This window comes from Mucilaginibacter hurinus, from assembly GCF_003324525.1.
Lineage (GTDB): Bacteria > Bacteroidota > Bacteroidia > Sphingobacteriales > Sphingobacteriaceae > Mucilaginibacter > Mucilaginibacter hurinus.
Map to the genome: position 1 here is coordinate 1 of NZ_QGDC01000005.1, position 115,343 is coordinate 115,343.

The window sequence follows — 115,343 nt, forward strand, 5'->3', positions numbered from 1 at the left end:
TGCTCCTACAGCATTAGCGGCTCGTTCCGGGTGGTCAGTTTGCCGCGGAATCAGGTGGTCAATTTACCGCGGAATCGGTGGTCAGTTTACCACGGAATCAGGTGGTCAATATCAGCGAATTCTCCAAAAACCTTCGATGTACTTGTTGATAATGATGTTATCGAACTGTCGTTGCCAACTTTATTGAAGGAGAATTTAAAATTTCCTCCCAGACCATATCAGATTGAGGCATTTGCGCGCTTTTTTTATTATTTAACAGATTATAAAAAAAGAGCTAAACCATCGCAACTCCTGTTTCACATGGCAACAGGTAGTGGTAAAACTTTAATCATGGCTGGCGCTATGCTGGAGCTTTACAGGTTAGGCTATAGGAACTTTTTGTTTTTTGTAAATACGGATACGATAATTCGTAAAACTAAAGAGAACTTCCTTAATCCAGTGTCTTCGAAGTATCTATTCAAGGACCGTATCAATATTGACGGCGAGCAAGTAGGGATAAGAGAAGTTGAAAATTTTGAGAGCGTTAGTGAAAATTCGATAAACATTCTATTCTCAACGATTCAAGGCCTTCACTCGCAGTTGAACAATCCGCATGAAAATAGCGTTACGTTTGACGATTTTACTGATAAAAAACTCGTACTAATTTCCGACGAAGCGCATCACGTTAATGCCCTTACAAAAAAGAAATTAGTTGGTGAAGAGGCTGAAATAAATAACACTTGGGAGGTAACTATAACTCGCATTTTCAACTCCAATCCAGAAAATGTGATGCTCGAATTTACGGCTACGTTAGAGCTGTCACATCCGATGATCGCTTCAAAATATAATTCAAAGTTATTGTATGATTACGCCTTGGCAAAATTTAGACAAGACGGTTTTTCTAAAGAGGTAAAAACAATTCAGATCGATATTGAAGCTATTGATAGAGCTTTAGTTGGTGTAATTATTAGTCAATATAAAAAGAAAATTTTCTCAAAATACGGTATCCTTGTAAAGCCGGTGATTATGATGAAGTCGGATTCAGTAGCTTCATCGACACAAACTGAAATTGAGTTTAATAAAACGATAAGAAACTTTAATGCAGGTAACATCAACCGATTGCGAAGCATAAATAATGATACGCTCAATCAAGCATTCCTGTACTTTGAAAGTTTAGGAATATCTGATTCGAATTTGATCGATGAGATCAAGGAAGATTTTTCTGAAGATAAAGTCATATCAGTTAATTCAAAAAACGACTCTGATCAAAAACAGCTCATCATTAATAGCCTAGAAGACAAGCAAAACGAATACAGAGTAGTATTTGCGGTAGATAAATTAAACGAAGGTTGGGATGTACTAAACCTGTTCGATATAATACGGCTTTATGAAACGCGCGACAAGGGCGGTAAAACAACAACCCAAGAAGCACAATTGATTGGTCGGGGTGCCAGATACTTCCCTTTTAAGCTAAATGATAGTGATGAAGCAGATAAAAGAAAATTTGATGCAGATATAGAGCATGATTTACGTATTGGAGAGACATTACATTACCATTGTTTTAACGAGCCTCGTTACATCTCCGAACTTTATGCAGCGCTACGCGAAATTGGAATAGTGCCTAATGAAAAAACGGAAGTGCAATTGGAATTGAAAGACGAATTCAAGAAAACGCAATTTTACAAGACCGGATTTATATTACTCAATAAGAAGGTAGAGAATGATCCTAAAATTTATGGTGAATATCAAGAGCCAATTTTACGGCATTATTTTACTTACAACATAAGAACAGCAGAAAATAGGGAGAGCTTAATATTTGAAGAGGGATCTGTTGCAGAGAGTCAACATATTTACAAAGCAACTCAGAGTTACGAGTTGATTACGTTTGATAAGGCCATTATTAGAAAAGCTATTGCCAAGTTACCGTTCTTCCAATTTAATAGAATTACACGTTTTTTTCCGTCGCTTAAATCAATAGATGATTTTATCGAAAAATCTAAATACCTGGGTGGTATCAAAGTTGATGTAACCGGTTTAGCAAAGGATGTAAAGAATTTAACACCTAAAGTTAAGCTAGATATATGTATTGATATATTAACTGCTATATCAGAAGAAGTTTACCAGCGGTTTGGAGAATTCAAAGGAACAAAAACGTTTTCAAGAGAACCAATTAGAAGTATCTTCAAAGATAAGAAGCTGTATTTTGCACTAAATGAGCAATCAGATAAGGAAGCTGGCCGAGCAACAATGAGAGGAGACATTGACCCTAAATATTACGTCAACTTGCTGGCCAACGATTGGTATGCTTTCAAAGAGAACTATGGTACATCTGAAGAAAAGTTCCTCGTTAAGTTCTTAGATAGTCAAATGCAAGAACTACAAAAGCGATTCAATGATATATATTTGTTGAGAAATGAAAAGTTCTTTAAGTTATATCGTTTCAGTGATGGTAAAGCTACTGAACCAGATTATGTTCTTTTTATGAAAGAGCGAAAATCAAACGAAGATTTGATTTATCAATTATTTATTGAACCTAAAGGCGGTCATCTTATGGCCGTAGACTCCTGGAAAGAGGACTTTCTAAAAGAAATCGCAAATGAAGCCAAAGTTGAACTTTATCAAAACGAACAGTTCAGATTAATAGGAATGCCGTTTTATAACAAGTTTGAAAAAGAGTCTCAGTTTAAAGATGCGTTAATAAATGTTGGAATTTAATTGTTTTAGAATCTTCTCGTTCTACTAGCCGCAAGATATTGCTCTTGTTGATTGTCTATTAACTCATAAGCTTAATTCTTTTAGATACCATTATGTTGAAAAAAATAATCTCAGGATCAGCATCCTACTATAGGCATTGTTGCCTAATTGTAACTATCATAAGCTTAACGTCGATAGCTGCTAATGCGCAGAATAATACAAAATCAGCACGCATAAGTAATCCTATAATACCCGGAGATTTTGCAGATCCATGCGTTTTGTTATATAAGGACACCGTTTATATATATGCTACAGCTGCGAACATTGGTTCGGTATGGCGCTCTGCGGATATGATAAACTGGAAACTTACTAAATTAAATTGGCCAACTTCAATGCGTCAACCCGATGTATGGGCACCAGCGGTAAGGCAAGCAACTGATGGTAACTTTTATCTTTATACATCAGTCAATCATCAGATATACGCGGGAGTTGCTAAGCATCCATTAGGTCCGTTTAAAAATATTTTAGGAGACAGCGTATTCATTAAAGACAGGCAGTACTGGCCTAAAATACACAGCATTGATGCCGATTGCTTCATAGATAATGACGGCCAGGCTTACTTGTACTGGGGCAGCGGTTGGGATTTTAAAGATGGTGTATGTGCGGTAGGGCGTTTAAATAAGGATATGGCATCTTTTAAAGAAAAACCTGTAGATATTACACCCGCGGGATATTTTGAAGGGCCGCATATGCTTAGATATAAAAACAAATATTACCTGATGTACTCGGATGGAATATACTTTAATGATAGTTACAAAGTACGGTATGCCATTGGAGACTCGCCAACAGGTCCGTTTGTGCAAGCCTCTAACAGCCCTATTTTAACCTCAAACCTAGCAAAGCACGTTAGCGGCCCCGGACATCACTTCACTATAAAACTAAACGGACAACACTACATTGTTTACCATAAGCATACATACCCTTTTAAAAATGGCCAGCGCCAGGTATGTATTGATAAACTCGACTTTGACGATAAGGGATTAATAAAGCCGGTAATTACTACGGACGCCGGAGTAAATCTGTTTCCAAAGAAACGGCAGGTTGATCATAACCTAATAAAACCGGTTCAAATAAAAGTATCTGCAGACGATGGTAGTTTTTATAAGGCGAGTTATGCTGCTGATCAGAATTTCGGCACAAGGTGGCTCGCACCCGTTGGCAAGGATGCATTTCTGGAAGTCGATTTAGGTAAAATCAAAAAGGTTACGGGTGTAGAACCAATTTTTGATAGTATAATGGGTAGCTATGATTATACCATTGAGTATTCTGCTAATGGAACTGATTGGACCTTATTCGCAACGGCACAAAATGAAAACGCTACAGAATGGCCCGTAAGGCATAGTAAACGCGTAAACGCCCGCCACGTACGCATTAATATAAAAGCTTTGGATCCGGGAATACAGGCAGGGCTGTGGGAGCTTAATATTTACCAGTGAAATGCATGGCAACGTTGTAACATCGCATTAAGATAAATAATTGATTGCTTAGGTCACCGCAATTGTAAAACATTCCCCAAAACAATAACTTAGAGGGCCAGGCAGCAACAGGCATTTTTTGTTGGTCAATACAAATTTTTATTATGCGCTTCACTTCCGTTTGGAAACATTTCCCACATGCCGACCAGCAAGCAGAAACATTGGCAAAAGAAACCCTTTTATTTCAACAAAAATTTAATTGCGACTTTATTAAAGTTACGCCCACTGGTACATGGCAGGCAGTATGTATGGGTGCTGTAGACGAGCCTTTGAACGACATATTGGGCCGCAGAGCTGTTAAAGCGCCATTTATCAATGTAACTGATGATTGGTTAAGCATTCCTGATTTTGCCCAAACAAAGCCTTGGGCGCTCGAAGAGGTTATAAGAACATGCCAGATAATATGTGCCGAAACGAAAGTACCTGTGCTTACGACAATTTTTTGCCCAATTACCCAGGCGGTACAGCTTGCAGGCATCAACACCTTTATGAACCATGTCAAACAGGCTGAATATGAGGTTAAGGCGGGAATAGATAAAATCACTGACAACACCTTGCATGCTATAGAGAAACTGAAAGAAACCGGCATCAAAGGGATTTTTTTTGTAACACAATACCGGCAACCTCACCTAATGCAGCCCGATATCTACAAAGAATTTGGTGAGCCGGCGGATATTAGATGCCTGCAAAAATGCCGCGACCTTGATTTTAATATTTTTCATATACACGGTGAAAATGTAGACCTCAACCTGAAACCCCTTCCGGATAATTGTCTCTTACATATTGAATATACGCCAGCTAATGTTAAACATATGACGCGATTTGCCGGAGATCTAAAAAAAGTACTAACCGGCATCCCCATATCCGAGATGCTAAGTTGTGATACATTGGAAGACATAAAGTTATGCGTCCAGAAATACAGAAACATGAATAGAGACGCCATTGCAATGTCGCCTGCCTGTGTCATCCCTGTAGACTTCCCTGAGCAACTGCTAAAAAAATGGGTATCTGTTTTACAAGAAGTAGCTGTAGAAATATGAGAGAAGACTTTAATGAATTGGCTGACATCAGATTTAGCAAATTTGAAAAACAGTGGCTTGAAATACCGGTTTTTGAGTTGTTTGCAAGTATTGCATTAAAATACCCCGAGAAGATTGCGGTAAAAGATGATGAAATAGCGTTTACATACCGTGATTTACATGCCCTTGCTATAAGTATTGCTTCGGTGGTAGCGTCGCACACAGGTGCCGGCAGGGAACCAATAGGTATAGCTTTACCTAATAACCCCTATTTTCAGGCAGCAATGCTTGCAGCGTTATCCATAGGCTGCCCGTACGTGCCTTTGGATATTGACCTCCCGCCCGCCCGCAACCAACTCATCATTGAACAGTCGGGACTAAGTACTATTATAACTACTGCAGATATAAACGAAATCCCGGATGCATTAACAAGAGTTAATATAGATCAGCTGCTTGTTGATGGCGGCGCAAGCTTTAAACCCTGCGCCCAACCTGAAGATGTAGCCTATATCATTTATACATCGGGCTCAACCGGTATGCCCAAAGGGGTGTATCAAAACCAGCGTAATTTGTTGCATGATGTTATGCAATATGTTAACGCTGTACATTTATCGGCCAGTGATAAATTAACGTTACTATATTCGCCGGCTGTCGGCGGCTCGGTAAGAGATATTTATGGATCACTGTTATGCGGTGCAACCTTATGTATTAAAAGCCTGAAAAAGTCAGGTTTATATAGCCTGGTCGATTTTATTGACCGCGAAAAGATTACAATCTATCACTCCATACCCAATATATTCAGGACATTTTTAAAGCTTAATCAACCCCAAAAAGACTTGTCATCTGTAAGATTAATCTACCTTGCCGGCGATCGTATTTTTAACCCTGATATAAACTTATATAATAAATTCTTCGGCAAAAAGTGTCTGGTATATATTGGCATAGGGGCTACAGAGGTAGCCACCATATACCGCCATTGGCTTATTGACCATGATACAAAAATTGATCAGGAGCTTGTACCCGTGGGCTATGCGGTTGACGACAGGCGTATGCAACTGCTGGATAATGACGGAAATGAGGTGCCTAATGGCGAAGCCGGCGAAATCGTTGTTAGCAGCGCCTACCTGGCTTTAGGTTATTGGAATGATAGCGAACAAACTCATAAGTCATTCGCTTTTAACCCTGAGCACCCCGGGATACGCATCTACCGTACCGGCGACTTAGGCCGGATAAACGGGCAGGGGCTTTTAGAGTTTATAGGCCGTAAAGATAACCAGGTTAAAATTAATGGGTACAGGGTTGAGATAAGCGAAATTGAGGGTATGTTAATGGACTATTCCGGAGTTGAAAAATGCGGTGTAGTCACGTGTTCCGTTGCCGGAAACAACGCGCTGTTTGCTTTTTACACCAGCAATAAGCAACTAGATGAAGTTGCCCTAAAACTATGGCTTGGCACAAAGCTACCGGGTTACATGGTGCCTAAAAGATGTATCCAGATAACCGAAATGCCTTTACTGCATAATTTTAAGAACGATACGATTACACTTAAAGAATGGGCAAATGCCTATGCTAATGTACAGCTATTTCCAGATCAGCCTTATGAACCTGGCGATAAAGATGCATTAAATAAGTTACTACGGACTACCTGGGGCCAATTCTTAGATGTAAGCTCCTTTGATAAAAATATGGCCTGGAGCGATGCCGGAGGGGATTCTATTGGTGCGGCTAATTTCCTGGTACAACTGGAATCGGATCTGGGTATAACGTTACCAACCGAATGGATACATGGAGGCATGAAACCCGTTGAGATATTAAAGGTTTTAGAAAAAACAATTGCTGCTCCAATTAAAACAAAGGACTTTGTATTGTTTTACTTTACACCGATAAAAGGTATTTCTGAGGACGGAAGGTCACTTGTGCGCCTGTTAGGCGCTGAAAATATCGAAATAAGGATAATTCATTACCCGGATATACTTAGTTTACCCGATAAGCGATATAACTGGCCAAAAATAAGTAAAAGCATTGTATCACAACTGAATATCGACATTGAAAACACCCGGTTTGGCTTTTTGAGCAATTGCAATGGCTCAAATTTTCTTCTTAATGCAACACCTCTCCACATACTTAAAAAAAGTTCATTTATAGGGGTAGTTGACCCCAGAACATATCACAAAAAACGCCGCCTAAAACATGGGCCTTTTATGTACATGCTTACGGAGTTGCTTAAAAGACAATCGTTTAACACTGTAATGAATGAAATTTTCAGGCAGTATCCCGTTTTGATAAGCATCGTAAGAAAGTTGCACAAGGATTTTTTAAATCACAGGAACCTTTTCATTTTATTGAACCATAGAAACAAAATACATTACATAGATAATAAACTGTATTTCTTTTCAACCAGAGGAGAGTTAAACATCAGGATAGCTGATTATTTAAAACCTTTTTTCACCAGCATCGAACTGATAAACCTGGATTGTGAACATAGGTCAATGTTTGACAATGAAAGTTCAACAAAAATTAAGGATAAGATATTGCATGTTATCCGGCGTACAGGTACGTCCTAAGAAAATTATCTTTATACATTTAATTACACACTCATAAAACGCTGGGCTTTTATGAATACGTCGCTACCTTTTTAACCGTTTAAAAGTTGTGCATATAAGCCAGTAGGAGCTTAACCCCCATAGTACGGCCGGTTGTATTCTGCAGGTTTCCTTCTAAAAAATTGCCCTCGTTAGGGGTACTAAAATTAATAGGCTGTTCATACCCGTTGGTGTAGCCGTGGGTAAACAATAAGCCTGCCCGTAAGTTGAATCGCCTCCGCTTCAAATTGGCCCCAACTTGCCAATGTATATTATCCCAACTGCTTAAATGGCTTACAAAACCTAAGTCGTCTTTAAATGCGTTGTCGTCCGAATAACTTTTATCCAGCCGGGCTGACAAATAGCCCGTAACATCTTGCTTTATCTCATAACTAACGCCCATGCCGAAGTTAAACACAGATGTGCGGGCGTCCTTCAGCTTGAAAAATTCGCCGGTAATGAAGCTATTCACCTCGGTAGCCGGTCTTGCAACCAAATCCCTGTTTGATAGCAGGATATTATAGTCAGCCACACTATTAAAATATTCGCCGGCAAAGTATAACTGGCCTTTTTTAAAGTCGTATGAGTAACCTACCGCTGCGCTAAACGGCATTTTCCAGTTGGCTTTAAGCTTGGTTTGACGAGCGTTTACCAACAAATTCAGCGTATCGACAGGCTGACTGCCATCTTCTGAAAATACAGCCAGGTTGTTTAAGGCGTTGTCACTTAAAATAGAACCCCGCCCATATAATTTAAGCAGCGGTGTAGTTAACATTAGCCCGAAATGATGCCTGTTTAAATCATAGGACAGTCCCGTTTTAAAGCGCAGGCCTGCATGGGTTACTTTAGCCTGGTAAAATTCCTGTACGTTTACAAACGGTGGAAAGGGCGAATTTCTGCCATCGTTAATGATAGCCCTGAGGCTTTTGTCGCTGCTATAAAACTGGGTGTGGACGCGTCCTTCAGCTGTAAAACCTAAGGCCAATCTTGGCGAAAGTTTAAACCCGCCGCTTAACATACCTGATGTCGAATTCACTTTGTTTTGCAGCGAATATTGTCCCAGAAAAAACTCATCTCCCGGGCTATAAACGTTAAGCAATGCATCAATACGGCCATCAAACTGCTGCGACGCCTGGTAGTTTATCAGGTGGTCCTGAATAAGGGCGTAGCCAATGGTGAAGGGCTTGGAGCCTTTAAACCGCATGGTGCCCGACACCATTTGCGGAACAATGCCAGCGTTGTTTGATGTAAGGTGACGGCCCGGACCAGCACCGTTTTTTATGCGTATAGATTGTAGCTGGTAAAGGTTGCCGCTTATGTTTGCGGAATTTTTATTGGTGAATGCTAACAATGCCGGGTTATAAAATACAACTCCGCTATCCCGATTATTGGTTATTACAGCGCCAGGCACAATAAATCCGGCCGGCGAATAATCAGCAGACCAGTAATGTGTATCCTGGGCAAACGACTTTAAGCCGCAAAAACATAAAAGAACAAGTATAATTTTTTTTGTCATGACTAAAATTAGCGCCAATTTATTACAATTAGGATATTTAAGGTATAATCATTGTTATTTTTGAGAAATTTTTTTTGCATATGGTTAACTCGCTAATAAAACAGGCTCTTATTACTACTATTTTGACAATAATAGTAAAGGCAGGCTTAGCGCAAAGCCTGGCTTTTAGCTATCCCGCTAACTATTTGCCTGATGTATCAACAGATCGTGCACTTGATATAACCAATTTCAAAGGCGGTTTTTTTGTTACCTGGAAAAATGCCGGCGCAAGCGGAAACGTTAACGTATGCTACCTGGGCAAACAGTACGAATCGAAATTTATTGAACAAAGGCAGGGTGTTGACGCTCAAACAGCTTTTGCCCCGGCTTTTACCAGCATGAATAACCGCCTTTATACTTTATGGATTAATACCGACGGGGGGTTAAATTACATTGTAAATAAAAATGATACTGCGTTTAATGTAAGCGACATACGTACCTGTAGCTTTAATACCAATATTAAACTGCACGACGGTATAACAGCTGCAGCGGTAGGTAATAAATTAATAATAGCATCACGCGCCAATGATAAGAATAGTGTAGTATACGCGGTGCTGCAACCTAACGCAGACGGGACGCTTGGTGCATCGGGGATAATAAAAGTACCCAATGTAACAAGCGATAATTACCCGTTCATTGTGGGCAACGGGCCTAAAACAGCACGTTTATTATTTAAAGGATATAAGGATACCGGGATTTATTATGCTGATTTTGATATACAAGCCAACACCTGGACCGGTAAGTCGCCATTGTTAAAATCGCAAACTGAGGTGTCGCCTGCAGTATATAAAGTATTGCAAAGCAACGAGTTATTTTACGTATGGAATGGCCCTAAAAAAGACAATAACCTGTATTACGCCTACGACCTGGACGGCGATCGCCGCGTTACAGCGACTGCCTTACCCGGCTATTTCGCTACAGCACTGCCCGTATCGATATGCAGTGTTGACGATCGTAAGTTCATCCTGTCTTACGTTGGTGAAGACGGAAAACTGTATATAAGCTATTTTACAGATTACAACCCGGCCAACTGGATGGAAACAGAATTAATGACTACAAAGGCCGACAAAACATTAAAAGATATTGTTATCCCCGGATCGCACGATGCAGGTTTATCTGTATTAAATGGCGTAGGCGGTATGCAAAGCGGCCCCATAAATGAATGCAACACATTAACACAGAAGCTAAGCGTAGGCCAGCAGCTGAACGCCGGTTTGCGTATGTTTGATATAAGGGTAGGCACACATAAAAATGCATTTTACACAAAGCATTGCTCTTCAGATTGTATGGAAGATTCATTCGGCGGCGCTTATGGTGAAAAACTGGCCGATATACTAACAGCCACTAAAGCTTTCCTTGAAAAAAATAAAAAAGAGATAGTCATTATGACGCTATCGCATTTCTGCGAACGCGAAACACCCATGAAAAAGCTCTCCGATACAATATTCACCGTATTGGGGAACCATCTATACTACGAGCCATCTAAAGATGTATCGCAGATAAAGTTAAGCGAACTGGCCGGAAAAGCAATTGTAACTTTTGAAGGCTATGCCCTCCCTGATAAATTGATTGATTCAAGCTCGATGGCTAAGAAGTCAAAAGCTTTTTTAAATATCCGCAGGGAATATGCCGCTACTAATAAAATGGCCAATCTGCTGTTAAAACAAAATACTTTTTTTTCAGGATTGGCAAAAGATATTAATCAAAACGACCTGGTGCGGCTGGATTGGCAGCTTACGCAAAGCCCGGATGAGGCAGCGATGATATGTAATGATTTTGAGAGTAAAAAGCCGGGGCTGCTTATTAATAGCGCCATGTTGTTAACAAACATGGTGAAAAAGTACAAGAGCATTATTGACCATTCAATAATGGGTAATAAATTTATTTCAAAGAGTGTTAATGATTGGATAAACGCTGGTGTTATTACCAAAACAAATAAGCCGAACATCTTATATGTTGATGTGGCCGGATCATGGATAACTGATTATTGCATAGAGCTTAATAAGTCGAAAATTTATAACTGATTAACGGCGGCTATTTTTATCTACAACTGCCGCTATTAGGGGAGCCTGTACGTCAACATCGTATTGCTGAACATTATTTTGTGCTTGCAAGCCTAAGGCAAGCAAGTGCGCTGTATTAGTTTGCATACTTATTATAGCGTTTGCCATTGCCTGTGTATCACCATAAGGCACAGCAATACCGCCACCTTTTTTAAACATTTCGGTTACACCACCTGCGTTTTCAAAGTAAATAACCGGCTTCGCCAACGCGGCCGCTTCCAGACATACCAAGGGAAAAGGATCTTCCCGGGAGGTTAAGGCAAAAACATCAAAAATCTGGAAATAATCTTGCGGGTTTGTAACACTCCCGGTAAATATAATATCGTCATGAGTCAAGCCGAGGCGTTTCAGTTCATAGGCCAGCTGATTTTTAAAAAAATATTCAAGATGCCCAATCCAAACAAACCTTATTTTTTTGCCGTGCGGGGCTTTTTTTATAAGTAAAGCTAGCTGGATGAAAATATCCACACCCTTTCGCCAGCTGGTTACGCCGCAGCCCCCTACTATAAAGTCGTCGTGTATACCCAATTCACTTTTAACCAGGCCGGCTTTTTTTCCGGGCATCTTAATTTCCTTTACCGGAACAAAAGCGTTCACCAGGCTTATTTTTTCAGCAGGAATACCAAAGTTTTCTGCCAGATTGCTACCGGTGCTTTCTGATACTACTATATAATGATTGATCAATTGTAAATAATCAGCAGTTAGCGATTCAGGATAGTATGTTTTAATACTGTACTCATTTTCATGAACATGAAGAATAACCGGGCAATTATGTTGTTCCTTTAAATAGGGAAGCAATTCAGTGGAAGCAACCGTGTTGAGATAAATAAGATCAAAGTTTTGTGAACGTAATTGCCTGGGATAAGATTTATAAATAGGTTTATCAAATAGCCTGGAACTAAGTTTGGATATAGCACGTTGTGGCCATGTGGAACCCGGCGTTCCGGGTGCCCATTTATATACAGGTGCAAGTGTAGCAAAATCTTTTTCTATGTCTGTTTCTCCGCCGTCTTTTATCAGTATTGAAAACTCAAAGTCGGCATGATCTTTCAGCCAGTGCATAAGATGTTTTAATACAAGGGGTGCGCCCGTACGGGAAGCATCGTGCGAAACAAATAATATTTTCTTTTTCAATCCGGGAGACTTATGTATTGTTGTGCAGCAAACTGTCTATAACGTGGTTTTTGTTACCTGTAAAGTTATACAGATATTCACAATCAAGGTAACCCAAAAAAGTCACGAAATTTTTCTGGTTACGGTCGTCGTACAGCCCGTGCATGGCTTTTGTGATCTGAGTTTGTACAGAGGCCGGCGATTTTATCTCGTACGAGCATTGTTTGCCATATAACAGGCCGGCGCCATAGGTAAGCAGTGGTTTGCCTTTCAAAATAACTGAGAATTCCATTTTTGATCCTGAGCAAAATACAACGTCTGCCCAATCTATCAACTCATCCGGGTTACCATTTACTATAGCCAGATTGCTATTCACTCGTTTATCCTGCTTGAATTGATTATGGGATGGATGCGGTTTAAATATTACCCGGTAATTTGTATTCATACGTGCAATATCAACCGCTTGTTCATAAGCCGACTCATGGAATGGTAGCAGCCCTTTTCGTTCCGGATGATCTGCGGGATAGGCTCCGGCGTCGATTTCTCCTATTCCAAGCACCAGTACTTTTACCATTTCCTTATCCTTAAGCTTAAAATCGGCAGGTATTTTTACTTCGGCCTGTTGATAAATGCTCAAACTGGTAGCTTTCAGCTGTTGATAGATACCAGTGCCTTTTTTGGTAAACACATCGCGGCTGCCGGCATTATAATCAGCTAACGGGTCGGTATTAAATATGGCGGATGTAGCCAGTACACCTTTGCTATCCAATATAAAAGTATCGGGCAAAAAGCCCCAATCAATCCCTGCAGTTTTAATACCCAATATCTTAGCCGCGTCGTAAGCTACGCCAAATCTGCAACAATATGGGTTCCAACAAATAAAACAGAGTGGATTAATAATGGTAAATACCCGGGCGCTTTCATTAACATACTTTTTTAGTTCAGCCCGCGCAAAGTTGCTGTCTCCATTACCGTTCCATTGTTTAATGCGCTGCAACCACTTATTTCCATCAAGTAAAAACCGTGTTTTTATGATATTCCAGTAACGCCTGTATTGATTTTTTTCCTGAACCGGGAAAATTATTTTTTCGATATCGTATTTGCTAAAACGCTCATATTTATGATCTGACCATAATTTTACCTGCAGGCCACTGCCCTCAAGGTCTTTAATAAGCCGCAGCAATCCCTTTTGCTGAATGTCGTTAAGCCGGGGTATACAGGAAATGAGTACCGGGCGCATAAATTTTACTGTTTTTTCCAGTCTAATACGGTGGCAACAAGCGCTTTTCTGAATGATGCATATGACCGTATAGTCGGGTCAAATGATGTTTCGTCGACATAAAACGTAAGCGCATCCTCCGCCGCATCAATATCGCTTACACGCAAAACCCCTAACCTGAAGGTAACAGCATACCGTCCCTTTTTCAAGGGCGAATAAAGTTTAATTATATAACTATGTTCACCGGGCTCCTGGCCTTCTAAAGCGGTTTCGTCAACATCAGATAAGAAAGAGTTAAATATCACCACACCGTCTTTTTTCACTTCTACAATAGGACAAAATCCCAAAACACTTTCTTTAACCGTGTATTTAGCAGTAAGCACCACCGGCTCAAATACATCATATTCCGGTTTAGTAGTGCCCGTTTCGTCGCTTAAAGACAGATGGGTGATATAGCCTTGTTTATCCGGCTGGGGAGCGAAGTTAATTGTACAACGCTCATCACCCTCATCCAACGGGATATCCTTTAAGTACATATCCGTTATCAGGTCAATATCGCCGGCTTGCTGCAGCGTTCCGTTTTTTAAGAATATACCTTTTGAGCAAAGGTTTTTTATTGAGCCCAGGTTATGGCTTACAAACAACACCGTACGTCCTTCGCCCTGGCTCACATCTTTCATCTTGCCCAAACACTTTTTTTGAAACTCATAATCGCCCACGGCTAATACTTCATCTACAATCAGTATCTCTGAATCCAGGTGCGCGGCAACAGCAAAAGCCAGGCGTACATACATCCCGCTTGAGTATCTTTTTACCGGTGTATCTATATACCGCTCTACGCCCGAAAAATTCACGATATCATCAAAGTGCTTTTTTATTTCGTGTTTGCGCATACCTAATATCGCGCCGTTTAAAAATATGTTTTCGCGCCCCGTCAGTTCAGGATGGAAACCTGTGCCTACTTCAAGTAAGCTGGCTATACGACCCTTTATTTTAATGGAACCGGTAGTGGGCGAGGTTACACGACTCAGGAGCTTTAGCAAAGTGCTTTTACCTGCGCCATTACGGCCGACAATCCCTACAGCATCACCTTTGTTTATATCAAAATTGATATCCTTTAAACTCCATACAATATCGCTGGCGCCTTTAGTGGTGCGGTCATTAGCTTCGGCTACTTGTAAAAAAGGGTCTTCTTTACCGCGTATCCTTGCCAGCCAACGCTCAAAGTCGCTGGTGATTGTACCCGTACCAATTTCTCCTAAATGATAAGCTTTCGAAATATTTTCGACACTGACTGCAATGTTACTCATGTATACCTGCCATTACACTGTATCAACAAATTTCTTTTCCACCCGGTTAAATATGATTACTCCGATGATGGCAACACTAGCGGTTACACAAGCACAAAAAGCGAGGCTTTGCCAGCTAAAACTTCCGCTACCTAAAAATCCGTGCCTGAATGTTTCGATTACAGGTGTCATGGGATTATACTTGATAAGCCACGCATATTTTGGAAATTTTTCAAGCGCTGTAGATAATGGGTAGGTAACTGTGGTAGAATACATTAATAACTGAACGCCAAAAGTTACCAGGAAGGCAAGGTCGCGGTATTTAGTAGTAAGGGCAGAAATAATCATACCGAAACCTAAACCCATGCAACCCATTAAAGCCACAATAACCGGAAATAACAAGATGTGCCAGTTAAGCCCGAAGTGCACACCGGTAATCATGTAATATATTATCATAGCGATAAACAGCAATAGCTGAACACCAAATCTAACCAGGTTAGATATTACCACGCTGAGGGGCATAATAAGTCTGGGGAAATACACTTTACCGAATATGTGTGCATTATCTCTGAAAGTACTGCTTGTTTTATTAAGGCAGTCGGCAAAATAATTCCACGCTGTAATACCAGCCATATAAAACAATGGCGGCGGAATACCCTCGGTTGATATACCCGCCAGATTGGTAAATATAAATACATACATGGCAGTGGTAAAAATGGGCTGTATAAAAAACCACAATGGGCCTAAAATGGTCTGTTTATATATAGAAACAAAATCGCGACGGACAAGCAGTACCAATAGGTCGCGGTAGTGCCAAACATCTTTTAAGTGCAGATCGAAAAGTTTACCACCGGGTTTTATCTCCAGGTCCCAATGTTCTTCGGGATTACTCGCAGTTGATATATGCATCAATAGTTTAAACTAGTACCCTTGCATCTGGCTACCGGCTGTTATAAAAGGAAACTGATAGTTGCGCCAGATGACATCAGGTTTAATACCATAAAAGTATTAAAATTTTACATATAGCGGCACCCGGTGTGATGGAAATACACATTTAAAGCCAAGTTGAACTTTGCAAGTATATGTGTTTAATTAAATAACCTTCTTATATTTTTTATATTCTTTATCGGTTATCCAAACGTACCTGTCTTTAAGACACCTGGCACAAAAAAATTTTTTTACAGGCAGAAAAAATAATACGTTTTTCAATAACCAGCTCCGCCGTTTCGGAAAATGAAATGGTGTGCCACATTTGGAGCAAAGCAATTCGGGTTTTTCGTCATCATTCATAGCATCTGCTAAAATATATTTTTTCAATTTTTATTCTTGTCAGAACCTGAACTTACGCGGATAACTGCATTGGTTTATAACTCATTGTGGTACAGGCTTAGGCAATTATTTATATTAATAAAAAGGCAAAATTACATTAAAAAAACGTTACCCCAAAATGCTGATGCAATATACCCAAAAGTGGGTAAGATTTTAAAATATGGTATTAAGGCTGTCGGCAGCTAATAAATATTGTAACTTGGATACCGTCAAAAAGCAATACGATTAAATTTAGCTTTTCGTTACAAGTAGGGCATGCAACCGAAAGATGATTATCAACTTTTAATTTCAAAGATAAACACCTTCATAGGTAAGTATTATCTGAATAAGCTACTACGTGGGCTTATATTTTTTTGCGCGGGCCTGTTTTCTATATATCTGCTCGTTAACATTGCCGAATATCTGGGCAATTTTAACACATTATTACGGTCGGTATTATTTTATTTATTCGTTATTTTTAGTATCGCGTTAATTGTTCGGCTCATCATACCGGCTTTGTTAGGGTTACTCAAAGTAGGCCGGTCTCTTACCTATGATGAGGCAGCGCAAATTATCGGAAAGCATTTTAGTCATGTAAATGATAAACTGCTTAATACGCTCCAGTTAAAAAGGCAGGTACTTAATCAACCGGGCAAACATGAACTCATAGCCGCTGGTATTGATCAAAAAATCAAGGAACTCCGGCCCGTAAGTTTTCCTTCAGCAATTGATTTAAAGCAGAATATCCCTTATCTTAAGTGGGCGCTTATTCCGATAGGTATTATATGTGGAATTGCGCTCACAGCGCCGACCGTGTTAACCGAAAGCACCAAACGGATTATAAGGCATAACGAATATTTTGCACCAGCTGCACCCTTCAAATTCATTATTTTAAATAGTCCGCTAACAGCTGTTCAGGGTGATGATATACCTATTGAAGTAAAACTGGAGGGGAACCACTTACCGTCAGACGTTTATATAGAAACGTACGGCAGTACTTTTAAGCTCAGTAAGAAATCAGTGAGCCGTTTTCAACATGAGTTTAAAAACATGCAGCAGGATGTTACATTCAAGCTGACAGGGAACGGTTATGCATCAGCCACTTACATCATAAAGGTAAGTAAAAAGCCTACGCTTATAAGTTTGGATGTTGAACTTACTTATCCTGCGTATTTAAATAAAAAATCAGAAAGACTGCAAAACGCAGGTGACCTTACTTTGCCTGCAGGTACGCTGGTTAAATGGCTTATCCATACCCAAAATACTACGCGCCTGGATTTTAAAATTGCCGGCCGCAATCAAGTGTTAAATCCGGAGAAGGCGGATAGATTTAGCTTTACTACTAAAGTTTTTAACAGCACCTCTTATAAAATTACAACGTCAAACAGCTTTGTTAACCGCAGTACAGACTCTTCAGCGTATCAAGTTAATATTATCAGTGACGAACCTCCGGCAATTGCCGTTGAGCAGAAACATGATTCTATCAGTAGCAAAGCGCTATACTTTAACGGCCGCATACAAGACGATCACGGTTTTAGCGCGCTTACTTTTTACTGTCGCGTTGGCAAACCGGGACAACAACAACGTTTATTTGCCAAAGCCATAAAAGCAGACTTCACGAATGTTCAGGCTGACTTTTTTTATTTCTGGAATTTAAAGGATTTGCGTGTTACCCCCGGCGACCGGGTAACCTATTTTTTTGAGGTTGCTGACAACGATGGTGTTACCGGCCCCAAAAAAACCCGTACGCCCGAACGTACGCTTGAAGTACCAGACGCAAAACAACTTGATGAGCAATTGAATGCAGGCACAAAAGCAGTGCAGGAGAAAACCGAATCGGCCGTGAAGCTTGCAGCCGAGATAGAACGTGAATCGCAAAAGCTCAAAAGGCTGCTGCTAAATAAAAACACCCTGTCATTCGACGAAAAAAAACAGGTAGAGCAATTGCTGCAAAAACGACTCGAGTTAAATGAACTGGTTAAAAACATACAGGAAGAAAATAAAAAGAACGTATACAACCGCCAGGAAAACCAGCAAATAAGCGAGGAGATAAAAGAGAAACAAAAACAAATTGCCGATCTTTTTAATAATGTGCTTGACCCCGAAACCCAGGAAATGTTAAAAAAGCTGCAAACGTTGCTTGAAAAAGGAGAAAAAGACCAGGCACAGGATGAATTAGCCAAAATGCAAATGGATAATAAATCACTAAAAAAGGAGCTGGACCGTGTTTTGGAACTTTATAAAAAACTTGCTTTTGATCAAAAGGTTGAACAAAACATCAGTCAGCTTAATCAGCTTGCCGTAGAACAACAAAAACTTTCCGAACAAACTAAACAGCCCAATGCGGACAGGCAGGACTTGATGCAGCAACAACAAAATCTTAGTGAAAATTTTAAAGAGGTAAAAAAATCACTGGAAGAGTTGCAAAAGGAAGATAAGGCGTCAGGCGGAAAAATGGATTTTAACAAGCCTGAACAGGAAGAAAAAGCCGTTGATAAGCAAATTGAAGAAAGCACGGAAAATCTGAAAAAAAATGAACGCTCAAAAGCATCAAAGGCGCAGGAACAGGCAGCTAAACATATGCAACAGCTCGCCTCAAAAATGCAGGAGCAACAGCAGGAGGGAGAAGAAAATGAAAATAATATCAACGCGGCACAACTACGCGAGTTACTTAAAAGCCTTGTAAACAGTTCATTTACCCAAGAGAAAGTTATGCAATCGCTACGGAATACCAGTACGGTTGATCCGGCTTATGTTAGCTTAGCACAACAACAAAAAGACATTAAAGATAATCTGAAAACTGCAGAAGATAGCCTTTACGCGTTAAGCCGCCGCATCCCGCAGATACAATCAACTGTTAATAAAGAGGTTACGAACATCAACGATCATATTGTTAAAACGCTGCAAAATATGGGGGACCGTAAAACGCCCGAAGCACTTAACAACCAGCAACATGCCATGACGGCAATGAACAATCTTGCTTTGTTGCTTAGCGAGGCGCTTGAGCAATTGCAAAACATGCAAAATAAAGGTAAGGCTGGTAAAGGCAAAAAGAAGCAGCCATCGGTATCCCAGTTATCCCAAATGCAGCAAAAGCTTAATCAAAATATGCAAAAAGCCCGTGAGCAGATGAAGCTGCAGGGTAATCAGGGTCAGGGCCGTGATGGCCGGCAAAACATGAGCGAGCAGCTGGCTAAAATGGCGCGTCAGCAACAACAGATACGCCAGGCTCTTGAACAAATTAACCGCGACGATAATAAAGACGGCCGGGGCGGCTTAGGGAACCTTGATAAAATTTCAAAAGAAATGGAACAAACTGAGCGTGAAATCGTAAACAGGAAGATAAGTGAACAAACGATAAAGCGACAGCAAGAAATACAAACCCGTTTACTTGAGGCTGAAAAAGCAGAGCAACAACGTGAACAGGATAACAAGCGGGAAAGTAATTCTGGTAAGGATATACCGCCGGGATATATAAAAGCGTTAAAAGATTATCAGCAAAGAAAAACAAAGCAAACCGAACAAATACGTACAGTGTCGCCGGCGTTTAACTTATACTATAAAGAAAAAATAAAATCTTACTTTGAACAACTAAATGGAAAGTAAAATGGAACACGAAAATGTTCAAACCGGTGAACTGTATACATTACAACTTCCTTCAAAATATGAAAGTATCAACCAGCTCGAAAATCTGATAGAGGAGATTGCTGATAAATATAATGTGCAGGAGGATGTGTTTGCTAATATGATGACCTGCCTTAATGAGGCATTGATGAATGCTATTATACACGGAAATAAGCTCGACGAAAATAAAAAGGTAATTATCAACGCCGAAGCCGATACAAAAAAGCTGGTATGGACTATTACTGATGAGGGCGAAGGCTTTGACTATACCCATCTTGCTGACCCTACAGCTCCGGAAAATATCGAAAATTTAACCGGAAGAGGAGTATTTATAATTAAACATCTTGCCGACCAGTGCATTTTTAATGCCCGGGGCAATGAGGTGGAACTTCATTTTAAAATATAATGCCCGCCATACAGTTTTTTGAAGAGGACATTGTTTTCAAACTAAAAAATAAAGCTAAAATCAGGGAGTGGGTTACCAATACTGTCACAAGCGAGGGGTATAAGTTAAAGGAACTTAATTATATCTTTTGTTCAGACGCTTATTTGCTCGAAATCAACCGGCAATACCTTAATCACGATACATACACAGATATAGTTACGTTTGACAATTCCGGGGTGAAAGGTACTATTATTGGCGATATTTTTATTTCAATTGAGCGTATTCGCGAAAATGCTATTAAATATAAAGTGGCTGAAACTGATGAATTACACCGGGTGATAATTCACGGCGCGCTACATCTGGTAGGCTATAAAGACAAAACTCCCGCCGACAACAAAAAAATGACACAAAAAGAGGACTTTTATTTGAACTTGCGCTCATTTAATGCCTAATTTTACCCTATTTATCTGTTTACCAATAATTTAAAAACAATGAAAGTACTTACTATTCTGCTGTCATTGCTGTTTGCAGCACCATCGTCAGTATATGATTTCAAGCTGAAGGATATCGACGGAAAGGGATTTAGTTTAGCCAAATACAGGGGCAAAAAGATATTGATAGTTAATACAGCATCGGGCTGCGGCTATACCAAGCAATATGCCGACCTGGAAAAACTATCATCACAATACAAAGGCAAACTTGTTGTAATAGGAGTTCCTGCTAATAATTTTGGTGGCCAGGAACCCGGTACCGAACTGGAGATAAAAGCATTTTGCACTAAAGAATTCGCAGTCACTTTTCCGTTAACACAAAAAACAAGTGTAAAAGGTGATGATATTGCGCCGCTGTTTAAATATTTAACTACTGCACCAAACCCTGATTTTACCGGCGATATCAAATGGAACTTCGAAAAGTTTTTGATAGATGAAAACGGAAAGTTAATACACCGTTACCGGTCGGCAGTAACGCCCCTGGCACAGGAGATCACTAAAGAAATATAACAGGTATCAGAGTTTAATTCTCTTAAGAAGGCAGTTTCCATACGGAACTGCTTTCTTAATTTTTATCCTGCTCTTTTTTTGCTGCCTCTTCCTGCTCTTTTCTTTGTTTTTCTGCCAGCTCTTTCTGTGCCTTTATACGTTCTTTTTCGGCCTTTTCTTTGGCTTTGCGTATCGAATCTTGTTTGGCCTTAGCCGCACGTTCCTTCTTTTTAAAGTAGCCCCTTAATAAAAAGTTGTTTTGCGCTGCTTTTAAATCCTCATGCAATGTTATGGTAGCAGCGTCAACTGTTTTTATTGTTGACCGGGCCTGTTTAACCGTGCCGCGCAGATCTTCAGCTATCTGGTCGTCATTGAGCAACCGGCCCAGGCTACCTTTACCATGGTTTATTTTATAAACAATGTCTGACAGGTTTGCCGATAGTGTCTCAGCGTTATCTGCAACCTTTGTAAGTTTATTGATCACCTTGTCTACATCCAGTGGGTTTACAGCCGTCAATCTATCTCCATTTTCAACAACTTCCGTGCTTTTTATTCCCCCGGGGGCAATAGTAATTAACCGGTCTCCCATTAATCCATCACTGCCTATACTCACCTTCGAGTCTTTTTTAACAAACTTCCTTACACTTTCGTTAAGGGTAAGGTCAACACGTACCATGCTGTCGGTTATAATATTAATGTCGCGTACAACACCTACATTTATGCCGGCGAAACGCACGTTATTACCTACCTGCAAGCCATTAACGTTTTTAAACTCGCCGTAAACGCTAAAGGTTGAACTGAACATGCTTTTTTGGTTGCCAATTACAAATATGCCCAGTATGAGTACGGTGATACCAATTGCGGTAAAAAACCCAATTTTTATTTTTTGCGATGAGGTTGTTTTCATGATTGCTCCTTAAAAAAAGATCTTACTATTTCGTTATCTGATGTCTTAAGCTCATCAAATGAGCCTTCCGCGATATATTCGCCTTCGTTCATAACAACTACGCGGTCACTTGTAATGCGTGCGCATTCCATATCGTGCGTAATAATAACGGATGATATTTTATACTTCTTCTGCATATTGAGTATCAGTTCGCTAATTTCCCGCGAAGTGATAGGATCAAGCCCGGTAGTAGGTTCATCATAAAGCATGATCTCGGGGTTTACTATCAACGTACGCGCAAGACCAACCCTTTTACGCATACCGCCGGATAGGTCTGAGGGCATTTTATCTATCGCATCCAGTAATCCTACGCCGTCTAATACTTCCTCAACGCGTTTATTTATTTCATTTTGGTCTCTCAACTTTAACACCCGGGTTAATGGGAACTCCAGGTTTTCGCGCACGGTCATCGAGTCATAAAGTGCCCCGCCCTGAAAAAGGAAGCCTATTTTATTACGCAGTTGTTTAAGTTCGTCATCAGACATCAAGGCGACGTCCTCGCCAAAAACTGTTAGCTCGCCCTCGTCGGGTTTAAGCAAGCCCACTATGCATTGAATTGTAACTGACTTGCCCTGACCAGACTTACCTAAAACCACAACGTTTTCGCCGCGCTTAAGGTCAAGGTTTATATTTTTAAGCACGTGTTTACTCCCAAAGGATTTTTTAAGTCCTTTTATATGGATAACCACCTCATCCTTATCATAAACAGGGTTTGCTGGTTGCTCAACTATGTTTGCGGCTGTGTCCATTATTGGTAATATAATAAGTTGGTTATCTGCACAGCTATAGCGTCTATCACAAAAATCCAAAGGGACGCTGTAACAACTGCCGAGTTGGCTGCCACGCCTACGCTTTCGGTACCTTTGTTTGAATTATACCCTTTATAGCATCCTATAAATCCAATGGCAAAACCAAAAAATATAGTCTTTATGAATGCTGGTAAAAAGTCAGAAAATTCAAGTATGGCCATGCATTTGGTAAAGTAGAGCGAGAGACTGATATCATCGGTAAGATTTACCGCTATGAAGCCGCCGAATAACCCTATCACATCGCCGATTAGCGTAAGCAACGGAATCATGATTGACGCCGCAATTATACGAGTTACCACAAGGTATTGAATTGGGTTAGCGCCTGATACTTCCATGGCATCAATTTGCTCAGTAACCTTCATACTGCCCAGTTCTGCGCCGATACTTGACGATATTTTACCCGCACAAATTATAGCCGTAATTACAGGCCCTATCTCGCGAATCAGTGCGATAGATAACGTACGTGGCAGCATACTTTCTGCGCCGAACTCAACCATGGTAGGCCTGAGCTGCAGTATGAGCACAACGCCCATAATAAAAGAGGTAATGCCTACCAGCATAATTGATCGGTAACCAATTTCATAACACTGGCGCACAAATTCCGACCATTCAAACCCGCCGGTAAAAATATTACGCACAAAGCGCATGAAGAAAACGCATTGCTCGCCAATGCCTTCCAGCCATCTTTTCCATGCGGGTATAACTTCCTCTGTCATAATAAATTAATATAATTCACACTACATTAAAACTCCATAATTGTTTTGCCGCGGTTAAACGCTAAATACAATTGCGCAGAGGTGAACGTTGTTATACCCTGTTTACATGGGCACTTCAATTATTAATACGTGCGATTGCGCGGTGGTTTCAATGGTTACAGAACTTGTATCATAAACACCCAAAGCGTCTCTTTTGTTTAATGTTGCACCATCTATAATAACCGAGCCCTCCAGCAAAAAAATATAAACACCGTTACCTGGAGTATTTATTAAGTATTGAAATTTTTGACCTGCGTCAAACTCACCTATACTAAAAGTAGCATCCTGGTTAATCCATAACGCATGGCCATTTTTATCTGGTGATATAATTGTAGTAAGCTCATTAAGCTTTTGCACATCTGTAAAGCTTTGTTGGTCATAACGTGGCGTAACATCTTTTTCGTTAGGGAAAACCCATATCTGCAAACTGCTGGTATCCACATCATGCAACGGGTTAAATTCGGAGTGCATAATTCCCCTGCCGGAAGACATCACCTGTACCTCACCTTTTTGAATTATCCCATCATTGCCCATGCTGTCTTTATGCTTAAGAGCCCCATTCAGCACAATGGTCACAATTTCCATATTATCATGCGGGTGCATGCCGAAACCCATACCTTTTCCAATGATATCATCATTGAGTACCCGTAAAGCACCAAAGTGGACCTTGTCCGGGTCGTAATATGATCCGAAACTAAAGGAAAAGTTAGCTTTCAACCATCCTAAATCATTATGACCGCGTTTATTTGCGGCGTGGAATACCTTTTTCATAACGCTAAATTAATATATGTTTAAACATGCAATTATTATTCCACAAATTAATTATGCGTATTTTTGCCAACCTTTATAATCAAATGGCATACAAGGCAATCATAGCTGGGGCAAGCGGACTAATTGGCAGTAAGTTAGTACAGCTTTTGCTTAATAATCAAGAGTATAATGAAGTTGTAATTTTGGTACGCAATTTATTGCCAATTACGCACCCTAAGCTACTACAGGTTGTTACAAGGTTTGAAGAACTTGATAACTATGCCAACATCATCGAAGGTCACGCTTTGTTTTGTTGCCTTGGCACAACTAAAGCAAAAACGCCTGATAAGAACATTTATAGAATGATCGATCACGATTATCCTGTTAAGCTGGCACAACTGGCAGCGCAAAATGGCGTTAACCAATATCACCTGGTTTCAGCAATCGGCGCAAACGCAGGGTCATCCCAGTTTTATTTACGCACCAAAGGCGAAACAGAGTTGGATGTGATTAAATCAGGTATGCGGCGTATTGATATTTACCAACCGTCATTTTTAACCGGAAGGGAAAACGAGACTCGTTTAGGTGAAATTATTGCAGGGCCTGTTTTTTCAGTACTTGATCCGTTATTACTGGGAGGTTTGAAAAAGTATCGCAGTATACCTGCTTTTACCGTAGCAAAGGCTATGGTTAATCAATCATTGAAATTACATGAAGGAGTTTTCACCTACCCTTCAGATAAAATAAAATTATTAGCGTGAGTACTTACATATCAGCGGAAAATCTGGGTCATTCTTTTCATGACCACTGGCTTTTTAAAAATTTAACAATAGGTATTAACCGGGGACGCCGAGTAGCCCTCGTAGGTATTAATGGCGCCGGTAAATCAACCTTGCTTAAATTATTGTCCGGGCTGTTTTCGCCAACCGAGGGAAAAGTTGTAAGAAGTAGGGACCTAAGGGTGGGCTACCTTGATCAAGATCCTGGTTTTAAAAATTCACTTACTATAAGTGATTACATTTTCCATGAAGATAACATACAGCAACAACTAATTAAAAAATACGAAGAGTTGTTGGAGAACGATGCGGATAACGCTAAAGCGCTGGAAAAAGTGATGGAGGAATTAAGCGAGGTAGACGCGTGGGAATATGAGTATAAAATAAAGACCATATTAGGGCGTTTAGATATACATCATCTTAATCAGGACATTTCCTCTTTATCCGGGGGACAAAAAAAACGTCTGGCGCTTGCGCGGCTGCTTATTGAAGATCCGGATATTTACATTTTGGATGAGCCTACTAATCATCTGGATATAGACACTATTGAATGGCTTGAGAAATCACTTACCGAGGGTAATAAAACCATATTAATGGTCACTCACGACCGTTATTTCCTCGATAATGTATGTAATGAAATTATTGAGATTGATAGAGGTAAGATATTTACATATAACGGCAATTACGGCTATTACTTAGAGAAAAAAGCTGAACGCGAAGCAACTGACGAAACCCAGTTTCATAAAAACACTCAGTTACTGAAAAAGGAACTGGAATGGATGCGAAGGCAACCCCAAGCAAGGGGAACCAAATCGCAATCGCGCATCAACTCCTTTTATGAACTGGAAGAGAAAACTAAAAATGCAGGTCCTAAAGAAAAGGTAGAACTAAGTATTAAAACGGCCAGGCAGGGTAATAAAATAATGGAACTGCATCATGTTGCTAAGTCTTTTAAAGGCATCAACTTAATAAACGATTTCAGTTACACATTTAAAAAGGGCGACAGGATTGGTTTAGCAGGTAAGAACGGCAGCGGTAAGTCTACGCTGCTGAACCTTATAACCGGCAATCTTCAAGCAGACTCCGGGCAGGTAGACAAAGGTGAAACTACTGTTATGGGCTACTTTCATCAATCCGGTATAACTTTTAAAGAAGATGAACGCGTGATTGATATAGTTAAAAACGTGGCCGAGTATATTACAATGGCTGATGGAAAAATGATATCAGCATCGCAATTGTTAACATTATTTCTATTTCCACCTAAAAAGCAACACGGCTTTGTGGCTAATTTAAGCGGAGGCGAAAAAAAGAGACTGCAGTTAATGCGTATTTTAATGAAAAATCCGAATTTTCTGATACTTGATGAGCCTACTAATGATTTAGATATAGATACCTTAAATGTGCTGGAAGATTTTCTGACAGGATACAATGGCATATTAATGATTGTGTCGCACGACAGATATTTGCTTGATAAAATGGCCGATCAGCTTTTTATTATGGAAGGAAAGGGCAGCGTAAGGATATTTAACGGTAACTATTCGTCATATAGAATAGAGCAAGAAGAAGCAAAACAGGCTGCCAAGCAAAAACCGGCGCCTGCTATAGCATTATCGGAGAAGGTTCAAAAAAACAAATTAAGTTTTAAAGAGCAGAAAGAGCTCGACGAGCTTGAAGCCAACATATCATTTATAGAAGATCAACTTAAGCGAGCCAATGCCGAGTTAAATACTTCAGATATAAGTGCTGAGCATCTAAACGACGTTATATCCAGTATAACCAAGCTCAACCAGGACTTAGACGAGAAGAGCCTAAGGTGGCTTGAATTAAGTGAATTAAAGAACACATGATGTTCCACGTGGAACACTAATACATTGTTCCACGTGGAACATGGAGGAATTATGTTTAAAAAGTATAATGTTATAGTGGTAGGGGCTGGCCACGCCGGTTGTGAAGCAGCAGCCGCAGCAGCAAACATGGGGTCGTCTGTGCTTCTAATTACCATGAATATGGGCACAATTGCGCAAATGAGCTGCAATCCAGCGATGGGTGGGGTGGCTAAAGGGCAAATAGTTCGCGAGATAGACGCCATGGGTGGTTATTCTGGGATTATTACAGATAAAACCTCTATTCAATTCAGAATGTTGAACCAGTCAAAAGGACCCGCCATGTGGAGCCCAAGGGCGCAGAGTGATAGGATGAAGTTTGCTGAAGAATGGCGTTCGGCGCTCGAAAAAACTACTAATGTCGATTTTTGGCAGGACATGGTAAGCTCGCTCATAGTAAAAAACAATACTGTATGCGGCGTGCGTACGTCCATTGGTGTTGAAATTGAGGCAGAATCGGTCGTATTAACTAACGGTACATTTTTAAATGGCGTAATACATATCGGAGAAAAACGCTTCGGTGGGGGCCGCACAGGGGAAAAAGCAGCGACTGGATTAACTGAGCAATTAACCGAGCTAGGATTCGAAGCTGGCAGGATGAAGACGGGCACACCACCGCGGATCGACGGCAGAAGTCTTAACTATGCCCTTATGGAAGAGCAATGGGGCGACGAGGAGCGCGGCCGCTTTTCATACACTGATGTGGAACAAATACAGGAACAACGCTGCTGCTGGATAACCTATACCAATACAGACGTTCATGAAACACTAAAGGAGGGTTTTGAACGCTCACCAATGTTTACCGGACGGATCAAAGGTCTTGGCCCGCGTTACTGTCCCTCAATAGAAGATAAAATTAACAGGTTTGCAGAGCGGGAGCGGCACCAGATATTTGTAGAACCGGAAGGGTTGAATACTGTTGAAATATATGTGAACGGCTTCTCAACCTCCTTACCAGAAGATGTGCAATATAAGGCACTCGTTAAAATTCCGGGTTTTGAGAATGCAAAAATGTTCAGGCCTGGTTATGCTATTGAATACGATTACTTCCCCCCTACCCAGCTTGCGCTCACTTTAGAGACCAAGCTAATTAGCAACTTATTTTTTGCAGGGCAGATAAATGGTACTACCGGTTACGAGGAAGCGGCGTCGCAAGGATTTATTGCAGGAATTAACGCGCATCAAAAAGTGCATGACAAACATGAGTTAATCATGAAAAGGTCTGAATCATATATCGGCGTCCTTATCGATGACCTAGTGACAAAGGGAACTGAAGAACCCTATCGCATGTTTACGTCACGGGCCGAGCATCGCTTATTGCTGCGGCAGGATAACGCCGACATCCGCTTAAGCCCTATTGGATACGAACTAGGGTTAATAAGCGACGAACGATTGGCAAAAGTTAACGAAAAGGTTAAAAATTCAGATGCGATTGTGGCGTACACCAAATCGCATGCTATAGAGCCAGCGAACGTGAACACACTGCTCGAAGAATTAGAAACCAGCGCAATAAATCAAAATGCTAAGTTGTTCAATTTATTAAGTCGTCCGCAAGTATCATTTAATGATTTACGGAAAGCGGACATTGCGTTAAACGAACTCTTATCATGCTTTGATAAAGAAACTGTTGAGCAAGCTGAAATAAAAATTAAATATGAGAGTTATTTTGAAAAAGAATTGGAGATAGTTGAGAAGATGAAAAAGATGGAAGACCGTGCTATTAATCCGGACTTTAATTATCATCAGCTTGTTTCAGTATCAAAAGAAGCCAGGGAGAAATTGATGAAAATAAAACCGAGAACGCTAGGTCAGGCATCGCGCATTTCGGGAGTGTCGCCTTCAGATATTTCGGTATTAATGGTACATTTGACAAGATAGCCGTATAACTTATTGAAAATCAGACATTTTTAATATTTTACACTAGCGGCCATATTTTAGTTTTTTAATAATATCTTTCATCAAAAATAAAAAATCGCTTATACGCCTTAAAAATGGTCTTAAAACGCAAACCGTCATTTTTTAGAGAAAATTGGATATATCTTATTGGTTTTTTTGTGCTTTATGGTTGCGCAAACATGCAAAGACCAGAGGGCGGGCCCAGAGACCTCACTCCTCCCAAACTTTTAAAGGCTACCCCCCCAAACATGACAAGAAATTTCAATGCAAAAGAAATTGACATGGAATTTGACGAGTTTTATAAACTGACCAATCAGTACCAGGAAATAAGCATAAGCCCCGCTCAAGAAAAATTACCCGAGTATAAAGTAAGAAAGAAAAACCTGATCATTGAGTTTAAAGATTCGCTTCAAAAAAACACTACGTATGTAATAAACTTTGGTAAAGCGATTGTAGACGTCAACGAAGCTAACGCTATGAAAAATTTTACGTATGTTTTTTCAACAGGTCCGCATATCGACTCTTTGAGCATTACCGGGTCTGTAACCAATACACAGACACAGGAAAAGGAAAAAGATGCTACCGTGATGTTATTTCCGCTGAGCAAAGACTCCTTGTTTTATTCCAGGAAAAAGCCATCCATATTTGCAACAACTGACTCATCCGGGAATTTTAGCCTCAATAACCTGGCTGAGGGTAAATACACCATATACGGCTTAAAGGAAACCAGTCCTAACAAAATATATGATAATGAGGCAGAACTGGTAGCCTTTATAAAAGATACGATCAACTTAACAACCGATACATCTAACATTCAGCTAAAACTATTTGTGCAGGAACCGGAAAAGTTCAGGTTTATAGAAAGAAGATTTGATACCGACGGAAAAATACTCCTATCCTTTAATAAAAAGCTTTTTAACCCGGCTGTTAAAATATTGTCGCCAGCGGAGCTGGATAATCAAAGGATAGTAGAATTTAGCAACAAAAACGATTCTGCCTTGATCTATATGCGTAATATGGACTTTGATTCTATACGTGTGGCATTATCCGACAATAATAAGCCAATTGATACGGTTGTGCTTAGAAAAAACAGAAAAGAATCCTTTTCCAAATCCGTCAATATATCCTTTAATTTAACTACCGACAAGTTAAAGCCGGGTACAGATCTGCAGATTATATCAAATTTACCGGTAGAAAGCTTTAACACTGGTTTTATCACGTTAAAAGAAGACTCGGCCATTGTGCGTAACTTTACGATAGTTAAAGATACCTTAGCAAGGAGGCTTCTTTTAAAGTACCGATGGAAACAAAACGTGGGCTACACGCTTGAGTTTGGTGACGGGGCGATAACTAACATTTTTGGAAACAAAAATGAAAAGGGTTTGAAAACCTTCACTATTGATAAACCCGAAAACTATAGTATCTTAACTTTAAAAATGACTGTGCCTGAGCCCGGCAAGTCGTATATAGTTGAACTATCCCGAGACGAAAAAAACGTTTTACGCACGGATGTTATCACTAAAAACACGTCGGTAGTGTACAATAATTACCCTTCGGGAAAATATACTGTGCGGGTTATATACGACAATAACAAAAACGGCAGATGGGATAGCGGTAATGTGCGCCAAAAAGTAATGCCGGAGAATATTTGGGTTTACGAAAAAGAGATAACATTACGGCCTAACTGGGATGCTGAAGACGCGGTTACCATACCGAAAGAACCTATTAATCCTTAAACCACCCTGAATACATAATATAATTTTCAGGCAGGCGTTTCAGCATCAAGCGCTGCTCATCTGTTATCGGTTTAATTTTTTTAGCCGGCGTGCCGGCATATAGATAACCGCTTTCGCAAACCGTATTTTCAAGTACTACGGCTCCCGCAGCTACGATAACGAATTCTTCAACGATAGCGTGATCCATCACGATTGCGCCCATGCCTATTAACACATGGTTTTGCACTGTACAGCCATGTACGATAGCGTTGTGCCCTATAGATACATTGCTGCCAATGTTGGTTGCCGCCTTTAAGTAAGTAGCGTGTATCACCGCGCCATCCTGTATGTTGGTATTGTCGCCTATCTTAATATAATGCACATCTCCCCTAACCACAGCATTAAACCATACCGAGCAATTATCGCCCATTACCACATCGCCAACAATAGTGGCATTATCGGCAATATAACATCCTTCACCCCAAGTTGGCAATTTATCCTTTACAGGTAATATAAGCGGCATAATTAATATTGTAGTGCGAAATTTAACGGAAAACTATAACTAAATCTGGCGGGCAAACCATTTTTAGTTCCTGGTACAAATGCAGGCATTAGTGAAACTAATCTAAGCGCTTCTTTATCAATACGCCCTGATACTCCTTTGGTTATTATAACTGATGACAGGCTTCCGTCTTTTTCTACGACAACTTCAATATAAACCTTTCCTTGAATATCGTGCTCTGTCATATCTAGATATTTTAAATTTTTTTCTAAAAACCTGTTCATTTCTGAGAAACCACCCGGAAATTGTGGACCCACTAACAAATCTCTTTTAAACGCAGTATCGGCCTGACTAATTATTGAATCCTGCTGGGCGTGTACGCCTTGTGCAAACAGTAATAAAAACATAATGGATAATGTCTGCAAGCACTGCTTCATTTTCATATCTAAAATTAAATATATTTTATACTTTAGCAGCACATAAGCGAAAATAGCTCAGCTGGTAGAGCATCAGTTTCCCAAACTGAAGGTCGCGGGTTCGAACCCCGTTTTTCGCTCTGGCACCCTTCTTGGTGAACGCTAAAATACCGTATCCTCCAACGATTCTGCATGTTCTGGATAATCTGTATTATAGTGCAACCCGCGGCTTTCCTTGCGCATCATGGCCGACTTTACTACAATGTACGACACCTGGATCAGGTTACGCAATTCGCAAAGCTTCACCGATAATTTAGTTCTTTTATAAAATTCCTCTGTTTCTTCGTACAGCAAACCTAACCGGCGCATGGCACGCTCTAATCTGAAATCAGACCTTACAATGCCAACATAATCATTCATCAACTTTTGCATTTCACGAATGTTGTGTGTAACCAATATATCCTCATTAGATAATTGTACACCTTTCTCATTCCAATCAGGGATACCAGATGGAATCTCAGCATCTTCAAAAACCGTTTTGGCGTCCTCATATATTCTGTGGGCGAATACCAAAGCTTCAAGTAATGAATTGGATGCTAGCCTATTAGCACCGTGTAGCCCAGTTGATGCGCATTCGCCACACGCATATAAACGCGCAATAGACGACTTTCCTGCATGATCAACCAGCACTCCGCCACACATATAATGACTTGCGGGTGCTACCGGTATCATATCCTTACTCATGTCCAAACCCATTTCTAAACACTTGGCATATATGTTAGGGAAATGCTGCAATATATCTTTGCGGCTACGATGTGTAATATCCAGGTATACAAAATCTTCACCCGATTTTTTTATTTCGGCGTCAATTGCCCTGGCAACTATATCACGCGGGGCAAGTGATTTACGCTCGTCATATTCATGCATAAACTCTTCGCCATTTATCCGGCGTAATACGCCGCCAAAGCCCCGTACCGCCTCGGATATTAAAAATGACGGATACTCTCCCGGATTATATAACGCCGTTGGATGGAACTGGATGAACTCCATATTGCGCACTTTACCCTTTGCGCGATATACCATGGCCACCCCATCACCGGTAGCTATAGTAGGGTTAGTAGTTACTGAGTAAATGTGACCGGCGCCTCCTGAGGCCATTACCGTAACTTTTGATAATATCTTTTCTACAGACCTTGTTTGTGTATTAAAAGCATATATACCGTAACAGGTTATATCCTTTGATGATTTATCCACAAATTCACCTAAGTGATGCTGGGTCATCAAATCAACCGCAAAGTAGTGTGTAAGAATCTCGATATTGGGGTTACTATGTATTTGTTCAAGTAACGCACGCTCCATCTCAAAGCCGGTAATATCCTTATAATGTAATACCCGGTATTCAGAATGACCACCCTCTTTAGCCAGGTCATATATACCTTCGTTGGTTTTATCGAAGTTGGTTCCGTAATCAATAATTTCCCGTATTCTCTCCGGCCCTTCTTTTACCACAGCTTCTACTACCGTGGGGTCGCATAGCCCGTCGCCCGCTATTAACGTATCCTGGATGTGTTTTTCAAAGGAATCTTCTTTTTTATCCACAACCACCGCTACCCCTCCCTGGGCATACTTAGTGTTTGATTCATCTTCATTTGCTTTTGTAACTATCAGAACATTACCATGCTTGGCAGCCTTTAGTGCAAAACTTAACCCGGCTATGCCCGATCCGATAATCAGGAAATCAACAGTACGCGCCATATATCTAATATAAGTTGTGTAAAAGTAAGTGTTGTGTTAACAAGGCGTATAAAACTTGTTAATTTTATGTAAGTAAAAAAAGAATAAAAGATAAAGACGTTGGTAACCCCTATTTTCGCGCTGTATACCGTAAATTTTTACGTTACTTATAAGCTTTATAACCACGGAAATTAACAATTATGCTATCAATAAATTATTAACAAAAAATGTTTTAAAGTAAAAGTTGTTTATCACATCAATCTAATATTCAATAAAATAAAAAATATAAAACGGTTTAAAACTGTTAGTAAAATATTAGAAACAACTTTTTACGTACTTTGTATCACTACTTTTAAACATAACTAACACCCTAATAACAATAGTTTTATTTTAATATAAAAAGATATTGTTATTACTTGAATTGTTGAAATGGATACCTTAGAGGAATTAAATGTAAAAGGTTTTGTAGACGAGGAGATAGATCCATCGCTTGACCTTTTTGAAGAAATTGAGAAGTTAAAAAAACAAAAGAATGCAGTTATACTTGCGCATTATTACCAGGACGGGGATATACAGGACATTGCAGATTATATTGGAGACAGCCTTGGCCTATCGCAGCAGGCAGCTAAAACCGATGCCGATATTATCGTGTTCGCCGGGGTGCACTTTATGGCAGAAACAGCCAAAATATTATCGCCCGGAAAAAAGGTATTACTACCCGATATAAAGGCAGGTTGTTCCTTAGCAGACAGTTGTCCGCCACATCTTTTTAAAAAATTTAAGGAGAAGTATCCTGATCACCTGGTTATTACTTATGTAAACTGTACTGCCGAGTTAAAAGCGTTAAGCGATATAGTTTGTACATCAAGTAATGCGGTACAGATTGTTGAAAGCCTGCCTGCTGATCAGAAGATAATATTTGGGCCTGACAAAAATTTGGGTGCCTGGGTAGCTAAAAAAACAGGCCGTGATTTAGTGTTGTGGAATGGTGCCTGTATGGTGCACGAAATATTTTCGAGAGAGAAAATTACCCGCTTAAAAGAACGTCATCCGGGTGCAAAGCTACTGGCGCATCCTGAATGTGAAGACGTTATTTTGGAAATGGCCGATTATATAGGCTCAACAACGGGGATATTAAAATATGCTACAAATAATCCTGATAAGGAATTTATAGTAGCTACTGAATCGGGCATTTTACACCAGATGCAAAAAGATAATCCCGATAAAGTATTTATTCCTGCGCCACCTAATAATGCCTGCGCTTGTAATGATTGCCCGCACATGAAAAGGAACACGCTGGAAAAGTTATACCTGTGTTTAAAAAATGAGGTGCCCGAAATATTTGTACCTGCAGATATCATTGAAAAGGCGGTAAAGCCAATAGAGAGAATGCTGGACATATCGGCAAGGTTAGGTTTGTAAGTAAATGAAATATTAAATGTTTGATAATAAAGAGCATACAAATATTGAGCAGCTGGGTGAGTTTGGTTTAATTAAACACCTTACTAAAAATATAAAGCTAGGGCAACCCAGTACAATAAAAGGTGTAGGTGACGATGCGGCGGTGTTGGATCATTCGGGGAAAAAGCTATTGGTGTCAACTGATATGCTATTGGAAGGAATACACTTTGATTTAGCGTACACTCCCCTGAAACATTTAGGCTACAAAGCCATACAGGTTAACCTGAGTGATATTTATGCAATGAATGGTATCGCTACACAGGTTACCGTTTCACTAGGCTTGTCAAGCAAATTTCCCCTGGAAGCCATAGAAGAATTATACGAAGGGATTTATATAGCGTGCGATAAGTATAATGTGGATATTGTAGGTGGTGACACGAGTGCCTCAAAGCAGGGCCTGGTTATAAGCGTAACGTCTATAGGATATGCTGAAGAGCATGACATAGTATACCGTAATACGGCGGAAGAAGACGATTTAGTATGCGTTTCGGGAGATTTAGGGGGCGCTTATATAGGCTTGCAGCTGTTGGAGCGAGAGAAGCAAGTGTACCTGGAAAACCCCAAAATACAACCTGATTTAGAAGGTAAGGATTATATCGTTGAGCGCCAGTTAAAGCCCGAAGCCCGTAAAGATATAGTGGAGCTGCTGAAAGATATAGGTGTAAAACCAACTGCTATGATAGATGTGTCTGACGGTTTAGCGTCAGAAATATTGCATATATGTAAGCAAAGTGATAAAGGCTGTAATATTTACGAAGAGAAAATACCGCTTGATCCGATGACCTTTGAAACCGCCCGGGAGTTTCATCTTGATCCAACAATATGCGCTTTAAGCGGAGGTGAGGATTACGAATTGCTTTTTACTGTTAAGCAGGCCGACTATGATAAAATAAAATTTAAAATGGATTTTACCATTATAGGGCACATAACAGATGCAGCCGCAGGTTGTAATTTAATAACCAAACAAGGCAATGTGCACCCTTTGAAAGCGCAGGGATGGAACGCGTTTACTAACCTTACATAACCAAAAATGAAAAAAGCTTTATCACTAATTACACTTCTTTTAGCTGTATTTAATTTATCTGCTCAAAAAAAGATAATTTTTAACATTAACTACCTCCCTAACAACAACTACGCCGTATCTACAAAAATGGATATGAATATGACCATGGATTTTAAAGGCGACACTGCCCAGATAAAAGCCATGAAAGGTTCTGGAGTGAAAATGCCTATGGTAATGATAATGAACTATGATATGCAAATAGGCGTAAAGGCAGGAAAAAAGGATGCAAAAAATGAGTACCCGGTAGTAATGACATATGATAAAATGGATATTACAGGTACCATGAATGGTGAGAAAATTCCTATACCCGCAACCCCGTTAAACGGAGCAAAGATTTATGCAAGGTATGATGCTTCCGGCGGCATAAAAATAGATTCGATGCCGGGCAAAATTCTTGACGAGCCAACGAAGCAGGCTGTAATAAACAGTATAACAGAGCTGCAGGGTCAGTTTAAATTTCCGGCGGAAGGCATAGCCGTTGGGCAAACTTTTAAGCAGGATGTGCCTATGAGCATGCCTGTAGCAGGTAAAAACATGGAAATGCTGATAAATACAGCATACAAACTAAATAATATAGTAAATGACATTGCTTATTTTGACGTTGACCAATCCCTGACTATGGAAGTGCCCATGAACAATGGCGCAAGTATGAAAATGAAGGGCGGCGGCAAAGGCAAAATGGAGTATTCTTTAAAAACCAGGTTTATAAATATTTATAGCAGCGATTTCAACTTTGGCTATACCATGGATGTAAATAAGGTTGTTATGGAAGGCAACGCGGATATGAAGTTTGTTTACACTGTAAATGTTAACTAATCTGCCTCCGCATCCCCGATATATTTTTGATCGAGCTGCTTGTTGGCTTTAGCACCCAATTTTTTAATCTTATCGGCGGTAACAGTCAAATTGCCATTACCCTCAGTAAGTTTGTTAATGGCATTATCATAAGCCGATTGGCTTTGTTTGATGTTCTTGCCAATGCTTTCCATATCATTTACAAAGCCAACAAATTTATCATACATGGATCCGCTCAAACGCGCTATCTCAAGTACGTTTCGGTTTTGCCGCTCCTGTTTCCACATACTAGCTATGGTACGCAGGGTTGCTAATAATGTTGACGGGCTTACAATAACCACACGCTTATCCCAGGCGTCGCTAAATAGCTCTGCATCAATTTGCACAGCGAAGCTGAAAGACGATTCTATAGGTATAAAAAGCAGTACAAAATCAGGTGAATTAATCTGGTACAGGTCATGATAATTTTTTGACGAAAGACCAGTTACGTGGCTTCGTATAGACTTAACGTGTTCAACAGAAAAAAGCTTGCGCTCTTCCTCGGTTTCGCAGTTAACCAATTTTTCGTAAGCAATAAGCGATACTTTCGAATCTATAATCAAATGTTTCTCGTCCGGCAGGTCTATTATCACATCGGGCTGTAAACGGCTTCCATCGGCCGCTATCATGCTGGCCTGTATCCGGTATTCGCTGTCGCGGGTTAGGCCCGATCGCTCAAGTACCCGCTCAAGTATCACCTCGCCCCAGTTACCCTGCTTTTTATTGTCGCCTTTAAGCGCTTTGGTAAGGTTTTGCGCTTCGCTGCTTATTTGCCGGTTCAGTTCCATTAACTGCGTAATAACGCCTTTAAGTTCATTACGCCCGGCGGCTTCCATATTGTAAACCTTATCAACTTTTTCCTCAAAGTTTTTAATATTTTCTTTCAGCGGATTCAACAGCACATCCAGGTTAGCGCGGTTAGTTTCTACAAATTTTTGCGACTTTTCTTCCAGGAGTTTATTAGCTACGTTTTGGAACTCTAACTGGAATTTTTGTTGTATTTCCTGGATGGTTTTTTCTTGCTCCATCAACCGTTCGCGCTGTGCTTTGAATGACTCTTCGGCTTTAGCCATGCGGTTTTTTTCGGTTAGCAAGTCTTGATTTAAAGCAGTACGCTCCGCATCATAACGCAGACGCTCTTCCTGCAGCAGCCGGTCGGCTTTATCGCGCTCTGCGCCCAGGCCCAAAGCCCTCTCTTCCGCCTTGGCTATATTTATTTTAAGATTGTCATTTTCCTTTTTAAGCTGATTTAGCTCATCAAGGTTAATACCGCCAGCTGCACCCGGACGTTTAATATAAATAAAAACGGCTACTAAAAGAATGATAATAGAAGCGACAATTAAAATAACAGGAACCATTTTGATAAAAATATTAGCAAAACTAAGTAATATATTTATAATGGCAATATAAACCTCCGCTTAAATACGTTACCAGGATGGGTAACGAAACAGTGTATAATATCCCTTGCTTAATTTCTTACCGGCTGCAGTAGTGCAACTCTAACTGGTTATCTATCTTTCTCAACCCTTAAGCCGGCGTTTATTACACCCGGCAAAGGATTATCGCGCATGTTTTGCTCAATCTCAAAATGATAAAGGCCCTTGGCCGGAAACTTATATTTTGTGCGTAAAGCGAAGCGATAGCTGTACAAGTTACCAGAGCCCGAGCCAAGCCACTCGCCGTCCGGATTGGCCAGTTTAAACTCATACCTGGTTTTGGATTTATCATCATGTTTTAAAATGATAAATATGTTTGAATATTTATAATCGCCGGTTACACGGAGATTAAAGTACAGGTTATAAGCCGAGGCTTCGTCCTCTATCTTCACATCATACTTCAGCTTATTAGTGTATGACCAAGTTTGGTTAGGTATCTCCGCATTGTTATCTATAACCCGGTTTGGATCGGTACAACCGGACACAAAAAGGGCAACAATTAACAACAACAATAATAACGCTCTCATTTACTACACTTAGTTATCAGTAGGCGGCTTCGGACTGTTATTTTGATTGTTAGGATTATTTGGCCGTGGCCTGTTCCGGTTATTGCGGTTGCGGTCATTACGGGTGCCGTCCTGCTTTCCTCCCCCATCCGGCCTGTTGCCCTGCGGACGACTACCGGGTGGCTTGCTGCCTGCCGGATTCCGCAGTTCTTCGCGGGCTATAGATGGCTTTGATTGCGCCGTTTGCTGCGGTGGCGAAGGTTGTTTGTTATTTGGTTGCTGCCTGTTATCGCCGCCTGCATTTTGCTGGCCGCCACGGCTGTTTTTATTCCTGCTTTTGTTTTTCTTTTTGTTGCGGTTGCGTTCGTCCAAACGGGTCAGGCTATCCTGGCCTACCACATTTTCATAATCAAGTGCTCTTGCCGGTTGTGTAACTTCCTCTGCTACTTCTACAAGTTCTGCCGGAAAAACACCTTCGCTGTTAAACCTTTGTATTTCCTTAACCCTTGATATTTTAACCGGCACCCAATTCTCTTCGCCTGGGTAGCTAAACCACATCAGTTTTTTAAAGATGTCTGTTTTTTGCAGGCGGGCATCGCCTTTTTCGGTACGTAGTACGTTAACGTTATCAGGAATGTGCTTTAGCGCATCCATGTAGGTGTCGAGCTCATAGTTAAGGCAGCACTTTAGCTTGCCGCATTGGCCGGCTAATTTTAATGTATTGAGTGAAAGGTTTTGATAGCGTGCCGCGGCTGTGGAAACCGTTTTAAAGTCGGTTAGCCAGGTTGAACAGCATAACTCACGCCCGCATGACCCTATGCCACCCAGGCGGCTGGCCTCCTGGCGCATACCTATCTGGCGCATTTCAATACGTATCCTGAAAGCCTCAGCCATACGCTTTATCAGTTCCCTAAAATCTACCCGCCCTTCTGCCGTGTAATAAAAGGTAGCTTTTGTTTTATCGCCCTGGTAATCTACATCACTTATCTTCATTGATAAATTAAGTTCCAAAGCAAGTTTGCGGGTTTTGTGCATGGTTTCCCACTCCAAATCCTTTGCAGCTTTCCATTTATCTACATCAGCTGCAGTAGCTTTGCGATATATTTTTTTAACAACATCCGCCTCTTTTACATGGCGCTTGGTCATTTGCATACGCACCAGTTCGCCGGTAAGCGATACGTGCCCGATATCAAACCCACCAGTGGTAGTCTCAACAGCTACCAGTTCACCGGCTTCCAGGTAAATATTATCAACGTTTTTGTAAAACTCCTTACGCGATCCCTTGAACTTAATTTCTACAATCGAAAAAGGCTTATAATTTGCCGGCATGTCCATGTGCGACAGCCAGTCGTAAACATCTAATTTGCTGCAACCGTTAGTAAGGCAAGCGCCATTACTTTTACAGCCAGCGGGGGTACAACCTCCCGTTGAGCAACTTCCGCATCCCATAATTAATTTGGTATATAGTGTGTCCCCGCAGGGATCGTTTTAAAAAATATAAACTTTATAATTTGTAAAGATACATCTAAAAATAAAATTTTAGGGTTTGCATTTCTTTCTACGTGATAATGAGCTTTCTCTAACTCATTGATAACGGCCTGAGCCGCGTTAATATCCATCACCTGCCTGCCTTTTTCATTAACAAGTACCATTTTACGGGCAGTTTCAAGTTCCTGCGCCGGTAAATGCACTAAATCATCCGCTCCGGCAAGCAGCAGGCAACACTCACGCACGAAGCTGATGCCATAGCGTAAAAAATTCTTTTGGTTTTCGCGTCCTATTTTTGCTAGGCGGTCTACAAAACTTACTACTTCTATCCCTTTGTTGCCGTAGCATATGCGCAGCCATTGCACAAATAGGTTATGATAACCTTTTGCATCATGCTGCAACATGGCCAGCGCTTCGGCCATATTGCCATTACTTAAATAAGCTACCTCTGCAGCCGTGTTTTTTGGCTGATTTTGTTCATCTACCAGATATTGCTCTATATCGGCGTAAGATAAAGCCGGTATTTTTATTAACTGGGTACGCGAGAGAATGGTGTTCAATATCTGGTCTTGATTTTGAGCCACCAGTAAAAACAAGGTATTTGGCTGCGGTTCTTCAATAATTTTTAAAAGCGCGTTCCCTTCTTTATCAAGGTACTCAGGCAACCATAGTATCAACACCTTATATTGCGACTCAAAGGGCTTTAAACTTAGTTTTTTTATAATCTGGTGGCATTCGGCTATGTTTATATTGGCCTGTTTATTTTCAGCATCCAGGTAACCACGCCAGGCATCAAGGCTTAAATAAGGTTGATTAGTAAGCGCATCCCGCCATTGCTCAATAAAAGTAAGCGCGGTATCGTTTTTATCTTTTGCAAAAAACGGGTAAGAAAAGTGAAGATCGGGATGCATCAGTTTTTGATACTTGCGGCAGGCCGGGCACACCCCGCACGAGTCGTTAGGTTGCTTATCCTCACAGCATAGGTATTGTGCGTAAGCCACAGCCAAGGCCAGGCTGCCGGAACCCTCCGGACCTAAAAACAACTGGGCGTGGCTCACCCTATTCTCAACAACAGAATTTATTAAACGATGCTTTACAGCATGCTGCCCAACTATGTCCTTAAACTGCATTGGTGCAAGATAATGATTTTTTAGAAGTGAGTATGAGACGAGGATTTGGAGCGGAAAAGCTCATGAACAATAATTGTTCAATGCAAGCTCCACATCAACATAACAAACTGAGTTAATTTTTTACTGTACTTTTGAAATTTCAAATCTAACACCGCAAATCCATCATGAGGATAATGGCTTTTGATTATGGTACCAAGCGAATAGGTATAGCTGTTACTGATCCGCTGCAAATTATTGCAACCGGGTTAGATACAATACACCCTAATCAGATTGTAGATTTTCTGAAAAAATATCTGCTCACCGAACAGGTGGAGCGCTTTATAGTTGGCGAACCCAAACAGATGGATAACACCCCATCCCAATCGGCTGTCCATGTAAAAGGATTTGTCAATTTGCTGAAAAAGAATTTCCCTGATATACCGGTTGAAATGCTGGATGAGCGTTTTACGTCTAAAATGGCATCGGCGGCCATTGCGCAAAGTGGCATGGGCAAAAAAGCGCGGCAGAGTAAAGAGTTGGTAGATACGGTGTCGGCAGTGATATTGCTTCAATTGTGGATGCAGATGAAAAACCAGGTATAACGGTAACCACAATGAATTTTACTGAAGGCATAACAGCCTGGGCTTGTTGAAACGAGATAGTATAGTGAGTTTCCATAATGTATTAAAAATCAGTAAAATATAAAATGCTTACTTTTGCAGGATGGAAATCTTAGACAATCGCCTACAAGATTATCTTGATGCACATACCGATCCGGAGCCGGATGCTCTGCAGAAGATAAACCGCGACACGAACCTGCGTGTGCTTAAACCGCATATGTTATCGGGCCATTACCAGGGACGGGTGCTGAGCATGCTTAGCAAAATAATGCAGCCAAAACTTATTGTAGAGATTGGCACTTTTACAGGTTACTCAGCAATTTGCCTGGCTGAGGGTTTGGCAGATGAAGGTATTTTACATACGATTGAAGTAAACGCCGAGATGGCGGAAACGATAGAGAAGAATATAAAATCCACAAATGTTGAGAAAAAAATACGCCTGCATTTCGGCGCTGCTGAGGCTGTAATACGCGATTCTGACTGGAAAGACATTGATATTCTGTTTATTGACGCTGACAAACAAAATAATTTTACTTATTTCGAGTTATTAATTGACAAAGTAAGATCCGGAGGATTAATAATAATTGACAACGTTTTGTGGAAAGGAAAGGTATACGGGGATGACAAAGACACTGATACGCAAAAAATCCGCAAACTAAATGAACAAATAAGCGTTGACACAAGGGTTGAAAAGGTTATTCTACCCATTCGTGACGGCTTATTGCTCATCAGAAAAAAGTAATTATGAAGAAACTCTTATTTATTACCCTATTCTCAATTACCGCATTCGCGGCATCAGCGCAAAAACATACTTCACAAACCTATATCGAACAGTTCAAAGATAATGCCATTCGCATTATGAATGAGACCGGCGTACCCGCAAGTATAGTTTTAGCTGTAGCTATGCATGAATCAGGCAATGGAAACAGCTCAATAGCTAAAAATCTGAACAATCAGTTTGGAATAAAGGGCGGCAAAACTGTAGTTTATTATAAACACAAACGCAAAGTACGCTCACGTTATAAAAAATACGAGTCGGTACTGGAGTCGTTCCAGGATTTTGCCCGTATCATGACTGAGCGTAAACAGTTCTCTCATCTTAACGATAAATTCTCATCAACAGATTACAAGGGATGGGCGCGTGGTATACAACGCAGTGGTTATTGTACCAGCAAAACCTGGGCTTCACAGGTAATGGGCATAATCAAGAAATATGGCCTCTACGAGTTGGATGCAAAAGTTGCATCTAACGACGCCCAACAATTAGCCCAAAACGCTGATAAATAAAAATTACTTTAAATTTGGTGTCACCGGCCGTTAATTTGAAGTACTTGTATGCGTCAACTTGTTCTCCTATCTGTAATTGTAATAACCCTTGTATCCTGCTCTTCAAAAAAGAAGACCATAAGCGATAGGCAGGCCCACCGTAATAATAAAACCATACAAAAGGCAAACAGGGATGCCATTGCTAATTACGTACCTTATACGGCATTACAATATATTGACCGCTTTAAGGCCATAGCGGTAAAAGAGATGAATCAATTCGGCATACCGGCCAGTATTACACTGGCGCAAGGGTTGCATGAGTCGGGCAGCGGCAATAGCGAACTGGCAAAGGTAGCCAACAACCATTTTGGTATTAAATGTACAAGTGATTGGAAAGGTCAGGGGTATTACAAAGACGACGACCAAAGCAACGATTGTTTCCGGGTATATAAAAATCCCGAAGAGTCGTTTCGTGACCACTCCGTATTTTTGCAAAAAAAGCGCTACGCCGCTTTGTTTGAGTTGGATAAAAACGATTACGAAGGTTGGGCCTACGGCTTAAAGGCGGCAGGTTATGCCACAAACCCTAAATATCCGCAACTGCTTATAAACACCATAAAAAAATACGAGCTCGACCGCTTTGACCGGCCTGAAACAGAAGAACAGAAAATTAAACGTGAAGACCGTGTGCTTGCCAAAATAAATAACAATATAGGCAAAGAAGCAAGAGACTCGGTAGTAAATACCATTCCTGCCGAAAAAATGCACACTGTTCAGCATGGCGATACACTATACAACATTTCCAGGCGTTTCAACATTACTGTTGATGAACTGAAGACGCTGAACAACATGGCCGACAACAACATCAAAATTGGCCAAAAGCTTATTATAGCTCAATAACCCACTGTTAATTTTTGTTAAATTATATGAGCAGGCTTTTGCAAAAGGTTAGTTTTAGCCCCATAATGAAGTTATGGTTATTGCTGTTATCTTGTGCTGTCACTAATGCTTTTGCCCAGGAGAAATCGGTAGAAGGAATAGTGTTCGATAAAGACTCAAAAACCCGCCTGGCCAGCATACGGGTGCTCAATACATCAACCAATCAATCGGTTTACAATAATTTAAAAGGCGAATTTAAAATAAACGCCAGTAAAGGTGATGCGCTTGTATTTACAAAAGAAGGCTACCGTACAGATACCATAAAAGTTGACGATGAACGTACATTGGCGGTGTACCTGAAATCATCTGGCATACAATTGCAGCAAGTTGATATAAACGACACGCTGCTCACCCCCGAAAAAAGGCTGCTGGCCATTAAACGTGATTATAGTAAGATATATGGTTCGCTGGCGCACAACGATCTGCTAAGTCTTTCACCCGGTAGCGGGGCGGGCTTTAGTTTGGACGCGCTATACAATGCATTTAGTCGTAGCGGTCGCAACGCCGAAAAACTGCAACAAATAATTGAACGAGACTATCAGCAGAATGTAATTGACTACCGATTTAACCGTACCCTTGTAAATAGCGTTACCGGCCTCACGGATAAAAAGCTAACTGACTTTATGGAAAAGTACCGGCCCAGTTACTATTTTGTTACTACCGCCAGCGATTACGAATTTATACGCTTTGTACGCAACAATTTTAAGCGGTACAAGCGCAGCCCCAGAACATTCACCCTGCAGCCATTGATTCCTTAAAATGAAGTACCCCGTTATTATTGTACCATTTTTATGGGTAGACGGGATGGCTGTTTTCCCGGTTATTTTAGTTAGGAACAAAGCGGCGATCCAAAATGAGGTGCTCATCAATCACGAGCGCATTCATCTTAAACAACAGCTTGAATTATTGGTAATGCCCTTTTATATTTTATACCTGCTTAACTATATTGTAAACATATTAATACACCGCCAGCACAATAAAGCTTATCAAAACATTGTTTTTGAACGTGAAGCCTATTCGAACGAAAAAAATTTGAAGTATACCGCCACCAGGGTAGTATGGGCATGGCGTAATTATTTATAAAACATTGCCTAATTTAGCCCCGAATAGTGAACAGGATTGCTGATTAACCGGCTATAATGATAAAAAAGGCATCAATAGTTTTTTTAGCGATTTTTTTTAGCTGCCTGGTACCTGCTGCAGCCCAGGTTACTGACACACTACGTGCTGATTCAGTTAAAGCAGATACTATAAAGCCGGAATTTAGAGTAGACACTAATCTGCTTAACAAATTCCGCATCGAACCACGAAAAAATGCGTTGCCGGTACGTATCAGGCCGTTGCAGGTACGCCCGCAGTTTATCCCAATAGAAATGCCTGATTATGAAATTCAGCACTGGCGCAAATGGCTTACCGTAGGTATAAACTTTAACCAGGTAGCGTTTAGCAGTAATTGGAGTGCGGGCGGTGTGAGTGCGATAGCTATAGGTACAAATATTGTGTACAAAACGGAGTATAACAAATCCCCCTTCATATATACTGCCGAGATTAATTTTTTGTATGGCCGGTCAAAAAACAAAGGACAAAGCGCACGTAAAACCAATGACCGCCTGTTTATTGACAATAAGCTGGCGACTAAGTTGTCGAAAAACTGGTATTTTTTCGGCTCGTTAACTTTTGAATCACAAATAGATAAAGGTTTCCAATACCCCGACCCTAACCCGCCAATCCTTATATCCCGCTTCTTGTCGCCGGGTTATATCACCGAATCAATAGGTTTTGAGTATAAGCCATCCAAATATTTTGACGTGCGCTTAGGCACTGGTACGGCCCGGCAAACGTTAGTGTTAGATACAGCTATATACCGCAATCAGCCGTCAAATTACGGTGTGCCGATAGGAAAAAAGATCCGTAATGATCTAGCCTTTCAGGGTGTAATGTCATTTGATAAGGATATTATGCAGAACCTGCACCTTAACTGGCGTTATACATTATTTGTGCCCTACGGCAGGCCGCTTGATTTTGTAAACCACCGCCTTGACCTTACATTGCTGGCGCGGGTGAATAAATTAATAAACGTTACCATAAACGGCACAGCGCTATACAATAAAGATATGGCTGCAGGTATACAGGCAACCGAAGGTTTAGCCTTGGGTATCATGTATAAATTCCCTTAACCAGCTTGCAATCCTGTTACTTAACTCACAACTAATTTGTTAACTTTGCCACCTCAAAATTGGAGTGACAGATGTTTGATAATCTTTCGGATAAGTTAGACAGGGCCTTTAAGGTACTGAAAGGACAAGGCAGTATTACAGAAATAAACGTGGCTGAAACCATGAAGGAGATACGCAAAGCCCTCCTTGATGCCGACGTTAATTATAAAACCGCAAAAACCTTTACCGACGAGGTAAAGCAGAAGGCTTTGGGCCAAAATGTACTTACAGCGGTATCGCCGGGCCAGTTACTTACCAAGATCATGAATGATGAGCTGGCCGAACTAATGGGCGGAACAGCTACAGAGCTTGAACTTACCGGTTCGCCAACTGTTATATTGATAGCAGGCTTAAATGGTGCGGGTAAAACCACTTTTACAGGTAAGCTGGCCAATTTCCTTAAAACTCAAAAAAATAAAAAACCTTTACTGGTAGCTGATGACGTGTACCGCCCGGCAGCGATAGACCAGCTGGAGGTGTTAGGCACGCAGATAGGCGTACCTGTTTATGCTAACCGTGAATCAAAAGACCCTATTGCAATAGCAAAAGAAGGTATTGCCCTGGCAAAACAGAATGGCAATAACATCGTCATCATCGATACCGCCGGCCGTTTGTCTGTTGATGAGGCCATGATGGTGGAAATTGAACAGGTAAAGGCTGCCACTAATCCACAAGAAATATTGTTTGTAGTGGATAGCATGACCGGCCAGGATGCTGTAAATACCGCCAAGGTATTTAATGACAGGCTGGACTTTACCGGCGTGGTACTAACCAAGCTTGATGGCGACACCCGTGGTGGTGCAGCGCTGTCAATAAAATCGGTGGTTGATAAGCCGATAAAATTTATTGGTACAGGCGAAAAGATGGAAGCGCTTGACGTTTTCCACCCGGACCGTATGGCCTCACGTATACTGGGCATGGGCGACGTGGTATCCCTTGTGGAGCGCGCGCAGCAGCAATTTGACGAGAAGCAGGCGGCCGAACTACAAAAAAAGATACGTAAAAATAAATTTGACTTCAACGATTTTTACAGCCAGATACAGCAGATCAAAAAAATGGGTAACATGAAGGATCTGATGGGAATGATACCCGGTGTTGGCAAAATGATGAAAGACGTTGAAGTAAGTGACGACGCCTTCAAATCAGTAGAAGCCATCATCCAGTCGATGACGCCGTTTGAAAAGGAAAACCCTGACAGCATTAACCAAAGCCGCCGCAATCGCATAGCTAAAGGCTCAGGCACCGACCTGGCAGAAGTAAACCGCCTTATTAAGCAGTTTGAAGATATGCGCAAGGTGATGAAACAAATGAGCAACCCTGCCGCCATGGCCAGCATGATGAAGCGGATGCCGAAGATGTAAGAAATTGTACATTAGAGATTTAAAGCCGTTTCGATATTTAGGCGGCTTTTTTCATTTGAAACACGGTTACTTGGGTGCAAGGATCCGTGTTTCACGGGTAAATACCGAGGTAGATACTAACCGGTCAATTTGCTTTAAGTTGCGAGAATACTTGATAAAGAATTATATTTACTATAAAGTATAGCGATGAAGAAATTCGTAACCTGTTTAAGCTTTTTAGCACTGTCATTAATAACGGGATATGCCCAAGTGCCGGGGTCACCGGTTGATGTAGAAAAATACACTTTCAGAATTAGCTTAACAGATCAAAATAATGTTATAGAAGGAGCAGCCACTGTAACCGTCAACGTTTTAAAAGATACAGAACACGTACAACTTGATTTAGTAAAAAAAGATGCCACAGGAAAAGGCATGCTGGTAACATCTGTAACAGAAAAAGGTAAGCCACTGCGTTTTGAACATCAGGGTGATGCTTTAAAAATATTTGCCCGGGCAAAAGCCAACACTAAGCATAGTTATGTTATAAAATACAGTGGCATTCCGGCCGACGGCCTCATTATATCGACTAACGACCATGGCGAACGCACCTTTTTCGGAGATAACTGGCTACGGCGGGCCCATAACTGGCTGCCCTGTGTTGATGATGTTGCGGACAAGGCAGCGGTAGAATTTGTTGTTAAAGCGCCCTCAAAGTACAGGGTAATTGCAAATGGCGTTAAAAACGGCGAGTTTAAAAAAGGCAGCTACCGGGTGACAGCCTGGAAAGAAACTGTGCCCATCCCTACAAAATTAATGGTTATAGGAGTTGCCCGGTTTGCCGTGAAAAATCACGGAACCATAACCGGCATACCCATTTATTCATACGTTTTTCCGCAAGATACTTCGGCCGGGTTTAAAAGCTACGCGTATGCAAAAGAAGTTCTGCCGTTTCTTATTAATAAGCTGGGGCCATATGCCTATAAAAAGCTAGCTAATGTGCAGTCGAAAACCAAGTGGGGTGGAATGGAGAATGCCAGCGCCATATTTTATTATGAAAACTCAGTTGATGACAAGGAGATAGAGGCGCTGGTTGCGCATGAGATTGCCCACCAGTGGTTTGGCGATGCTGCAACAGAAAAGACCTACAGGGATGTATGGCTTAGCGAAGGCTTCGCCACTTTTTTAACCCATTATTACCATGAACACAAGTATGGCACTGACAGCCTGAATCAGCGGTTGATGGCAGATAAGAAAAAAATTTTTGGCTTTGAAAAGGAGCGGCGGACGCCAATTGTAGATAGTTTGCACGCTAAAGATTATACCGATATTTTAAATGCTAACAGCTATCAAAAAGCTGCCTGGGTGCTTCATATGCTACGCCGCAAACTTGGCGATACAGTTTTTTGGCAGGGAGTAAGAGCGTACTATGCACAATATAAAAACAGCAATGCCGGTACAGCAGACTTTATAGCCGTAATGGAAAAATCAAGCGGCCAAAATCTGCAGCAATTTTTTACCCAATGGCTTCATACCCCCGGACACCCGGTATTGAAGGTGACCTTTGATACCACTACGGAGTCCGGTAAGCTACTTATAAAAATAACTCAGCAGCAAGACTTTTTGTATGACATGCCGCTTGAGTATATAGTGAACCATGAAAAACATACTATCACTATAAAAGAAAGATCCAGTACTATAAAGGTACCACTGCCAGTGACTGAAATAGGGTTCGACCCGGATGTGAACAGCCTTGCCGAAATAGTTATGGAAAATCCGGATTACAGCATTAAAGAATGATAGATAAGCGGTACTTTCACTCACACATTAAAATCTTTATCTTTCGCCTGCAAATAAACGCTATACATCGTGTTGGTTAAAACTTTTGGCAGTGCTGTTTACGGAATCGAGGCTATCACTATAACAGTTGAGGTAAACATTGCCGCCGGTACTAAATATTTTATAGTAGGGTTGCCAGACAATGCCATAAAAGAAAGCTATTTCCGTATTGAATCGGCTTTAAAAAATTGCGGTTTCAAAATGCCACGGCAGCAGGTTGTTGTTAATATGGCTCCGGCAGATATCCGTAAGGAAGGCTCGTCGTATGACCTTACTATTGCTACGGGCGTGCTTGCTGCATCGGGGCAGATTGAAACGGAGAACCTGGATAAATATCTTATAATGGGCGAACTGTCGCTAGACGGCACGTTGCAACCTGTAAAGGGTGCTCTACCTATTGCTGTGCAGGCGCGTAAAGAAGGCTACAAAGGTTTTATACTGCCTAAACAAAACGCGCGCGAGGCCGCTATAGTGAACGATCTGGAAGTTTACGGCGTAGAAAGCATAAAAGATGTAGCAGGGTTTTTTAACGGTGATTTGCAGCTGGTGCGCGAGATTGTTAATACACGCGAAGAGTTTTACGATAGCTTGTGCAACTACGACAGTGACTTTAGTGAAGTAAAAGGCCAGGAAAACATTAAGCGGGCGCTTGAAATAGCCGCCGCCGGTGGACACAATGTAATATTAATTGGCCCGCCGGGGGCAGGCAAAACAATGCTGGCCCGCCGGTTGCCTTCTATACTTCCGCCATTGAGTCTCCATGAATCTTTAGAGACTACCAAAATACATTCGGTAGCGGGTAAGTTGTCGGCAGCTGATGCTTTAGTTACCGTACGGCCGTTCAGATCACCGCATCATACCATATCAGATGTGGCGCTGGTAGGCGGCGGCGGCAACCCGCAACCGGGCGAAATATCGCTGGCACATAACGGCGTGTTGTTTTTGGATGAATTGCCTGAGTTTAAGCGAACCGTACTTGAAGTTATGCGCCAGCCGCTTGAAGAACGGAAGGTGACTATTTCACGTGCCAAGTTTACAGTTGACTATCCGAGTAGCTTTATGCTGGTAGCCAGTATGAATCCCTGCCCGTGTGGCTATTATAACCACCCGGAAAAGGAATGTTTATGCCCGCCCGGTGTGGTGCAAAAATACATGAGTAAAATATCGGGCCCGTTACTGGATAGAATTGACCTGCATGTGGAAGTGACGCCGGTAAACTTTAGTGAACTATCGTCGGAAAGGGTGGCCGAAAAAAGCGACCTGATACGTGAGCGTGTAATAAAAGCGCGGGAAGTTCAAATCGAGCGTTTTGGTAACCGGCCTGATTTGCACGCCAACGCTCAAATGAGTCCGCAGATGGTACGTGATATTTGTAAGATAAGCAGTGCCGGCCAAACACTGCTAAAAAAAGCAATGGAAAAACTTGGCCTCTCCGCCCGGGCTTATGACCGTATTTTAAAAGTATCGCGCACAATTGCCGACCTTGCCGGCAGTGAGGAAATACAATTGGAACACCTGGCCGAGGCAATACATTTCAGGAGTTTGGATAGGGAGGGTTGGGCCGGCTAAAAGTTAGTTTGCTATATCAAATTTATTAACCAGCTTTACCAGTTCATCAAGATCAAAAGGCTTAGGCAAAAATCCATCAGCCCTGCTTGATGAGCTAAGAGTAGCCAAATCAATATTAGCGGAGATAAGTACAACCGGGATGTTCCTGGTTTTATCGTTCTCTTTTATTTTAAGGCAAAAATCAGCGCCTGAGCCATCAGGTAAATGATTGTCCATTAAGATAAGGTTGGGTTTAAAGGTCTCAGCCTCATTTATCATCTTACCGTTTTGGCCACCACGTACATCATGCCCTTGCGACTCCAGTACCATGGTGATAATTTCAAGAATATCATCATTATCCTCAATTACGAGTATCTTCATTTGCTTGTTATATCAAGGATTTAATGCCGGTGTATTTAGTTATCACGTTTTTAACGTATGAGAATGCAAATTGATTAAAAAATAATAAAGAATTTACTTAGCTTCGGTTTTATTTACTTCGCACGCTTGGGCTATATAGTTTAGCATTAACCTGTATCTTTCAATCATGTCACTTAACACAAATCAATTGTTAAAAAAACAAAAGAAAACCATCCTTGAACTCTGGATGAAGAATCAGCTTGCCGACGAAGGCTTGCGTGAAGACCTTATCAGTAATGATGAACTGAGAAGCCAGTCTGAAGAGTTAATAGAAGCACTTGTAGGTAATTTATCGTCACAAAACGTAAATGACCTTAATTCTGACGAGTGGAGCCCTGTTATTGAAATATTAGGTGGCATTGCTATTACTCGTGCCCGCCAGGGCTTTAGCCCACGTGAAACCGGGAACTTTGTTTTTTCATTAAAAGAAGCACTGTTGGAGGTTTTGAAAAGAGAAATAACTGACCCGCAGGAGCTTTTTAAAGAGGTTTTGAAAATAAGCAGGATACTGGACAATTTAACCGTTGTAACCTTTGAAACCTTTATTAAAGGACGCGAGGAAGTTATACTGCGACAAACCGATGAGATCGCTGAAATTTCTACACCGGTAATACGCGTTTGGGACGGTATATTGGCCCTGCCCATTATAGGCACTCTTGATAGCGCGCGTACACAAATTGTGATGGAGAACCTGTTACAGGAAATTGTTGATACCGGCTCAAGCATAGCAATTTTAGATATTTCTGGTGTGCCCGCGGTGGACTCGCTTGTTGCGCAGCACCTCATTAAAACTGTTAGTGCTACCCGTTTAATGGGTGCTGAGTGTATTATTAGCGGTATACGCCCGGAGATTGCACAAACTGTAGTGCACTTGGGAATTGATTTGTCAAACATCATCACAAAATCAACACTTGCCAGCGCGTTGGCCTATGCATTTAGGGTGATGAGATTAGAGGTTAAAAAAGCTGCTGCAACAACCAATACAATAAGATAACAATGGATAAAATTCCTATTTTACGGATGGGAAGATTTCTGCTTGTAACTATACAGGTGGATTTGTACGACCGATTAGCACTTACGCTTGAAGCTGACCTGATACAGGCGGTACAAAAACATAACGCCCGGGGAGTGCTGATAGATATATCGGCGGTGTCTATTGTAGATTCATTTATGGGTCGCATAATAGGCAACATAGCCAGCATGTCAAAAATACTGGATGCCGAAACGGTAGTAGTAGGCATGCAGCCCGCTGTCGCGATAACATTAATTGAACTGGGTTTGCCGCTAAAGGGAGTCCATACAGCATTGGATATGGAAAAAGGCATGGACTTATTAAGGTCTATGATGGATACTACCGACAATGACGAGGATGAAGACGCCATAGCTGATGATTTTATCACTGAGTAAGGATACAGTTACTGTAGCACAAGAACAGGACGTGGTTTTTCTTAAAAACCGGGTTAAAGAGGTTGCGGTGCGAATTAAGATGGGCCTTGTAAATCAAACCCGGCTAATCACAGCCGCGAGTGAACTCGTCAGGAACATGATGCGCTACGCTAACGGCGGCAAGTGCCTTATCGAAGTAGTGTCAAGCGGAAGAAATAATGGCGTCAGGCTAACATTTTCGGATAGTGGCCCGGGTATTCCTGATATTACGGCTGCCATGCGGGATGGTTTTTCCACAGGAAAAAGCCTTGGACTTGGCCTGCCGGGCACAAAGCGATTGGTGAACGAATTTGACATAAAGAGTAAAGTAGGCGAAGGGACGATAGTGACGATAATTAAGTGGGCTAATGGTTGATGCAACGCACGTAAGCTTTGCGGCAAATGACCGTAGCTACTTTTCGCTAATTAAAAAAGAGATACACCGCCTGGCAACAGAAGCCGGCATGAACAGTTCCCGGATAAATGAGTTAGACATTATTGTGGCCGAAATGACATCGAACCTGTTTAAGTACAGTGATGATGGCGAGATACTGATGGGCGTATTCCCAAATAATGGCGCACCATATATTGAGCTTATAAGTATAGACAACGGCCCCGGAATGGTAAACCCAGCCCGGATGATGCAGGATGGTGTATCTACATCGAATACATTAGGCCATGGGCTAGGTAGCATGAAGCGCCTGTCTGACGTATTTGAACTGTACTCGCAGCCGGGTTGGGGCACGATAGCTCTTAGCAGGGTTTATAACAAGCCTCAGCCAAAAAAAGGTAATCCCCTTTCAGTACATCCCATTGTGGTTTGTAAGCCTGGAGAGAAAGTTAGCGGCGACGGCTTTGTGATGAAAAAAACAGAGAACTTTACCAAAATGATGCTTGCAGATGGGTTAGGGCACGGGCCGGAAGCCAATAAGGCCATTAATGAAGCAGCAATAGCATTTAGAACGTTCCCTGATTTCAGTCCAACAGAAACTTTAAGATACATCCACAGTACGATAAAAAAAACGCGTGGCGCGGTTATTAATATTGTAGGTTATGACCATCGGTTACGTAAATGGACATCTGCCGGCATCGGAAATATACTGGCGCGCATGGTAGGGCCTACTGCGTTTAAGAATCACATGTCATATAATGGTATTGTAGGTCATAACATCCCCAATACCATGAATGATCAGCAGTATTCTGCCGACGAATATAACCAGGTAATATTATGCTCAGATGGCATTAAAACGCGTATTGAACTTAGTAAGTACCCACAAATGTATAAATACGATTTAAGTGTTTTAGCTGCCGCAATATATAAAGACCACGCCCGAAGAAATGATGACATGTCTGTAGTAGTAGCTAAAGTTAAATAGAAATGACTGAAATAGTAAGCATATCGCTCGAAAACGAAATGGATCTTGTGCTTGCCCATAAGCGATCTATGAAAGTTGCCGAGAAAATAGGGTTGACGGTGGCTACCCAAACCACTTTTGCTACAGCAGTTTCAGAAATTGCACGCGCTATTATTGAGCATACCGATCACGGAAATCTAACAATCGGGTTAGAACAGAATCAACAACGTTATAGCCTGGTGGCCTCCATGTCATATGGAATCGAAATAAAATTCGATAAGTCTGACGCCGGATTTTACTACGCGCAAAAACTTGTGCCCGAATTTTACCTCGTTGAAGAGGACGGCAAAAACCGTATTTATATGAAGATGGGTATTCCGCGTTCACTAAAAATGGATCCGGTAAAAATCAACGCGTTAAAAAAGTTCTTTGCTGATGAGGAGCCCTTAAATGCATATGAAGAAATTAAATTGCGTAACAAGTCGCTTCATAAACTTGCCGGTGAAAAGGAAGAGGAATTGCGGCAGTCGAAAATTATAAATGAACAAAAAACAGAGTTTATTTCGATAGCGAGCCACGAGATAAAAACGCCTATAACCATTATAAAAGCGTACACGCAAATGGCTAAAGCGCTTGACGGGCAATGCAGTGACCAGGTAAAAGTTATACTGGATAAGGTTGATGTTCAAACCACCAAGTTAATAACACTAATCCAGCAACTACTGGATATCTCAAAAATTGAAAATGGAAGTTTTCAATACCTGAAAGAGGTGACCGAATTAAATGCGTTTGTACAGGAGATAGTAGAAATTATAAAATATATAATACCTAATCACGAAATAACGCTAACTCTTTGCGAGGAAACACATGTGCAGGTAGATAAGTTAAGAATGGAGCAGGTGCTGTCAAATCTTATAGGCAACGCGGCAAAATATTCCCAGAAAAACACACCTATTAACATAACGTGTACTATTAATAACAAAGGCTTTGCACAAATTACCATAACTGACCAGGGTATTGGGATGTCAAGCACCACAATTGAATCAATCTTCAACAAATTCTATCGTGATAAAGATGTTATGCAAACGCACGCCGGGTTGGGTATGGGGTTGTACATAGCATCAAAAATAGTGTCAGACCACGATGGAGAAATATGGGTGGAGAGCAAAGAAGGGCAGGGATCCAGTTTCTCATTTACCTTGCCGGCCGAACCAGTTGCAATTTAATTATCTATCAAAATATAGATAAAGTGTGTCCCAGGTATGAGTACTGCTATATCACATTCTTTTTAATGCACAGCACAGTACCCCACAGTTAAGCATAGCTCGTAACAGTGTTTTGTAGCTGCTTGGTTAGATTTGTTTTTACCGCTTTATGCGGTACCAATAAACTTAATAGTTAACCAATCAATTATCAAAACCATGAGAACAAGAGTGCTGATTTACAGCGCGCTGGCGTCGTTGATGCTGGCTCAGAGCTGTAAAAAAAACGAAAATCAATCTTTAAAGGAAGCTGCGGATGCGAAACCATCTAAACTTAAAACCGCGGCTACGTTTGACCAAACCGTTACTAATTTTTTTAAACGTACCACCGGCTCGGTTGCATTTGACCAGGGAAGCAGTATTCCGCTTTCAGACGGTCGTGTGCTGTGGGTAACACAGGATGCATTTTACCAGGGCTCATTATCGGGAGGAAATTTGTATTGCAACCATTATATAGCTTACACAAATTCTATTATCATCCAACCCGCAAAAACTAACTGGTCTGCAAGCGCGCCTATGATGACCAGGACCGGAACCGTGAATAATATAGGGAATATGATTCCGGTGCAACCAGGCAGCACCTGGACCTGGCCGGGTACAGGTGTGGAAATTGGCAACTATATATGGGCAAAGCCGCGGCCCAAATGATTTTGGAGAATACAAGGCGCCATATAGAGGTGCCGTTTTTTTACACTGAACGGCCTTCACTATAACATGCTTCAAGATAATGAGCATGGTACTGCCTCAAGGCGAATATGTACTTATTAAGCCTTTTTTAGTCTTTCCCGGCTTTTAAAAACATAGTATACAATAGCCGCTAAAGGTATTATAAGCATTAGCCACGAAACCATATCCCAAGCATCGTCGCCTGTTAGTGCAGATATTAAACCTATGCTGCTGATTATTGCGAAAACTAATGGCAGCAGCCAAACGTGTAAAAAATTTTTCATGCCATCTCTTTTGTCAGGTGATAAGTAGCTTCAAGTCGGGCTAGTTGGTCGCGGGTTGATTTATTGCGCGCGAACCATAGATACAGACCGCTGCCTAATACTACAATTGTTGCAATATCAAAAAGCGCCCATATTACTTTTAAAGGGATACCCCCATAATCGCCAAAGTGAAGCGGCTCAGATATAAACAATGTATTTACGTACCATGGCATATCCCTTATATCAGTGAGCGTCCCGGTTTTTGCATCAATTAAAGCTGGCTTTAAAATACGGGAAGTTAACGGCGTTGTGCCCTGTACAAATATGGCGTAATGATGCTTGCTGGAGAACATAGTGCCCGGGAACGCTACTATGTACGGACGCATTAAAGCCTCCTTCGCCTGTACCTTTTTAACCGCGGCGTCTAAAGAAGTTAATTTTCCGCTTAACGGCGCCGCATTTTTGTATGGGGCGGTCATCTCGGCCAATTGGCCTTGTTGCCACAGCCCCAGCACCACATCAGATAAAGTGTTTATTACACCGGTAAAACCAACCACTGTTGCCCAGGTGAGGGTTACAATGCCCAGCAGGTTGTGCATATCCAGCCATTTTAGCCTGCTGGATCTTTCGGTACGGATCATCCCAAAATCAAACTTTTTCATGATGGGGCCGTAAAGCATAATACCCGATATGATTGCGATTATAAACAGTATGCCCATTAAACCCATAAATAATTTGCCGGGTATACCGGCAAACATATCCACGTGCAACCTAAACATAGTGTACATAAAGCCTTCCTGTACTTCCGGCGTTTCCTCAATTTTACCACTGAACGAATTTATAATTACATATTTATCGGTTTCATAATGAGACATGAGCGAGTCACCCATAGTAATACTGATGTTACCAGGATGCTCTCTATCCCAATACAACAGTTTTACAACCCTCCCTTTAAATCGGTTCTGTGCTGTTACTAATAACTCATCAAGTGGTTTCGTGGTAGCTGCAACCTGAGTTTCTTGGGTTTTTTCTTTTTCAGAGAAGTGCTCTATTTCCTCATGGAATATCAGTGGCAGGCCCGTTAAACATAGGAGCAGTAAAAAGGCGGTGCAAATTAAACTGGTCCATTTGTGCCACCAAAACCAACGCTTAACACTTTTTATTGTAGTCATTTAGCAGCTTATTTATAAACGTTCTAAATATAGTGTTAATTCTGAACAAAATAAATTAGATAAAGGAATGGGCTACCAATTATGCACATGTAGACGAAAAAATGCTTACTAATACTTGCATTGTAACAATTTCTTTAGAAAAATAATTTTCCGTAATAACTCATAACTTTGGCACTTGTATTTACAAGTTCTCTTTAAGACCTATTAATCACATTTAAAATGAAAAAATTTGTAATTCTCTCACTATCAATCTTTATCAGCGCATCTGTATTTGCACAAGGCAAAACAAAAAATATTATAGTTGTCACCCTGGACGGCTATCGTTGGCAGGAGCTTTTTCGCGGTCCTGATTCAGTTAAGCTTTTCAAACGCAGTTTTTTTGGTCAGGACTCGGTATGGAAAATAAAGAAGCATTGGAATGGCAAAACCGCTGCGGAACGCCGAGAAAAGCTGATGCCTTTTTTTTGGAATACTATTGCCAAACAAGGCCAAATATATGGTAACCGCGATTTAGGAAATTATGTTAATGTTACCAACCCGTTTAAAGTATCGCATGCCGGCTATAGCGAAATGTTTATCGGTTATGCCGATCCGAAAAGGAGTAACGGCTCGCCAAATAACCCGCATGAAAATATATTTGAATTTTTTAACAAGCAGTCCGGCTACAAGGACAAAGTAGCCGTTATAACCTCATGGGATGAGTATTATCGTATTTTAAACAGCGAAAGAAATAAGTTTCCTATTTACTCCGGTTGGGTTGATATCGGCGGAAAACTTAACGAAACCCAGAAACTTTTAAATAAGCAGCAGCATTATATGCCAAAAATATTTGGAACAACAGAAAGGCTTGATGTAGCTACCTATCCTATGGCTAAAGAATATATTAAGCAAAATCATCCCAAAGTATTTTACCTGGCATTTATTGATACCGATGCTTTTGCCCACCGCGGGCAATACGATTTTTACCTGGATGCCGCGCACAATACGGATGATATGATAGCGGATCTGTGGGCGCAAATCCAAGGTGACCCTTTTTATAAAGATAAAACTACTTTGTTCATCACTACCGATCATGGACGTGGCGAAGAAGCCGACTGGACAGATCACGGCCGTAAGGTGCCGGAAGCCGACCAGATATGGTTTGCCGTAATGGGCCCTGATACGCAGCCATTGGGTGAAATTAAAGAGTCGGGGCAGCTTTACCAAAAGCAATTTGCCAAAACTATAGCCGCATTATTAGGGTTCGATTTCGTTAGCCCAAACCCCATTGGCGATGTGATTCAGAGTGTACTAAAAAAGTGATCATAAATTAATTTATAATAAGTGAAAAGAACCGCCACCCTCGCAGCCCTATTTATTCTGTTAACCGCGTCACAAATATTTGCACAACCTAAAATGCCCCGGGCTTACCGAGATACGGTAGCCACCAATTTTTTTAAACGGACCAGTGGAATGATAGCCGGCGACGGAGGATACAGTGTCGCATTGGCCGATGGCCGTTCCTTGTGGCTAATGGGTGATAGTCATATTGATGATTATGACCCCGCAACCGGTTCCATTCCATGTATTTTTCAGGTTAACAACAGCGCTGTATTACAGGCTGCTAACAGCTGGAAGCAGGAAGATACAAAGACACTTACAAGTAATGGGCCGGGCAGGAAAAGCTTTTTTAAATCAAGCGATGATGATAAGGATTTTTATTGGCCGGGTGCCGGCATTCAGGTGAAAGATACGGTGTATGTGTATTGTTCAGGCGTTAAAATTATAGGTTCGGGGGTAATGGGCTTTGCCCCAACGGGGAAACATGTATTGGCAAAACTAAAATTCCCCGAAATGACTGTTAAAGGTTACATCACACTGAATATACCAGACAAAATGGGTTACGGATCGGCATTTATAAAAGATGGTAAATACATATACGTTTATGGACATAAACACTCGTTTGGTATAAGCGACATTTATGTAGCCCGCTTTCCGGTAAGTAACTTTTATGCCAGGTGGGATTACTGGGATGGTAAAAGCTGGCAAAAAGACCCGCTTAAGTCAGCGGTAATAGGCTCCACTAACGGTGGCACGCCTATGGTTACCAAGTTAAAAAACAAAATTGTGCTTGTCGGGTCGGAGTTAAGTGTAGATTGTGATCAGGGTACCAAGATTTACGCAGCAACGAGCACTAATTTTACCGGCCCTTTTTCTGAAAAAAGAGTAATTCATACTATTGATGACCGCAAGGATGGCCATTCACCTTTTTTCTACCTGCCGGCTATTCACTCACAATTTAGTACAGCCGACAAAGACGTCTTGTTAACGTACAGTATTAATGGCTACGGTAAATGTGCAGAATGGTGTATTAACGGCCGGGCTAACCCTAATGATTACCAGTTACAGGCTGTGCGCGTACCTTTAAAACTAATTGACCCGGCACTATGACGTTGTTCTTTGTTATGTTAAATACTTAAAATTTTATATATTTTGCAATCGATTGTAAATAAACACCAGTTTACCAATATCCCTGATTATGAGCGAACAAAACGAGAAAGATTCATCAAGGCGCAGTTTTCTAAAAAACTCCGTTAAAGGAGCGGCATTAGGAGCGGTGGCATTATCCGGTTTCCCTACCATTGTGCCGGCAAGTGTTTTAGGAAAGGATGCGCCTAGCAATAAAATAAACATTGGTATGATAGGCATGGGTCGTATTGGCCATATGTCTGAGTTGATGGGTTTATTAGGACAGCCAAATGTTAATATTATAGCTGCGTGCGATGTAGACAGCAAGCGTATAGATGAGGGAAAAGCTGCCATAAATAAACATTATGCAGCAAAAAGTGGCAAAAGCTATGACGGCACCCAAGGCTACGGCGATTACCGCGAAATGTTACGGAACAAGGACATAGACGCTGTAACCGTAAGTACGCCAGACCATTGGCATGCCATAATGGGTATTGATGCTGTACGTGCCGGTAAAGATGTTTATCTGCAAAAACCGGCATCGCTTACTATAGCCGATGGCCGTGCGCTGAGTAACGAGGTGCACCGCACCGGGCGCATACTGCAAATTGGAAGCCAGCAGCGCTCTACACCGCAATTTAAAAAAGCTTGTGAATTGGTACGAAACGGCCGGATAGGTAAAGTGCATACGGTTTATGTAGGATTACCAATTGACGACCCTAAACAAGCGCGGCCTGAACCTATTATGCCGGTACCTGAAAACTTAAATTATGATATGTGGCTTGGCCCTACACCCTACGTGCCGTATACCGAGAGGCGGGTGCATTCGCAAAAAGGCATTTACGCGGAAAGGCCCGGGTGGCTGCGGTGCGAGCAGTTTGGCGCAGGTATGATAACCGGGTGGGGAGCCCACCATTATGATATTGTGAATTGGGCGCTAGATACAGAGTACACAGGTCCAACCGAAATATCTGCAAAAGCAGAGTGGCCGGATCCCGCAGCCCTTTGGGATGTGCACGGTCCCTTTAAAGCCGAAGCATTATTTCCGGGCGATGTAAAGGTGCTGGCCAGCGACAGCTACGCCAACGGTGTTCGGTTTGAAGGCACTGAGGGGTGGATATTTGTATCAAGGGGTGATATAAAAACTACCGCTACTGATCCTGTATCCAAAGGTAAAACCATGAAAGCGCTTGACGCAAGCAACCCTAAAATACTCGAGTCAGTTATAGGCCCCGATGAGATACATTTATACAACAGTACCAATCATCATGCTGACTGGATACAGGCTATTATCAGCCGCAAAGATCCTATAGCGCCGGTAGAGGTAGGACACAGGGCTTGCAGCGTTTGCATGCTTACTCACATTGCCATGAAACTTAAACGCAAGTTATACTGGGACCCTATAATGGAGCGGTTTAAAAATGATGATGAAGCCAACTTTATGCTATCGCGCGAGCAACGGTGGCCCTATCAAATGAATGTAGGTTACAACCTGGTAACCAAGCCGTAAGGACGTAAAGTATTGAACTATAAGAGCAGCGGATAAGCTGCTCTTGTAGTTTATACTCAGTTAGAATATTTTTAGCGTGAGTAGTGTAACATCATCAATAGGCCTCGCTTTTACGTGCTGACCTATATGATCAAGTATAGATTGATTAAATTGTTCAGGCGATAATTTGCCATTTTTTACCACGCAGCCGTGTAATCTGTCCTCATTCCAAATCTTTGAAACGTCGGGCTCATGGTCCATTAAGCCATCAGTATAATTAAATATTAAGGTTTCTGGATCTATGTCTACCTCACCCTGGTTTAAAAAAGGCAGATCCTCAAACGCCCCTATCATGGTAGTGCCTAACTTTAACTGTATAGCTTCGCCATTGGAATATAGGATAGCCGGATTATGTCCGGCGTTGATATAATTAAGTTTGCGGGTGTTTTGGTTGTATTTGGCTAAAAACATGGTTATAAATTTTTCGCCTTTGGTGTTTTTCAACACAATTTGGTTGAGCCGGTCAATAATATTGGTAAGGTCATCTTCAACAGTAGCCCACGCGCGGAGGCTAGCCTGGAAGTTTGCCATTAACAGTGCCGCCGATATACCCTTGCCCGAAACGTCGGCTATGCACCACAAAAACTCATGATCATTTATCCGTATAAAATCAAAATAATCGCCGCCAATATTTTGATGGGGCAGGTATCGTGCATTCAGTTCAACAAAGCTGTCTTTATGTACGCGCACTGGTATCAGCATATTTTGGACTTCGCCCGCAAGTTCCATTTCACGGTGAAAACGCTCTGACAGCAGCCGCTCTTTAAACAGTTTTTTATTTTCTAAACCCACCAGTACCACGTTTATAAGCGTTTGCATAAAGTTGAGATCATTGCTCAACATTTCATCTGTCCAGTCAAAATTACCAATCAATGCGTAAGCTATCGGCTTATTCTTTTGATAGAAAGGGATAAAGTAATCATACCGCGTTAAAACAGGGTTTTTGCTGCCAGCCAATGGAGCCGGTTCTTTTACCTTTTTGAGTTGCTGGCAAGCCTTATAAAGTTCGCGGATTGGCTCAAATTCACCGCCATATTTTGCTATGCAAACAAAATCACCTTCATCCTCAATTAAAAAACGCAGGCGGCCTATGTGCAGATAGTTTTGAAAAATTACCTCCAGCATTTGTATTAAAACAGGCGTGGCCATGTTTTTATTGATAGCCCGTGTTATTTCAAGTAAAGAGTTTAACTCCGATTGCCGTTTCAGCAGCAATCTAATCAAATCATCTTCACCCGAATTAGCTTCAATATGCTGCATTGGTTTATTTGAGAGAGGTTTTTATAAAATTATAAAATAAATCTTTCATACGCGGACACTTTGTGATTTAATGTCAAAAGCATCACGTAACCCCACAGTTACCAGGTTAAAAGCATATACAGTAAGCATTATTGCCAAACCCGGTATAATAGCCAGGTAGGCAGAATCCATCACGATATAACCGTAATGCTCTTTAATCATACTACCCCAGGTGGGCGTGGGAGGCTGTGCGCCAAAGCCAAGAAAGCTTAAGCCCGATTCAAGCAGTATAGCTGCAGCAAAGTTGGATGATGCGATAACCAATATCGGCCCGGTAATGTTAGGGAGTATGTGTTTTGTGATTATGCGTGTGTTGCTATATCCAAGCGAGCGGGCAGCCTCAATATACTCCTGCTGTTTAACAGCCATTACCTGGCCGCGTACCAGCCGCGCAACTTCAACCCACATAGACAGACCTACAGCTATAAATATTTGCCAGAGCCCTTTACCAAGGGCAAATGATATGGCAATTACCAGCAGTAATGCCGGCAACGACCATAATATATTCATCACCCAACTTAGAGCGATATCGGTTTTACCGCCGAAATAGCCGGCTACAGCTCCTATACTTACGCCTAATAACAAGCTGATAATAACAGATATTAAACCGACAGCCAATGATATGCGGGTACCCAGCATCAGGCGGCTTAGCATGTCGCGGCCGTACACATCGGTACCCAGCAAATATGTTTTTTCAGTTACTTCCCAATAACCGGCGGTGTTAGTATTCACTTTATACAGCCTGGCCTCCGGTTTGTCCTCATCTCCCAGATACTCGTTTACGCGCACAGTGCCGTTATTGTAACTATAACTTGTAATGGGTGTGTTATTATAAAAGTCCGGCTGTCCAAAAAGCATTTTTTCAATAAAATTAACCGTGTCCACCGGTTCAGTTTTACGTATACGCAGCAATTGAAATGTTGCCCCGGGCTTTTTCAGGCTTAATTGTATAACCATGTTATTCGCCTGCGGGGTGTGGTCGGGCATAATCAAATAACCCAGCAGTGCTATAATTACGCTTAACAGGATAAAAGCCAGCCCCGCAACTGCAAATTTATTGCGTTTAAATAATGCCCATGTACTCCGGCCGTTAGTCAATGGTTTGCATTTAATGGATAAATTTTTTACGATAATTTAACGGGCTTAGCTGCATTTTACTTTTAAAGGTTTTATAAAAGTGAGATACATCGCCAAACCCGCTTTCAAAAGCTATAGCAGACACTGGCTTATCTGTTTGAATGAGCTGTTGGGTGGCATAGTTCAGCCGGTATTCAATAATGGTTTCGATAAAAGTTTTGCGGGTTATTTTCTTAAAAAACTTACAAAAAGCATTAGGAGTCATGTTGGCAATACCCGCCGCCTCTTCCAATGTAACCTGCTTTCTGAAATTATCAACCAGGTAGGCAAAAACCGGGTTTATTCTTTTTTGCTCAGTAATACTTATAGTAGCTATCGTGCTGTCCTGGTCAAGTAGCTTATATTTAGTGTCAGCCGCAAGTTTGTATAAAACATCAAGCAACATTAAAAGCCGTTTAAAATCATCTTCCTCCTCATGAAGCTGTTTCAGGCCCTGGTTTACAATAGGCTGTATGGTACTTTTAAAGCTTATGCCACTCCTGCTCTTCTGAAAAAGCCTGTTTATGTGTCGCAATTCATAACGATTAAAAAAGTCGTTGCCTAAAAAATCGTTTGTAAACTGTATAACTATAGCCCCTGCCTCCTCCTCCTCGTTATCAAGTTTCCAGCAGTGGGGCATATTGGGGCCTATGAGCACTAGATCCCCCGGCCCAAAATTTTCCATGTGGCTGCCTATATACCTTTTGCCGTTGCCTTTTGTAATACAAGTAAGCTCGTATTCTTCATGAAAGTGATATGGGGCCTTAAATGCCGAAGCATCAAAAGCCCTGGCCTGAAAAGATTGCTTGTCGCTGTGGGGTATTACCTCGTACGATGCTTTCATGATAGCATATTTTGATAATTATCAAATACTTTATAAGTATATGGATAAAATATGCCACTTTAAAATTTTAAAAAATTTATGCCTTTCAGCGAAAAACAGGATGTCACCTCCGCCGTGCTTCACCCCCACAGCTTACACGCCGCTAAACACCGAAAAACCTCCGTCTACATTGATAACTGTACCGGTTACAAACTTTGAAGCATCACTTAATAAATACAATAAGGCACCCACAAGCTCATCCGGATGACCAAAACGCTTATACGGAGTATTTTGTATAACAAGCTTTCCGCGTTCGGTATACGAGCCATCGGGCTGCGTAAGTAAGGTCCGGTTTTGCTCGGTTAAAAAGAAACCGGGCGCTATAGCATTCATACGTATTTTATCGCCGTAACGGTTAGCAGCTTCAACCGCAAACCATTGGTTATAATTATCAACTGCGGCCTTAGCCATGCTGTATCCAAGCACTTTAGTAATGGCATGTTTTGAAGCCATTGAAGAAATATTAACAATACTACCGCTTCCGCCCTTTGCCATAGCTTCGCCAAAAATCTGTGTGGGGATAACGGTGCCCCATAGGTTGACATCCATAACCTGGCGCAGGCCATCAAAATTTAGTTTAAAAATATCGTCGGCAGGTTGTATTATTCCGCCGGGCATGTTGCCGCCGGCACCGTTAACAAGGCCGTCTATACGGCCAAACGCTTTTATGATTTTATCGCGCGCGGCAACAAGTTCACCTTCGTTCAATACATCTGCAATAAGGGTTATAGCTTTTCCGCCGGCTGCATTTACCGCCTCTGCCCGTTCGTTGGCCACAACTTCATTGCGGCCTAACACGCCTATCAAGCCGCCGGCCGCTGCGATACCCTTAATAAATGCGTCGCCTAATATACCTGTGCCGCCGGTTACTATTATTACCTTGTCTTTTAGCGAAAAATTTTCCATAAATACCATTGCAGAGAATCAAAAATATACAATTACGTAGAATATCTTAATGCACTTTACCGAAACAACCGCGCAATAATACGTGAAGGTAAAACGATTGCCTTAGTGGATATATTGAGTATGAATATTTCAGCTATAATCAACGGTTATTCAGCCATAAAAACTCCGTCAATAAACCACTGTTTGCTATCTGTAAGATGCTGCATGGGCCGGTAGCCTGCCCGGATTGCTATTTGATTTATTTCATCAACAGTATATTTCTGCGAAATTTCCATCCAGATGTAGTCGTCTCTTTTAAAGATAAATGTTTCCCCGTTAATGCATACTTGCTGGTTAATTAGGCTTATTAAGTAACTTTTGCAGGCCCCGGTCTCGGGTTCATAGTTGCAATAGTGGTCAAACTGGTCAACGTTAAAATCGGCATTAAGTTCGCGGTTAATGCGCAGCAAAAGGTTCAGGTTAAACTGTTTTGTAACGCCGCCCGCGTCTTCATATGCCGCTCTTATTACCTTAGGGTTCTTTTTTAAATCTACTCCCATAACTACGATGTCACCCGGCGATAAGTGACGGCGCATTTCGATGCAAAAATCCTGAGCATCTGCTACCGGCATATTGCCGATGTTGCCGCCCAAAAGCAATATCACCTTACGCCTGTTTGAAAGTGCCGAGGCTTTCTTTAGCATTTCAAAATATTCTCCGTTGAGGCCGTTAAGATTTAAACCTGGTATGCTCAACGGCAGTGTTTCTTCCAGATAGGTAATTACATGCGATGATATGTCAATAGGCAGATAGGTAAAATCAGTTTCCTGGTTGACTAAATATTTTAATAAATGGAAAGATTTAGTCGCGTCTCCGGCCCCAAGTTCAATAAGGTCAAACGGACTTCCATCCTGCTGTGCTATTTTGGCGAGCTCATGTGTTTGCCGGGTAAATATTTCCATTTCGCAATCAGTGGGATAGTACTCCGGACTGTTCATAATCTGCTGAAAAAGCTCATCGCCTCTTTCGTCGTAAAAATATTTTGAATGCAGCCGCTTTGGCGACGCGCGTAAGCCTTTAATTACATCGTTATAAAAATGCTTGTGTTCAATGTCAGTAAAGTTGCAGCCGCAGCGTTGTGTAAGCATGGTAGTAGAGTATTTATCTGGTATAACACCAGTAATAAGTTACTGTTCTGCCTTAAGCTGTATTACAGAAATAACAGAGCATTTTTAAATAAATTTTATAATTAATGTATAAAAACATATCTTTGCAGTCCCAAAATAAGGGATACTTAGTCAAGTATTACGGCCCGTTCGTCTAGGGGTTAGGACGCCAGATTTTCATTCTGGAAACAGGGGTTCGATTCCCCTACGGGCTACTTAAAACGCTGATTTCATACGGAGATCGGCGTTTTTTGTGTAATCGGGCAGGCTATAGTTAAAATTTAGACAACTCGAATGACGCGCTTTGAAGCTGAACGACGATTCCTCATCGTCAAGTACTCATTAACAAATTCTTGACCGAACAACCCAACAATTAAAAAGAAATGTCTGTGTTATTTGAGCGATTTTAGCCGTGATCAAACAAGTAAATTAAGACTAATATTTGTTTGCGGACAGGATTTTAGGGGTTGGTCTTAGCTTAAAAAAATGGTCTTGACATAGATTTATACACGCAAGGCGGCTCAAGTTCAATTCTTTTGTGTCTACAAAATTTTGTTATTTCCGTTGTAGCTTTTAAGGAAATCATGCTGATACGCCTTGCCGATAGGCAATTCGACATTTTTTAACCATACCGTGTTACTGTTAAAAGATAACACTTCATTCCTGTTTATTACATAGCGCTTGTTTATCCTTAGAAATTTTGAACGCGGTAATTTAGACTGGATTGTTTTGATATTCATCCAGGTAATGTATTTTTGTTCTCGTGTGTGCAATACCACATAGTCTTTTAAACCTTCAATGTATATTATGTCGCTTAAGGCTATTTTGTGAAAACGGCGGTCGGCCCGTATGTAGATATGGGAATCGGCAACATTGTCCACCGAACTTTTTTCATTGTTAAGGAGGTTATAGTAAGACAAAGCCTTCTCAACGGCCTTGGTAAACCGCTGTAACGATATGGGCTTAAGCAAGTAATCAATAGCTTCAACTTCGTAACTTTCTGTAGCATATTCGGAGTGGGCGGTAGTAAAAATAATTAATGTATTTTTAGGCACAGTACGTGCAAATTCCAAGCCGTTTATGCCCGGCATGTTTATGTCAAGCAAGATTAAGTCAACAGAGTGCTCTTGCAAAAATGCATCGACACCTTGCGGACTTTTAAAGGTAGCTAACAACTTCAAATAAGGTGTGTTACTAATCAATTGCTCCATGCCTTTCCGGGCAAGTGGCTCATCATCAACAATAATACAATTCATACGGGTATGCTTAAAGTAACATTGTAAAGCATTTCAACTTTATTCAAGTGCAAGTCGCAACTATTTCCGTATAGCAACTCTAATCTCCGGCGAAGGTTTGTCAAACCTATTCCACTATCTTTAACAGGCAAACCAGGCTGTTTTGGAATAGAGTTTTCGCATGTGATGACTAAAATTCTGTTTTGGATACTTACAGTAATTGAAACAAATGAATATTTCTCCGGATCAGCACTATGTTTCGCAGCATTCTCAACAATCGGCAGCAAAATGTTAGATGGAATGTTAATACCACTGATTTGCGAAAGATCATACTTTACTGTGTGTTCAAAGTCGTCACGTCTAATGGCTTCCAACTCAAGAAAATCCTCAATAAATCTCATTTCATGCTGCAGACACACTGAGCCAGAATCGTTTTCGTATAGCAAATACCGTAAAAATCCTGACAACTTAACAATTATATCAGATGCCTTTTGAGGCTCAGTTTTAGTCAAAACATTGATGTTGTTAAGCATATTGAAAAGAAAGTGCGGGTTGATTTGATTTCGCAGGGCTTTTAATTCACTTTCCAGCGCGCGCAGTTTGAGCTCGTTGATGGTATCTGAATCTAATACCCAACGCTGAAATAATTTAAGCGCAGTGGATGGTAATATAAAAGCAATCAGAATAATTACTATTCCAACAATATCATCAAAGAACTTTTTGGGGTTACTCTTAGGGACAATACGATGAGGCTCGGAAATTAGCAGCGTGAAGGCTTTGCCAATAAGGATACCGATTATTAAGGTTACTGTTAAAAAAAGGAAATACCGAAGGTGTCGTCGCTTGAAAAATACTTTTGGTATCAATACGTACATATTGAAATAAAATATCCCCACAATAACGAAGTAAGTTAATAAAGCTTCATAAAGGTCATAGTGGCCGCTAAATTCTGGTGAGGGTTTGCTGTTACCGATAAAAATAAGTAGTACACAAAGGCAAAATAAATGCCTTGCAACTCTGAACCGGTCACCAACTAATATCTTGATGAACGTACTATTTTTTGCTATTACAGTTGATTCTTTAATCATCATTACTACATACAGATACTAAGAACGGGATAAAAGTTTAGTGTACGTCGCGTTCTATACCAACCAATGTTTTTTTTATATCAAATTGCAATTATCAGTGGTACATGGTTTTGTATAGGATAATTCGTGATTGGTATAGAATCTTTTTTTTATGAATATACACACGTTAAATTTGTTCACAAGGTGCTCTTACCCATCAACAGATAAGCCATTAATATGAAACTGTTAACGAAATTTACGAAGTGTTCAATCGTTGTAATGTTCCTGATCGGAATGTTATCATCCTGTAAGAAGGAAATCCTGCGAAATCAAGAAAGTGCCTTAAATACCGAAAAGCTACAACTTGACACGTCTCCGGACATATCAATTCTTTATCATTCGGCAACGCCAAAACAAACAGACGCGGCAATTACTACAAAAAGCGTTGTTAACGATCCATTGCAAACCGCTTATTTACCTCAATCCGCAGCAGCTCGAAAGGACAAATTATTTATTATGATACCCGGTACAGCTACAACGCCGGACCAATATGATAAGATATGTAAAGTAGCTGCCTATAATGGGTACTACGCGTTAGCCATCGCTTATGACAATCGTAACACCCTGGAATCATATCAAGGCAACTCACCATCTCAAAATACAATCCCTGATATTTTAGAAGAGTTTCTGACAGGACAAGACGCAAGTACTAAAGTTACCATTACGAAATCGAATAGTTTTGAGAATAGAATTGTTAAGATGGTACGCTATCTGGACACTAAATATCCTACTGAAAATTGGCGAAGGTTCTTGTCAACACCTACTACCCCAAATTGGGAAAAGTTTATAGTAAGCGGACACTCGCAAGGAAGTGACCATGCTACCTACATGGCAAAGACAAAAAAATTATATAGAGTTGGCTTTTTTGGTGGCCCGGGAAACTTTCAACTTTCTGACGGGAGTTATCCTGCAGGTGCCAGTTTTCAAGGAAAAACTCCGCTTTCCGCTTACTATGGTTTCCATCACACAAAAGACACATTCAGGGCTTGGGACATAGAAAAAAACACTTGGGCAACAATAAATATCCCGGGGATGCCAAATAATGTAGACGACTATTTGGTAAATGACAACTCCCATCAGCTTAGTACATCTGCAAGTGTCAAAGACGTTCATAATTCGACCGTACAGGACGCCACGACGCCGTTGACCAAATCCGGACAGCCGTTGTACAGGCCGGTATGGGAATACATGTTCTTCAATGATAAAATAGTTGAACCATCTAAAACTTATGTAGAAGAATACTTTACCCGTGCAGGAAGCGAAGAGATTTGTGAAAAAACGATAACTGACAGTGCTGGTAAAAACATATATAAAATATACTATCCTTGTAAGCTGAACACAACTTACCCACTCGTGACCTTTGGAAATGGTACCGGACAGCTACCGCAAAAGTATACGCGTATACTTAAGCACCTTGCAAGTTGGGGTTTCATAGTAATTGACAATTACGATCAAAATACTTATAAAGGACAAAGTATTTTAGCTTCTGCTCTTTACATGATAAGCGAGAATAGCAACAAGCAGAGTCTTTTTTATGGTAAAGTTAATATCAACAGTATTGGTGCTGTCGGACACTCACAAGGAGGCGCGGCGGTCATTAATGCGCAGACTAATTTTGCAGAAAGCAAAATCCTGAAGACCATTGTGCCTGTATCAGCTTCGCCGGTAAGCTTTTTGCCTTACGATGCAGACAGAATTAGTGTGCCAGCGTTCTTTGTATCTGGAACGAGTGACTTCCTTTCACCGTTATCTGTTAACAAAGCTGCTTTTGAAAAAGTGCCAGCTAATGTGCAGGCTGTAATGGGGATGCGCAAGGGACAAGGGCATGAGGCTATTGTTGATACCTATACTGTTTCCGGCTACGTAACCGCATGGTTAACATATCAATTAAAGGGCGATCTTTCTGCCGGGAGAGCATTTAAGGACTATTATGCTGAAATTTCAAATAATCCGAATTGGAATAGCGTAATGAGGAAGAACCTTAAATGATAGTTTAGAACTATAAAAATATTATTTCGGCATAGGTGCTGAAATAGGTAAAATTCCAACGACATGGAAACTTATCATTGCATTAAGGCCTCAGTTGCAAACTGAAGCAAGGGAGGGACAACTAAAAAGTTTAAAATTACATAATAGACAAACGATGAAAAGTACATGTAAATATTGGGGAATATTTTTATTGAGTATATTTTTAGGATGCAAAAATGAAAAACAAGTTTCAATATGCATCAATGAAGTAATTACTTCATGTATTTTAGATGAGAACGGAGAGGATAGTATGGGTATTGGCATGACTATTAACAACACGTCAAATCAAGAGATTGTATTTAATGGGGCAGATTATAGCGACGGGCGAGGCTATGATTTTTATATTATAAGCAAAGACTTATATTCAGGAATTTCGAAATTGAACATAGGGAGTGGTTATCGTGATAATATATCGGGGTTTGAAAAGAAGAAAGTAGGTGTAACTATTAGTATTGAGCGATTGAGGAAAATGCTGAATAAAGAAGTTGATAGTAGGGTGTCAGATAAAAATATTTTCGATTTTATAAATGCCAAACAATATTCAATTATTTTATTATCGCAAAATCACAAGATCGCAATTTTTTCGACGGGTGAGGATTTCAAGATCTCATGTATTGGAAACAATTAGATGACCCCACTCCCGCAAGATTATTACTCGTGGGTCGCATTGTTTCAGTTTGCAAATGAATAGATTAAGGGTAGATAGGTAAAATTCCAATAACCTCCATTGATCATTTTTGATTAGTTCTGAGTCAGAATGACGTTCAAATCATATAAAAAAGGCCACCAATATAATCTCGTCGGGAATTGAACTTTAGGGCAGGCTATAGGTAAAATTCAAATAACATTGAATGGTGCTGAACAAACAATTTTAATGATGAATAAAGCGGAAACCGCTGCACATAAGCCTCAAACTAGTTCCCCTACGGGCTGCAATAAAAAAAAGCAGTAACTATTTGGTTACTGCTTTTTTATTGTGTTTAACATTCTACACACCCAACACCCAAGTCACGTCAAAAGCATCAGTCACCTCTATTAATTTTTGATTATCATCAATGGGGGCTGGCCGGCAGTTGCTGCCGTGGCAAATTTTTTTTACAAGTGTTGCCCTGTCGGTTTCATTGTCGCACCTGAAAAAAACAGAAAGATAATTGCCAATTTTTCGCCCTTCGTCATGAACCAGGTCCGAGCCATATATAACTATGTGATCAGATAATAAAGAGCCGCTGATAACAGGTTTCTCTGTATAACCATGCAAGTCTTTTTCAAATGTTTCAAATCGAAGGATGCCTCCAAAGCATTTTTGGTAAAATGTCAGCGCACTTTTACAGTTTCCCGAAAATGTGATGAAGATGCCGCTATTTGAAGTATTGCCCGCCGACATGCTATGTTACTGTGCATCGGGAATTACAGGTTCAACAAGCCTTTTTAGCTTATCCAGTGATTCCTGCCAGCCTAAATAACACATTTCAGCGGGGATAGCGTCAGGAATGCCGGTTTGTTCAATTTTGAGTTCAGTGCCGCACGAAACTGCGTTTAGCCACACCGTGGTAATCATTTCTCCGGGAAGGTTAGGGTCATCAAACCTGTCGCAGTATTTAACATATTCATTAGGCTTTATCTCTAAATATTCGCCACCGAATGAATGGCCATTGCCGGTGCTGAAATTGATAAAACTCATACGGAATTTGCCACCTACCTTGAAATCCATTTCGTGCACCCGGCATACAAAACCATAGGGCGGTATCCAGGATGAGTGTGCTGTTGGGTCTGAAAAAGCCCTGAACACCTTTTCAGGACTTGCTGTAAGTACGCGGTGTAATAAAACTGTGTTGTTTTTCATGTCTGTAAATGTTATTGTCTTTAATCTAACTATTCCTTTTTATTTTATAAATGCCTTATTTCTTAATCCATTAGGTGTGCATTTTACTGCTGGTTTGATTTGACTGTTAGGCTGTTTTGATGGATTTTGTGGTTGTAGATGTACGAAATTACCAAGATGCCTAACACCACTAGCGGCATTAACATGTAACCTATATTTTGATCGACGCACGCATGGCTAATAAATGCATAAATTAAGTTAAATGCCAACCCCGCATATGCCCATTCCTTTAACCTGCCCTGGATGCCCGGAGATGATATGGCAATAACACCAAGCACTTTGGAATATATCAGCGCGTAGGCAAAGTAATCAGGGTAGCCTAAAGGTTTTGTTCCCGCATTTACATATTCAGGCGCAAATAGTACGGTACCCAGTGGCATTACACCTTCCCATAGTATAAGTATTACAGTGGCCGCCCAAAAGATTATTTTATTAGTTTTCATGCTGTAAAATTTAGTCAGTGTTTGATAATACAAAGATGCCACGGTTTACAAGATACGGTCTGTTGTAAAAACGACAATTTTAGGGGTGAATCCCGACAAAGTATGTACCTTTAACTAAGTAACCGTTTTATGCAAGTTTCAGTTTTCGTTCCTCAATATGGTGTAATAGAAGCGATTACACCGGCATTCAGAAGCTTTAACACAGCCAACGAGTTTTTAACCGTATTCGGAAAAAAGCCCGTTTTTAAGGTAGAATATGTCGGTTTAAACGAATACGTGCCGGCCAATAACGGCGAATACACTATAAAAACTGATCGGTTAATTAAAGACGTTGCTCATACCGATCTGCTTATTATACCGCCTACGTTTGGCGACACGAATGCGGGTATACAGGCTAACGCTGAGGCGATACCATGCTTTAAAAAGCTGCATAAAAACGGGGCGAGCCTTGCCAGTTTATGCATAGGAGCTTTCTTACTGGCAGAAACGGGATTGCTGGATGGAAAAAAATGCTCTACCCATTGGGCTCACATAAACGAGTTTAAAGAGAAATATCCGTTGATTGACATTGAAGACGGCGCTGTTATTACCGAGCATGGCAACATTTACAGCAGCGGCGGTGCCAGCAGTTTGTGGAATTTAATACTATACCTTATTGAGAAATTTTCTGACAGAGAAACGGCAGTGATGATCTCCAAGTACTTTGCGCTGGATATTGGCCGGGACAGCCAGTCGCAGTTTGCCATTTTTAAGGGGCAGAAGAACCACGGCGACGAAGAAATTCAAAAAATACAGGATTACATAGAAAAAAATTACGAAGACAAAATTAGTGTTGAAGACCTGGTAAAGCTTACCACTGTTGGCCGCAGAACGTTTGAGCGAAGGTTTAAGGATGCCACAAACAATACCCCTATTGAATATATGCAGCGGGTAAGAATAGAAGCCGCCAAAAAGTTTTTTGAAGCCTCAAGAAAAAACATATCTGAAGTAATGTATGGCGTAGGCTATACTGATACCAAGGCATTCAGGGATATTTTTAGGAAAATAACAGGCCTTACACCGATAGAGTACAGAAATAAGTTTGCCAGGGTTGCAAACGAAGTGTGACGTAAACATTAACCACTGTCTGCCCCTACGGCGTTAATATCTTATAATGATATATCTTCCCTCCGGTAGTTAATTTCGCGATAAAAAAATGATCATTGCCTTTTTTTGCTGTGCTTAAGTCAATAAATTGGGTAAGCTTCCCTGATCCCTGTACGCTGTAAACCTCTCGCCCGGCAATACTAAATATACGTATATCACATTTCTCAATGCTCCGGGTATCTACTTCAAGAATAAACCGGCCGTTGGATGGGTTGGGATATGCCGAAAAAGTTATCTCAGGAGTTATTTGTTCATAAATAGATTGTGAAGGTTCGTTGGCTATTACTGCAGTTCCCGTATCGTCAGACAACCGGAAAAACAAGAAATATGAGTTAGGACTGGCTAACGGCCCTAATTCTATATGTGCTCCGCTTGCAGTGGAGCCACCTCGTATCGATGCGGCTGTACCGGGGTTTTTAACCGGTGTTATTTGGTAAACCGGGTACGCTCCTACGCGCGTGATTTTCCACTTTTGCGATGCGCTGGTGCCATGGTTTTTTAGCGATAACAGTGTGCCCGTACTACCGCTGCCCGCGTCAAGCGCTTGGCCGCTGGCGGGGTTAACAATGCTGTACTCGCCATTGCCAACGCTGGTGACCATCCATTTCATATCTTTATTAGCAACTGGCCCGAGTTGGGCCATACCAATGGATTTACTTATGCTTTTAGTGCCGGTGATATATGAGCTTATTTCATAAGTGCCGCCGGTAATGTCGCCTTTTTCCCATTCGCGTAAGTTTAAAGCATAGGAGCGGCCAAAATTGCAATATGGCGTTGCTGCTGTGGTAGTTTTTGTTGCAAGCATTGTAAGTACTACGGTGTGTTTGCCTTGTGTTAGGCCTGTGAAGCTCTTTTCCCAATAATAGTTAATTGCCCCCGACTTAAATTCATCAATAATACCAAACGAAACGCCATCAATGTAAACAGAGAACTGTCCGCCGTCCCAGTATTTACCGCCGGTTAGCTTAAGGCCTGCGCCAAAAAAAGTAAAATTAATACTGTTACCCGGTTTGTTAGTAGTGATGCTGCTGGTACCGGCAAATCCCCACCAACGTGCGGGATCGCCGTTGTTTTTAAAATTTCGCATGGGTATTGCATTGGCGTGCGCAGTATCCAGGTACATAATGTATGGCTCGCCGGCATTGTACCGGTAAAAGGGCTGCACCATTTGCCCCGGAAGGTGTGTTGACTTAAAGGCCAGTGGCTTGCCAGACACAGGTGTTAAACCAGAACCTGCCGGATATTGATAAATGCTTGCCGGATAATGTGTCCCGTCAATAGCTTTTGCAGCCATTACAACCGGCCCGTAAGTTAGTGCAACCGGGTACTCGGTTAAGGGGTTTACCTTGTTTAAAGCAAAAGTCATAGGGTATGATATTTTTACCCTATCGCCGTTAGCCCATGCATGACTTACCTCATACCAGCCGTTGGACATGGCAGGGGTGGCTATACTATTACCATTTATGCTGAATGTAGCCGCGCCGGTTAGCCATGCCGGTTTTCTGAAATACATCGTGAAAGCTTTTTTAGGATTGCCGGTCACGGTAAAGTTTATATCAGAACTTTCGGGGTAAGCGGTAGTCTGTGTCAATTTTATGCCGTTAAAGTTAACCGTAGAAGGTACGTAAAGGTTAACGTATAACCCGGCATTATCTACCTTCCTAAAGTATATCATGTTAACATATTCGGCTATAGCCTGCGGCCGTGTGCCGCTGCAGCAGGGCCACTCTTCATCCGGGCCTGGCACATTCTCTTTTACGCCATCATGTGCTTTATAATCAGAGCAATACATTACCCTGCCATCAGCCGACATGGGGATGCTGGCGCCTATGCCATTATATATTAGCTTCTCTATCCAATCGCCATATTTGCCGTCGCCCGTGATGGCAACAAGATACCCGCTTAACTTAAATGCAGCCCACGAGCCGCATTGCGTTTCAAAATGCTTTTTGGTATCAGGCAGCATTGCGGCCAGTGCTTTGGCATTGGGTTGCAGCATTTCGTTAGGTCCGTACCCACCCGTAACATAGTTCTGCTTATCCATAAAATAATTATAGCAGTTTACCAGTGTGGATTTGTAGCCGGGGTCGTTTTTTACAAGGTAGGCCGCACCCGCGCCCGCTACGGTGTTAAGGTGACTGTAAGCATGGTATGACACCCCCGGATGTCCGATAAAAGGATCTATATTATTTTTATAGTAGTTCCAGTATTCGGTATATTCCCATACCTCCGCAAAGTTTTTGTATTTGGTGTTGTTTGTTGCTATATAGGCACGGTACAGGTTTTCCGACAGGGTATACCATTCGTCGCCGCTCGCATAAGGGCGCGCCCTGCCAAGGTTTTTTGTCGCCCAGTCTGTTATTTTACTCAAGTGGTTCAGTGCGTCTGCATTTCCTCCAAATACATAAGCATCTACCAGTGCACCAACCATTTTATCATATACATAATGCCTGAAACCGCTGTTATTTTTATAATAAAAATAGCCTTCCCCGCGCGGAGACCCCGGACCGTCAATGGTTGTTGACCACTGTTTCACCAGGTAGTCGGCTTTGGTTTTGCAGGCCGCATCGCCTGTAGCCGCGTACAAGCGGTATAACCCTGATACAAACTGCCCGAAGGGATTAAAGATGTCTTTTGAGTACCATCCGCCCATTTCAGGTGCACCATTATTAATGCCATTTCTTTGCAAAAATCCTTTTAGTAATGATGCGTTATTAATGCCCAAGTAAAATGCTTTTACTTCATTCAGCTGGTCGAGCAAGCGCCCGTGCGTCAAGCGTACAGCATTTTGTGGCATAGGCGCAATAGCTGGCACACCCTTAATTTGCGCCCGGCTAACTATACTTAACAGCATTAAAGGGAGAAAAAAAGATAGGCTAGTCTTCACAAAGTAAGAGATTTAAATTATCGCGATAAATAACCGGTTTTAAAATTAGCCAACAACATATAAAAATATGTTTGATAAAGTACTATCATGCTATGTAATTTCCGTTGCTGCCCTATTTTTAATTTTTTGAATTGCCAAATTGAAATATAAAACTATTTTTGCATCGAAATATGGCCCGTTCGTCTAGGGGTTAGGACGCCAGATTTTCATTCTGGAAACAGGGGTTCGATTCCCCTACGGGCTACTTAAAACGCTGATTTCATACGGAGATCGGCGTTTTTTGTGTAATAGGCGGGCGATAGAGATCAGACTCAAGTAAGAGGACACACTAAGGCAATAACTATGCTGGTGCAACTTCTGGATACTGAGTTGGCTTGCCTAATCGTTGTCACACAGCCATCTTTATACTTGAGGGATAACACAGGAGTTGTTCAACCCATTTCTACTCCTTACCATTCAAATTAATAGTTATGAAAAAATATGATTTCTGGGTAAAAGTATCAAACTATTCAATAACCACATGTGCTATAATTTTGATTGCTAAAATGTTTTTTAGAAAATATTTGGAAGATATAATTACCCCGATTTTGTATATTGGTGGAGTGGCTGTGTTGGTATTTGCTATTTCGGAAATAATGAAATTTACCTCAAAGAAAAATTAATGAAAAGTTATTGGAAGCGATTCAGTCTTTATGATAAGGGGATAACAATATTTTTCATGATCAATCTGTTTTTAGATGTGATAAACCAAAAAGTTTTACATTCGTCTATACCGAGTGAAATAGTAGGTTATTTGTTTTGGCTTAGCCTGGGATTGGTTTTGGGCTTTAAATTATGCAAATACGAGTATAGTCGCACTTTAAGAAAATATTCAGAACTTAAACCATAGCAATTGCTCAAGTGTGTAAAGTTGAGTCCGATTTTCTTAAACCTGCGTTCCATATGAAATTTAAATCGCTCAACAAAGGGAAAAATTGTGTTCTACGTCGTAAGGCGCCAAAACATCTATCAGATCAATCCAAGGGTAGTGAATGTAGTTAGGCGTCTCAGCACGGTAAATAATAAATCCTTTAAGCTATAAAATAAGAAAGTATAGCATAGAACTTAGGAATTTTTAGGACAATCAACAGTGTATGACGCGCTCATACCTTGCAATTTGTTATTTATTTCTGCAGCACCGCGATCCATATCTCACTAAACGCATAATCTTTTTTATTTGTGTCCATTTTTGTAAAAGAAAAAGTTGGGGCATCAACAAGTTCAATATTTGAGGACGGAAGCCACTCTGAATATATGTTGGCCATAGTTTGCTGTAGTGTTGAAGGAAATGGTCCTTCATTCGGAAATATAGCCCATGAATGTGCTTCTACCGGTACTTTCTCTAATTGGCTGCTCACATTTGTTTCTGTAGTTAGTACACCAATCAAATGGGTTAAAAAGCCCTCTTCTTTCAAGAAGTGAGCATCGGCATTATAAGATACGTTAACAATTTCATAGGGGGCTAAATTTTGAAGCGCCCGCATCTCCTTCCTCTGTTCATCTGTTATACTCTGTGCAAGTTTTACTATTTCATGGTTAATGCCTTCAAATTGCATTGGCACACGTTTGCTTACACCGGCAAAATGGAATGCCGGTTTTTCCTCAATTCTAAAATCCATATTTTTTCCTCCTTTTACAGTAATGGTGAATGATAATTTGGGGAATGATCTGCTTGTTTGGTATTTAAACACCTCCGAGGGTAAAGCCCCGCCCCATTTTTTAAATGCCCGGGTAAAGCCATCTACAGACTGGTAACCATATTTAAAAGCAGTGTCGGTTACTTTTTCACCGGTTAACAAGTCCTTGCTTGCTTCAGACAGTTTTCTGTTTTTAATATATTCAGTAAGGGTTAAACCGGAAAGATGAAAAAATACCGTCCGGAAATGGTAATCTGACACTCCGGTATAATCAGCGATCATTTCCGGGGATAACTCATCAGTTAAATGCTCTTCAATATAATCTATTACCTGGTTAAGTTCTTTCAACATAATACTTCCTATTTATGCCAAAATTATTTGTGATATACTACCCGTGCTCGACTTTTTCGTGATAATTTAATCGGATCCATGTATGGATAATGTTTTTTATCGTTTACCTCGCTAACATTTTCATATCTTCCACTAAATTACCGGAGATTTTCCGCTCCGATACATGAAAAGCCTTCTATAAATACCGTCAGTTTTCTTGTATCGAATTATACGCAAAGGTGACTAAACTACTCCTGCCGCATGCCAGGATTTCTGATTAACTTTACGGCGGATATGAGTGAAGATTTTTACAACGAATTATTTAACAAGCAGCAAAATCAGGAAGCTATACCTTCTAATGATGAAATTGCTGACTGGGCACTGGCCGTTATTCACCTGCTTTATCCCGAACGGGCAGGGCACATTTATCATTCGGTTGAGGAGCTGAAAAACAAGTTCCGGCTGCTGCAAGATAAGTTGTGTGCTATAATGCGTGCAACCAAAGCCTGCCGTAACTGTAATATGCCACAGCTTGCCGAAAAATTTTTTGATGGTCTTCCGGAGCTTTACCGGGTTTTGAACACTGATATATCGGCCATTTTTCAGGGTGACCCGGCGGCACAAAGTGAATTTGAGGTGATCAGGACTTATCCCGGATTTTATGCCATTGCGTTATACCGCGTGGCGCACCAGCTTTGGCTGGATGAAATCCCCCTATTGCCCAGGATACTAACCGAGTACGCGCACTCTAAAACGGGCATTGATATACATCCGGCCGCCTGTATTGGCGAGTATTTTCATATAGATCACGGCACAGGCATTGTTATCGGCGAAAGCGCAAATATTGGCCGGCATGTTAAGCTTTACCAGGGTGTTACGCTCGGCGCGTTGAGCGTGGCCAAAGACATGGCCGGCAGTAAAAGACACCCCACTGTAGAAGACCATGTTGTGATCTATTCCGGCGCGACTATTCTCGGCGGTGAAACCGTAATTGGTCATCACAGTATTATTGGCGGGAACGTTTGGCTTACCCGAACCGTTGCGCCTCATTCCAAAATATATCACCGGCCCGATACGCCGGCTGTTAAAACCGTCTGAAATTATGGCAACACTTATTGATTTGATAGGCAATACTCCGCTGGCTGAAATACAGAAACTAAACCCCAACCCTAAGGTAAAGATCTTTGCGAAACTGGAAGGGAACAATCCCGGCGGTAGTGTAAAGGACCGGGCTTCGCTCAACATGATTCGTAGCGCAGTACAACGCGGAGAAATAAAAACAGGAACTAAGCTTATTGAAGCCACCAGCGGCAATACAGGTATAGCCCTTGCAATGATAGCCAGGCTTTTTGACCTGGAAATAGAGCTTGTTATGCCTTCAAGCTCCACCCGCGAACGTACGTTGACCATGGAAGCGTTTGGGGCAAAGGTGACTTTACTGGAAAACATCGAAACCTGCCGTGATTATGCGGAAGAAAAGGGCGCCACGGAGGGCTACTACCTGCTTAATCAATTTGCAAATGCAGATAATTATATGGCCCACTATAAAACTACCGGGCCTGAAATATGGCAAGACACTGCAGGAGAAATAACACATTTTGTGAGCGCCATGGGTACTACGGGCACCATAATGGGTTGCTCTAAGTATTTCAAAGAAAAAAATGCTGCCATTCAAATCATTGGCTGCCAGCCAACAGAAGAATCATCAATTCCGGGCATCCGGCGCTGGCCAGAAGCGTACCTGCCGAAAATTTTTGATCCCTCCAGGGTTGATCGTATAATGGACATTGACGAAGCTGAGGCAGTTAAAATGACACGGCAACTAGCCAGGGTAGAAGGGGTGTTTGCAGGCATGAGCAGCGGCGGCGCCTGTTCCGCAGCGTTAAAGCTTGCGGCCGAAATCTCTTCCGGGGTAATTGTATTTATAGCGTGCGACCGTGGCGACAGGTATTTGAGCAGCGATTTGTTCGGATAATTAAAGTTTAGGCGGCGGGATTAATGCCTGACCAAACACAGTGAATTCCAGGATTGACACGTCGGTGTTTGGAGGCTTGTTTAATATGGTAAGCTTTACAAATTTAGCCTGTGTTGCGGCTATGCGGTCAAACTCAATAGCCCGGTCTGTTTTATTTGCACTTTTATCTACCACGTTTCTATACTGTTTGCCGTCATCAGAAACATCAATTTTATACTGATAGCCCAAGCTGCTGGTTATACCTCTTTTACCTCTGTATCCTCCCTCGGCGAATATGATGCGAAACCCATCAACATTAAATGATTGTTTTGCAAAACGTACCGGGTCAATACCGATATGCGCTCTCAGGTCTATTTCCAGCCAGGGTTTGGCATCGGTGCTGTCCGCTTGCCACCATGTACGTAAATAATTATCAATGGCATATTCTGGCCCCCGCCCCGGCGTATGGCTGCTCACGTTCGTTTTTAACTTGTCAACAGATAGCGGGATAGAACCGGTTTGATTCTTTTTCAGGTCTTTATTAAATCCGGGTGCCATTTGTGGGGTTTCGGTAGGTCCAATTATAACCATGTGCCCTTCCTTGTCAAATGTTACATGGTCCATTGCAATTCTGCGCTCAAAAAAATGCCAGTTGTTTACCAGCATAGTATAAAAACACCACAGCGACCCATCAGGTCCGTTAATAATGGAGTGATGCCCGGTGCCATTTATTAAGCCGCCTTTGTTTTTTAGTACAGGGCTGGTTTCATCATAGGTAAAAGGGCCTAACGGATATTTACTACGATATACACCTACCGCGTAAGTCTTCATATCTGTACCGGGTGCCGAGTATTGCAGATAATAAGTGTCGTTATGTTTGGTCATGTAGGGCCCTTCAATCCAGCTTACATGGGTGTATTCGTTAAAAGAGCCCTGGTTTTCCCAGGCATGTGCCGGGTTGTAAGCAAAAAAATGCGCCGGCTCATTTACAAGTTTCCTGATATCGTTTTTATCGAGTTCGGCGCCGTATATCCCGCGTTCGGCCCCGCCCGAATAATATACATATACTTTTCCGTCGGTATCCATAAACAGTGCCGGGTCAAAGCATTTTAATACCTCGCCGCCTGGCCGTATAAAATCACCATATTTCTCATACGGGCCCATAATGTTTTTACTGCGGTATAGCCCGGTATGGTTCCCTGTAAGGTAAATGTAATCGCCAACAGCAATAACATGCGGTGCTATAAAATTAGTTCCATCAGAGATTACAGGTTCATGGTAACTCCAGTTAACCATATCGTCAGAAACCCAAAACAAGCCTTTTGCATCACCCCCACCTGTTGCTGCCATGTAGTATTTCCCTTTGTGAAAAATAACCTGGGGGTCGGCTACAGAGCGATGTCCCCGGCCGGGCTCCCTATTATTAAATGCTATGGCGTCCAATTGCAAGGGGTTTATATATTGAGGGGCTTGACCGGCAGAACTCAACCCATATATTAGCATAGCAACAAGTAGAGAGGGCAGTTTCATACTCATGTAGGTGTTAAGCGTGTTATTTAATAGGGTTTACTTGCGTATTGGCCATTTCAAATGTGATAAAAAAATATCTAGGTTTAGCATCTCTTAACAGCTAAACGTTAAAAAGCAGCTAAAATGAAATACATTGATATAGATAATTGGGAACGCAAAGAGCATTTTGAGTTTTTCAGCAGTTTTGACGAGCCGTTTTATGGTGTAGTAGTTGACCTGGATTGCACAGCCATATACCAATACGCTAAGGCTAATAATCATTCTTTTTACCTGTTATACCTGCATAAACTACTAATAGCAGTTAATCAGTGCGAGCCATTAAAGTACCGCATTATTGATGGCAGGATAGCTATTTACGATATTATTAGTGTTGGCCCTACCATAGCCAGGGATGATAAAACGTTTGGATACGGATATATTGATTACGACCCCGCTTTTGCAGCGTTTGTTGAGTCGGCAAATCAAGAAATAGCTCGGGTTAAAGGTGTCAAGGGTCTCGCCAATCCTTCCGCCAGGCAGGATATTATCCATTTTTCGACATTACCCTGGATAAAATTACTTCGCTGAGTCACGCCCGAAGCTTTAGTTTTCCCGATAGTGTTCCAAAAATATCGACAGGGAAAGTGAATGAACATTTAGGGAAATTATGGATGCCGATGTCTGTTCATGTACATCATGGCCTGGTTGATGGGTACCACCTCGGCGAATTTATTGGGGCGCTTGAGAATTTGTTTAAAACACCGTAAATAAACATATTCGTGTTAAACCTGTTATCATATAAAGCTTATATTATGGAGACGCAAAAAGTTGTTTCAGGTAACACCGAAGGTGATGTGTGGAATAAAATAGCCGCTGATTTAAAACCGGACGTTTTTAACTATGAAGTACAGATAAACCAGGGCACACACGTTGTTGACCTCAGCATTGACATCGATCTGGGCGGCGGTTTCGAAGGTGGGTTCGCGCTTACACTATTTAAAGCACCGGTTAGCGTATCATCAGATTTTAAGTTTGCCGTACATGACGAGGGATTCATTGATGAAATAGGAAAGTTTTTTGGGATGCAGGACGTGAAGATTGGTTACGAGGAACTTGACAGGCACTTAATAGTCAAAACTAATGATGAGAAAAAGTTACACCACATATTTTCTGATACGGAAACAAGAACAACATTAGTGGAATTGGAGGACTTTGACCTGGGCATCCACCACCATACTACCGATGCCGGCGAAAGTGCTACGCTTGAACTTAATATAGATGAGGGTATAACCGATATTGCCGTTTTAAAAAAAATATACGATGCGTTTTATACAGTATTAAGTGCGATATCATAGACGTTACAGCGAATCATCAATCAGTTTTAACGGCACCCTTACCGCTTTGGGCCGGTAAAGGTTTGGGTCGTACTTGTTATCCACACATGTTTTCACGCAGTTGCCGTAACCATTTATGCAATAGGTTAACAGCACCTCATTATTCTCATTGATAAACTCCGGGTGAAGTATGGCGGCATAGAAAAATGGCGAATGGCCTTCAAGCTTGTCGGGTATAGTATATATTAACTTGCTATTCACAAACGGACCAGTAGGCGTTTCACTTACTGCGGTGTATATACGTTTACCTAAATCACAACCCATGCTGAACTCAGCGGTAGTCATCACGTATTTATTTTTCACCTTACTTACAATATTGCTGAAGCCTTTACCCTGGGCACTCGGTGAAATTTTTTTTATGTCGGGTTGCCAGGTAGTGCCGTCCCAAAAATCCCACTTAGCAGTTGGTTTTAGTATAGGAAAGCGCGCTACATATAACTTACCGGGATCATGCCCCTTGCTTCCATAGGCATACACAAAGCCCGACTTATCATCTTTTACAAACCCCTGGCCAAAGCTTATGCCGTTAAAGTTTTGCAAAGGGGAGTAACTGATCACCTTCATCTCCGGATACTTTATTTTGGCCCAATAATCAACCGAGTTGCTCTTAAAATTCATTTCGCCTCCGTTTCCGGCGGTGAGATTAAAGCAAAAAATGTAAACAGTGTCCGTTAGCTGTATGCCGCCTGCCGGCCAAAACCAATATTGATGCCCGGCCGGGTTTTCAAACACGCTTTTATTATCCTGGTTTAAGGTTGCAGACTGTGTCCATTCCCACTGGTTTATCCCCGGTTGCAACAATGCAGCACTATGGGTATTAAACAGGCACGGTACCGATTTGGTAGCGGGGTTATACATATTAACGTAACTATCCCCAAACGTCCAAAGCACTTTACCGTTAGCTAATGGTATCGAGAATGCTCCGTCACCTGCGTTCCAACCTGTATCACGTTTAAAAAACGCTGTAGCAATACTGTCATTGACCGCTTTACGAGGCAAGGATGACATCTTGTTTTGTGAAAAACAGGTATTGGCCGTAATAATAAATGCAATGGCTAAAAAAATTTTCATCGCTGCAAAAGAATAAAAATATCATAGGATAGCGGTGTAACATTTTCATAAATAATTAAATAAACATTTGTGAAACCAAAAGGTTACATATATATTTGAAACCAATTGGTTACATATAAACTTAAAAAGTACTTGATATGAATAACGAACCTTTTGTAATAGAGCGGGTATATAACGCCCCGGTTGAAAAAGTATGGCAGGCCATTACTGATAAAGATCAAATGAAGCAATGGTATTTTAACATCCCCGCCTTTGAACCAAAATTGGGCTTTGAATTCAGTTTTGAGGGTAATGATGGGGATAAGGTTTTTGTGCATTTATGTAAGGTCACCGAAGTTAACTATTTAAAAAGACTGGCTTATTCATGGGCATATGCGGGATTTGATGGCTATTCTGTAGTTACATTTGACTTATCGCCAGAGGGAGATAAAACCAAGTTAAAGCTTACGCATGCGGGTTTAGAAACTTTTCCGCAAGACCACCCATCATTTGCAAAAGCAAATTTTTCTGCCGGGTGGACCGAAGTTATTGGCACGTTACTGCCAGGTTTTGTTGAAAAGAATTAAAAAATGTTAACAGGACGCTTATGGTTTACCATAAGCGCCTATTGTAAAAGCGCGGTTACATTAATGTAACCGCGCTTTTTATTTGTGTGATAAACCATTTGTATGCTTGTAAATACAAATAAAATATAGTAATTATGCAATCGATTGCAATTGACGATTTTGATTATTTCGGAGCCGTTATTTCGATCGCTTTTATAAAACATTAAAAATAACCAACATTACCAACCATTAATGAAACGTAACAGATTATTAATTTTATCCTTAATTGTTATTTCGTCTTTTATTATAGCCATAGGATGTAAGGTTAGAAAAAAGGAAGAGCAAAAGACAGGAGATACCAACGCGGCGTTACCGGCAGATAGTGCCGAGGATGACAGTAAGTATAGCGGAGTGCTTTTTAATGAAAACATCCGGCGAACAACCGCCCGTACGCCCGAAGAGGAACGGCTTGGTTTCAAACTGCCGCCCGGATTTGAAATACAGCTTTTTGCATCAGAACCTGAAATCGGTAAACCAATCAACATTAGTTTTGACGCGAAAGGACGCATGTGGGTATCGCAGTCATTTGAATATCCGTTTGCCGCTAAAGCACCTAACAAACCTAAAGACCGGGTTACCATACTTGAGGACACAGACGGAGACGGCCGGGCTGACAAGTTCACCCATTTTAACGATACCCTAAACATACCGATAGGCATACTCCCGGTTGTTGACGGCGCAGTATCTTTTAGCATCCCCAATATTTATCATTTTACCGATAGCAACGGCGACGGAAAAGCCGACGCAGGCAAAAAGATGTTTGGCCCGTTTGGTTATACCGATACTCACGGAATGGTTAATAACCTCCTGCGCGGATTTGACGGATGGATATATTCATGCCATGGTTTCACTAATCATTCAACTGTTTCGGGTGCCGACGGCCATACAATTACCATGAATTCGGGCAATACCTTTAGGTTCAAACCTGACGGTAGCCGGATTGAGCATCATACGCATGGACGTATCAATCCCTTCGGTTTAGTGTATGACGAAATGGGTTACATGTACTCTACTGACTGCCACACATCGCCATTGTACCAGCTTATACGCGGCGGCGATTACTACCAATGGGGTAAAGATGTTGGGATGGGCTTTGCGCCGGATATGAAACCAATGCAAAATGAGGCAACAGCGCTTGCAGGCATAGGGTATTATGCTGACGTATTGTTTCCTGCGACTTATCAAAAAAACTTTTATATAGGTGACGCAGTAGCCAGCCGCGTATACCGTAACTCGTCAACCAATAAAGGGTCAACACCGATAGGAAAAAAAGAAGCGGATTTTGTAAAGAGCCAGGATCCATGGTTTCGCCCGGTTGATGTTAAAATGGGGCCGGATGGTGCAATTTACATAGCCGACTTTTATAACAGTATTATTGGTCACTACGAGGTGCCGCTTGACGACCCGCGTCGCGACCGTGTTCGTGGCCGTATCTGGCGTATTACCTATAAGGGTATGGCCAATAAAAAAACTGACTTAAGTGTTGCCACGCTTGACGCGTTACTTGCCGCGCTTGATATGCAGAACATGCAAATACGTATGCTGGCAGCTGATCAGATAGCTGACCGGATAGGACAACCTGCTGTTGCAGCGCTGAAAAATATCATTAAAAAGAAAAATACCAGCCCTACAAAATATATCCACGCGTTATGGATACTGCAGCGCTTAAATGCCCTGAACACTGAGGAAATCAAAAATGCGGCTTCGGCAAAAGATCCGCTGATACGGGTGCATGCCATGCGGGTGTTGCTTGATCGTAAACCGGATGAAAAAAATATTTACGCGTTGTTGGTTAAAGCGATTAAGGACGCTAATCCTCACGTACAAAGGGCTGCTGCCGAGGTATTTGTAAACTATCCTGATACAAAATCGCTCCAACACATATTAGCGTTGCGCGCTGCAGCGCCGGCCGACGATTCGCACATGATTTATACTGCCCGTTTGGTTACCCGTAATATTTTGCGGAATGCACATGTTATGCGCGAGGTAGTTGCCAAACAATGGAATGATACCGATGCCGGCAATATCGCTGATGTGCTGGCCGGCGTTGAATCAGAGCCGTCAGGGGCATTCCTGGCAAAATACATGGAAAATCATAACGTTTCTGCAGATAAAGTACCAGCTACCTATCAGCAACTCGCACGTTTTGCTGATCAATCGCAACTGGACAAAATAATTAATAAGGCCCGTCAAAAATCGGCAGAAGATATAGAACTCGGCTACCTTACTTTACAAGGGGTTAGGCGCGGTTTAGCGCAACGGGATGCCCGCGAAACAGATGCCGTAAAGCAATGGGGCCGTGAATTGGCTAAGGCGTTGCTTGACAAATATCCCGCTGAAAATCCGTGGACTTTTGACGGGGTTGACCGGCAGAACTTTGCTATTGGTGTTGCCGGCGATTTTCAATTGATTGAACTGGAACCCCAACTTAAACGTTATTTGGCGCCCACGTCAAAAACGGTAGTTAATACACAGGCTAACGCGTTAAAAGCGTTGCTTAAAATATCACCTCAGCGCGGCGCTGCTCTGGCATCAGAACTATTACGGGATCCTTCAGTGGGCATGGAATTAAAATCAAGGGTTGCCGGCGCGTTAAACGACCTGACAGGTACGTCTGATAAAGCGGTACTGGCTTCGGTGAATAAAGCATTGGCTGATGTAAATAACGCCCCACCCGATCTGCAGTCCAGCATCATCATATCCCTGGCTACGTCACCAGAGGGCAAGGATATCATCTTTAACAAAGTGCGCAAAGGCGAGTACATTTCACGTATACTGGTGCAGCCTAAAGTTGAAGAGCGCATACTGATGGGCATAACTCCTAAACAGAAAAAAGTTTACCAGGAGATTATCGCTAATGTAGAACCGGTGAACGCCGAACGCAATAAAATTATAGCCGAACGTGTTTTGGCATTTGCCCAAAACAATCTAAAAAAGAACCTTCCTTCGCTTGATTCGAGTAAAATAGTGTTCACGCAAAACTGCGCAACCTGCCATAAGATAAATGGAGAAGGCGGTAATATAGGGCCAAATCTTGATGGCGTAAGCAAATGGGGACCGAATAACCTGGCAGAAAAAATATTAGACCCTAACCGGAATATTTCAGAGGCATTTCGTAATTATACGATTAAATTAAAAGACGGTAAGGTGCTTTCGGGCTTATTCAGGCGCGAAGAAGGCGCGGTAATAGTTTTTGCCGATATTGCCGGCCAGGAATTTACCGTAGCCAAAAAGGATATAGCAGAACGTACCGCTGCAAAATATACACTTATGCCAGATAACTTCAGGGATAAACTGTCGCAGCGTGAGTTTGATGCCGTTATAAATTATTTGCTGAACCCTAAAAGCTAAATTCGATAACATAAAGTAGTTGATATGATAACAAGAGATTTATGCCTGGCATGTGCGCTTGCTTTAACAAGCGGCGTGTGCAATGCACAAACACCGTTTACCAGCGGTTTTAAAAAGCATACCCTTACCACTGAGTTTAAAACTGAAGGCGTAACAGTAGCCGACGTTAACAAAGACGGTAAAATTGATATCATAGCGGGGCCTGAATGGTTTGAGGCACCAAATTGGACCAAGCATACCATTTACGAATCAAAAGTTTATGATCCGGGAAAGGAGTATGCCACATCCTTTTTAAACCTTAGCCTGGACGTAAATTTTGACGGCTGGGAGGATTTAGTAGTCATAGATTTTCCGGGTAAACCCGGCATATGGTATGAAAACCCTAAAAACAAACCCGCTTTATGGACAAAGCATGTTTTTTTGCCGGAGGTAAGTATAGGCAACGAGTCGCCTGCATTTGTAGATGTTGACAATGATGGAAGGCTTGATATACTTTGTGCCGATTCAAAAGCAAAAAAAGTAATTTGGATACAGGCGCCGGTTAAGAAGGGTGATACTACCTGGAAATCTTACGTAATAAGTAATGAAGACCCGGACAATTCGTTTATTTTCACCCATGGCATTGGTTACGGAGATATAAATGGTGACGGCCGCCGCGATGTATTTACCCGCCGTGGCTGGTGGGAAGGCCCGGCTAACCCAAAACAAAATACAGCTTGGGTTTACCATGCCACCGACATTGGCGAAGATTGCGCGCACATGCATGCCTTTGACGTTAATGGCGACGGCCTTGCAGACATCATAAGTTCGTCAGCCCATAAAATAGGGATTTGGTGGCACCAACAGATTAAAGATGCGCAAGGTAACATCAGCTTTAAACGCAACCTTATAAGCAATGCTTTTTCGCAATCGCACTCCATGACGTTTGAAGATATCAATAAGGATGGCTATAAAGATTTGGTGGTGGGCAAGCGTTTTTTTGCCCATAACGATACTAATTATGATCCGGGCGCTCATGATCCGGCCGTGCTGTATTGGTTTGAGTATACGCCTAAAGCGCCATACTTTATCCCTCACAAGGTAGACGATAACTCAGGGGCGGGCCTCAATACAATCGCAAAGGATATTAATAAGGATAAAAAAGTGGATATAATAATTGCCAATAAAAAGGGCGTTTACTATTTTGAGAACCAAATGGGCAAGAAAAAGAAAAAATAATGCAACTTTAAAAAGTTATTCATCACTTATTACCAATTAACCCTAATGAAATTATGAGCGCTGTTAAAACCAATGCGAAAGAAGAGCCTAATAAATTGCTGTTCTGGGCTTGCTTTGTAGCTATTGTTACTACCTCTTTTGGCTTTATTTTACGAGCCATGACACTGCCTCAATGGAGCGCGGACTTTAACCTTACAAACACACAAACCGGTGAAATTGCCGGCGTGGGCTTATGGCCGTTTGCCATTAGCATTGTGTTGTTTAGTTTAATAATTGATAAAGTGGGGTACAAAAACTCCATGATATTCGCGTTTATCTGCCACGTTTTGTCGGCGGTGGTTACCTGGTTTGCTGATGGTTATACCATGTTGTACATAGGAACATTTATTATGGCGTTGGGTAATGGTACCGTTGAAGCGGTTACCAACCCGGCAGTGGCCAGTATGTTTCCGCGGGAAAAAACCAAATGGCTTAACTTTTTGCATGCCGGCTGGCCTACCGGTTTAATATTGGGCGGTGTAATGGCCCTTTTAATGGGACCCGAAACCAACTGGAAAATAAAAATACTACTGGTATTGCTGCCGGCGGTACTGTATGGAATTTTAATGCTTGGCCGCAAGTTTCCTGTTAATGAACGTGTAAGGGCAGGTGTATCTTACCTTGAAATGCTTAAAGAAGTTGGTATAGGCGGCGCACTGATTATAGTGGGTTTGATCATATTTCAAATAGGCTCTGTTTTTGGATGGACAACTACCGTTAACGTTGTGGTTACCTTAGTTATAGTAGCCCTGTTCGGCGCATATGTACGTAGCTTTGGCCAGCCGCTGTTTATTATTATGTTGCTTATTATGCTACCACTAGCGGTTACAGAACTGGGTACAGATAGCTGGGTATCTGACCTGATGGCCCCCGCTATGGAAAAAATCGGTTTGCAAGGCGGATGGATACTTATTTATACATCTGCGATAATGGTTATACTTCGTTTTAGCGCGGGCAGCATTGTTCACAGGATATCGCCTTTAGGGTTGCTTGCGGTTTGTTCAAGTATTGCAGCTGTTGGTTTGTACTTCCTGTCTACAGCAGATGGTATTATGATTTTGGTTGCCGCTACTATATTCGGCTTAGGGAAAAGCTTCTTTTGGCCAACGATGCTGGGTGTTGTTGCTGAACGTTTACCAAAAGGCGGCGCCTTAACCTTAAACATTACTGGTGGTGTGGGTATGATTGGTGCCGGTGTTATCGGAACGGTAATACTTGGTTTTGTGCAGGATAAATCAATAGATAACAACCTGCGCGCTTATGACCAAAAAAACAACAGCGCGTTGCACAGCACTTACGTTACCGAATCTAAATCAAGTATGTTCGGTGATTACCAGGCTATCAACGCTGAAAAACTTGCGGGTGCGCCCGAAAATGATAAAGCCCAGGTAAATACAGTACAGGCGGAAGCGAAAAAAGGAGCCCTTAAAACAGTGGCGTTATTCCCTATAGGCATGCTCGTTTGCTATTTGCTGCTGATAATGTATTTTAAATCAAAAGGGGGATATAAAGCTGTGTCGTTAGACGACGGACCTGAAAACGAAGTGCCTACACGCGGCCCTACGCCTGCATAATAAACGCATTAAATCGTCCTTCCGGTGTGCGCGTACACCGGAAGGACTTTAGATATTATAACAAGAACTATAAATTATCATGAGCCAAAAAAAAATCAACATTGCTATTGTTGGATTAGGTTTTGGGGCGGAGTTTATCCCCATCTATCAAAAACATCCAAATGCCAATATGTATGCCATTTGTCAGCGTAACCAGGAAAAGCTGAATGAAATAGGTGATGCTTTTGGAATAGAAAAAAGATATACGGATTATGACGAATTGCTGAAGGACCCGAATGTTGACGCGGTACACATTAATACGCCTATTCAAAGCCATGCTGTGCAATCGATTGCTGCGTTGCGAGCCGGTAAGCATGTTGCTTGCACCGTGCCTATGGCCACTACGGTTGACGAGTGCCGGCAAATAGTAGAAGCCGTAAACGAATCCGGTAAAACCTATATGATGATGGAAACCGTAGTATATAGCCGCGAGTTCCTGTTTATAAAGGAATTGTATGAGAAGGGCGAGCTTGGCAAAATCCAGTTTTTACGCGGCTCGCATCAGCAGGAAATGGCAGGTTGGCCAGGTTATTGGGAGGGACTGCCGCCTATGTATTATGCTACCCATTGTGTAAGCCCGGTACTTGCGTTGCCCAAAGCCGAGGCTGAATATGTATCATGTTTCGGATCAGGGCGCATTGACGAAAACCTGATACCTAAATATGGTTCACCGTTTGCGATAGAAAGCTGTCATATTAAACTAAAAGATTCAGACCTTTCGGCTGAAGTTACCCGCTCACTTTTCAACACGGCTCGGCAATACCGCGAAAGCTTTGATGTATATGGTTCTAAAAAGTCTTTTGAATGGACGCTGATAGAACACGAGGAAAGTGTAATACACACCGGGGAAACGCCCGAGCGGGTTAAGATACCTGACTACGCGCACTTGCTGCCTGAAGAGATACAAAGCTTCACTACCCAGGGCGTGTACGGCGACGAAGGTGAAACCCACTTGTCATTTATACAGGGCTCTGGTCATGGAGGGTCGCACCCCCACCTGGTTAACGAATTTGTGAGCGCCCTAGTTAATGAACGCCAGCCGTACCCTAATGCTGCACAGTCGGCAAATATTACATGCGTTGGTATTCTGGCGCATGATTCTGCAATGGAAGGCGGCGAAAAGAAGTATCTGCCCGACTTTACATTTAGCAAATAACGTATCATAGAAAGGAGGAGCTAATTCACGGTGCGGTGAAGTTCCTCCTCTTATTATTCTCACATTTACATTGGCATTAAATGCCAAATACTAGTCGGTTTAAATATTAAACGGCTAATATTGCCCACCTTCCTAATAATAAAACCCTTACAATCCTGTTATTCTATAAGTAATTTTACTGCTTATAGTTATCTCATGTAACCAATTAATGATAATTATAAACCTGCATTAAATAATGAACCGTAGAAATGTATTAGCATTATTAGCAGCACTTCCTGCAGTAAGTATCTTAGAAAAAGCTGAGGCCGCGCCTCTTAAAAAGAGCTTCAGGATAGTGCACATAACTGATACGCATGTGGAAGCCGAAAAAAATTCTGGCAAGCATATGCGCGCCTGTTTTGAAAAGATAATGGCTATGAAACACAAGCCCGATGTTATTTTTCATACAGGCGATGTGATTATGGATGCGCTCAATACAGATAAAGATAGTGTAGCAGCCCAATGGAAAACATGGCATACAGCATGCGCAGCATTGACCATACCTATAAGGTATGCTATAGGCAACCACGATGTTTGGAGCTTAAAAAATAAGGGCACTGCACCGCTGTATGAAAAGAAATGGGCGGTGGAAGAGTTGAAGTTACCTAATCGTTATTACAGTTTTGAGCAGGGCGGCTGGCATTTTATAGTGCTGGACAGCACAGTGCCGGTTAATGAAACCACATATACCGCTCATTTGGATGACGAGCAATTTACTTGGCTAAGTGCCGAATTAAAAAGCATTGCAGCAAATAAACCTGTTATGGTGCTTTCGCATATTCCTATATTTTCGTCCTGTATTATTGACTGGTCGAAGGTTGATGCGGGTGAGTGGAAAGTGTCGGGCGCGTTAATGCACACTGATTCAAAAAAACTGCGTGACCTTTTTGCTCAATATCCCAATGTTAAAACGTGTATTAGCGGGCACTTGCATTTGCTGGATACAGTAATTTATGACGGTGTTACTTATTGCGGCACCGGAGCCGTTAGCGCCTACTGGTGGATGAACAATAAATTTCAGCGCACCAATGCCGGCTATGCGGTGATGGATTTATATGCCGATGGCACGTTTAGCCGTTACTATGAAGATTTTAAATGGTAGATATATTATGATAAAGAAGATAGGATTGTTTGCTTTAGGGCTTGCCGGTTTTTTTCAGCACGCAAAAGCTCAGCGTTACCTGGCCAGCACATTTACCCTGGTTGACTCAGTAGTCAATATTCAGTACGGCAGCGCGCCGGATTATAAGAACAAAAAGCAAAACCTGCTTCTGGATTTTTACGAACCGAGAGATGATAAGGCCGCTAAACGTCCGCTGGTAATTTACGTACATGGAGGCGGATTTACTGAAGGCACACGCAAGTGGCCATCCGTTAAAATTATGTGCGAAAAGATGGCTCAACGCGGCTATGCCGTGGCTAGTATTGATTACCGTTTAGATCCAACCTTTAAAGGCTTTTACTCAAACACCGACAGGCGTGCCATAGCTGATGCAATGCACGATTTAAAAGCCGCTATCCGCTTTTTTAAAGCCAACCAAGCCAAGTACCGTATTGACACAGTCAATATTATAACTGGTGGCGAATCTGCTGGGGCTATCACCGCAATGGCGGCAGCCTATAATGACAAGCCGCACGAGTTAAAAAATTTGCCTAAGGCTAATCCGTACAATACCGAAGGCGCCAGCGGCAATCCGGGCTTTTCTACGCGCCCCAAGGGCGTATTGTGCCTTTGCGGCACCGGCGATACATCGGCCATTGAGAAACCTACAGATCCGCCGTTATTGATTGTACATAATACAATTGATCCGTTTGTACCGTTTGAGCTGGCGGACATGGTAATAAAACGTGCAAAAAACATTGGTATTAACCATCAGGTAATTATTTATAAAGGCAAATCACATTGCCCGTGGTATTATGGCCTGCCTAACTGGCAAAAGTATATGGATAGCACAGTAAATCACATGTCGCGGTTTATATATGACAAGGTGCTGGATTTTGGTGAAAAGAATGCCTTTAAGAAAATCAGTGCGATACCCGAAAAGTATCATGAGCTGCCGTTTAGCGCGGTTAAGCCCGGCGGTTGGCTTAAAGCCCAGATACAGGACAATCTTAATGGATACACCGGGCACCTTGATTCACTTGTACCCGATCTGGCCATTAAGGATGATATTTATGGGAGGGACCGCCTCACTAAGAAGGTTAAAAGCAAGGATGTTGGTGCCCAAGGCGGCGGTGGTGGTGGCAACGAGGAGGATACCAGCTGGCAGGTGCAATTTTTATGGTGGAATAGTGAAACACAGAGTAACTGGCGCGACGGTTACATACGCAGTGCCATCCTGGCTAATGATAAAGAACACTTATCACGTATAGCTAAATATGTAAAGCGCATATTATCCACTCAGGATGCCGATGGGTACTTGGGCATTTATGATAAAGAGTTACGCTACAAGTTTGATCAGGAAAATGGCGAATTATGGGCAAAGGCAACCCTGTTACGCGGTTTGCTGGCGTGGTATGATTATACTAAAGACAAAACCGTATTAAATGCGGTAATTAAGGCAGTAGACAATGTGATGATCAACTGGCCTATAAACAAATCGCAGCCGTTTTTGGCTATGAAACCAGACGTCTCCGGCCTTTCGCATGGATTAACATTTACAGACGTGCTGGAGTCGGTTTACCGCCTCACCGGGAACCAGAAGTATAACGATTACCTGGTTTTTTTATACAAAGACTTTTCAGCACAAGCTATCAATGAAGACGCTCAGTATAAAAAATTGCGGGATACCTCCTTTTTACTGAAGGGGCACGGGGTGCATACCTATGAGCACTTACGTACGGTTGCGGCGGCTTACTATCTCTCAGGAAATCCTGAACTCAAGATAGCGCTTAAAAACTTTTTAGATAAGATAGAACTAGCCACAACTGCCTCAGGCGGCCCTGTCAGCGATGAATGGGTAGGCAATCGTGCTGACGCGACAAATCGTGGATATGAATATTGCTCGTTGCATGAGTTATTACATAGCTATGCAAGTTTATCAAGTAAATCGGGCAGTAGCGAATACGGCAGTAAAATAGAAAAGTTGTTTTTTAATGCAGCACAGGGTGCCCGTCATCCTAACGAAAGCTGTATAGCCTATCTGAAGACAGACAATAGTTATGCTATGGAAGGGTGGCGTAACTTGGATTCGGCAGATAAACACCAGGTGCGTTACAAATACTCACCTGTTCACCAGGACGCGGCCGTGTGTTGTGTTCCTAACGCCGGGCGTATTGCTCCATATTATGTTCAAAATATGTGGTTAAAAGGGGGCAATAGCCTGGTAGCATCATTGCTGGGACCGAGTGAGGTAAATACAACCATAAATGGTAAGCCTGTAATTGTAAAACAAACAACAGAATATCCCTACACGAACAGCCTGACATTTGAAGTATCAGCAACCAATAATAAGTTTGATCTGAAAATACGTAAACCTGAATGGGCAGATAAGTTTACGGTAAGTGAAAAATACCGTGAAGAAGATGGTTTCATCGTCATTTCAAAAAATTGGAACGGCAGGCAAAAGATCAAAATTGACTTTATGCCTGAAGTAAAAATTAACCGCGATGTGAATAATGAAGTTTATTTTACGTACGGCGCACTGGTATTAGCTAACCCGATTGCAGCTAACGAAGCGAAAGGCAAGTCGTTTCCGTTGCCCGGATATTACGATTACCGCTACACACCTCAAGAGTTAACAGTTTATCAATATGCCGGCAATAAAGTGACAAAGCAAGCAGGCAAAAATGAATTTACGACGGAGCTATATGACGCAGCCAGCGGGCAAACAAAAACCGTTATGCTACAACCCATTAGTAACACAATTTTAAGGCAGGTGACGTTCAAACAAAAATAAACCGGTAAACTTATACCCGGGTTACATTAGTAATTTGGTGATTTTATCGTTTTATTTGTTTAGAATTTAAGTGTGTGTATGCGTGTACTAGTTTCCGTTATTTTGTTCATGATAGCCAATTCTGCCTTCTCACAACAGGGCAGGGATGAACTATTCTTGCAACTGGATACCGAGATTGGTAAAAAGGCAGAGTACGATTCGCGTAAGGAACAAAAAATACAGCGGCTCAAAAATTCCCTAAAAAGTTCATCAGGCGATTTAAAGCGCAGTTTTAAGTTCTGCAGCGCTTTGTATGAAGAATATAAATCATACCAATATGACTCTGCTTATGTATATGCCTTAAAGCTTTCAGATATAAGTTACAAACTTAAAGACATCGGCAAAGAGTACTATAGTAAGGTAAACATCGGTTTTATATTGCTTTCATCGGGTATGTTTAAAGAAGCTTTTGACAACCTTGAAGGAATTGATGCCCGTATGCTGCATGATAGTGTAAAGTACGAGTACTACCGCCTGATGATGCGTGCTAATTTTGACCTGGCCAACTATGATAATGATAATCAATACGCCCCCCGGTACAAAGCTCAGGCTAACAAGTATATCGATTCGGCTATTGCGATGAGCGAGCCCGGCACTTACAATAACTTATATCTTACAGGCTATAAAAAGCTTAAAAATGATAACCTGGCAGCGGCCGAAGCTGATTTTTTAAACCTGCTAAACACTTCACAACTTACTGATCACCAGCATGCTATAGTGGCTTCTACCCTGGGTAATATTTATCTCGAAAAAAAGCAACGGGAAAAGGGTATTGAGTTACTAACAAAAGCTGTGATAAGCGATATACGCTCGTCAACAAAAGAAACCTTGGCTATCTACTGGCTCGCGGAGATACTCTATAAAACCGGGGATATTAAAAACGCTTATAAGTATATCCAGGAAGCCATGGCTGATGCCGATTTTTATAATGCGAGGCAACGAAGGGTACAAATAAGCTCGATATTGCCTATGGTGGCCGCCGAGAAACTGAACTACACTGAAAAGGAAAAGACGCGGTTTATGATTTACCTGGCATCATTGACCTTACTTGTTGTACTGGTTATAGTAATATCAATAAAGTTAGCCGGGCAGATTAAAATGCTTAAAGCCAAGGAGGCCATAATTGAGGAGACCAATGCCGAACTTGAAGTGATAAATAACCGGCTTGTAGAAGATACACATATTAAAGAGGAGTACATAGGCTATTTTTTTAACGTAATATCAGGCTATATACTCAAGCTCGAAAAGTTAAAGCGTTCCATTGATACTAAGTTATCGCAAAAACGATATGACCATATTCAGCTTATAATTGATAATATACAAATCAAAAAAGAGCGTGACGCACTGTTCCACACATTTGATCACGTATTTATAAAGATATTCCCCAATTTTATAACTTCATTTAACAGCCTCTTTAAAAAGGAGGACCAGATATGGCCCAAAAACGATGAAGTACTTACTACGGACTTGCGCATATTTGCACTCATTCGGCTGGGTGTGACTGATACCGATACCATTTCCAAAATATTAGAGTACTCGGAGAAAACCATTTACGTTTATAAAATGCGACTTAAAGCAAAGTCGGTTTTACCTCCGGATGAGTTCGATAAGGCAATCATGGATATCAAGGCGGTAGAAGCTGTTAAAAAAGCAAAAATCGTTACAACGTGAGCTGAAACAGCTGTTTTCGACTGCTGTTTCATTAAATAATGACATAAAAGCAGCGAAATCATTTAAATTTTTCTTGTATTTTTTTAAATTAAAAACTTGATTATCAGATCTTTAGTTTTAAAATATATGATATTTTCTTAAATTTTTGCTAAAAAAATAGCTAAACCTTTTCTCCCTGACGAGATTTGTCTAGTCAATAAAATATCGGCAGCAAATATTAAATCAAAAAAGCGTGCCGGATGTTTTTAAGATGTTATAAACCGAACATACCAGTACTATTTCTTTTGCCCAATTGTATGTATAAAACCTGTACTAAAACACTTGTGTTCCCTTTACTTGCGCTTTTTTTGAGCTGTCAGGCATTTTTTGCAGGAGCGGTGACAATAAGCCGGGTGGAACCGTCATCGTGGTGGGTGGGTATGAAAAATAAAACGTTACAGGTAATGGTTTATGGTCCCAACATAGCAAAGTCGGTACCAACCTGTAAATATCCCGGAGTTACTTTAAAGGAAGTAGCCCGTACCGATAACCCAAACTATCTTTTTATTTATGTGGAAATTGCTGCCAACACTAAACCAGGCACGGTGGCAATAAGGTTTACGCAAGGCAATCAATCGCAAACGTACAATTACCAGTTAAAAGCACGTACCGATAAGAGCGGTGCTCTTGGCTTTAACACGTCTGATGTGTTGTACCTTATCACCCCCGACCGCTTTGCTAACGGCAACCCCGCTAACGATAATTGGGATGGTGTAAATGTAGACAGGAGTAATCCTGACGCCAGGCATGGAGGCGATCTTTCAGGGGTATCAAAAAACCTTGACTTTATTAAAGATCTTGGTTTTACTACCGTATGGTTTAACCCTGTACAGGAAAACAAAATGCCAAGGGGATCATACCACGGCTATGCTATAACTGACTTTTATAAAATAGACCCTCGCTTTGGCAGTAACGAAGAATTTCGTGACCTCACTAAAACTATGCATGCTAAAGGTTTAAAGGTTGTGATGGATATGATTTTCAATCACTGCGGCCTTGCTCATCCTTGGATGACGGATAAGCCGGCTAAAGATTGGATAAATAACCCGGATATTTATGTACAGACCAACCATGCCAAACTTACGGCAATGGATCCTTATGCAGCAAAAAAGGAACGTGATATACTGCTCGACGGCTGGTTTGTGCCCGATATGCCCGACCTGAACCAGCGTAACCGGCACCTTGCCACCTACCTGATACAAAACAGCATTTGGTGGATAGAATATGCCCGGATTGACGGTATCAGGCAGGATACCCACCCTTATCCTGACTATGCTTTTATGGCTCGTTGGTGCAAAGAGGTAATGGTAGAATATCCCAACTTTAACATTGTAGGCGAGGTATGGTACGGTAAGCCAGGCGAGGTAGCATGGTGGCAGCACGGTTCGGCATTAAATAAAAATAACAGTTACCTAAAAACCGTTATGGATTTTCCGCTAACGTTTACTGCCGAGAAAGCGTTTGAAAAGACAGGCAACGAGCGTGGCAGCGAAGCATCAGGCATGTACCAGCTTTACGAAGTAATTGCACAGGACTTTTTGTATGAAAACCCCAATAACATCCTTACCTTTTTAGATAACCATGATACAGGTCGTTTCAACCGTAAGGACGACGACAATCTTGACCGATTTAAACAGGCATTTGCGTTTTTACTTACCACCCGCGGCATCCCCCAAATTTATTACGGCACCGAAATTTTAATGGTTGGCGCAAAGAGCGAAGGCGACGGACAAATACGCAAAGATTACCCGGGCGGCTGGGAAGGCGATAAAAGCAATGCTTTTACACCTGATGGTCGTACCGAAAAGCAAAACGAAGCTTTTAATTATTTAAGAAGATTATTGCAGTGGCGCAAAACCAATGAAGCAGTTACTACCGGTAAATTGATACACTATGCCCCGCACGAGTCAAACGTTTACGTGTATGCACGCGTAAAAGGAAATAAAACAGTGCTGGTGATGCTTAACGCCTCGGGTCGTGACCAGGCGCTGGATATGGATCGTTTCACGGACGTTACCGCAAATTTTACTGGTGGGCGCGATGTGATAACCGGAAAGCAAATAACGCCTGATCAAGGCAAGGTCACCGTGCCGGCCCGAGGCCAATATATACTTGAACTTAATTAAAAACCATAACAAATGATGAGAGATGTCGACAGGCTAAATGCCCATACCTGTAACAGTGGAGGCATTAAAATTAACCAATAAAACGAATGGAGAAAGTTTTACACACCCAAAATTTAAATTACATGAGAAAACATTATCTAAAACACTACATGCTGGTGTTTGCCATGCTGCTTATATCAGGTATAGCATTTGCGCAAGACGGCAGTATTACAGGTACTGTACTTGATACCAAGCGTGAAACCCTGCCCGGGGTATCTGTAACGCTTGATGGGACGACTACAGGTACTGCTACTGATGCAAACGGTGCATTCAGATTAAATAATATACCAGCTGGTACACATACGTTAACGGCGACCTACCTCGGATACACCACTCTACAAAAAACGGTAACAGTTGTAAGCGGCTCCATAGCTAATATTGAATTTCAATTAGAGGCACAATCACAATCACTTAATGAGGTTGTAGTAATTGGTTACGGTACCCAAACACGTAAGGATCTTACCGGATCAGTGGCTACTGTAAGTGCCAAGGATTTTCAGAAGGGTGTAATCACATCGCCTGAGCAATTGATTGCCGGTAAAGTAGCAGGCGTATCTGTTATTTCTAATGGAGGTGCACCAGGTTCAGGTAGCACTATCCGGGTTCGAGGCGGCGCATCTTTAAATGCTTCAAATAATCCGCTTATCGTTGTCGATGGGGTACCCCTTACTGATGCAGGTATTTCCGGGTCTCCTAATGCGTTGGGTCTAATAAATCCAAATGATATACAGGAGTTTTCTATACTCAAAGATGCATCAGCTACAGCTATTTACGGCTCACGTGCATCTAACGGCGTTATCTTAATAACTACAAAAAAAGGTCAGAGCGGTGCTCCGCAGATATCTTTTAATACGCAATTCTCTCTTTCAAAAATATCAAAAAAGGCAGACATATTTACCCCTGAGGAATTTCGTGAATTTGTAAATGCCAATGCAACTGACGTTGATAAAAATAAGCTAGGTACTGCCAATACCGATTGGCAGGATGTTATTTATCAAACTGCTTCTACAACTGACAATAATTTAAGCGTTTCGGGATCAGCCTTTAAAAACGCCTTACCATATCGTATATCGGCCGGTTACCTAAACCAGGAAGGTATACTAAAAACAGGGAAACTAGAGCGTACCAGTATCGCGATCAACCTCAATCCCAGCCTGATAGATAATCATTTAAAATTAAATTTAAATCTAAGGGGATCGCAAAGCAAAAGCAGATTTGCTGAGCAGGGGGCAATAGCAGGGGCAATAGCATTTGATCCTACGCAGCCGGTTTATTCTGGGAATACTAATTATGGCGGATATTTCGAATACCTTAGCCCAGATCCTGAGTCAGTAACTGGTTTGACAGGAGGACGAAACCCGCTTGGTTTACTTGAGCAAAAGGATGACCGGTCAACCGTTTATCGCAGTATTGGCAATCTACAAGTGGATTACAAATTCCATTTTCTGCCCGATTTGCATGCGAATGCTAATCTTGGTTACGATATTTCAAAAGGTTCGGGAAATAATTTCATACCTCCTACCGCTGCATCAAACTATAAATCATTTAGAAATGATGGTGTAGATCCTTATTACAGCGGCTACCAACGTGCATTTAAACAAACACAGTTAAATACAACACTTGAATTTTTCTTAAACTATTCTAAGGATATTAAGCCGCTAAACACCCGTTTAGAAGCGGTTGCTGGCTATGCGTTTTATGACTTTCAAATAACAGATTATAATTTCCCTGTTTACAGCACTGAAAGGGTAAATGGAGAATTTGTGGTAAATAAAAGTACAATACCCAATTTTCCATTTGATAAGCCTCGCAATACTCTTGAATCGTATTATGGTAGGTTAAATTTATCTATAGCGGATAAGTACGTAGTTACAGGTACTATTCGTCGTGATGGCTCATCAAGATTCAGCCCATCAACACGTTATGCCGTATTTCCGTCAGCTGCATTTGCCTGGAAAATCAAAGAAGAGTCGTTTTTGATAAATGTGGAAGCCCTATCAGACCTTAAAATCAGGGTGGGTTATGGGGTAACTGGCCAGCGTGAGGGTATTGGTAATTATGACTATATATCTTACTACAACTATAGCACAAATTTTGCACAGTACCAGTTAGGTGACGTTTTTTATCATCTATACCGTCCAGGCGCTTATGCTGCTAACCGCAAGTGGGAAGAAACGGCAATGACGAATGTAGCTATTGATTACGGGTTTTTAAATGGTCGTATTAATGGTAGTATTGAGTATTATTCTCGCAAAACAAAAGATTTACTTAACGCTATTACACAGCCGGCCCTAACCAATTTTGCTAATATATTTATTGTCAATATTGGAAAAATGGAAAATAAAGGTGTTGAATTTAATATTAATGCCGAAGCTGTTAAAACAAAGGATTTAAGCTGGAATCTCGGTTTCAACGCAACCTACAATCAGAATAAAATAACCAATCTTACTGTTTCAGATGATCCGTCTTATCCTGGAGTAGAATTTGGCTCTCCCTCAAGGGGAACCGGAAGTTTTATACAAATTCAATCTGTAGGCTCTCCACGTGGGTCGTTTTATGTTTTACAACAAGTATACGGAGCTAATGGTAAGCCGGTTGACGGCGCATTTGTAGACCAAAATGGCGACGGAATAATTAACAATAAAGATCAATACAGATATAAAGCATCCGATCCTAAGATGTATTTAGGTTTTAGCAGTAATATAAATTATAAAAAATGGAGTGCTGGTTTTGTAGCCCGGGCAAGTTTAGGTAATTATTTGTATAACGACTTTAAAGCCAATACAGGAATCCTTAATAACATATTTAATGCGGTTAATCCTTCGTTAAACAATGGCTTTAAAACAGGTATTGAAAGTGGCATTAAAGGAGACGGGGATAAATTCTTCCTCTCTGATTACTATGTTGAGAATGCATCTTTCCTTCGAATGGACAATGTTAATGTTGGCTACAATTTTGGCAAAATATTTAATAATACTGCTGATTTGCGGATTAGTGCCAACGTACAAAATGTATTTATTATCACAAAATATAGCGGGGTAGATCCGGAGATCCAAAGTGGCATCGACAGGAATTTTTATCCCCGTCCGCGGACTTTTGTGTTAGGACTAAATGTCAATTTTTAATTATCTATCATATATAAATAAGATAATATGAAAACGAATTCAATAAAAATATTTTTTATAACCGGGCTGTTTATAACAAGCCTTGTTTCTTGCAGCAAGAAGCTCGACCTATTACCAACGAATGAAACCACTGCTGAGCAAGTGTATTCGACCCCAGAGGGCTATAAGCTGGCAATGGCAAAAGTTTACGCTAGTTATGCAACTGTGGGAAATGGCGGGAACACCTCACCATATGACCGTCCAGACGTGCAAGGTATAGACGAGGGCACAACAGACTTTTTCAGGTTGTTTTGGTGTCTTCAGGAATTGCCTACAGAAGAAGCAGTGGTAGGTTGGCCAGACGCTGGTTTGCCTGACTTTCACAATATGTCATGGTCATCCAACAACCCTTTCATTAAAGGATTTTATTATCGCTCTTTGTACCAAATAACGGTTGCAAATGACTTTATAAGGCAAGCAGCTGATGATAAGATAAGTTCTAGAGGCATTTCGGGCGCTGATGCGGAACAAATACGTTTGTTTAGGGCAGAAGCACGGTTTTTAAGAGCATATCAGTACTGGGCGCTAATGGATTTGTTTGGCAGACCACCATTTGCCGACGAAACTTTTGTTGTTGGAGGCACGGAATTACCTAAGCAACTAAGCAGTTCTGAAACATTTGCTTATGTTGAAAGTGAACTAAAAGCGTTAGAAAGCCTTTTAGCAGACCCCCGCACAAATGAATACGGCCGTGCTGATAAAGCAGCAGCATGGGCATTATTAGCGCGTATGTATCTAAACGCAAAAACTTATACTGGTACAGAACGAAATACAGATGCTGCAACTTACGCTAAAAAGGTAATTGACGCAGGTTATACATTGTTGCCTAACTATCAAAACTTATTGTTGGCTGACAACAATATACACGCTAAAGATGAGTTTATTTTAACTATCAATTACGACGGCCAATTTACACAAGGCCCCGGTGGTACAACCTTTTTAACGCACGCGGCTGTTGCTTACCCAGGTGTAGCGCAATCGCCTATATATGGAGTTAGAGAAGGTTGGGGTGGCTTACGCACGACAAAAAATCTTGTACAGCTATTTCCCGGTAATGGTGATGATACTGATAAACGGGGTCAGTTTTATACCGAAGGACAAAACCTGGAAATTAACGATATTTCAATCTTTGCTGACGGATACGCTGTACAAAAATTCAGGAATGTTAGACTGGCAGGTGGTGCTGGTTCAAGCCTTGAGTTTGCCGATATCGATATGCCTATCTTCAGACTTGCCGAAATGCACTTGATTTATGCTGAAGCTGTTACTCGTGGTGGGTCTGGTGACGCATCATTGGCGCTAACCTATTTTAATGCATTACGTCAACGTGCCTATGGCAATAACTCAGGGAATGTAACGAGCCTGACTCTTGATCTATTATTGGAAGAACGCGGCCGCGAATTATACTGGGAAGGCTTTAGGCGTACCGATCTTATCCGTTTTGGAAAATTTACCGGCGATAATTATGTATGGCCTTGGAAAGGTGGTGTAAAAGCAGGCCGGGGCGTAAGCGATATTTATAAACTTTACCCTTTACCGGTAGCCGATGTTACTGCTAATAGTAATTTAACTCAAAATCCTGGTTATTAATAACAATGTATTATAACATGAAAAAGATATTAAACAATGTATTGGCAATCATCTGTATAGGATTGCTAACACTTTCATCGTGCAAAAAAGATGAAACCAGGGTGGTTGTTCCAGCCGATGCCACTGGTGGAAAGGTTGAGGCGTCTTCAACAACTCTAATGCCTGAGAAACTAACACAGGATTCGGACTTGGTTACTTTTAAATTTGAAAAAGCAGATTTCGGTTTTGCAGCTGCAACAACTAACACATTACAGTTTGCAGTAAAAGGTACTAACTTTTCGGCACCGAAAGAAGTAAACTTGGATCCATCGTTAGCATCCATCACTTACACGGGCATTGACTTCAACACCATTTTATTAGCCCTGGATCTGCCGTTTGACTCGGCGAGCGAAATAGAGGTGCGTCTTAAATCCGAGGTTACCTCAACAAAATTGGCTCCTGTTTACTCAAGTATTTTAGAGTTATCCGCGAAGCCATATCCGCTTATCAGTTGGGTTTATGTGCCTGGAAATTATCAAGGTTGGAATCCAGCTACCGCCGACAGTTTGATATCACCTACGGGCAACGGTGTTTACTCTGGCGTAGTTGGCTTCCCTCCGGATGCTAACAACAATTATGAATTTAAAGTGACTCCGGCTAAAAACTGGACGGTATCTTATGGCGACGAAGGCGATGGAAAATTTAGTACGGGTGGCGGTAATTTCAAAGCCCCTGGTCCTGGCCCATATACTATAGGGATAAATACAAACAATAATTCATATACTATCACACCATATTCGTGGGGAATAATTGGTTCAGCTACGCCTACCGGCTGGGATTCAGATACCGACATGGAGTATAATTTTGTTAGCAAAACCTTTAGTATCACAATTCCGCTAACTGCAGGTGAGATAAAATTTCGTTTAAATGATGATTGGGCTGTCAATCTTGGTGGAAGCGGCGGAGTGTTAAATCAAGGTGGCGCAAACATTGCAGTAACCGCAGGTACTTACAATGTAATAATAGATACTTTTAATAACACTTATACGCTCACCAAATTATAATATATTGGGCTGGGATGTGTACAATTTATGCAAATTAAGTTACCATAATACCCAATAAAGTCTAGGGTTTCCGAATATAGTAAGGGCAAACTATATGGTTACCAAACGTTGCAAGGCGCCCGTTTATCCTATTAAGGATATACGGGCGTGCAACGCAAATAACGAACGCTGTAGTGTTATAACATTATTAGGATGCGATATGAAAAATGTGTATAAGATAGTAGTGCTGTTTATATTGCTTGCCGGAACGGCGTGCAAAAAAAACGACGTAAAAAAGCCGCCGGTAACGCCACCCCCCGAGGATACTACTACCACTAATCCCGAAATTCCCAACAATGCAAAGGACGGCGTGACGTTTGTTGATAACGGTACCGCTGCCATATTTAACTTGTATGCACCAGGTAAAGTTTCAGTATCAGTTATAGGGGACTTTAACAACTGGAGTACAACGGCCACCCCAATGACGCGTACAACCGATGGTACGCGCTGGTGGGTAAAAATTACCGGACTTGATCCGAACACCGAATATGCTTACCAGTATTATATAAATGGCAGTTTGCGTGTAGCTGATCCTTATACCGAGAAAATACTTGATCCTGATAATGACAGGTATATCCCGGCCACGGTTTATCCGGGATTAAAGGCCTACCCCACCGGAAAAACAAGCGCTATTGTTAGCGTTATGCAGGCCAATCAGCCGGGCTATACCTGGAAGGTTAATAACTTTACCCGGCCGGCAAAAAAAGACCTGGTGGTATACGAGTTGCTGATTCGTGATTTTATAGCCGATCACAGTTATAAAACTCTTATTGATACTTTGGATTACATAAGCCGTTTAGGCGTGAATGCTATCGAACTTATGCCTGTTAGCGAGTTTGAAGGCAACGAGTCGTGGGGTTATAATAACTCATTCTTTTTTGCGCCGGATAAATATTATGGAACCAAAAATGATTTAAAAGCATTTATAGATGCCTGCCACCAACGCGGGATTGCCGTTATAATGGACATTGTGCTTAATCATGCCTTTGGTTCGTCGCCTATGGCACGCATGTATTGGGATAACAGCGCAAATAAACCATCTTCAACCAATCCCTGGTTTAATGTCGATGCGAAGCACCCCGCTAACGTTGGGTCAGATTTTAACCATGAGAGTGCTGCTACAAAATACTTTGCGAAAAATGTAATGACCCATTGGTTAAAGGAATATAAAATAGACGGTTATCGTTTTGATCTTTCAAAAGGGTTTACACAGAAATACAGTTCCCCGGAAGATTATAATAGCTGGGGGCAGTATGATGCTGGTAGGGTGGCTATATGGAAAGATTATTATGCACACCTTAAATCTATTGACCCTAACGCATATGTTATATTAGAACATTTTGGGGGTATGCAGGAAGAGAAAGAACTGGCCGACTTAGGTATGACGTTTTGGGCCAATATAAGCCATAATTTCCAGGAGGCTAATATGGGTTGGCTAAACGATTCAAACCTGCAGTGGATGCTTTATCCGTCGCACACCTTTACACGGTCCGACAATATGATAAGTTATGCGGAAAGTCATGACGAAGAGCGTATTCAATTTAAAACTAAAACATATGGTAACCAGGACGGCTACAACGTAAGAGTATTGGCTAACGCGCTAAAGCGCGGCGCCATGGATGCGGCCTTCCTGATGTCAGCCCCCGGTCCGAAAATGATTTGGCAATTTGGGGAGTTGGGCTACGATATAAGTATAGATCAAAACGGACGTACAGGTAACAAGCCCATACTTTGGAATTACCAGGGAGTGCCAGAACGTAGGGCGCTATATAATGCATACGCCAAATACATTAAGATGAAGTTGAAAAACCCGGTTTTTTCCACAACAGATTTTACAGGCAATTTGGGCGGTGCTGTTAAAACGCTTACGCTAAAGAGCCCGGATGTTGACGTTATAGTTGTAGGTAACTATGATGTAAAACCGCAATCAGCAACTGTAACCTTTACTAAAACCGGTTCATGGAGAGATTACGTTGACGGCAGCAACCGCAACATAACAACTACGCTTACCAATATAACGTTACAACCCGGCGAGTATCATATCTATAGTTCCGCGCCGTTACAATAATTTTTTAGGACGAATAAATAGTACAATTGGTTAAGCCTTCGCTGTCTATCGGCGAAGGCTTTCTTGCCTTTTCAGGCATTGCACCATCATTATCAACCGAAATTAAGTAGATCATTCTTATGATATATAGTTAACTTTACTTAAACTTGTTATTCCTAAACTCTCTGATTGGATGCGTAAAAGATGGTTATTTACATTTATTGGATTACTGTTTTTAGCGCTATATACAATGAGTAGCAACACGCATTTAATGATGGATCTGTTAGAAAAGCGCAGCAAAGTATCGTCTGCCTTTGGTGCCGACAGATCCAGATATGGTGATTTATACTATATGTGTTTTTTACCGCAATACAAATCCAGCAACCGCCTGTTAGAAAATATTAAACCCGATTCGGTTTTCGACAAGAAAAGGGAGATAAACCTGTACGCTATATGCAATAGCTACCTGTTATCTTTTATTCAAACACCCAAAGTGTTCGCGGGCGTAAAAAAATACTGGCAGGAACGGGCTTTAAATCCGCAAAGCCCGGTTTTAGACACCACTCAAAAAAACATATTACTTCTGCAGGTAACTGAACGGTCTGTAATGATGTTTTTATATGCCGATCGAATTATAAAAAACTTTAAACCACACGCGCCCCAAGGTCCGTCGGACACTTTGAAGTACATCAATAAATACGAAATACCGCCTTTTCCATTAAAGGAACAGATATTTAGCCCGCGATTAAATGAGGCACTTGAGTTTAACCTGTTTGATTACCGGTTTATCACCCCCGTAAAGGAGCTAAAGGCAACTATCAATCATAAATTTTTCGGACGAATTAGTCCCGGGGTCGTCATTTCGCCGGATAATAAATACTTATTTCTGTCAAGCACAGTGAAAAAGAGCGCCATATCAAGTTCCTTTTATCCTCTTAGCGATGCGCAGATTAACAAGTTGATAGCCTCATTTAACAAACTATATACGCACTATAAGGAAGTTGTTGGTTTTGACGAGGTGTATTTATCGATTATACCAAACCCTGTTACCATTGTTGCACCAGAGATGGATACATACAATAATTTGCTGCCGCGTATCCAGCAAAATCCCGACCTGAAGGTTCCAACTATTGATGTATATGAAAAATTTAAGCAAGCCCGGCAACCTATTTATCAGTATGCAGATACACACTGGAACAACCGGGGATTGAATTTGTGGCTTGAAGAGGTTAATAAAAAACTGATAAATAATTAATATATGGGGGCGGTAACCTTATTTTCCCGGTGATACAACGCTAATTAGGATGTTATTCAATTCACTGCAATTTTTCGTGTTTTTTATTTGTATCACGGCACTTTATTTTGCCTTAAAGCATAGGTACAGATGGATTTTGCTGCTGGCTGCCAGCTGCTATTTCTACATGGCTTTTATCCCTGTATACATCCTTATACTCGCAATGTTGATAGTGGTTGACTATGTAGCCGGGCTACTGATTGAAAATGCGAGGGAAAAGAGGAGGAAATGGATATTTATTACAAGTATAGTCGTTAATATAGCCATGCTGGCTATCTTCAAATACTTTATGTTCTTTAACAGTAATTTAACCGCATTCCTGCATATTTTCGGTCAGCATAACCCTATTCCGCTTATTAAGTTTATTTTACCGTTGGGCCTGTCATTTCATACCTTCCAGGCAATGAGCTATCTTATAGAGGTTTATAGGGGAGATCAAAAAGCCGAACGACATTTTGGCATTTATTCATTGTATGTTATGTTTTACCCGCAGTTGGTAGCCGGCCCAATAGAGCGGCCACAGAATTTGCTTCCCCAATTTAAGCAAGAGCATCACTTTGATGCCGGAAATTTAAAGAGCGGTTTATTGCAAATGGCGGTTGGCTTATTTAAAAAAGTGGTGATAGCCGACAGGTTAGCCATTGCTGTTGATTATGGTTTTGGTGATTATACCAACCAATCTGGCCTTAGTTTAACTATTGCGGCCCTGCTGTATTCGTTTCAGATATACTGTGATTTTTCAGGCTACTCTGATATAGCCATAGGTGCTGCGCGCTGTATGGGCTTTAAACTCATGACGAACTTTAATACACCATACCTGGCCCGTTCCGTTTCTGAATATTGGCGCCGGTGGCATATATCCCTTTCTACCTGGTTCAAAGATTACGTATATATTCCTTTAGGCGGCAGTCGTGTAACTATACCACGATTCTATTTAAACTTAATGATAGTGTTCCTGCTGAGCGGGTTATGGCACGGTGCGAGTTGGACATTTGTTGTATGGGGCGGTTTAAATGGAATTATTGTGATAATTGAACACTCGTTAGGGAAATTAAAACATAAAATGCGCTTACCGCAAGTACATAGCCGGGTTAAAGAAATTTTGAGTATAACTATAGCATTCTTACTGGTATCATTGGTACGTGTATTTTTCCGGGCTCCGGAGATAGGCCAGGCCGGCGAGATACTTAAAAGGATATTTACCATGTCGTTTAATGATGTCATTAACTTAAGCTTAAATAGTAATGAGTTATATTTCAGCTTGTTCTTAATTGTGGTGCTTGTGCTTTTTGAAACACGATGGCCAAAAATAACTGAGATGAAAACTACTAAGCTTGGCTACTACCTCCTTATGGCCGGTATACTGTTTTCATGCTACCTGTTCGGCGTATTTAATTACCGGCAATTCATTTATTTCCAGTTTTAGGGTTTCTCCGCACTTATAGCTATTGATTTTGCATTAAACTATCGTTTCGCGGGATATAAAATTACAATAGATGAAATCAATAACTTTGTATATTTACATTAGATAATATCTATATGACACTAACTCAACTTCAATATATTGTTGCTGTAGACACCTACCGGAGTTTTGTTACCGCTGCAGAAAAATGTTTTGTTACACAGCCTACGCTTAGTATGCAAATACAAAAATTGGAGGATGACCTGGGCGTTAAAATCTTCGATCGTAGCAGGCAGCCGGTAACACCAACTGAAATAGGTATTGAGATAGTAGCGCAGGCCCGCGTATCGCTTGCAGAAAGTGGAAAAGTGCGAGAAATTATTACGGACAGGCAAAAAGATTTAGCCGGCGAATTAAAAATTGGCATTATACCTACAGTGGCTCCCTACATACTTCCTAAAATATTAACCGGTTTTATAGAAAAGTATCCGCAGGTTAAATTGATTGTGTGGGAGCAAACTACTGAGCAAATTGTTCAGCAGCTCAAACTCGGCATGCTGGATTGCGGAATACTTTCCACTCCTTTACATGAGCATAACCTGACAGAAATACCCGTTTTTTATGAAAATTTTGTGGCATACATATCTAAAGGAAGTAAACTATTTAAAAAAAAGCATATTGTACCTGACGACATTGACATAGAGGAGATTTGGGTGCTCAATGAAGGTCATTGTATGCGTGAGCAGGTACTCAACATTTGCCAGCGCAGGAAAACCGCTAAGGGGTTTAAGCACTTTGAATACAATACCGGCAGCGTAGAAACCTTGAAACGCATGGTAGATCAAAATAGTGGCGCAACAATATTGCCTGAGCTGGCCCTTACCGATATGAGTGACAAACAGCTGGACCGGGTACGTTACTTCAAATCGCCTGAACCGGCACGCGAAATCAGTTTGGTTATACAGCGTAACTTTGTAAAACGCCGCATGATTGAAGCGCTGAAGAACGAGATACTTGATTTTATACCCAAACGGTTACGTACCAGGAAAAAGAAGGAGATAATGGAGTTTTAGTAATTAAGGTTAGTAACTGGAGAATATTTTTGATAGGTATATATCAATCAACTTATACCTTATCTCTGATCAAGTAATAACAATTTCTATATCAGTGACCGCGTACCCTGTACACGTAAGTATCCAGCCTTTGGCAATATCTTCATCAGTAAGTACATCATTGCGTGCCATTTCAACCTTTCCGCCTTTGCAGGTTGCAGCGCAGGCCGAGCACACCCCCGCACGGCAGCTGTAAGGCAGTGGAATGTTATTTTGCAGTGCCGCCTGCAGTATTGACTGATTTTCGCCGGCTATAATGTGGTGACGTTCACCGTTAAAAGTGATGTCTATCTTTTTCGGCGGATAGTTTAAACCCGGGGATGCGACCGGTACAGTATCCAGCACAAAATTTTCTTTGCGTATGCGCGCCGGTTCAATGCCCATGTATAACAGCGTTAGCCTAACCATGCGCATATACTCAAACGGGCCGCAAAGATAAAAGTCAGCTTTTAATAAACCATTTGGTGTATGTCGCCGTATCAACTGCTCGGCCATGTAATTATTGAGCCGTTTTGCCTCGCTGCTTAATAAGTGAATAACCCTTAATCTATCAGGGTGGTCGCTTTCAAGTTTTGCAAGTGCATCTTTAAAAATAATCGACGAAGGATCAAGGCTACTGTAAATGAGCGTGATATTGCTTTCGCCGGCAACCCTAACAACATTTTTGAGTTGTGAAAAGACAGGGGTTATACCGCTTCCGGCAGCAAAAATGATAACGTCCTTTTTTTCCTCGGGATTGGCAAGCACAAATCTGCCTGCAGGCTCAACGGCCTCCAGTATATCGCCGGGTTTTACTTTAGTGAAAAGGAAGCGTGATATTTCGCCGTTAGTAATGCGCTTTACAGTGATAGAGAGGAACTTCTCATGAGGCGATGAACTTAATGAATATGACCGCCGTATTTCATCGCCATGATGGGTGAACACCAGCGTGATAAACTGCCCAGCCTGGTACCCTATTTTTTTACCCGATAATTCCTTTAAAAAAAAGGTACGGGTATCCGCCGTTTCCTGCTGTATACGCTCTACCCTTAATTTCAGCATAAAAATCAAATGCTTAGCACCAGTTTGCCAAATTGCAACGAATTATCCATGCGGCGTATTGCTTTTTCAGCATCAGCAAGCCGGAAAACCTCGTCAATTACAGGTACCAGTTTGTGCTTATCTACATAAGCCAGCATTTTTCCAAATTCGTGCGGAGAGCCAAGCGTGGTACCTAAAATGCTTATATGCCGCCAAAATATCTTTCTCCCGTTAATTTCAGGAATATTGCCGCCTGCAGTACCGCCAAAAAATACTATTCGCCCACCGGGTTTTATTACATCAAGCAATTTGCTAAAGCCTTCACCCAGGGCGCTGTCAATGATCACGTCGAATCCGCCCGACAGTTGTTTTAGCTGCTCGGCCCAATCCTGCGCTTTGTAATTCACGCCCGCTAATGCCCCTAATTGTCTTGCCCGCTCAATTTTTTCGTTCGATCCGGAGGTAACGAATACCTTGCACCCGGCGGCAACAGCGTATTGAAGGGCGAATGTGCCTGCGCCGCCGCCTACGCCGGTTATTAAAACAGTGTTGCCTTCTTTAGGTTGGCCTTTAGTAAATAACGCACGGTAAGCGGTTAGTCCGGCTACGGTTAATGTAGCGGCCTGTTCCCAGGTTAAATGCGCGGGCTTAAACTGTAACTGTCCAACCGTTACGTTCACATATTCGGCAAAAGTTCCGCTATATGGTGGCAGGCCTATAATGCCAAAATCATTGGCCTGGTATTCCTCTTTATCGCCCCAGTTACGTGCGGGATATATTATAACTTCTTTTCCTATCCAATCCCTATCTACGCCTGGCCCAACTTCTGTAACTATGCCTGCACCATCGCTTCCAATAATAGCCGGGTAGGATATTCCGGCATATTTACCTCTAGTTATCCACCAGTCGCGCCGGTTTAATGCCGCGGCTTTTAATTGCACTAAAACTTCGCCTTCAGCAGGTTGCGGTATCTCTACTTCTTTTAAAGTAAGTGGTTTGTCAATACCTTCTAAGATAA

The 115,343-nt window shown here is 41.5% G+C and carries 95 protein-coding genes and 3 tRNA genes (1 of these 98 running past the window's edge); 63 read left to right on the forward strand and 35 right to left on the reverse strand.

Features of this window, described 5'->3' with window-relative positions; translation table 11 throughout:
* Positions 1-183 precede the first annotated feature (183 nt).
* The 4 genes from DJ568_RS09400 to DJ568_RS09415 all read left to right on the forward strand — a co-directional run bounded on the left by DJ568_RS09400 (position 184) and on the right by DJ568_RS09415 (position 7,791).
* The gene (locus tag DJ568_RS09400) at positions 184-2,694 is read left to right on the forward strand and encodes a DEAD/DEAH box helicase family protein (RefSeq protein WP_199560943.1); all 2,511 of its coding nucleotides are present in this window, start codon (positions 184-186) and stop codon (positions 2,692-2,694) included.
* A gap of 92 nt (positions 2,695-2,786) precedes the next feature.
* Positions 2,787-4,169, forward strand: coding sequence for a family 43 glycosylhydrolase (locus tag DJ568_RS09405; RefSeq protein WP_114005025.1), 1,383 nt, complete (start codon positions 2,787-2,789; stop codon positions 4,167-4,169).
* Positions 4,170-4,312: 143 nt separating this feature from the next.
* Positions 4,313-5,248: a uroporphyrinogen decarboxylase family protein gene (locus tag DJ568_RS09410; protein ID WP_114005026.1), complete on the forward strand. Its 936-nt coding sequence runs from the start codon at positions 4,313-4,315 to the stop codon at positions 5,246-5,248.
* Positions 5,245-7,791, forward strand: coding sequence for a non-ribosomal peptide synthetase (locus tag DJ568_RS09415; RefSeq protein WP_158534910.1), 2,547 nt, complete (start codon positions 5,245-5,247; stop codon positions 7,789-7,791). The genes DJ568_RS09410 and DJ568_RS09415 overlap by 4 nt, the downstream gene beginning before the upstream one ends.
* 79 nt (positions 7,792-7,870) lie before the next feature.
* Here DJ568_RS09415 and DJ568_RS09420 read toward each other — a convergent pair whose 3' ends face one another.
* Positions 7,871-9,325 (reverse strand): hypothetical protein, encoded by a 1,455-nt coding sequence (locus DJ568_RS09420; RefSeq protein ID WP_114005028.1) that lies wholly within the window; start codon positions 9,323-9,325, stop codon positions 7,871-7,873.
* 80 nt (positions 9,326-9,405) lie between these two features.
* Between DJ568_RS09420 and DJ568_RS09425 the strand changes: the two genes are divergently transcribed.
* Positions 9,406-11,388, forward strand: coding sequence for a phosphatidylinositol-specific phospholipase C domain-containing protein (locus DJ568_RS09425; protein WP_114005029.1), 1,983 nt, complete (start codon positions 9,406-9,408; stop codon positions 11,386-11,388).
* Here DJ568_RS09425 and DJ568_RS09430 read toward each other — a convergent pair whose 3' ends face one another.
* The 4 genes from DJ568_RS09430 to DJ568_RS09445 are packed head-to-tail and all read right to left on the reverse strand — an operon-like array spanning position 11,389 to position 15,957.
* The gene (locus DJ568_RS09430; RefSeq protein ID WP_114005030.1) at positions 11,389-12,561 is read right to left on the reverse strand and encodes a glycosyltransferase family 4 protein; all 1,173 of its coding nucleotides are present in this window, start codon (positions 12,559-12,561) and stop codon (positions 11,389-11,391) included.
* Positions 12,562-12,571: 10 nt separating this feature from the next.
* The gene (locus DJ568_RS09435; RefSeq protein WP_114005031.1) at positions 12,572-13,780 is read right to left on the reverse strand and encodes a hypothetical protein; all 1,209 of its coding nucleotides are present in this window, start codon (positions 13,778-13,780) and stop codon (positions 12,572-12,574) included.
* Between the two features lie 5 nt (positions 13,781-13,785).
* Positions 13,786-15,069 (reverse strand): ABC transporter ATP-binding protein, encoded by a 1,284-nt coding sequence (locus DJ568_RS09440; protein ID WP_114005032.1) that lies wholly within the window; start codon positions 15,067-15,069, stop codon positions 13,786-13,788.
* A 12-nt stretch (positions 15,070-15,081) separates the two neighbouring features.
* Positions 15,082-15,957 (reverse strand): ABC transporter permease, encoded by an 876-nt coding sequence (locus DJ568_RS09445; protein WP_114005033.1) that lies wholly within the window; start codon positions 15,955-15,957, stop codon positions 15,082-15,084.
* 675 nt (positions 15,958-16,632) lie between these two features.
* Here DJ568_RS09445 and DJ568_RS09455 point away from each other — a divergent pair.
* The 4 genes from DJ568_RS09455 to DJ568_RS09470 are packed head-to-tail and all read left to right on the forward strand — an operon-like array spanning position 16,633 to position 21,366.
* The gene (locus DJ568_RS09455) at positions 16,633-19,962 is read left to right on the forward strand and encodes a DUF4175 family protein (RefSeq protein WP_114005035.1); all 3,330 of its coding nucleotides are present in this window, start codon (positions 16,633-16,635) and stop codon (positions 19,960-19,962) included.
* 1 nt (position 19,963) lies between these two features.
* A complete protein-coding gene (locus DJ568_RS09460; protein WP_114005377.1) occupies positions 19,964-20,386 on the forward strand; it encodes an ATP-binding protein in 423 nt (140 codons plus the stop codon).
* Positions 20,386-20,817, forward strand: coding sequence for an rRNA maturation RNase YbeY (gene ybeY, locus DJ568_RS09465; RefSeq protein WP_114005036.1), 432 nt, complete (start codon positions 20,386-20,388; stop codon positions 20,815-20,817). The genes DJ568_RS09460 and ybeY overlap by 1 nt, the downstream gene beginning before the upstream one ends.
* Positions 20,818-20,856: 39 nt before the next feature.
* Entirely contained in the window at positions 20,857-21,366 is a 510-nt protein-coding gene (locus DJ568_RS09470) for a glutathione peroxidase (protein WP_114005037.1), read from the forward strand.
* Positions 21,367-21,421: 55 nt separating this feature from the next.
* Here the strand turns inward: DJ568_RS09470 and DJ568_RS09475 are convergent, their stop codons facing one another.
* From DJ568_RS09475 to DJ568_RS09490, 4 genes are all read right to left on the reverse strand, one after another.
* On the reverse strand, positions 21,422-22,252 hold the full coding sequence (locus tag DJ568_RS09475; RefSeq protein ID WP_114005038.1) for an MlaD family protein: 831 nt from the start codon (positions 22,250-22,252) through the stop codon (positions 21,422-21,424).
* A complete protein-coding gene (locus tag DJ568_RS09480) occupies positions 22,249-23,040 on the reverse strand; it encodes an ABC transporter ATP-binding protein (protein WP_114005039.1) in 792 nt (263 codons plus the stop codon). The genes DJ568_RS09475 and DJ568_RS09480 overlap by 4 nt, the downstream gene beginning before the upstream one ends.
* Positions 23,040-23,816: an MlaE family ABC transporter permease gene (locus DJ568_RS09485; protein WP_114005040.1), complete on the reverse strand. Its 777-nt coding sequence runs from the start codon at positions 23,814-23,816 to the stop codon at positions 23,040-23,042. The genes DJ568_RS09480 and DJ568_RS09485 overlap by 1 nt, the downstream gene beginning before the upstream one ends.
* Before the next feature lie 102 nt (positions 23,817-23,918).
* Complete coding sequence (locus DJ568_RS09490; protein WP_114005041.1) at positions 23,919-24,626, reverse strand: pirin family protein; 708 nt, start codon at positions 24,624-24,626, stop codon at positions 23,919-23,921.
* A gap of 83 nt (positions 24,627-24,709) precedes the next feature.
* On the opposite strand from DJ568_RS09490, the gene DJ568_RS09495 reads away from it, so the two are divergent.
* The 4 genes from DJ568_RS09495 (at position 24,710) to DJ568_RS09510 (ending at position 30,896) form a co-directional block, all read left to right on the forward strand.
* Positions 24,710-25,366, forward strand: a complete 657-nt coding sequence (locus tag DJ568_RS09495; protein WP_114005378.1) for an NAD(P)H-binding protein — start codon at positions 24,710-24,712, stop codon at positions 25,364-25,366.
* Positions 25,363-27,228, forward strand: coding sequence for an ABC-F family ATP-binding cassette domain-containing protein (locus DJ568_RS09500; RefSeq protein ID WP_114005042.1), 1,866 nt, complete (start codon positions 25,363-25,365; stop codon positions 27,226-27,228). Before DJ568_RS09495 ends, DJ568_RS09500 begins: the two co-directional genes overlap by 4 nt.
* A gap of 51 nt (positions 27,229-27,279) precedes the next feature.
* Positions 27,280-29,142, forward strand: a complete 1,863-nt coding sequence (mnmG, locus tag DJ568_RS09505) for a tRNA uridine-5-carboxymethylaminomethyl(34) synthesis enzyme MnmG (protein WP_114005043.1) — start codon at positions 27,280-27,282, stop codon at positions 29,140-29,142.
* A 197-nt stretch (positions 29,143-29,339) separates the two neighbouring features.
* Positions 29,340-30,896, forward strand: coding sequence for an Ig-like domain-containing protein (locus tag DJ568_RS09510; RefSeq protein WP_262510674.1), 1,557 nt, complete (start codon positions 29,340-29,342; stop codon positions 30,894-30,896).
* Here DJ568_RS09510 and DJ568_RS09515 read toward each other — a convergent pair.
* Both DJ568_RS09515 and DJ568_RS09520 read right to left on the reverse strand, forming a co-directional pair.
* Positions 30,886-31,398, reverse strand: a complete 513-nt coding sequence (locus tag DJ568_RS09515) for a gamma carbonic anhydrase family protein (RefSeq protein ID WP_114005045.1) — start codon at positions 31,396-31,398, stop codon at positions 30,886-30,888. The two genes, DJ568_RS09510 and DJ568_RS09515, sit on opposite strands and share 11 nt — an antisense overlap.
* 2 nt (positions 31,399-31,400) lie before the next feature.
* Positions 31,401-31,820 carry an energy transducer TonB gene (locus DJ568_RS09520; protein WP_114005046.1) on the reverse strand — a complete coding sequence of 140 codons (420 nt, stop codon included), beginning with the start codon at positions 31,818-31,820 and terminating at the stop codon, positions 31,401-31,403.
* Between the two features lie 40 nt (positions 31,821-31,860).
* Between DJ568_RS09520 and DJ568_RS09525 the strand changes: the two genes are divergently transcribed.
* A tRNA-Gly gene (locus DJ568_RS09525) sits at positions 31,861-31,933 on the forward strand.
* A 22-nt stretch (positions 31,934-31,955) separates the two neighbouring features.
* On the opposite strand, the gene nadB is transcribed toward DJ568_RS09525, so the two are convergent.
* A complete protein-coding gene (gene nadB / locus DJ568_RS09530; RefSeq protein ID WP_114005047.1) occupies positions 31,956-33,548 on the reverse strand; it encodes an L-aspartate oxidase in 1,593 nt (530 codons plus the stop codon).
* A gap of 408 nt (positions 33,549-33,956) precedes the next feature.
* Between nadB and nadA the strand changes: the two genes are divergently transcribed.
* The 3 genes from nadA to DJ568_RS09545 are packed head-to-tail and all read left to right on the forward strand — an operon-like array spanning position 33,957 to position 36,867.
* On the forward strand, positions 33,957-34,949 hold the full coding sequence (gene nadA, locus DJ568_RS09535) for a quinolinate synthase NadA (protein ID WP_114005048.1): 993 nt from the start codon (positions 33,957-33,959) through the stop codon (positions 34,947-34,949).
* 16 nt (positions 34,950-34,965) lie between these two features.
* Entirely contained in the window at positions 34,966-36,012 is a 1,047-nt protein-coding gene (gene thiL, locus DJ568_RS09540) for a thiamine-phosphate kinase (RefSeq protein WP_114005049.1), read from the forward strand.
* 6 nt (positions 36,013-36,018) lie between these two features.
* On the forward strand, positions 36,019-36,867 hold the full coding sequence (locus DJ568_RS09545; RefSeq protein ID WP_114005050.1) for a hypothetical protein: 849 nt from the start codon (positions 36,019-36,021) through the stop codon (positions 36,865-36,867).
* Here DJ568_RS09545 and rmuC read toward each other — a convergent pair.
* The 4 genes from rmuC to DJ568_RS09565 form a co-directional block, all read right to left on the reverse strand.
* Entirely contained in the window at positions 36,864-38,243 is a 1,380-nt protein-coding gene (rmuC, locus tag DJ568_RS09550; protein ID WP_114005051.1) for a DNA recombination protein RmuC, read from the reverse strand. The genes DJ568_RS09545 and rmuC overlap by 4 nt on opposite strands.
* 149 nt (positions 38,244-38,392) lie before the next feature.
* On the reverse strand, positions 38,393-38,848 hold the full coding sequence (locus tag DJ568_RS09555) for a gliding motility lipoprotein GldH (protein ID WP_114005052.1): 456 nt from the start codon (positions 38,846-38,848) through the stop codon (positions 38,393-38,395).
* A 9-nt stretch (positions 38,849-38,857) separates the two neighbouring features.
* Entirely contained in the window at positions 38,858-40,276 is a 1,419-nt protein-coding gene (gene ricT, locus DJ568_RS09560; protein ID WP_114005053.1) for a regulatory iron-sulfur-containing complex subunit RicT, read from the reverse strand.
* 2 nt (positions 40,277-40,278) lie between these two features.
* Positions 40,279-41,445 (reverse strand): DNA polymerase III subunit, encoded by a 1,167-nt coding sequence (locus tag DJ568_RS09565; protein WP_114005054.1) that lies wholly within the window; start codon positions 41,443-41,445, stop codon positions 40,279-40,281.
* A 164-nt stretch (positions 41,446-41,609) separates the two neighbouring features.
* On the opposite strand from DJ568_RS09565, the gene ruvX reads away from it, so the two are divergent.
* The 10 genes from ruvX to DJ568_RS09615 all read left to right on the forward strand — a co-directional run bounded on the left by ruvX (position 41,610) and on the right by DJ568_RS09615 (position 51,210).
* Entirely contained in the window at positions 41,610-42,026 is a 417-nt protein-coding gene (ruvX, locus tag DJ568_RS09570; RefSeq protein ID WP_114005055.1) for a Holliday junction resolvase RuvX, read from the forward strand.
* A 121-nt stretch (positions 42,027-42,147) separates the two neighbouring features.
* The gene (locus tag DJ568_RS09575) at positions 42,148-42,786 is read left to right on the forward strand and encodes an O-methyltransferase (protein ID WP_114005056.1); all 639 of its coding nucleotides are present in this window, start codon (positions 42,148-42,150) and stop codon (positions 42,784-42,786) included.
* A 2-nt stretch (positions 42,787-42,788) separates the two neighbouring features.
* On the forward strand, positions 42,789-43,331 hold the full coding sequence (locus DJ568_RS09580) for a glycoside hydrolase family 73 protein (protein WP_114005057.1): 543 nt from the start codon (positions 42,789-42,791) through the stop codon (positions 43,329-43,331).
* Positions 43,332-43,379: 48 nt separating this feature from the next.
* Positions 43,380-44,210 (forward strand): glucosaminidase domain-containing protein, encoded by an 831-nt coding sequence (locus DJ568_RS09585; RefSeq protein WP_114005058.1) that lies wholly within the window; start codon positions 43,380-43,382, stop codon positions 44,208-44,210.
* A 26-nt stretch (positions 44,211-44,236) separates the two neighbouring features.
* Complete coding sequence (locus DJ568_RS09590) at positions 44,237-45,007, forward strand: carboxypeptidase-like regulatory domain-containing protein (RefSeq protein ID WP_114005059.1); 771 nt, start codon at positions 44,237-44,239, stop codon at positions 45,005-45,007.
* Between the two features lies 1 nt (position 45,008).
* Complete coding sequence (locus DJ568_RS09595; RefSeq protein WP_114005060.1) at positions 45,009-45,332, forward strand: hypothetical protein; 324 nt, start codon at positions 45,009-45,011, stop codon at positions 45,330-45,332.
* Positions 45,333-45,388: 56 nt separating this feature from the next.
* Complete coding sequence (locus DJ568_RS09600; protein WP_114005061.1) at positions 45,389-46,426, forward strand: DUF3078 domain-containing protein; 1,038 nt, start codon at positions 45,389-45,391, stop codon at positions 46,424-46,426.
* A 71-nt stretch (positions 46,427-46,497) separates the two neighbouring features.
* Entirely contained in the window at positions 46,498-47,826 is a 1,329-nt protein-coding gene (gene ffh, locus DJ568_RS09605; protein WP_114005062.1) for a signal recognition particle protein, read from the forward strand.
* Between the two features lie 186 nt (positions 47,827-48,012).
* Positions 48,013-49,602: a M1 family metallopeptidase gene (locus DJ568_RS09610; RefSeq protein WP_114005063.1), complete on the forward strand. Its 1,590-nt coding sequence runs from the start codon at positions 48,013-48,015 to the stop codon at positions 49,600-49,602.
* 69 nt (positions 49,603-49,671) lie between these two features.
* Positions 49,672-51,210, forward strand: coding sequence for a YifB family Mg chelatase-like AAA ATPase (locus DJ568_RS09615; RefSeq protein WP_114005064.1), 1,539 nt, complete (start codon positions 49,672-49,674; stop codon positions 51,208-51,210).
* Between the two features lie 3 nt (positions 51,211-51,213).
* Here the strand turns inward: DJ568_RS09615 and DJ568_RS09620 are convergent, their stop codons facing one another.
* Complete coding sequence (locus DJ568_RS09620; protein ID WP_114005065.1) at positions 51,214-51,570, reverse strand: response regulator; 357 nt, start codon at positions 51,568-51,570, stop codon at positions 51,214-51,216.
* Positions 51,571-51,736: 166 nt separating this feature from the next.
* Here DJ568_RS09620 and DJ568_RS09625 point away from each other — a divergent pair, with 166 nt between their 5' ends.
* The 6 genes from DJ568_RS09625 (at position 51,737) to DJ568_RS09650 (ending at position 56,299) form a co-directional block, all read left to right on the forward strand.
* Positions 51,737-52,603 (forward strand): STAS domain-containing protein, encoded by an 867-nt coding sequence (locus DJ568_RS09625; protein ID WP_114005066.1) that lies wholly within the window; start codon positions 51,737-51,739, stop codon positions 52,601-52,603.
* 2 nt (positions 52,604-52,605) lie between these two features.
* Positions 52,606-53,016: an STAS domain-containing protein gene (locus DJ568_RS09630; protein ID WP_114005067.1), complete on the forward strand. Its 411-nt coding sequence runs from the start codon at positions 52,606-52,608 to the stop codon at positions 53,014-53,016.
* Entirely contained in the window at positions 52,997-53,410 is a 414-nt protein-coding gene (locus tag DJ568_RS09635; protein ID WP_114005068.1) for an anti-sigma regulatory factor, read from the forward strand. Before DJ568_RS09630 ends, DJ568_RS09635 begins: the two co-directional genes overlap by 20 nt.
* Positions 53,403-54,410 carry an ATP-binding protein gene (locus DJ568_RS09640; protein ID WP_114005069.1) on the forward strand — a complete coding sequence of 336 codons (1,008 nt, stop codon included), beginning with the start codon at positions 53,403-53,405 and terminating at the stop codon, positions 54,408-54,410. Before DJ568_RS09635 ends, DJ568_RS09640 begins: the two co-directional genes overlap by 8 nt.
* Positions 54,411-54,412: 2 nt before the next feature.
* Positions 54,413-55,615 carry a sensor histidine kinase gene (locus tag DJ568_RS09645; RefSeq protein WP_114005070.1) on the forward strand — a complete coding sequence of 401 codons (1,203 nt, stop codon included), beginning with the start codon at positions 54,413-54,415 and terminating at the stop codon, positions 55,613-55,615.
* A 195-nt stretch (positions 55,616-55,810) separates the two neighbouring features.
* A complete protein-coding gene (locus DJ568_RS09650; protein WP_199560945.1) occupies positions 55,811-56,299 on the forward strand; it encodes a hypothetical protein in 489 nt (162 codons plus the stop codon).
* Between the two features lie 116 nt (positions 56,300-56,415).
* Here the strand turns inward: DJ568_RS09650 and DJ568_RS09655 are convergent, their stop codons facing one another.
* Positions 56,416-56,601 (reverse strand): hypothetical protein, encoded by a 186-nt coding sequence (locus DJ568_RS09655; RefSeq protein ID WP_114005071.1) that lies wholly within the window; start codon positions 56,599-56,601, stop codon positions 56,416-56,418.
* On the reverse strand, positions 56,598-57,752 hold the full coding sequence (locus DJ568_RS09660) for a PepSY-associated TM helix domain-containing protein (protein WP_114005072.1): 1,155 nt from the start codon (positions 57,750-57,752) through the stop codon (positions 56,598-56,600). The genes DJ568_RS09655 and DJ568_RS09660 overlap by 4 nt, the downstream gene beginning before the upstream one ends.
* 219 nt (positions 57,753-57,971) lie before the next feature.
* On the opposite strand from DJ568_RS09660, the gene DJ568_RS09665 reads away from it, so the two are divergent.
* From DJ568_RS09665 to DJ568_RS09675, 3 genes are all read left to right on the forward strand, one after another.
* Positions 57,972-59,054: a sulfatase-like hydrolase/transferase gene (locus DJ568_RS09665; protein ID WP_114005073.1), complete on the forward strand. Its 1,083-nt coding sequence runs from the start codon at positions 57,972-57,974 to the stop codon at positions 59,052-59,054.
* 21 nt (positions 59,055-59,075) lie between these two features.
* Positions 59,076-60,182, forward strand: coding sequence for a DUF4185 domain-containing protein (locus tag DJ568_RS09670; RefSeq protein WP_147238740.1), 1,107 nt, complete (start codon positions 59,076-59,078; stop codon positions 60,180-60,182).
* Between the two features lie 88 nt (positions 60,183-60,270).
* Positions 60,271-61,710: a Gfo/Idh/MocA family oxidoreductase gene (locus DJ568_RS09675; protein ID WP_114005075.1), complete on the forward strand. Its 1,440-nt coding sequence runs from the start codon at positions 60,271-60,273 to the stop codon at positions 61,708-61,710.
* Positions 61,711-61,770: 60 nt separating this feature from the next.
* Here DJ568_RS09675 and DJ568_RS09680 read toward each other — a convergent pair whose 3' ends face one another.
* From DJ568_RS09680 to DJ568_RS09700, 5 genes are all read right to left on the reverse strand, one after another.
* The gene (locus DJ568_RS09680; RefSeq protein ID WP_114005076.1) at positions 61,771-63,009 is read right to left on the reverse strand and encodes a PP2C family protein-serine/threonine phosphatase; all 1,239 of its coding nucleotides are present in this window, start codon (positions 63,007-63,009) and stop codon (positions 61,771-61,773) included.
* A 45-nt stretch (positions 63,010-63,054) separates the two neighbouring features.
* The gene (locus DJ568_RS09685; RefSeq protein WP_114005077.1) at positions 63,055-64,146 is read right to left on the reverse strand and encodes an ABC transporter permease; all 1,092 of its coding nucleotides are present in this window, start codon (positions 64,144-64,146) and stop codon (positions 63,055-63,057) included.
* Between the two features lie 10 nt (positions 64,147-64,156).
* Positions 64,157-65,008 (reverse strand): AraC family transcriptional regulator, encoded by an 852-nt coding sequence (locus tag DJ568_RS09690; RefSeq protein ID WP_114005078.1) that lies wholly within the window; start codon positions 65,006-65,008, stop codon positions 64,157-64,159.
* A gap of 132 nt (positions 65,009-65,140) precedes the next feature.
* Complete coding sequence (locus DJ568_RS09695; protein WP_233496670.1) at positions 65,141-65,962, reverse strand: SDR family oxidoreductase; 822 nt, start codon at positions 65,960-65,962, stop codon at positions 65,141-65,143.
* Between the two features lie 137 nt (positions 65,963-66,099).
* Entirely contained in the window at positions 66,100-67,080 is a 981-nt protein-coding gene (locus DJ568_RS09700; RefSeq protein WP_114005079.1) for an L-histidine N(alpha)-methyltransferase, read from the reverse strand.
* 161 nt (positions 67,081-67,241) lie between these two features.
* On the opposite strand from DJ568_RS09700, the gene DJ568_RS09705 reads away from it, so the two are divergent.
* A tRNA-Glu gene (locus DJ568_RS09705) sits at positions 67,242-67,313 on the forward strand.
* A 327-nt stretch (positions 67,314-67,640) separates the two neighbouring features.
* On the opposite strand, the gene DJ568_RS09710 is transcribed toward DJ568_RS09705, so the two are convergent.
* Positions 67,641-68,354: a LytR/AlgR family response regulator transcription factor gene (locus tag DJ568_RS09710; protein WP_114005080.1), complete on the reverse strand. Its 714-nt coding sequence runs from the start codon at positions 68,352-68,354 to the stop codon at positions 67,641-67,643.
* The gene (locus tag DJ568_RS09715) at positions 68,351-69,424 is read right to left on the reverse strand and encodes a sensor histidine kinase (protein ID WP_114005081.1); all 1,074 of its coding nucleotides are present in this window, start codon (positions 69,422-69,424) and stop codon (positions 68,351-68,353) included. Before DJ568_RS09715 ends, DJ568_RS09710 begins: the two co-directional genes overlap by 4 nt.
* 270 nt (positions 69,425-69,694) lie before the next feature.
* On the opposite strand from DJ568_RS09715, the gene DJ568_RS09720 reads away from it, so the two are divergent.
* Positions 69,695-71,449: a BPSS1187 family protein gene (locus DJ568_RS09720; RefSeq protein WP_158534912.1), complete on the forward strand. Its 1,755-nt coding sequence runs from the start codon at positions 69,695-69,697 to the stop codon at positions 71,447-71,449.
* Between the two features lie 154 nt (positions 71,450-71,603).
* A complete protein-coding gene (locus DJ568_RS09725; protein WP_114005083.1) occupies positions 71,604-72,116 on the forward strand; it encodes a hypothetical protein in 513 nt (170 codons plus the stop codon).
* Between the two features lie 360 nt (positions 72,117-72,476).
* On the opposite strand, the gene DJ568_RS09730 is transcribed toward DJ568_RS09725, so the two are convergent.
* The 3 genes from DJ568_RS09730 to DJ568_RS09740 all read right to left on the reverse strand — a co-directional run bounded on the left by DJ568_RS09730 (position 72,477) and on the right by DJ568_RS09740 (position 73,813).
* Entirely contained in the window at positions 72,477-72,872 is a 396-nt protein-coding gene (locus DJ568_RS09730; RefSeq protein WP_114005084.1) for a VOC family protein, read from the reverse strand.
* Positions 72,873-72,878: 6 nt separating this feature from the next.
* The gene (locus tag DJ568_RS09735; RefSeq protein WP_114005085.1) at positions 72,879-73,331 is read right to left on the reverse strand and encodes an SRPBCC family protein; all 453 of its coding nucleotides are present in this window, start codon (positions 73,329-73,331) and stop codon (positions 72,879-72,881) included.
* 83 nt (positions 73,332-73,414) lie between these two features.
* Positions 73,415-73,813, reverse strand: coding sequence for a DoxX family protein (locus DJ568_RS09740; protein WP_114005086.1), 399 nt, complete (start codon positions 73,811-73,813; stop codon positions 73,415-73,417).
* Positions 73,814-73,942: 129 nt separating this feature from the next.
* Here DJ568_RS09740 and DJ568_RS09745 point away from each other — a divergent pair, with 129 nt between their 5' ends.
* Positions 73,943-74,920: a GlxA family transcriptional regulator gene (locus tag DJ568_RS09745; protein ID WP_114005087.1), complete on the forward strand. Its 978-nt coding sequence runs from the start codon at positions 73,943-73,945 to the stop codon at positions 74,918-74,920.
* Positions 74,921-74,945: 25 nt separating this feature from the next.
* Here the strand turns inward: DJ568_RS09745 and DJ568_RS09750 are convergent, their stop codons facing one another.
* A complete protein-coding gene (locus tag DJ568_RS09750; RefSeq protein WP_147238741.1) occupies positions 74,946-77,846 on the reverse strand; it encodes a beta-L-arabinofuranosidase domain-containing protein in 2,901 nt (966 codons plus the stop codon).
* 172 nt (positions 77,847-78,018) lie between these two features.
* Here DJ568_RS09750 and DJ568_RS09755 point away from each other — a divergent pair.
* Positions 78,019-78,090 (forward strand) — tRNA-Glu (locus DJ568_RS09755).
* Between the two features lie 226 nt (positions 78,091-78,316).
* A complete protein-coding gene (locus DJ568_RS09760; RefSeq protein WP_114005089.1) occupies positions 78,317-78,508 on the forward strand; it encodes a hypothetical protein in 192 nt (63 codons plus the stop codon).
* 501 nt (positions 78,509-79,009) lie between these two features.
* Here the strand turns inward: DJ568_RS09760 and DJ568_RS09770 are convergent.
* Complete coding sequence (locus DJ568_RS09770) at positions 79,010-79,873, reverse strand: AraC family transcriptional regulator (protein ID WP_114005091.1); 864 nt, start codon at positions 79,871-79,873, stop codon at positions 79,010-79,012.
* Positions 79,874-80,113: 240 nt separating this feature from the next.
* Between DJ568_RS09770 and DJ568_RS09775 the strand changes: the two genes are divergently transcribed.
* Both DJ568_RS09775 and cysM read left to right on the forward strand, forming a co-directional pair.
* Positions 80,114-80,950 (forward strand): serine O-acetyltransferase, encoded by an 837-nt coding sequence (locus DJ568_RS09775; protein ID WP_394339543.1) that lies wholly within the window; start codon positions 80,114-80,116, stop codon positions 80,948-80,950.
* A 4-nt stretch (positions 80,951-80,954) separates the two neighbouring features.
* Entirely contained in the window at positions 80,955-81,827 is an 873-nt protein-coding gene (gene cysM / locus DJ568_RS09780; RefSeq protein ID WP_114005092.1) for a cysteine synthase CysM, read from the forward strand.
* On the opposite strand, the gene DJ568_RS09785 is transcribed toward cysM, so the two are convergent.
* Positions 81,828-83,336, reverse strand: coding sequence for a family 43 glycosylhydrolase (locus DJ568_RS09785; RefSeq protein WP_158534913.1), 1,509 nt, complete (start codon positions 83,334-83,336; stop codon positions 81,828-81,830).
* A gap of 123 nt (positions 83,337-83,459) precedes the next feature.
* Here DJ568_RS09785 and DJ568_RS09790 point away from each other — a divergent pair, with 123 nt between their 5' ends.
* The 3 genes from DJ568_RS09790 (at position 83,460) to DJ568_RS09795 (ending at position 84,670) form a co-directional block, all read left to right on the forward strand.
* Entirely contained in the window at positions 83,460-83,903 is a 444-nt protein-coding gene (locus DJ568_RS09790; protein WP_199560946.1) for a CatA-like O-acetyltransferase, read from the forward strand.
* A gap of 89 nt (positions 83,904-83,992) precedes the next feature.
* Entirely contained in the window at positions 83,993-84,082 is a 90-nt protein-coding gene (locus tag DJ568_RS17625) for a hypothetical protein (RefSeq protein ID WP_394339544.1), read from the forward strand.
* Between the two features lie 45 nt (positions 84,083-84,127).
* Positions 84,128-84,670, forward strand: a complete 543-nt coding sequence (locus DJ568_RS09795) for a hypothetical protein (RefSeq protein WP_114005381.1) — start codon at positions 84,128-84,130, stop codon at positions 84,668-84,670.
* A gap of 3 nt (positions 84,671-84,673) precedes the next feature.
* Here DJ568_RS09795 and DJ568_RS09800 read toward each other — a convergent pair whose 3' ends face one another.
* Positions 84,674-85,780, reverse strand: a complete 1,107-nt coding sequence (locus DJ568_RS09800) for a DUF4185 domain-containing protein (RefSeq protein ID WP_114005094.1) — start codon at positions 85,778-85,780, stop codon at positions 84,674-84,676.
* Between the two features lie 137 nt (positions 85,781-85,917).
* On the opposite strand from DJ568_RS09800, the gene DJ568_RS09805 reads away from it, so the two are divergent.
* From DJ568_RS09805 to DJ568_RS09880, 16 genes are all read left to right on the forward strand, one after another.
* Positions 85,918-86,346 (forward strand): SRPBCC family protein, encoded by a 429-nt coding sequence (locus DJ568_RS09805; RefSeq protein WP_114005095.1) that lies wholly within the window; start codon positions 85,918-85,920, stop codon positions 86,344-86,346.
* 231 nt (positions 86,347-86,577) lie between these two features.
* Entirely contained in the window at positions 86,578-89,736 is a 3,159-nt protein-coding gene (locus tag DJ568_RS09810; RefSeq protein ID WP_114005096.1) for a PVC-type heme-binding CxxCH protein, read from the forward strand.
* A 24-nt stretch (positions 89,737-89,760) separates the two neighbouring features.
* Positions 89,761-90,954, forward strand: a complete 1,194-nt coding sequence (locus tag DJ568_RS09815) for an FG-GAP repeat domain-containing protein (RefSeq protein WP_114005097.1) — start codon at positions 89,761-89,763, stop codon at positions 90,952-90,954.
* Positions 90,955-91,007: 53 nt separating this feature from the next.
* Positions 91,008-92,567 carry an MFS transporter gene (locus DJ568_RS09820; RefSeq protein ID WP_114005098.1) on the forward strand — a complete coding sequence of 520 codons (1,560 nt, stop codon included), beginning with the start codon at positions 91,008-91,010 and terminating at the stop codon, positions 92,565-92,567.
* A 79-nt stretch (positions 92,568-92,646) separates the two neighbouring features.
* On the forward strand, positions 92,647-93,762 hold the full coding sequence (locus DJ568_RS09825) for a Gfo/Idh/MocA family protein (protein ID WP_114005099.1): 1,116 nt from the start codon (positions 92,647-92,649) through the stop codon (positions 93,760-93,762).
* Positions 93,763-93,997: 235 nt separating this feature from the next.
* Positions 93,998-94,903: a metallophosphoesterase family protein gene (locus tag DJ568_RS09830; RefSeq protein ID WP_114005100.1), complete on the forward strand. Its 906-nt coding sequence runs from the start codon at positions 93,998-94,000 to the stop codon at positions 94,901-94,903.
* On the forward strand, positions 94,884-97,700 hold the full coding sequence (locus DJ568_RS09835) for a beta-L-arabinofuranosidase domain-containing protein (protein WP_158534914.1): 2,817 nt from the start codon (positions 94,884-94,886) through the stop codon (positions 97,698-97,700). Before DJ568_RS09830 ends, DJ568_RS09835 begins: the two co-directional genes overlap by 20 nt.
* 78 nt (positions 97,701-97,778) lie before the next feature.
* Complete coding sequence (locus DJ568_RS09840) at positions 97,779-99,410, forward strand: DUF6377 domain-containing protein (RefSeq protein ID WP_147238742.1); 1,632 nt, start codon at positions 97,779-97,781, stop codon at positions 99,408-99,410.
* Between the two features lie 323 nt (positions 99,411-99,733).
* Positions 99,734-101,575, forward strand: a complete 1,842-nt coding sequence (locus DJ568_RS09845; RefSeq protein ID WP_199560950.1) for a glycoside hydrolase family 13 protein — start codon at positions 99,734-99,736, stop codon at positions 101,573-101,575.
* A gap of 122 nt (positions 101,576-101,697) precedes the next feature.
* Positions 101,698-104,739, forward strand: a complete 3,042-nt coding sequence (locus DJ568_RS09850; protein WP_114005104.1) for a SusC/RagA family TonB-linked outer membrane protein — start codon at positions 101,698-101,700, stop codon at positions 104,737-104,739.
* Positions 104,740-104,766: 27 nt separating this feature from the next.
* A complete protein-coding gene (locus DJ568_RS09855; protein ID WP_114005105.1) occupies positions 104,767-106,368 on the forward strand; it encodes a RagB/SusD family nutrient uptake outer membrane protein in 1,602 nt (533 codons plus the stop codon).
* Positions 106,369-106,385: 17 nt separating this feature from the next.
* Positions 106,386-107,411 (forward strand): SusE domain-containing protein, encoded by a 1,026-nt coding sequence (locus tag DJ568_RS09860; protein ID WP_158534915.1) that lies wholly within the window; start codon positions 106,386-106,388, stop codon positions 107,409-107,411.
* Between the two features lie 199 nt (positions 107,412-107,610).
* The gene (locus DJ568_RS09865) at positions 107,611-109,518 is read left to right on the forward strand and encodes an alpha-amylase family glycosyl hydrolase (RefSeq protein WP_114005382.1); all 1,908 of its coding nucleotides are present in this window, start codon (positions 107,611-107,613) and stop codon (positions 109,516-109,518) included.
* A 229-nt stretch (positions 109,519-109,747) separates the two neighbouring features.
* The gene (locus DJ568_RS09870; RefSeq protein ID WP_147238743.1) at positions 109,748-110,752 is read left to right on the forward strand and encodes a hypothetical protein; all 1,005 of its coding nucleotides are present in this window, start codon (positions 109,748-109,750) and stop codon (positions 110,750-110,752) included.
* 166 nt (positions 110,753-110,918) lie between these two features.
* A complete protein-coding gene (locus DJ568_RS09875) occupies positions 110,919-112,217 on the forward strand; it encodes an MBOAT family O-acyltransferase (RefSeq protein WP_233496671.1) in 1,299 nt (432 codons plus the stop codon).
* Between the two features lie 113 nt (positions 112,218-112,330).
* Complete coding sequence (locus DJ568_RS09880; RefSeq protein ID WP_114005109.1) at positions 112,331-113,266, forward strand: hydrogen peroxide-inducible genes activator; 936 nt, start codon at positions 112,331-112,333, stop codon at positions 113,264-113,266.
* Between the two features lie 69 nt (positions 113,267-113,335).
* Here DJ568_RS09880 and DJ568_RS09885 read toward each other — a convergent pair whose 3' ends face one another.
* The gene (locus DJ568_RS09885) at positions 113,336-114,346 is read right to left on the reverse strand and encodes a ferredoxin--NADP reductase (protein WP_114005110.1); all 1,011 of its coding nucleotides are present in this window, start codon (positions 114,344-114,346) and stop codon (positions 113,336-113,338) included.
* 5 nt (positions 114,347-114,351) lie between these two features.
* Positions 114,352-115,343, reverse strand: the 3' portion of a protein-coding gene (locus DJ568_RS09890; protein ID WP_114005111.1) for a quinone oxidoreductase family protein. 10 nt of this gene lie beyond the right edge of the window; 992 of the gene's 1,002 nt are visible here — the last part of the coding sequence; its start codon lies off the right edge, out of view; its stop codon occupies positions 114,352-114,354.

Bases quoted from the DNA above. Each gene is read 5' to 3' on its own strand.
- DJ568_RS09405 (WP_114005025.1), top strand. From the start codon at position 2,787: ATGTTGAAAAAAATAATCTCAGGATCAGCATCCTACTATAGGCATTGT.
- DJ568_RS09410 (WP_114005026.1), top strand. From the start codon at position 4,313: ATGCGCTTCACTTCCGTTTGGAAACATTTCCCACATGCCGACCAGCAA.
- DJ568_RS09415 (WP_158534910.1), top strand. From the start codon at position 5,245: ATGAGAGAAGACTTTAATGAATTGGCTGACATCAGATTTAGCAAATTT.
- DJ568_RS09420 (WP_114005028.1), bottom strand. From the start codon at position 9,325: ATGACAAAAAAAATTATACTTGTTCTTTTATGTTTTTGCGGCTTAAAG.
- DJ568_RS09425 (WP_114005029.1), top strand. From the start codon at position 9,406: ATGGTTAACTCGCTAATAAAACAGGCTCTTATTACTACTATTTTGACA.
- DJ568_RS09435 (WP_114005031.1), bottom strand. From the start codon at position 13,780: ATGCGCCCGGTACTCATTTCCTGTATACCCCGGCTTAACGACATTCAG.
- DJ568_RS09440 (WP_114005032.1), bottom strand. From the start codon at position 15,069: ATGAGTAACATTGCAGTCAGTGTCGAAAATATTTCGAAAGCTTATCAT.
- DJ568_RS09445 (WP_114005033.1), bottom strand. From the start codon at position 15,957: ATGCATATATCAACTGCGAGTAATCCCGAAGAACATTGGGACCTGGAG.
- DJ568_RS09455 (WP_114005035.1), top strand. From the start codon at position 16,633: ATGCAACCGAAAGATGATTATCAACTTTTAATTTCAAAGATAAACACC.
- DJ568_RS09460 (WP_114005377.1), top strand. From the start codon at position 19,964: ATGGAACACGAAAATGTTCAAACCGGTGAACTGTATACATTACAACTT.
- ybeY (WP_114005036.1), top strand. From the start codon at position 20,386: ATGCCCGCCATACAGTTTTTTGAAGAGGACATTGTTTTCAAACTAAAA.
- DJ568_RS09470 (WP_114005037.1), top strand. From the start codon at position 20,857: ATGAAAGTACTTACTATTCTGCTGTCATTGCTGTTTGCAGCACCATCG.
- DJ568_RS09475 (WP_114005038.1), bottom strand. From the start codon at position 22,252: ATGAAAACAACCTCATCGCAAAAAATAAAAATTGGGTTTTTTACCGCA.
- DJ568_RS09480 (WP_114005039.1), bottom strand. From the start codon at position 23,040: ATGGACACAGCCGCAAACATAGTTGAGCAACCAGCAAACCCTGTTTAT.
- DJ568_RS09485 (WP_114005040.1), bottom strand. From the start codon at position 23,816: ATGACAGAGGAAGTTATACCCGCATGGAAAAGATGGCTGGAAGGCATT.
- DJ568_RS09490 (WP_114005041.1), bottom strand. From the start codon at position 24,626: ATGAAAAAGGTATTCCACGCCGCAAATAAACGCGGTCATAATGATTTA.
- DJ568_RS09495 (WP_114005378.1), top strand. From the start codon at position 24,710: ATGGCATACAAGGCAATCATAGCTGGGGCAAGCGGACTAATTGGCAGT.
- mnmG (WP_114005043.1), top strand. From the start codon at position 27,280: ATGTTTAAAAAGTATAATGTTATAGTGGTAGGGGCTGGCCACGCCGGT.
- DJ568_RS09510 (WP_262510674.1), top strand. From the start codon at position 29,340: ATGCAAAGACCAGAGGGCGGGCCCAGAGACCTCACTCCTCCCAAACTT.
- DJ568_RS09515 (WP_114005045.1), bottom strand. From the start codon at position 31,398: ATGCCGCTTATATTACCTGTAAAGGATAAATTGCCAACTTGGGGTGAA.
- DJ568_RS09520 (WP_114005046.1), bottom strand. From the start codon at position 31,820: ATGAAAATGAAGCAGTGCTTGCAGACATTATCCATTATGTTTTTATTA.
- nadB (WP_114005047.1), bottom strand. From the start codon at position 33,548: ATGGCGCGTACTGTTGATTTCCTGATTATCGGATCGGGCATAGCCGGG.
- nadA (WP_114005048.1), top strand. From the start codon at position 33,957: ATGGATACCTTAGAGGAATTAAATGTAAAAGGTTTTGTAGACGAGGAG.
- thiL (WP_114005049.1), top strand. From the start codon at position 34,966: ATGTTTGATAATAAAGAGCATACAAATATTGAGCAGCTGGGTGAGTTT.
- DJ568_RS09545 (WP_114005050.1), top strand. From the start codon at position 36,019: ATGAAAAAAGCTTTATCACTAATTACACTTCTTTTAGCTGTATTTAAT.
- rmuC (WP_114005051.1), bottom strand. From the start codon at position 38,243: ATGGTTCCTGTTATTTTAATTGTCGCTTCTATTATCATTCTTTTAGTA.
- DJ568_RS09555 (WP_114005052.1), bottom strand. From the start codon at position 38,848: ATGAGAGCGTTATTATTGTTGTTGTTAATTGTTGCCCTTTTTGTGTCC.
- ricT (WP_114005053.1), bottom strand. From the start codon at position 40,276: ATGGGATGCGGAAGTTGCTCAACGGGAGGTTGTACCCCCGCTGGCTGT.
- DJ568_RS09565 (WP_114005054.1), bottom strand. From the start codon at position 41,445: ATGCAGTTTAAGGACATAGTTGGGCAGCATGCTGTAAAGCATCGTTTA.
- ruvX (WP_114005055.1), top strand. From the start codon at position 41,610: ATGAGGATAATGGCTTTTGATTATGGTACCAAGCGAATAGGTATAGCT.
- DJ568_RS09575 (WP_114005056.1), top strand. From the start codon at position 42,148: ATGGAAATCTTAGACAATCGCCTACAAGATTATCTTGATGCACATACC.
- DJ568_RS09580 (WP_114005057.1), top strand. From the start codon at position 42,789: ATGAAGAAACTCTTATTTATTACCCTATTCTCAATTACCGCATTCGCG.
- DJ568_RS09585 (WP_114005058.1), top strand. From the start codon at position 43,380: ATGCGTCAACTTGTTCTCCTATCTGTAATTGTAATAACCCTTGTATCC.
- DJ568_RS09590 (WP_114005059.1), top strand. From the start codon at position 44,237: ATGAGCAGGCTTTTGCAAAAGGTTAGTTTTAGCCCCATAATGAAGTTA.
- DJ568_RS09595 (WP_114005060.1), top strand. From the start codon at position 45,009: ATGAAGTACCCCGTTATTATTGTACCATTTTTATGGGTAGACGGGATG.
- DJ568_RS09600 (WP_114005061.1), top strand. From the start codon at position 45,389: ATGATAAAAAAGGCATCAATAGTTTTTTTAGCGATTTTTTTTAGCTGC.
- ffh (WP_114005062.1), top strand. From the start codon at position 46,498: ATGTTTGATAATCTTTCGGATAAGTTAGACAGGGCCTTTAAGGTACTG.
- DJ568_RS09610 (WP_114005063.1), top strand. From the start codon at position 48,013: ATGAAGAAATTCGTAACCTGTTTAAGCTTTTTAGCACTGTCATTAATA.
- DJ568_RS09620 (WP_114005065.1), bottom strand. From the start codon at position 51,570: ATGAAGATACTCGTAATTGAGGATAATGATGATATTCTTGAAATTATC.
- DJ568_RS09625 (WP_114005066.1), top strand. From the start codon at position 51,737: ATGTCACTTAACACAAATCAATTGTTAAAAAAACAAAAGAAAACCATC.
- DJ568_RS09630 (WP_114005067.1), top strand. From the start codon at position 52,606: ATGGATAAAATTCCTATTTTACGGATGGGAAGATTTCTGCTTGTAACT.
- DJ568_RS09635 (WP_114005068.1), top strand. From the start codon at position 52,997: ATGATTTTATCACTGAGTAAGGATACAGTTACTGTAGCACAAGAACAG.
- DJ568_RS09640 (WP_114005069.1), top strand. From the start codon at position 53,403: ATGGTTGATGCAACGCACGTAAGCTTTGCGGCAAATGACCGTAGCTAC.
- DJ568_RS09645 (WP_114005070.1), top strand. From the start codon at position 54,413: ATGACTGAAATAGTAAGCATATCGCTCGAAAACGAAATGGATCTTGTG.
- DJ568_RS09650 (WP_199560945.1), top strand. From the start codon at position 55,811: ATGAGAACAAGAGTGCTGATTTACAGCGCGCTGGCGTCGTTGATGCTG.
- DJ568_RS09655 (WP_114005071.1), bottom strand. From the start codon at position 56,601: ATGAAAAATTTTTTACACGTTTGGCTGCTGCCATTAGTTTTCGCAATA.
- DJ568_RS09660 (WP_114005072.1), bottom strand. From the start codon at position 57,752: ATGACTACAATAAAAAGTGTTAAGCGTTGGTTTTGGTGGCACAAATGG.
- DJ568_RS09665 (WP_114005073.1), top strand. From the start codon at position 57,972: ATGAAAAAATTTGTAATTCTCTCACTATCAATCTTTATCAGCGCATCT.
- DJ568_RS09675 (WP_114005075.1), top strand. From the start codon at position 60,271: ATGAGCGAACAAAACGAGAAAGATTCATCAAGGCGCAGTTTTCTAAAA.
- DJ568_RS09680 (WP_114005076.1), bottom strand. From the start codon at position 63,009: ATGCAGCATATTGAAGCTAATTCGGGTGAAGATGATTTGATTAGATTG.
- DJ568_RS09690 (WP_114005078.1), bottom strand. From the start codon at position 65,008: ATGAAAGCATCGTACGAGGTAATACCCCACAGCGACAAGCAATCTTTT.
- DJ568_RS09695 (WP_233496670.1), bottom strand. From the start codon at position 65,962: ATGGTATTTATGGAAAATTTTTCGCTAAAAGACAAGGTAATAATAGTA.
- DJ568_RS09700 (WP_114005079.1), bottom strand. From the start codon at position 67,080: ATGCTTACACAACGCTGCGGCTGCAACTTTACTGACATTGAACACAAG.
- DJ568_RS09710 (WP_114005080.1), bottom strand. From the start codon at position 68,354: ATGAATTGTATTATTGTTGATGATGAGCCACTTGCCCGGAAAGGCATG.
- DJ568_RS09715 (WP_114005081.1), bottom strand. From the start codon at position 69,424: ATGATGATTAAAGAATCAACTGTAATAGCAAAAAATAGTACGTTCATC.
- DJ568_RS09720 (WP_158534912.1), top strand. From the start codon at position 69,695: ATGTTATCATCCTGTAAGAAGGAAATCCTGCGAAATCAAGAAAGTGCC.
- DJ568_RS09725 (WP_114005083.1), top strand. From the start codon at position 71,604: ATGAAAAGTACATGTAAATATTGGGGAATATTTTTATTGAGTATATTT.
- DJ568_RS09730 (WP_114005084.1), bottom strand. From the start codon at position 72,872: ATGTCGGCGGGCAATACTTCAAATAGCGGCATCTTCATCACATTTTCG.
- DJ568_RS09735 (WP_114005085.1), bottom strand. From the start codon at position 73,331: ATGAAAAACAACACAGTTTTATTACACCGCGTACTTACAGCAAGTCCT.
- DJ568_RS09740 (WP_114005086.1), bottom strand. From the start codon at position 73,813: ATGAAAACTAATAAAATAATCTTTTGGGCGGCCACTGTAATACTTATA.
- DJ568_RS09745 (WP_114005087.1), top strand. From the start codon at position 73,943: ATGCAAGTTTCAGTTTTCGTTCCTCAATATGGTGTAATAGAAGCGATT.
- DJ568_RS09760 (WP_114005089.1), top strand. From the start codon at position 78,317: ATGAAAAAATATGATTTCTGGGTAAAAGTATCAAACTATTCAATAACC.
- DJ568_RS09770 (WP_114005091.1), bottom strand. From the start codon at position 79,873: ATGTTGAAAGAACTTAACCAGGTAATAGATTATATTGAAGAGCATTTA.
- DJ568_RS09775 (WP_394339543.1), top strand. From the start codon at position 80,114: ATGCCAGGATTTCTGATTAACTTTACGGCGGATATGAGTGAAGATTTT.
- cysM (WP_114005092.1), top strand. From the start codon at position 80,955: ATGGCAACACTTATTGATTTGATAGGCAATACTCCGCTGGCTGAAATA.
- DJ568_RS09785 (WP_158534913.1), bottom strand. From the start codon at position 83,336: ATGAAACTGCCCTCTCTACTTGTTGCTATGCTAATATATGGGTTGAGT.
- DJ568_RS09790 (WP_199560946.1), top strand. From the start codon at position 83,460: ATGAAATACATTGATATAGATAATTGGGAACGCAAAGAGCATTTTGAG.
- DJ568_RS17625 (WP_394339544.1), top strand. From the start codon at position 83,993: ATGTCTGTTCATGTACATCATGGCCTGGTTGATGGGTACCACCTCGGC.
- DJ568_RS09795 (WP_114005381.1), top strand. From the start codon at position 84,128: ATGGAGACGCAAAAAGTTGTTTCAGGTAACACCGAAGGTGATGTGTGG.
- DJ568_RS09800 (WP_114005094.1), bottom strand. From the start codon at position 85,780: ATGAAAATTTTTTTAGCCATTGCATTTATTATTACGGCCAATACCTGT.
- DJ568_RS09805 (WP_114005095.1), top strand. From the start codon at position 85,918: ATGAATAACGAACCTTTTGTAATAGAGCGGGTATATAACGCCCCGGTT.
- DJ568_RS09810 (WP_114005096.1), top strand. From the start codon at position 86,578: ATGAAACGTAACAGATTATTAATTTTATCCTTAATTGTTATTTCGTCT.
- DJ568_RS09815 (WP_114005097.1), top strand. From the start codon at position 89,761: ATGATAACAAGAGATTTATGCCTGGCATGTGCGCTTGCTTTAACAAGC.
- DJ568_RS09820 (WP_114005098.1), top strand. From the start codon at position 91,008: ATGAGCGCTGTTAAAACCAATGCGAAAGAAGAGCCTAATAAATTGCTG.
- DJ568_RS09825 (WP_114005099.1), top strand. From the start codon at position 92,647: ATGAGCCAAAAAAAAATCAACATTGCTATTGTTGGATTAGGTTTTGGG.
- DJ568_RS09830 (WP_114005100.1), top strand. From the start codon at position 93,998: ATGAACCGTAGAAATGTATTAGCATTATTAGCAGCACTTCCTGCAGTA.
- DJ568_RS09835 (WP_158534914.1), top strand. From the start codon at position 94,884: ATGAAGATTTTAAATGGTAGATATATTATGATAAAGAAGATAGGATTG.
- DJ568_RS09840 (WP_147238742.1), top strand. From the start codon at position 97,779: ATGCGTGTACTAGTTTCCGTTATTTTGTTCATGATAGCCAATTCTGCC.
- DJ568_RS09850 (WP_114005104.1), top strand. From the start codon at position 101,698: ATGAGAAAACATTATCTAAAACACTACATGCTGGTGTTTGCCATGCTG.
- DJ568_RS09855 (WP_114005105.1), top strand. From the start codon at position 104,767: ATGAAAACGAATTCAATAAAAATATTTTTTATAACCGGGCTGTTTATA.
- DJ568_RS09860 (WP_158534915.1), top strand. From the start codon at position 106,386: ATGAAAAAGATATTAAACAATGTATTGGCAATCATCTGTATAGGATTG.
- DJ568_RS09865 (WP_114005382.1), top strand. From the start codon at position 107,611: ATGAAAAATGTGTATAAGATAGTAGTGCTGTTTATATTGCTTGCCGGA.
- DJ568_RS09870 (WP_147238743.1), top strand. From the start codon at position 109,748: ATGAGTAGCAACACGCATTTAATGATGGATCTGTTAGAAAAGCGCAGC.
- DJ568_RS09875 (WP_233496671.1), top strand. From the start codon at position 110,919: ATGGCTTTTATCCCTGTATACATCCTTATACTCGCAATGTTGATAGTG.
- DJ568_RS09880 (WP_114005109.1), top strand. From the start codon at position 112,331: ATGACACTAACTCAACTTCAATATATTGTTGCTGTAGACACCTACCGG.
- DJ568_RS09885 (WP_114005110.1), bottom strand. From the start codon at position 114,346: ATGCTGAAATTAAGGGTAGAGCGTATACAGCAGGAAACGGCGGATACC.